This is a genomic window from Methanoculleus caldifontis (assembly GCF_032842345.1).
Lineage (GTDB): Archaea > Halobacteriota > Methanomicrobia > Methanomicrobiales > Methanoculleaceae > Methanoculleus > Methanoculleus caldifontis.
The window spans coordinates 57672-170496 of the sequence record NZ_WBKO01000002.1 but is presented as its reverse complement, the minus strand read 5'-3'; the positions used below and the strand labels follow the sequence as shown (position 1 = coordinate 170496).

The 112825-nt window shown below is 63.5% G+C and carries 109 protein-coding genes, 3 tRNA genes and 1 CRISPR repeat array (2 of these 113 only partly in view); of the genes, 48 read left to right on the top strand and 64 right to left on the bottom strand.

The annotated features are described in order from the left end of the window. Together F8E02_RS09650 and F8E02_RS09645 are read left to right on the top strand one after the other, a co-directional pair. A protein-coding gene (locus tag F8E02_RS09650) for a DUF4352 domain-containing protein (RefSeq protein ID WP_317065322.1) crosses the window boundary here: on the top strand, positions 1-618 show its 3' portion. It extends 528 nt beyond the left edge of the window; the window shows 618 of its 1146 coding nt (coding positions 529-1146); the start codon falls outside the window, past its left edge; its stop codon occupies positions 616-618. Positions 619-670: 52 nt separating this feature from the next. Continuing rightward, a complete protein-coding gene (locus tag F8E02_RS09645; RefSeq protein ID WP_317065321.1) occupies positions 671-1753 on the top strand; it encodes a DUF4352 domain-containing protein in 1083 nt (360 codons plus the stop codon). 28 nt (positions 1754-1781) lie between these two features. On the opposite strand, the gene msrB is transcribed toward F8E02_RS09645, so the two are convergent. After that, positions 1782-2279, bottom strand: coding sequence for a peptide-methionine (R)-S-oxide reductase MsrB (gene msrB / locus F8E02_RS09640; protein WP_317065320.1), 498 nt, complete (start codon positions 2277-2279; stop codon positions 1782-1784). Between the two features lie 174 nt (positions 2280-2453). Between msrB and F8E02_RS09635 the strand changes: the two genes are divergently transcribed. Both F8E02_RS09635 and F8E02_RS09630 read left to right on the top strand, forming a co-directional pair. Further along, positions 2454-2912: an FxLYD domain-containing protein gene (locus F8E02_RS09635; RefSeq protein WP_317065764.1), complete on the top strand. Its 459-nt coding sequence runs from the start codon at positions 2454-2456 to the stop codon at positions 2910-2912. A 54-nt stretch (positions 2913-2966) separates the two neighbouring features. Beyond that, entirely contained in the window at positions 2967-3635 is a 669-nt protein-coding gene (locus tag F8E02_RS09630; RefSeq protein WP_317065319.1) for a flavodoxin family protein, read from the top strand. A gap of 8 nt (positions 3636-3643) precedes the next feature. On the opposite strand, the gene F8E02_RS09625 is transcribed toward F8E02_RS09630, so the two are convergent. Beyond that, positions 3644-7129, bottom strand: a complete 3486-nt coding sequence (locus F8E02_RS09625) for a HEAT repeat domain-containing protein (protein WP_317065318.1) — start codon at positions 7127-7129, stop codon at positions 3644-3646. Between the two features lie 180 nt (positions 7130-7309). On the opposite strand from F8E02_RS09625, the gene F8E02_RS09620 reads away from it, so the two are divergent. Next, positions 7310-8368: a hypothetical protein gene (locus F8E02_RS09620; protein ID WP_317065317.1), complete on the top strand. Its 1059-nt coding sequence runs from the start codon at positions 7310-7312 to the stop codon at positions 8366-8368. A 3-nt stretch (positions 8369-8371) separates the two neighbouring features. On the opposite strand, the gene F8E02_RS09615 is transcribed toward F8E02_RS09620, so the two are convergent. The 4 genes from F8E02_RS09615 to F8E02_RS09600 all read right to left on the bottom strand — a co-directional run bounded on the left by F8E02_RS09615 (position 8372) and on the right by F8E02_RS09600 (position 11481). Beyond that, complete coding sequence (locus F8E02_RS09615) at positions 8372-9526, bottom strand: glycosyltransferase family 4 protein (RefSeq protein ID WP_317065316.1); 1155 nt, start codon at positions 9524-9526, stop codon at positions 8372-8374. A 248-nt stretch (positions 9527-9774) separates the two neighbouring features. After that, positions 9775-10272 carry a Mut7-C RNAse domain-containing protein gene (locus tag F8E02_RS09610; protein ID WP_317065315.1) on the bottom strand — a complete coding sequence of 166 codons (498 nt, stop codon included), beginning with the start codon at positions 10270-10272 and terminating at the stop codon, positions 9775-9777. Next, entirely contained in the window at positions 10253-11266 is a 1014-nt protein-coding gene (gene amrS, locus F8E02_RS09605) for an AmmeMemoRadiSam system radical SAM enzyme (protein ID WP_317065314.1), read from the bottom strand. Before amrS ends, F8E02_RS09610 begins: the two co-directional genes overlap by 20 nt. Before the next feature lie 59 nt (positions 11267-11325). Continuing rightward, positions 11326-11481 (bottom strand): hypothetical protein, encoded by a 156-nt coding sequence (locus tag F8E02_RS09600; protein WP_317065313.1) that lies wholly within the window; start codon positions 11479-11481, stop codon positions 11326-11328. 41 nt (positions 11482-11522) lie between these two features. Between F8E02_RS09600 and pyrH the strand changes: the two genes are divergently transcribed. From pyrH to F8E02_RS09580, 4 genes are all read left to right on the top strand, one after another. Continuing rightward, positions 11523-12227 (top strand): UMP kinase, encoded by a 705-nt coding sequence (pyrH, locus tag F8E02_RS09595; RefSeq protein ID WP_317065312.1) that lies wholly within the window; start codon positions 11523-11525, stop codon positions 12225-12227. A gap of 54 nt (positions 12228-12281) precedes the next feature. Next, a tRNA-Pro gene (locus F8E02_RS09590) sits at positions 12282-12356 on the top strand. 5 nt (positions 12357-12361) lie between these two features. Next, complete coding sequence (nth, locus tag F8E02_RS09585; protein ID WP_317065311.1) at positions 12362-13015, top strand: endonuclease III; 654 nt, start codon at positions 12362-12364, stop codon at positions 13013-13015. Between the two features lie 81 nt (positions 13016-13096). Continuing rightward, the gene (locus F8E02_RS09580; protein WP_317065310.1) at positions 13097-13726 is read left to right on the top strand and encodes a 3'-5' exonuclease; all 630 of its coding nucleotides are present in this window, start codon (positions 13097-13099) and stop codon (positions 13724-13726) included. A gap of 113 nt (positions 13727-13839) precedes the next feature. Further along, positions 13840-16552: a CRISPR direct-repeat array (repeat unit 29 nt; unit sequence CGGTTCATCCCCACGTACATGGGGAACGC). A 108-nt stretch (positions 16553-16660) separates the two neighbouring features. Here F8E02_RS09580 and cas2e read toward each other — a convergent pair. The 11 genes from cas2e to F8E02_RS09525 all read right to left on the bottom strand — a co-directional run bounded on the left by cas2e (position 16661) and on the right by F8E02_RS09525 (position 28323). Beyond that, on the bottom strand, positions 16661-17020 hold the full coding sequence (gene cas2e / locus F8E02_RS09575; protein ID WP_317065309.1) for a type I-E CRISPR-associated endoribonuclease Cas2e: 360 nt from the start codon (positions 17018-17020) through the stop codon (positions 16661-16663). Further along, complete coding sequence (gene cas1e / locus F8E02_RS09570) at positions 17001-17912, bottom strand: type I-E CRISPR-associated endonuclease Cas1e (RefSeq protein ID WP_317065308.1); 912 nt, start codon at positions 17910-17912, stop codon at positions 17001-17003. Before cas1e ends, cas2e begins: the two co-directional genes overlap by 20 nt. Before the next feature lie 10 nt (positions 17913-17922). Next, complete coding sequence (gene cas6e / locus F8E02_RS09565; RefSeq protein ID WP_317065307.1) at positions 17923-18609, bottom strand: type I-E CRISPR-associated protein Cas6/Cse3/CasE; 687 nt, start codon at positions 18607-18609, stop codon at positions 17923-17925. Further along, positions 18600-19346, bottom strand: coding sequence for a type I-E CRISPR-associated protein Cas5/CasD (gene cas5e, locus F8E02_RS09560; protein ID WP_317065306.1), 747 nt, complete (start codon positions 19344-19346; stop codon positions 18600-18602). The genes cas6e and cas5e overlap by 10 nt, the downstream gene beginning before the upstream one ends. Next, on the bottom strand, positions 19339-20442 hold the full coding sequence (gene cas7e / locus F8E02_RS09555) for a type I-E CRISPR-associated protein Cas7/Cse4/CasC (RefSeq protein ID WP_317065305.1): 1104 nt from the start codon (positions 20440-20442) through the stop codon (positions 19339-19341). Before cas7e ends, cas5e begins: the two co-directional genes overlap by 8 nt. Positions 20443-20463: 21 nt before the next feature. Beyond that, on the bottom strand, positions 20464-20970 hold the full coding sequence (gene casB, locus F8E02_RS09550; RefSeq protein ID WP_317065304.1) for a type I-E CRISPR-associated protein Cse2/CasB: 507 nt from the start codon (positions 20968-20970) through the stop codon (positions 20464-20466). Next, the gene (gene casA / locus F8E02_RS09545; RefSeq protein ID WP_317065303.1) at positions 20967-22601 is read right to left on the bottom strand and encodes a type I-E CRISPR-associated protein Cse1/CasA; all 1635 of its coding nucleotides are present in this window, start codon (positions 22599-22601) and stop codon (positions 20967-20969) included. The genes casB and casA overlap by 4 nt, the downstream gene beginning before the upstream one ends. Before the next feature lie 213 nt (positions 22602-22814). Further along, positions 22815-25526 (bottom strand): CRISPR-associated helicase Cas3', encoded by a 2712-nt coding sequence (gene cas3, locus F8E02_RS09540; RefSeq protein ID WP_317065302.1) that lies wholly within the window; start codon positions 25524-25526, stop codon positions 22815-22817. Positions 25527-25965: 439 nt separating this feature from the next. Continuing rightward, positions 25966-27150 carry an inorganic phosphate transporter gene (locus tag F8E02_RS09535; protein WP_317065301.1) on the bottom strand — a complete coding sequence of 395 codons (1185 nt, stop codon included), beginning with the start codon at positions 27148-27150 and terminating at the stop codon, positions 25966-25968. Between the two features lie 5 nt (positions 27151-27155). Further along, positions 27156-27785: a DUF47 domain-containing protein gene (locus tag F8E02_RS09530; protein WP_317065300.1), complete on the bottom strand. Its 630-nt coding sequence runs from the start codon at positions 27783-27785 to the stop codon at positions 27156-27158. Between the two features lie 229 nt (positions 27786-28014). Beyond that, entirely contained in the window at positions 28015-28323 is a 309-nt protein-coding gene (locus F8E02_RS09525; RefSeq protein WP_317065299.1) for a DUF1894 domain-containing protein, read from the bottom strand. A gap of 265 nt (positions 28324-28588) precedes the next feature. Between F8E02_RS09525 and F8E02_RS09520 the strand changes: the two genes are divergently transcribed. Continuing rightward, positions 28589-31225, top strand: a complete 2637-nt coding sequence (locus tag F8E02_RS09520) for an aminotransferase class V-fold PLP-dependent enzyme (protein ID WP_317065298.1) — start codon at positions 28589-28591, stop codon at positions 31223-31225. A 60-nt stretch (positions 31226-31285) separates the two neighbouring features. Here the strand turns inward: F8E02_RS09520 and F8E02_RS09515 are convergent, their stop codons facing one another. Continuing rightward, a complete protein-coding gene (locus F8E02_RS09515) occupies positions 31286-32017 on the bottom strand; it encodes a formate dehydrogenase accessory sulfurtransferase FdhD (protein ID WP_317065297.1) in 732 nt (243 codons plus the stop codon). A gap of 208 nt (positions 32018-32225) precedes the next feature. After that, positions 32226-33758 (bottom strand): transglutaminase-like domain-containing protein, encoded by a 1533-nt coding sequence (locus F8E02_RS09510; RefSeq protein WP_317065296.1) that lies wholly within the window; start codon positions 33756-33758, stop codon positions 32226-32228. Between the two features lie 301 nt (positions 33759-34059). Here F8E02_RS09510 and F8E02_RS09505 point away from each other — a divergent pair, with 301 nt between their 5' ends. Continuing rightward, complete coding sequence (locus F8E02_RS09505) at positions 34060-34746, top strand: peptidase associated/transthyretin-like domain-containing protein (RefSeq protein ID WP_317065295.1); 687 nt, start codon at positions 34060-34062, stop codon at positions 34744-34746. A 115-nt stretch (positions 34747-34861) separates the two neighbouring features. Here F8E02_RS09505 and F8E02_RS09500 read toward each other — a convergent pair whose 3' ends face one another. The 5 genes from F8E02_RS09500 to F8E02_RS09480 all read right to left on the bottom strand — a co-directional run bounded on the left by F8E02_RS09500 (position 34862) and on the right by F8E02_RS09480 (position 40942). Continuing rightward, positions 34862-35044, bottom strand: a complete 183-nt coding sequence (locus F8E02_RS09500; protein WP_317065294.1) for a hypothetical protein — start codon at positions 35042-35044, stop codon at positions 34862-34864. A 90-nt stretch (positions 35045-35134) separates the two neighbouring features. Then, positions 35135-36853, bottom strand: a complete 1719-nt coding sequence (locus tag F8E02_RS09495) for a PAS domain-containing protein (protein WP_317065293.1) — start codon at positions 36851-36853, stop codon at positions 35135-35137. A 236-nt stretch (positions 36854-37089) separates the two neighbouring features. After that, the gene (locus F8E02_RS09490; RefSeq protein ID WP_317065292.1) at positions 37090-38643 is read right to left on the bottom strand and encodes an ATP-binding response regulator; all 1554 of its coding nucleotides are present in this window, start codon (positions 38641-38643) and stop codon (positions 37090-37092) included. After that, positions 38643-39029 (bottom strand): response regulator, encoded by a 387-nt coding sequence (locus F8E02_RS09485; protein ID WP_317065291.1) that lies wholly within the window; start codon positions 39027-39029, stop codon positions 38643-38645. Before F8E02_RS09485 ends, F8E02_RS09490 begins: the two co-directional genes overlap by 1 nt. Then, positions 39026-40942, bottom strand: coding sequence for an ATP-binding protein (locus tag F8E02_RS09480; protein WP_317065290.1), 1917 nt, complete (start codon positions 40940-40942; stop codon positions 39026-39028). Before F8E02_RS09480 ends, F8E02_RS09485 begins: the two co-directional genes overlap by 4 nt. A gap of 322 nt (positions 40943-41264) precedes the next feature. Between F8E02_RS09480 and F8E02_RS09475 the strand changes: the two genes are divergently transcribed. Next, positions 41265-42182 carry a PhzF family phenazine biosynthesis protein gene (locus F8E02_RS09475; protein ID WP_317065289.1) on the top strand — a complete coding sequence of 306 codons (918 nt, stop codon included), beginning with the start codon at positions 41265-41267 and terminating at the stop codon, positions 42180-42182. Here the strand turns inward: F8E02_RS09475 and F8E02_RS09470 are convergent. Further along, positions 42151-43017, bottom strand: a complete 867-nt coding sequence (locus tag F8E02_RS09470; protein ID WP_317065288.1) for a PhzF family phenazine biosynthesis protein — start codon at positions 43015-43017, stop codon at positions 42151-42153. The two genes, F8E02_RS09475 and F8E02_RS09470, sit on opposite strands and share 32 nt — an antisense overlap. Positions 43018-43262: 245 nt before the next feature. Here F8E02_RS09470 and F8E02_RS09465 point away from each other — a divergent pair, with 245 nt between their 5' ends. Continuing rightward, a complete protein-coding gene (locus F8E02_RS09465) occupies positions 43263-44972 on the top strand; it encodes a solute carrier family 23 protein (RefSeq protein WP_317065287.1) in 1710 nt (569 codons plus the stop codon). 12 nt (positions 44973-44984) lie between these two features. On the opposite strand, the gene F8E02_RS09460 is transcribed toward F8E02_RS09465, so the two are convergent. The 5 genes from F8E02_RS09460 to hypD form a co-directional block, all read right to left on the bottom strand. Then, positions 44985-46760 carry a PAS domain S-box protein gene (locus F8E02_RS09460; RefSeq protein WP_317065286.1) on the bottom strand — a complete coding sequence of 592 codons (1776 nt, stop codon included), beginning with the start codon at positions 46758-46760 and terminating at the stop codon, positions 44985-44987. A gap of 197 nt (positions 46761-46957) precedes the next feature. Next, on the bottom strand, positions 46958-48535 hold the full coding sequence (locus F8E02_RS09455) for a sodium:solute symporter family protein (protein ID WP_317065285.1): 1578 nt from the start codon (positions 48533-48535) through the stop codon (positions 46958-46960). Continuing rightward, complete coding sequence (locus tag F8E02_RS13100) at positions 48525-48653, bottom strand: symporter small accessory protein (protein WP_394357928.1); 129 nt, start codon at positions 48651-48653, stop codon at positions 48525-48527. The genes F8E02_RS09455 and F8E02_RS13100 overlap by 11 nt, the downstream gene beginning before the upstream one ends. A 467-nt stretch (positions 48654-49120) precedes the next feature. Then, positions 49121-49192: transfer RNA gene (locus F8E02_RS09450), tRNA-Arg, on the bottom strand. A gap of 52 nt (positions 49193-49244) precedes the next feature. Then, positions 49245-50276, bottom strand: a complete 1032-nt coding sequence (gene hypD, locus F8E02_RS09445) for a hydrogenase formation protein HypD (protein ID WP_317065284.1) — start codon at positions 50274-50276, stop codon at positions 49245-49247. Between the two features lie 47 nt (positions 50277-50323). Here hypD and F8E02_RS09440 point away from each other — a divergent pair, with 47 nt between their 5' ends. Next, on the top strand, positions 50324-51361 hold the full coding sequence (locus tag F8E02_RS09440; protein ID WP_317065283.1) for a mechanosensitive ion channel family protein: 1038 nt from the start codon (positions 50324-50326) through the stop codon (positions 51359-51361). Here F8E02_RS09440 and F8E02_RS09435 read toward each other — a convergent pair whose 3' ends face one another. Further along, positions 51362-52330 carry a radical SAM protein gene (locus tag F8E02_RS09435; protein ID WP_317065282.1) on the bottom strand — a complete coding sequence of 323 codons (969 nt, stop codon included), beginning with the start codon at positions 52328-52330 and terminating at the stop codon, positions 51362-51364. Between the two features lie 26 nt (positions 52331-52356). Further along, complete coding sequence (locus F8E02_RS09430) at positions 52357-53535, bottom strand: hypothetical protein (protein ID WP_317065281.1); 1179 nt, start codon at positions 53533-53535, stop codon at positions 52357-52359. Between the two features lie 142 nt (positions 53536-53677). Between F8E02_RS09430 and F8E02_RS09425 the strand changes: the two genes are divergently transcribed. From F8E02_RS09425 to F8E02_RS09395, 7 genes are all read left to right on the top strand, one after another. Next, positions 53678-54409 (top strand): sugar phosphate isomerase/epimerase family protein, encoded by a 732-nt coding sequence (locus F8E02_RS09425; RefSeq protein ID WP_317065280.1) that lies wholly within the window; start codon positions 53678-53680, stop codon positions 54407-54409. Positions 54410-54489: 80 nt separating this feature from the next. Continuing rightward, positions 54490-54562: transfer RNA gene (locus F8E02_RS09420), tRNA-Thr, on the top strand. A 182-nt stretch (positions 54563-54744) separates the two neighbouring features. After that, entirely contained in the window at positions 54745-55161 is a 417-nt protein-coding gene (locus F8E02_RS09415) for a class I SAM-dependent methyltransferase (RefSeq protein WP_317065279.1), read from the top strand. A 73-nt stretch (positions 55162-55234) separates the two neighbouring features. Next, positions 55235-55672 (top strand): FKBP-type peptidyl-prolyl cis-trans isomerase, encoded by a 438-nt coding sequence (locus F8E02_RS09410; RefSeq protein WP_317065278.1) that lies wholly within the window; start codon positions 55235-55237, stop codon positions 55670-55672. Between the two features lie 177 nt (positions 55673-55849). Then, on the top strand, positions 55850-57553 hold the full coding sequence (locus tag F8E02_RS09405) for a bifunctional metallophosphatase/5'-nucleotidase (RefSeq protein ID WP_317065277.1): 1704 nt from the start codon (positions 55850-55852) through the stop codon (positions 57551-57553). A 704-nt stretch (positions 57554-58257) separates the two neighbouring features. Then, positions 58258-58572 (top strand): ferritin family protein, encoded by a 315-nt coding sequence (locus F8E02_RS09400; protein ID WP_317065276.1) that lies wholly within the window; start codon positions 58258-58260, stop codon positions 58570-58572. A 334-nt stretch (positions 58573-58906) separates the two neighbouring features. Continuing rightward, positions 58907-59308, top strand: coding sequence for a cupin domain-containing protein (locus F8E02_RS09395; protein WP_317065275.1), 402 nt, complete (start codon positions 58907-58909; stop codon positions 59306-59308). 99 nt (positions 59309-59407) lie between these two features. On the opposite strand, the gene F8E02_RS09390 is transcribed toward F8E02_RS09395, so the two are convergent. Beyond that, positions 59408-59677: a hypothetical protein gene (locus F8E02_RS09390; RefSeq protein WP_317065274.1), complete on the bottom strand. Its 270-nt coding sequence runs from the start codon at positions 59675-59677 to the stop codon at positions 59408-59410. Between the two features lie 79 nt (positions 59678-59756). Continuing rightward, positions 59757-60845, bottom strand: coding sequence for an AI-2E family transporter (locus F8E02_RS09385; RefSeq protein ID WP_317065273.1), 1089 nt, complete (start codon positions 60843-60845; stop codon positions 59757-59759). Positions 60846-61081: 236 nt separating this feature from the next. Here F8E02_RS09385 and F8E02_RS09380 point away from each other — a divergent pair, with 236 nt between their 5' ends. Continuing rightward, positions 61082-62575 (top strand): potassium/proton antiporter, encoded by a 1494-nt coding sequence (locus F8E02_RS09380; protein ID WP_317065272.1) that lies wholly within the window; start codon positions 61082-61084, stop codon positions 62573-62575. Positions 62576-62662: 87 nt separating this feature from the next. Here the strand turns inward: F8E02_RS09380 and F8E02_RS09375 are convergent, their stop codons facing one another. Together F8E02_RS09375 and F8E02_RS09370 are read right to left on the bottom strand one after the other, a co-directional pair. Next, entirely contained in the window at positions 62663-64156 is a 1494-nt protein-coding gene (locus F8E02_RS09375) for a DHA2 family efflux MFS transporter permease subunit (RefSeq protein WP_317065271.1), read from the bottom strand. A 368-nt stretch (positions 64157-64524) separates the two neighbouring features. Beyond that, the gene (locus F8E02_RS09370; protein WP_317065270.1) at positions 64525-66396 is read right to left on the bottom strand and encodes a PAS domain-containing protein; all 1872 of its coding nucleotides are present in this window, start codon (positions 66394-66396) and stop codon (positions 64525-64527) included. Positions 66397-66715: 319 nt separating this feature from the next. Here F8E02_RS09370 and F8E02_RS09365 point away from each other — a divergent pair, with 319 nt between their 5' ends. Continuing rightward, positions 66716-67474, top strand: coding sequence for a dienelactone hydrolase family protein (locus F8E02_RS09365; protein ID WP_317065269.1), 759 nt, complete (start codon positions 66716-66718; stop codon positions 67472-67474). 15 nt (positions 67475-67489) lie between these two features. Here the strand turns inward: F8E02_RS09365 and F8E02_RS09360 are convergent, their stop codons facing one another. The 3 genes from F8E02_RS09360 to F8E02_RS09350 form a co-directional block, all read right to left on the bottom strand. Continuing rightward, entirely contained in the window at positions 67490-68260 is a 771-nt protein-coding gene (locus F8E02_RS09360; RefSeq protein WP_317065268.1) for a DUF169 domain-containing protein, read from the bottom strand. 73 nt (positions 68261-68333) lie between these two features. After that, positions 68334-69542 carry an aldo/keto reductase gene (locus F8E02_RS09355; protein ID WP_317065267.1) on the bottom strand — a complete coding sequence of 403 codons (1209 nt, stop codon included), beginning with the start codon at positions 69540-69542 and terminating at the stop codon, positions 68334-68336. Between the two features lie 38 nt (positions 69543-69580). Next, positions 69581-70159 (bottom strand): TetR/AcrR family transcriptional regulator, encoded by a 579-nt coding sequence (locus tag F8E02_RS09350; RefSeq protein WP_317065266.1) that lies wholly within the window; start codon positions 70157-70159, stop codon positions 69581-69583. 236 nt (positions 70160-70395) lie between these two features. Here F8E02_RS09350 and F8E02_RS09345 point away from each other — a divergent pair, with 236 nt between their 5' ends. The 8 genes from F8E02_RS09345 (at position 70396) to F8E02_RS09310 (ending at position 75776) form a co-directional block, all read left to right on the top strand. After that, on the top strand, positions 70396-70842 hold the full coding sequence (locus F8E02_RS09345; RefSeq protein ID WP_317065265.1) for a hypothetical protein: 447 nt from the start codon (positions 70396-70398) through the stop codon (positions 70840-70842). Continuing rightward, positions 70839-71600, top strand: a complete 762-nt coding sequence (locus F8E02_RS09340) for a hypothetical protein (RefSeq protein WP_317065264.1) — start codon at positions 70839-70841, stop codon at positions 71598-71600. The genes F8E02_RS09345 and F8E02_RS09340 overlap by 4 nt, the downstream gene beginning before the upstream one ends. A 124-nt stretch (positions 71601-71724) precedes the next feature. Continuing rightward, positions 71725-72330: a DUF1673 family protein gene (locus tag F8E02_RS09335; protein WP_317065263.1), complete on the top strand. Its 606-nt coding sequence runs from the start codon at positions 71725-71727 to the stop codon at positions 72328-72330. Continuing rightward, positions 72327-72938, top strand: coding sequence for a DUF1673 family protein (locus F8E02_RS09330; RefSeq protein ID WP_317065262.1), 612 nt, complete (start codon positions 72327-72329; stop codon positions 72936-72938). Before F8E02_RS09335 ends, F8E02_RS09330 begins: the two co-directional genes overlap by 4 nt. Next, positions 72932-73642: a hypothetical protein gene (locus F8E02_RS09325; protein ID WP_317065261.1), complete on the top strand. Its 711-nt coding sequence runs from the start codon at positions 72932-72934 to the stop codon at positions 73640-73642. The genes F8E02_RS09330 and F8E02_RS09325 overlap by 7 nt, the downstream gene beginning before the upstream one ends. After that, positions 73639-74124 (top strand): hypothetical protein, encoded by a 486-nt coding sequence (locus F8E02_RS09320; RefSeq protein WP_317065260.1) that lies wholly within the window; start codon positions 73639-73641, stop codon positions 74122-74124. The genes F8E02_RS09325 and F8E02_RS09320 overlap by 4 nt, the downstream gene beginning before the upstream one ends. Continuing rightward, on the top strand, positions 74115-74864 hold the full coding sequence (locus F8E02_RS09315; protein ID WP_317065259.1) for a DUF1673 family protein: 750 nt from the start codon (positions 74115-74117) through the stop codon (positions 74862-74864). The genes F8E02_RS09320 and F8E02_RS09315 overlap by 10 nt, the downstream gene beginning before the upstream one ends. Positions 74865-74966: 102 nt before the next feature. Then, on the top strand, positions 74967-75776 hold the full coding sequence (locus tag F8E02_RS09310) for an ABC transporter ATP-binding protein (protein WP_317065258.1): 810 nt from the start codon (positions 74967-74969) through the stop codon (positions 75774-75776). A 22-nt stretch (positions 75777-75798) separates the two neighbouring features. Here the strand turns inward: F8E02_RS09310 and F8E02_RS09305 are convergent, their stop codons facing one another. From F8E02_RS09305 to F8E02_RS09295, 3 genes are read right to left on the bottom strand one after another with little or no spacing between them, the layout of a single operon-like run. Beyond that, positions 75799-76128 carry a DUF5400 family protein gene (locus F8E02_RS09305; protein ID WP_317065257.1) on the bottom strand — a complete coding sequence of 110 codons (330 nt, stop codon included), beginning with the start codon at positions 76126-76128 and terminating at the stop codon, positions 75799-75801. A gap of 9 nt (positions 76129-76137) precedes the next feature. Then, positions 76138-76974 (bottom strand): DsrE family protein, encoded by an 837-nt coding sequence (locus tag F8E02_RS09300; RefSeq protein ID WP_317065256.1) that lies wholly within the window; start codon positions 76972-76974, stop codon positions 76138-76140. A 3-nt stretch (positions 76975-76977) separates the two neighbouring features. Then, on the bottom strand, positions 76978-77658 hold the full coding sequence (locus F8E02_RS09295; RefSeq protein ID WP_317065255.1) for a DUF169 domain-containing protein: 681 nt from the start codon (positions 77656-77658) through the stop codon (positions 76978-76980). Between the two features lie 216 nt (positions 77659-77874). On the opposite strand from F8E02_RS09295, the gene F8E02_RS09290 reads away from it, so the two are divergent. The 3 genes from F8E02_RS09290 to F8E02_RS09280 all read left to right on the top strand — a co-directional run bounded on the left by F8E02_RS09290 (position 77875) and on the right by F8E02_RS09280 (position 82052). Continuing rightward, complete coding sequence (locus F8E02_RS09290; protein ID WP_317065254.1) at positions 77875-79515, top strand: GAF domain-containing protein; 1641 nt, start codon at positions 77875-77877, stop codon at positions 79513-79515. Between the two features lie 259 nt (positions 79516-79774). Further along, entirely contained in the window at positions 79775-80800 is a 1026-nt protein-coding gene (locus F8E02_RS09285; protein ID WP_317065253.1) for a TIGR03557 family F420-dependent LLM class oxidoreductase, read from the top strand. Between the two features lie 502 nt (positions 80801-81302). Further along, complete coding sequence (locus F8E02_RS09280) at positions 81303-82052, top strand: hypothetical protein (RefSeq protein ID WP_317065252.1); 750 nt, start codon at positions 81303-81305, stop codon at positions 82050-82052. 79 nt (positions 82053-82131) lie between these two features. Here the strand turns inward: F8E02_RS09280 and F8E02_RS09275 are convergent, their stop codons facing one another. Continuing rightward, the gene (locus tag F8E02_RS09275) at positions 82132-82281 is read right to left on the bottom strand and encodes a hypothetical protein (RefSeq protein ID WP_317065251.1); all 150 of its coding nucleotides are present in this window, start codon (positions 82279-82281) and stop codon (positions 82132-82134) included. Between the two features lie 80 nt (positions 82282-82361). On the opposite strand from F8E02_RS09275, the gene F8E02_RS09270 reads away from it, so the two are divergent. Beyond that, a complete protein-coding gene (locus F8E02_RS09270) occupies positions 82362-83492 on the top strand; it encodes a hypothetical protein (protein ID WP_317065250.1) in 1131 nt (376 codons plus the stop codon). A gap of 100 nt (positions 83493-83592) precedes the next feature. Beyond that, entirely contained in the window at positions 83593-84012 is a 420-nt protein-coding gene (locus F8E02_RS09265) for a pyridoxamine 5'-phosphate oxidase family protein (protein ID WP_317065249.1), read from the top strand. Positions 84013-84092: 80 nt separating this feature from the next. On the opposite strand, the gene pfkA is transcribed toward F8E02_RS09265, so the two are convergent. Both pfkA and F8E02_RS09255 read right to left on the bottom strand, forming a co-directional pair. Next, complete coding sequence (pfkA, locus tag F8E02_RS09260) at positions 84093-85064, bottom strand: 6-phosphofructokinase (RefSeq protein WP_317065248.1); 972 nt, start codon at positions 85062-85064, stop codon at positions 84093-84095. After that, positions 85061-86272 carry a phosphoglycerate kinase gene (locus F8E02_RS09255; protein ID WP_317065247.1) on the bottom strand — a complete coding sequence of 404 codons (1212 nt, stop codon included), beginning with the start codon at positions 86270-86272 and terminating at the stop codon, positions 85061-85063. Before F8E02_RS09255 ends, pfkA begins: the two co-directional genes overlap by 4 nt. Before the next feature lie 456 nt (positions 86273-86728). Here F8E02_RS09255 and F8E02_RS09250 point away from each other — a divergent pair, with 456 nt between their 5' ends. Beyond that, a complete protein-coding gene (locus F8E02_RS09250; RefSeq protein ID WP_394357927.1) occupies positions 86729-87451 on the top strand; it encodes a DUF5591 domain-containing protein in 723 nt (240 codons plus the stop codon). Here the strand turns inward: F8E02_RS09250 and rbcL are convergent, their stop codons facing one another. Further along, positions 87452-88744, bottom strand: coding sequence for a type III ribulose-bisphosphate carboxylase (gene rbcL, locus F8E02_RS09245; RefSeq protein ID WP_317065246.1), 1293 nt, complete (start codon positions 88742-88744; stop codon positions 87452-87454). Between the two features lie 141 nt (positions 88745-88885). Here rbcL and F8E02_RS09240 point away from each other — a divergent pair, with 141 nt between their 5' ends. Next, positions 88886-89722 carry an alpha/beta hydrolase gene (locus F8E02_RS09240; RefSeq protein ID WP_317065245.1) on the top strand — a complete coding sequence of 279 codons (837 nt, stop codon included), beginning with the start codon at positions 88886-88888 and terminating at the stop codon, positions 89720-89722. Between the two features lie 349 nt (positions 89723-90071). Beyond that, positions 90072-90539, top strand: coding sequence for a hypothetical protein (locus F8E02_RS09235; RefSeq protein WP_317065244.1), 468 nt, complete (start codon positions 90072-90074; stop codon positions 90537-90539). A gap of 419 nt (positions 90540-90958) precedes the next feature. Here F8E02_RS09235 and F8E02_RS09230 read toward each other — a convergent pair whose 3' ends face one another. The 7 genes from F8E02_RS09230 to nifS are packed head-to-tail and all read right to left on the bottom strand — an operon-like array spanning position 90959 to position 95810. Next, positions 90959-91615, bottom strand: a complete 657-nt coding sequence (locus F8E02_RS09230; RefSeq protein WP_317065243.1) for a TfuA-related McrA-glycine thioamidation protein — start codon at positions 91613-91615, stop codon at positions 90959-90961. Then, positions 91575-92789: a YcaO-related McrA-glycine thioamidation protein gene (locus F8E02_RS09225; protein WP_317065242.1), complete on the bottom strand. Its 1215-nt coding sequence runs from the start codon at positions 92787-92789 to the stop codon at positions 91575-91577. Before F8E02_RS09225 ends, F8E02_RS09230 begins: the two co-directional genes overlap by 41 nt. Further along, positions 92786-93202 carry a molybdenum cofactor biosynthesis protein MoaE gene (locus F8E02_RS09220; RefSeq protein ID WP_317065241.1) on the bottom strand — a complete coding sequence of 139 codons (417 nt, stop codon included), beginning with the start codon at positions 93200-93202 and terminating at the stop codon, positions 92786-92788. Before F8E02_RS09220 ends, F8E02_RS09225 begins: the two co-directional genes overlap by 4 nt. A 14-nt stretch (positions 93203-93216) precedes the next feature. Continuing rightward, complete coding sequence (locus tag F8E02_RS09215; RefSeq protein WP_317065240.1) at positions 93217-93495, bottom strand: ubiquitin-like small modifier protein 1; 279 nt, start codon at positions 93493-93495, stop codon at positions 93217-93219. Beyond that, a complete protein-coding gene (locus tag F8E02_RS09210) occupies positions 93492-94226 on the bottom strand; it encodes a HesA/MoeB/ThiF family protein (RefSeq protein ID WP_317065239.1) in 735 nt (244 codons plus the stop codon). The genes F8E02_RS09215 and F8E02_RS09210 overlap by 4 nt, the downstream gene beginning before the upstream one ends. A 4-nt stretch (positions 94227-94230) precedes the next feature. Then, positions 94231-94620, bottom strand: a complete 390-nt coding sequence (gene nifU, locus F8E02_RS09205; protein ID WP_317065238.1) for a Fe-S cluster assembly scaffold protein NifU — start codon at positions 94618-94620, stop codon at positions 94231-94233. 5 nt (positions 94621-94625) lie between these two features. Then, entirely contained in the window at positions 94626-95810 is a 1185-nt protein-coding gene (gene nifS, locus F8E02_RS09200; RefSeq protein ID WP_317065237.1) for a cysteine desulfurase NifS, read from the bottom strand. A gap of 112 nt (positions 95811-95922) precedes the next feature. Here nifS and F8E02_RS09195 point away from each other — a divergent pair, with 112 nt between their 5' ends. The 7 genes from F8E02_RS09195 (at position 95923) to hgcB (ending at position 101211) form a co-directional block, all read left to right on the top strand. Then, positions 95923-96249, top strand: coding sequence for a transcriptional regulator (locus tag F8E02_RS09195; protein ID WP_317065236.1), 327 nt, complete (start codon positions 95923-95925; stop codon positions 96247-96249). 12 nt (positions 96250-96261) lie between these two features. Beyond that, positions 96262-97068, top strand: coding sequence for an ATP-dependent sacrificial sulfur transferase LarE (larE, locus tag F8E02_RS09190; RefSeq protein ID WP_317065235.1), 807 nt, complete (start codon positions 96262-96264; stop codon positions 97066-97068). Next, complete coding sequence (locus tag F8E02_RS09185) at positions 97065-98249, top strand: aminotransferase class V-fold PLP-dependent enzyme (RefSeq protein ID WP_317065234.1); 1185 nt, start codon at positions 97065-97067, stop codon at positions 98247-98249. The genes larE and F8E02_RS09185 overlap by 4 nt, the downstream gene beginning before the upstream one ends. After that, the gene (gene fdhD, locus F8E02_RS09180) at positions 98249-99028 is read left to right on the top strand and encodes a formate dehydrogenase accessory sulfurtransferase FdhD (RefSeq protein WP_317065233.1); all 780 of its coding nucleotides are present in this window, start codon (positions 98249-98251) and stop codon (positions 99026-99028) included. Before F8E02_RS09185 ends, fdhD begins: the two co-directional genes overlap by 1 nt. 530 nt (positions 99029-99558) lie before the next feature. Further along, complete coding sequence (gene hgcC / locus F8E02_RS09175; RefSeq protein WP_317065232.1) at positions 99559-99849, top strand: HgcAB-associated protein HgcC; 291 nt, start codon at positions 99559-99561, stop codon at positions 99847-99849. 4 nt (positions 99850-99853) lie between these two features. Beyond that, positions 99854-100900 carry a mercury methylation corrinoid protein HgcA gene (gene hgcA / locus F8E02_RS09170; protein WP_317065231.1) on the top strand — a complete coding sequence of 349 codons (1047 nt, stop codon included), beginning with the start codon at positions 99854-99856 and terminating at the stop codon, positions 100898-100900. Continuing rightward, complete coding sequence (hgcB, locus tag F8E02_RS09165) at positions 100900-101211, top strand: mercury methylation ferredoxin HgcB (protein WP_317065230.1); 312 nt, start codon at positions 100900-100902, stop codon at positions 101209-101211. Before hgcA ends, hgcB begins: the two co-directional genes overlap by 1 nt. Positions 101212-101217: 6 nt before the next feature. On the opposite strand, the gene F8E02_RS09160 is transcribed toward hgcB, so the two are convergent. Both F8E02_RS09160 and F8E02_RS09155 read right to left on the bottom strand, forming a co-directional pair. Continuing rightward, positions 101218-102135 carry a TIGR00269 family protein gene (locus tag F8E02_RS09160; RefSeq protein WP_317065229.1) on the bottom strand — a complete coding sequence of 306 codons (918 nt, stop codon included), beginning with the start codon at positions 102133-102135 and terminating at the stop codon, positions 101218-101220. A gap of 4 nt (positions 102136-102139) precedes the next feature. Continuing rightward, a complete protein-coding gene (locus tag F8E02_RS09155) occupies positions 102140-102334 on the bottom strand; it encodes a MoaD/ThiS family protein (protein ID WP_317065228.1) in 195 nt (64 codons plus the stop codon). A gap of 176 nt (positions 102335-102510) precedes the next feature. On the opposite strand from F8E02_RS09155, the gene F8E02_RS09150 reads away from it, so the two are divergent. Then, positions 102511-103503 carry a radical SAM protein gene (locus F8E02_RS09150; protein WP_317065227.1) on the top strand — a complete coding sequence of 331 codons (993 nt, stop codon included), beginning with the start codon at positions 102511-102513 and terminating at the stop codon, positions 103501-103503. A 9-nt stretch (positions 103504-103512) separates the two neighbouring features. On the opposite strand, the gene F8E02_RS09145 is transcribed toward F8E02_RS09150, so the two are convergent. Next, positions 103513-103860, bottom strand: coding sequence for a hypothetical protein (locus F8E02_RS09145; RefSeq protein WP_317065226.1), 348 nt, complete (start codon positions 103858-103860; stop codon positions 103513-103515). A 78-nt stretch (positions 103861-103938) separates the two neighbouring features. Between F8E02_RS09145 and nadA the strand changes: the two genes are divergently transcribed. Next, on the top strand, positions 103939-104907 hold the full coding sequence (nadA, locus tag F8E02_RS09140) for a quinolinate synthase NadA (protein ID WP_317065225.1): 969 nt from the start codon (positions 103939-103941) through the stop codon (positions 104905-104907). 8 nt (positions 104908-104915) lie between these two features. On the opposite strand, the gene cysE is transcribed toward nadA, so the two are convergent. The 8 genes in view from cysE to pscS are tightly spaced (at most 23 nt apart) and all read right to left on the bottom strand, a layout consistent with a single transcriptional unit that may run on beyond the window. Continuing rightward, a complete protein-coding gene (gene cysE, locus F8E02_RS09135; RefSeq protein WP_317065224.1) occupies positions 104916-105869 on the bottom strand; it encodes a serine O-acetyltransferase in 954 nt (317 codons plus the stop codon). A gap of 16 nt (positions 105870-105885) precedes the next feature. Next, complete coding sequence (gene cysK / locus F8E02_RS09130) at positions 105886-106815, bottom strand: cysteine synthase A (RefSeq protein ID WP_317065223.1); 930 nt, start codon at positions 106813-106815, stop codon at positions 105886-105888. 23 nt (positions 106816-106838) lie between these two features. Beyond that, the gene (gene thiI / locus F8E02_RS09125; RefSeq protein ID WP_317065222.1) at positions 106839-107975 is read right to left on the bottom strand and encodes a tRNA uracil 4-sulfurtransferase ThiI; all 1137 of its coding nucleotides are present in this window, start codon (positions 107973-107975) and stop codon (positions 106839-106841) included. Further along, on the bottom strand, positions 107972-108259 hold the full coding sequence (locus F8E02_RS09120) for a DUF1894 domain-containing protein (RefSeq protein WP_317065221.1): 288 nt from the start codon (positions 108257-108259) through the stop codon (positions 107972-107974). The genes thiI and F8E02_RS09120 overlap by 4 nt, the downstream gene beginning before the upstream one ends. Beyond that, complete coding sequence (locus F8E02_RS09115) at positions 108247-108720, bottom strand: DUF1890 domain-containing protein (protein ID WP_317065220.1); 474 nt, start codon at positions 108718-108720, stop codon at positions 108247-108249. Before F8E02_RS09115 ends, F8E02_RS09120 begins: the two co-directional genes overlap by 13 nt. Continuing rightward, entirely contained in the window at positions 108717-110186 is a 1470-nt protein-coding gene (metX, locus tag F8E02_RS09110) for a homoserine O-acetyltransferase MetX (RefSeq protein WP_317065219.1), read from the bottom strand. Before metX ends, F8E02_RS09115 begins: the two co-directional genes overlap by 4 nt. A 1-nt stretch (position 110187) precedes the next feature. Next, a complete protein-coding gene (locus tag F8E02_RS09105; RefSeq protein WP_317065218.1) occupies positions 110188-111483 on the bottom strand; it encodes an O-acetylhomoserine aminocarboxypropyltransferase/cysteine synthase family protein in 1296 nt (431 codons plus the stop codon). Between the two features lie 2 nt (positions 111484-111485). After that, positions 111486-112825: the 3' portion of an O-phospho-L-seryl-tRNA:Cys-tRNA synthase gene (gene pscS, locus F8E02_RS09100; RefSeq protein ID WP_317065217.1), read on the bottom strand. The gene runs 28 nt beyond the window's last position; the window shows 1340 of its 1368 coding nt (coding positions 29-1368); the start codon falls outside the window, past its right edge; its stop codon occupies positions 111486-111488.

Genomic DNA, 112825 nt, shown 5'->3' with positions numbered 1-112825 from the left:
CCCCTCAACAGGACGATGGTGGATGCCGCCCTCGACGCGAACCGGCAGGGATCGAATTATCTCCGCGACGCGTCTGAGCACCTGGAGTCTCGCGAGTTTGAGGCACCCGGGGAGATCGTGGCGGTCAACCTCTCCCTGCCACGCCCCTCCGCCTCAGGAGACGAACTGGTGCTCTTCCAGCGCTACAACTACGAGGACCGGTACCGCGCAAACGACATCTCTCTGATGCTGGAGTCGGTACGGGGCACCGGTATGTATCATTTCCTCGATAAGAGCGGAGAGGCGGTCACGGCGGAGGCCGGAAGGATCTTCCTGCTCGTCAAGGTGAGGGCCACGAACCTCGGCCATAAAGGGGAGAACAGGATCTATACCATACGGTCACCGGATATCCGTGAGTTTACTCTGTATTACCGGGGCACGGCCTATGCCCCGGTAAAGCTGGCGAGCGGGACGTCGCTTGGGGAGCCATATGCCGCGGCAACGCTGGGCCGGTATGAATCGAAGACGGGATACATCGTCTTTGACGTTCCGGCAGCGATCCCGATCGACGAGTGTTTTGTCCGGGTGAACCTCGGCAGCAGCGGGTCGCCGGTCTGGGCGCTCGGCAGGACGCTCTGACGGGGTCGGAGCCAGCGCAACCAATATCTCTTTCATGCGTGATATTTTACCTGTGACGCCGAGGGAACCCCGTGTTGCAGTGCTCGCGGCAATCGCCTGTATCGGGCTGTTTGCATCCGTTCTGCTCCTCTACCCGGTGGTATGCGCGACGCTCCTTCCCTTTCAGGCAGCCGGGGAGGGCGGCGAGCCCGGAGACGTCCTCAGCCTGGGAGCGTTCCCGGAGAGCGCTACGGCTCTCCTTGCCGAACCGATGAGCGATGAAGAGAGGCTCGAACTGCTCATAGCCGGGGCCAGCGTCCCGCTCCTGGAACTCTCGGTAGAGCAGGTGCATGCCCTGCACACCCGGGACGACGCGGCGCTTCAGGAGCGGGCAGCCGATCTCCAGGCTCTTACAGCGAGCCTCTACGCCGGGGCCGCCGCCCTCGAGGTATCCCCCGGGAGCGAGCCTGCGCGCTCGCACTTCATCGCGGCGCTCGATGAGTTCGCCGCAGCCGGCGCCCTGCTTGGCGGGGGCATCCCCGCCGACCGGAACGTGACGGACGATGCGCTGGGCCGCCTGGCCACCGGGACCGCACACCTCTCTGAAGCCCTGCAGGACTGCAGACACCTCCCCACAGATGGTCCGGACGCTCTCCCTGTCCTGGCGAGCCTCGACGAGGAGCCTGCGCCCCTCTTCCCCGACGCCCTGCAGTCCGGCGAGCGGTTCTGCTACGACGATGCCCGGAAGGAGAACTCCGCCTCGCTGATCGTCGGCCCGCTGACCCGGTCGCGCACGTTCCAGACCAGCGGCACGAAACCGGTGCAATACACCGCAGAGTCCGGGAAGACCTACCTCCTGGTCACCGTCCGTGCGACACACCTCGGCCATAGAGGAAACGGCATCAACACCCGTATCCAGACCCCGGCGGAGAGCACTTTCATCCTCCACTACGATGCCGGGACCTATCGCCCCCTCGCGTCACCCGGACCGACCAACAAGGGAGCATCGTACTCCAGGGTCGCTCTCGGCCGGGGAGAGTCCGTGGCGGGATACCTCTTCTTCGAGGTTCCGGAGGACCTGGACCCGGCCCGTGCCTACCTCCAGGCGACCATCGGGACGGAGAGTCCGGTCTGGCTCCTCGGCAGATCGGCATGACCGCCTCACGGTAGGGCGGTCAGGATCCTCATCCTTTCGGTGCCCGGCCGCGGGCCAGATCCTCCCGCGGCACGAACCGGAGCGCCGCCGAGTTCATGCAGTAGCGCTGATAGGTCGGCGGCGGCCCGTCGTCGAAGACGTGGCCCAGGTGGGCGTCGCACCGCCTGCAGAGCACCTCGGTCCGGGACATGAAGAACCGGGTGTCGAGGTCGGTCTTTATATTCAGGTCCGAGACCGGCTTCCAGAAACTCGGCCAGCCCGTTCCCGACTCGAACTTTGTCTTCGAGGAGAAGAGGTGGTTGCCGCAGCAGACGCAGACGTACAGCCCCTCCTTCTTGCAGTCCCAGTACTTCCCGGTGAAGGCCGGCTCCGTGCCCTCCTTCCGGGCAACCGCGAACTGCTCGGGCGTCAATTGCCGCTGCCATTCTTCGTCGGGTTTGACAACCCTCTCAACCTCTTCCATCTCTCGCGTCACGGCGTTGCAGACCTTTACGGTCTCGGCTGCCTCTGCTACATCTCCGCTCATCACCATTCCTCCGATCCCGGCCAGCCTCCTTCGCCGGAGAAGATGTAAATCTATCCCTGTCTCTGCACGGGGAGAGTCCCGGTCATCCCGCCGGTGCCGGGATGCCGTTTTCGGCCCGGATACGCTTTCGGATCTGTTATATAGCCCCCGGGTCGATGAACCTTCATGCAGGAGGTGCCTCTCTTGAGAAAGGCCTGTATGGGCCTTCTGCTCTTCGCCTGCCTCGCCGGCGCTGTCTTCGTAACCGGCTGCACGGAGACGTCCGGAGGGCCTGAAGTACCGACACCGACACCGGAAGAGACGCCGGCTGTTCATGCCGTCTACACCCCCGACGGGCCGCAACCGTCGTTCTCGGCCACCATCACCGCATCGGAGAGGCGTTTCCGCGCGGACGGGTCCTGTTATTGGGTCGTGACCGGGAGAGTGACCAACACCGGCACGGCTCCCGGGAGAAACGTCGCCATCCGGTTCATGCTCATCGATGACGAGAACGGCATGATCCGGTCGACTGAAACAATCTTCGTCCCGCGATTCCCTCCGGGCGAGGCGAAGATGTTCACCATCGATCCGCTCCCCGGCGATTGCGACCGGCAGTATCATGCCGAGATCGCCGTTACACGTGACATCCCCTAAGGCTATGGGTTAGCAGATCGAAATTGGCAGGATAACGTAGATGCGAGGAAGAAGATGAAGATACTCGGTATCAACGGAAGTCCCCGCGGATCGCGGAGCCAGACGCTCCGGCTTGTCCGGGCCGTCCTCGACGGCGCCGCGAGTGCCGGGGCCGATGTGGAACTCGTGGATCTCTGCAAGCTCCGGATCGAGTACTGTAACGGGTGCCTGGTCTGCTGCGAGCGGGGGGAGTGCGTCAGAGACGACGACTTTGCCGGACTCTACCGGAAGATGCTTGCAAGCGACGGGATCGTGCTCGGCTCCCCGAACTACATCGACTCGGTCACCGCCCAGACAAAGACCCTCCTCGACCGGATGGCGGACGCCATCCACTGCCAGCTCTTCACCGGGAAGTACGGGTGCGCCGTCGCGACGGCGGGCGGGTCGGGGGCCGACGAGATCGTGGCGTATCTCAACAGAGTCCTCCAGACACTGGGCGCGAACACCGTGGGCGGTCTCGGCGTGGTCCTCGGTGGGGACCCGGAGACGATCGTTCCTGCCGAGGGGAAGGCCTACCAGCTCGGCAGGAGACTCGCGGGCGCTATCGAGCGTAAGGAGACCTACCCGGAGCAGGAGCAACTCCACGCCGCGATGCGCGAGCGGATGCAGGGCCTGGTCCTGGCGAATAAGGACCGCTGGCACCACGAGTACGATTACTGGCAGACAGCCGCGCGGACGCCTTGAGATCCCGCTCAGGACGAGTTTCTGGCGCGGATCGCATCGATAACCCGCTGCAGGCCCGGGCGGCCTTCCTGTTCTGCCCCGTCGAGGGCCTGGGCGAGTGCGGGGAGGGCAGGGTTGCCGATCTCGATCAGCCCCCGTTCGGCCCGCATCCGGACCGCGAGAGCGTTGTCACGGAGCATCCGGATGAGGGGAGCGACAGCATCCTCTCCCCCGATCCGGGCAATGGTCCTGACGACATTCGTCCGCATCTCGATCGACCGGTCGGAGAGTGCCTCTACGAGGAGCGGGAGTGCATCGGCACCGAGCTGCTCCACCCCCGCCCACCGGTCGCGGGCCATGAGATAGAGCGCCTCTTCTTCGCGGGTCTCGGGCTCCCAGCCGCCTGCTTCAAGCGTCTCGGCAACTCCCTTGCGGACCTTCTCCTCGCGGGAACGGAGTGCGTCGACCAGGTAGTCGCGCGCCGTGCCGCCGGGATCTTTCAGGGCCTCGAGCGCCGCGTGCCTGACCCTGTCGTCAACGTCGGTGAGCGCCTGGAGCAGCGGCTCAATGGCACGGCTGTCCCTGATGTAGCCAAGCGACCTCGCCGCGGCGATCTGGACCTCCTCGCTCCGGTCCTGCAGCGCGAGGACCAGCGGTTCTATCGCCTGCCTGCTCCCCATGTAGCCCAGCGCCTCCGCCACGGCCGCCCGGACTTCACGGTCGGGTTCCCGGTGCAGGGAGCCGATCAGGGCCTCGATGGCCCGCCTGTTCCCGATCTTACCCAGGTTGCGGGCGGCAACGAACCGGACGAACCGGTCCGTGTCGTTCAGGGCGGTCATGAGCGGTTCGACGGCGGTCTCGCGCATCTCTCCAAGGAGACTGGCGGCAGCCGTCTGGATCTCGGGATCCTCGTCCCTGAGGGCACGGATGAGGCCGTCCACAGCGGGCCGCCCCATCATGATCAGGCGCGTGGCGGCACCTAGTTGCGTATTCCAGTCCTTATCTTTGAGTGCCGCAACGAGCGCGTCGATCTCCTGCCGGCCGGACTGCTCGAACGCTTTCTTATCCTCCTGCTGGACGGATTTCTTCTTTCTCCCGGCCAATTCCCCGTCCTGGACCTGGCTGCCGAGCGCCCTCCGCCAGACGTCCACCACCTCCCGCTTCCTGAGAGCGGCGGCGGCTTTTGCCCGGACATCCTCGTCGCTGTCGTCAAGAGCGTACCGCAGCGCTTTGCCGGCCCGGTCCCCCGGCATCTCCCAGAGAGCATCGATCGCCGCGAGGCGCATCTCTTTCGTTCCTTTCCTTAAGACCAGGAAGAGCGGGTCGACCGCCTGGGGGCCGAACTCGGCGAGAGCCCGGGCAACGCTCCAGCGGACCTCCGGCGCCGGGTCTCCCAGGTGCTCGATAAGGGCCGGGATCGATTCGGTTGCGCCGATGAGCCCTATCGCTCTTGCTGCCGTCACCCGGACGACCGGCACCGGATCGTTCTGTGCCTCCTCAAGCAGCCCCAGTGCGTCGCGGCCGAAGATCACGACGGCATCCGCCGCAGCGACCCGGACGCCGTGGTAACTGTCACCGAAGAGGCGGATGAGCGCAGGGATCGAGCGGCGATCGCCGATACGCCCGAGCGCAGCGGCGGCGGCAATCCGCACGTCCTCCCGAGCGTCCCTAAAGAGGAGAACCAGCGGTTCGACGGCATCCGGGTCCCCGATCTCGCCGAGGGCCTCGGCGGCGGCGATCCGGACGGCGTGGTGAGGGTCCCTGAGCGCGCCGATGAGGTAGCCGATCGCTTCCTTCCCCATGCCCTGCAATGCAACGACCGCCGCTGCCCTGACGGTCTCGTCGCTGCTCCGGAGCGCTTCGAGATACTGCTCGAGCGACGTCTTCTTCGGGGGTTCCACCACGGGCTCCGGGGTCGTCCGGGGGAGTTCGGGGATCTCGAGGTCCTCCACCTCAAGACCTCCTCCCGGCTCCCGGCGAACGGGCGCCTCAACGGCAGCAGACTCGTCGTTACCGGCGATCGCCTCTTCGAACTCAAGCGGGATGAGCTGGTCGAGCGCGACGGGCTCGACGGCGGTTGAGGAGACCTCCGTCTTCAGCCGGGCCTTGACCTGTGCCCACGCCGCTTCCGCCTGCCGGCTCTCCTTGATGAGATCCTGGAGGTTTCCGGGTTTCCCGGGCTTGCTTGCTGCCTGCTGTACCGGCGGCTCCTCCGCGTTTTCCGGAACCGGCTCTCCCCCCTTCTGCGGCGAAGGCTTCCCGACCCGTTCTTTCGTGAGATAGGTCGGCCGTCCGAACTGCTTCTCGAACCGCTTCTGGGTGTCGAGCCCTTCCTTGAGCTCCGTTTCGTACCGGGAGGTGTCAGCCGGCGCGGGCTGCTTCAGGGATGCCTCCTCCTGCCGCCGCCGGATGTATTCGAGAGCGGCCCGTGCACGCTGCTGCCGCGCGGCGTTCTTGCACGTGGCTTCGACGCTCAGGGCATCGAGTGCAGGCTGTCCCAGCTGCCGCAGGGCTTCGTTTGCACCGGTGCGGACGCCCGAGTACTCCACCTCCAGGGCCCTGATGAGCGGCGGGATCGCCGGCCTCCCCAGCCGGATGAGTTTGTTCCACTGCTCACCCGCGATCAGGTGCTCGGCCCTCTGCAGGTCGCTCTGCGGCACCCAGCCCAGCCGGTCAAGCGCCCATGCCGCCTCCATCCTCACCCGGTGATCGGGGTCGTTGAGGCCCTCGACCAGCGCGGGTTTCGCCCGGTCGTCGCCCATCTGCCCGAGCGCCTCGGCGGCGCATACGCGAACCTCCGCATCGGGGTCCTTCACCAGCCTGACGAGCGCCGGGATGGCCCGGCCGTCGCGGATCTTTCCAAGCGTCCGCGCCGACTCGCACCGGATCCTGCGGTCGCTGTTGCCGAGGGCCTTCTGGAGCGTGGGGACGGCCGCTCCCTGGAGTTTCGCAAGCTCTCCCCAGTCTTCGAGGAGGAAGTAAAACAGTATCTTCTCCTGAAGGTCCTCGGGCGCCCACCGCAGCCCCGCGAGCGCGTTCGCCGCCTCTCTCCGGACGGGCTGGTTGCCGTCACGAAAGACCCGGACGAGGTGCGGCACGGCTTTCCGGCCGGTCTCGCGGAGGGCGATCACCGCAGCACGCCGGATAGCGGGCTGCTCGTGGTGCAGGGCCGGCAGCAGGGCATCGAAGACCTCGTCGCCTGCTCCCGCTATTGCCCGGGAGAGCGAGCTCTGCAGGGCCGGGTCCGCCCGGAGGATCAGGGCGAGGAAGAGAGGTATGGAAGGGATGCCGACCGACGCAAGGGCCTCCGTCATCCGTGCCCGTGGGCCGGGACCGGCACTCTTGAGGGCTTCGAAGATATCGGGGATGGCGGAGACGCCGAGGGCGTTGAGAGCCTGCGCTGCATCTGCACGGCTACCCGGGTCGTCGCCGGCAAGGAGCCCGATCAGGCCGGGATAATCCCCGGACTGCCGTAATCCCTCGACGTTCGGTCGAAATCTGTCAAAGAGCCCCATATTCTCCAATCCAGAGAGTGCGTGCCGGAGTCCCCGAATGGAATCCTGCGAATTTACAGTATATCTCTTATCGGAGGGCAATATATTTTTCATTTCGAGCGAGACCGCGCGGCACGGCCAGAACCGACGGGCCGGCCGATGGGAATCTTTATCGATCCGACCCGGGTATACGGGGACCCTATGGTTCAGGTTCAACTTGATATCACCAGGCTCCCGGGCATCGTGCAGGAACTCGGCCCGGAGATGGAGGAACTCGTCTCCCGGATCTACTCCTGGTATGTCGAGCCCGGGCACCTGGTCTTCCCCGACGCAATGCGGGAGTGGGTGCGGGAGAAGTACGGCGATATCGAGGCGCAGCAGATCGTCAGGGTGACCAACAACCAGACCGGCGAGAGCACGCTCTTCAACTCGGTCAGGGCACGCCGCCCGGTGCTGACCCCGCGGGCCGAGGAGACGCGCGACCTGCAGGCGATGGCGAGCGAGGGGCCGTTCGCAAACCCCCTCGAAGAGACCCCCGCCGACACGTTCGGGAGGATCGAGGGCGATCACTGGGTTACGGCAAGCAACATCGCCAAGTACGATTACCTCCATGCCGTCATCATCGCGCGGGAGAACAACCCATACATCGTCGCAGAGCCGGAGGTTGCCGATATGATCAGCGTGGCCGTCCGGTGGTGCCAGGAGGCCAATCGCGCGAATCCGGCGGCGGTCCACCCCTTCCTCATCTGGAACTTCCTCTGGCGCGCAGGGGCGAGCATCGTCCACAACCATGCGCAGGTCCTGCTCACCCACCGCATGTATACCGCCCCGGAGCGGCTCGAGACGGCCAGGGAGGAGTACCGGTGCCGTTACGGGAGCGAGTACTACGACGATCTCTTCCGGGCCCATACCGCCATCGGGCTCGGGCTCGTCCACCGGAACGCGCAGATAATGGCGCATCTCACCCCGCGAAAGGAGCACGAGGTCGTGATCATCGCGAGAACGCCGCACGACCTCGCGCCTGCACTCGCGAAGGTGCTTGAGTGTTACCGGAACATGGGGGTGCAGAGTTACAACGCGGCGGTGTACATGCCGCCGCTCTGCGGCGAGGGCTACTATATCGGGTGGGTGGTGGACCGGGGCGACCTCCACTCCCGGACCTCGGATATCGGGGGGATGGAGCTCTATGCGGGGACGCCCGTCGTCACTTCAGACCCGTTCCGCCTGATGGAGCATCTTGCAGCCGTCATGCTGCCGTGAGCATCAGCAGAGAAGCGTATCCTGCTCCGTGGTCTTCCGGTAGGAGTCCTCCATCCGCTCTGCGACGCGGCTCCACCCAAAAGACTTCTTCACTTTGGATAGCCCCTTCTGCCCCATGGAATGCGCTGTTCCGGGGCAGTCCGCTACGAGGGAGAGCCCTCTGGCGATCGAGTCCGGGTGCGGCTGCACCTTGACCCCGTCGGACCCATGGTCGATATTCTCGGATAGCCCGCCGACGTCGGAAGCGACGACGCATCGGCCGGCGCTCCAGGCCTCAAGAAGTACGAGGCCGAACGGCTCGTTTCTGCTCGGTATGGCGACGACATCGCTTGCGTTGAGGAGGGTCACGTAGTCGGTATCGGTCAGCCGCCCGAGGAAACGGACCGGAAGCGATCTGGCCCTGGTCTCAAGACTCCGGCGCATCTGTCCGTCGCCGATGAAGGCGACCTCGCTCTCCGCATGCTCCCGGAGGAGATTTGGAACCGCGTCTACAAGCATATCCGGCCCTTTCTGCCAGGCAAGCCTCCCGATAAAGAGGATGAGCGGCGAGTCCGGGTCAAACCCGTAGCGCCGTTTCACTTCCTCCGGATCGACCTCTGCCTGATAGTGGGCGGGCACGATACCGTTCGGGACGGCGTCGATCTTCCAGTCGGGGATCTTGTAGAGGTCCATGGCCTCCCGGCGAAGGGTCGAGGAGACCGCCGTCACGCGTTTTGCGATCGAGCCGCCGTAGCGTTCGATTCCCGATATCTCCGGGAACGGCCATCTGCTGCTCGTGGCATTCCCGTTTCTCCCGAACTCCGTCGAGTGGTAGGTAAAGATGGTCTCCCGCTCCCTGAGCCGGTGGAGCGCGTCGACCACGTGCCAGTCGTGGAAGTGCAGGAGGTCGAACGACGGTGTATCGAACTCGTCGAATCGTTCGATCATTCTCAGGCTCATATCGGAGCAGTACCGGACGATATCCTCTCCCGCCGGCCGGCAGTAATGATACCGGACACCGTTGATCTCGGCGTCCCTCTCCTCCCCCCGCGTAAAGAAATGAACTTCATGGTGCTGCGCCAGTGTCTCGGCGAGATTGGTCGCCGCATTTGCGAGTCCGCCGACCCGTTCCGCGTAGAGCGACTCCCAGCAGAAAAATGCTATCTTTAAGTGTTCCATAAACTCCCTCGGCATAATCTGCCCGGATGTCGTCCCTTCAGGCGGAGGCCGGCTCGAAGGAGCCCGGTCGGCCGCGGCCGCATCTCCTCCCGGACCGGATATCCGGTATTGAGGACGACAAAACATCAGACCGGCTGACCGAAGATCAGCGGGCATCATACCCGTTGAACATAGATATGTCTTTCCGGGGTTCTTCGGAAATCTCCGGAAAACGGGCGTCTCCGTAAAACCGGAAGAATAGGTCTCGCTCAGGGGGATAAGGACTCTTTGAGGCACTTCTCCAGGCGGTCGCTGTGCGAACCCATCCAGTAGAGCTTCCGGCAGACGGGGCACCACGAGAATCCCCGTCCCCGGGTCTCACGCGGGGCGTAGGGAGCCTCCCGGACCTCCCGGGCGGTTGCGGGCCGGAGGCGCGTGTTGCAGAGCGAGCAGCGGCTCATCCGGATCCCCGGCTCGATCAGGCCGAGGCCGGCGATCTGCCGGATCTGGTCCGTGACCGTCTCGGACGCTATGTAGACGGCCTGCGCACCGCCCCGCCGGGCGAGTTCGCGGTCCCGGGTCAGGAGGACCCGGTCGTCTTCTGCGGCGATCTCAAGGAGGAGCGTGTCCTCACGGGCGCTGCCGGGGGTGAGGCTGTTTGCGCTCATCGTGTCGTAGCCCATGAACCGGAGGTAGCGGGTGAGCGTGCCGAGCATCCTGTCGGTCAGGAACCTCCGGGCGTCGCGGTCAGTCGATCTGCGAGACATACTCGATCCGCCCGCCGCATTCCGTGCAGGTATGGTCGTCGAGCCCCCGCATCCGGATGGCGTAGCCCGACCGTTCTATGACGGGGCTGCCGCAGGCAGGGCAGTAGGTGTTCTCGTACGGGTGGCTTCCGACGTTGCCGAGGTATGGATAATGGACCCCCAGGTCGCGCGCACGCTCGTAGATCTTCTCAAGCGCCCTGATCTCGGTCGGTCTTGCGTCCCGCATCCTGTAGTCGGGATGGAACCGGGTGAAGTGCATCGGGGTGTCGGGGCCGAGGTTATCGAGCACCCAGCGGATGAGCGACTCCATCTCGTCCATCGAGTCGTTCTGTCCCGGTATGACCAGCGTGACCGTCTCGACGTGCAGTCCGAGCTCCTTTGCGAGCGCCGTCGCGTCGAGGATCGGCTGCAGCTTCGCTCCGCAGACCTTCCGGTAGAAGGTCTCCGAGAAAGACTTGATATCGACGCGGAAGGCGTTGAGCATCGAGGCGATCTCGCGGAGCCCTTCTTCGGTGATGTAACCGTTGGTGACGTAGACGGTCCCAAGCCCCCTCTCGCGCGCGAGCGTCCCCATCGCGAGCGGGTACTCGTGCCAGATGGTGGGCTCGTTGTAGGTCCAGGCGATGCTCGCGGAACCGCTCTCAAGCGCCCGTGCCACCCCCTCCTCGGGGGGGAGGTCGCGGAGCGATCGCATCTCCAGCGTCTGCTGGGAGATGTGCCAGTTCTGGCAGTGCTCGCAGTGGAAGTTGCACCCGATTGTCCCGAGCGAGTATGAGAGCGTCCCGGGCAGGAAGTGGAAGAGCGGCTTCTTCTCGATGGGATCGACCGCTTCGGCGATGATCTTTCCGAAGGTTGCGGCGTAGAGCGTGCCGCCGCGGTTGATGCGAACGCCGCAGACCCCCTGCCGCCCCTCCCGGATGGTGCACCGGTGGGCGCAGAGCGAGCAGTGGACGGTCTTCTCTTCAAGTTTCTGATAGAGTCGCGCCTCGTGCATATGGCCACCGCGTGAGGATGGAGGGAGCATGGTATTTATCCCTGGCGCAGGGGACCGGGCTACCGCCCGTCCCGCCCTTCGTCTTCGTCATTGTACTCGACGACCAGCGCTCCGCGATACCCGCAACGCTTGCACCGGTAGATACAGCCGATATAACCCCCGGCGATCGGATAGACCTCCGTAGAGTTGCATATCGGGCAGTGGAGCCTCTTCACAACAGGTATATGAGTGATCTTGGGGATAATAATAGGGTGGAATGAAGAAGATTGTAATATCCCTGGGCGGCTCGGTTCTGGTCCCTTCGCTCGAATCGAATAATATAAGCCGGTACGTCTCTGTTTTGAAAAAGATTGCCGAAAAATGCAGGATTTTCGTCGTGGTCGGCGGCGGCGGAGAGGCGCGCCGGTACATCCAGGTCGCCCGCGGTCTCGGTGCCGGCGAGGCGACGGCGGACGAACTCGGCATCCTGGTGACCCGGTTAAACGCGCGTCTCCTCATCGCCGGACTCGAGGATGCGGCCTATCCACGCGTTGCGGAGAACTATACGGAGGCACGGGAGTTCGCGGAGACCGGCAAGATCGTTGTGATGGGCGGCATCACCCCCGCGCAGACGACCGACGCGGTCTCGGCGGTCCTCGCGGAGAGCATCGGCGCCGATCTCCTCATCAATGCCACGTCTATCGACGGCATCTACAGCGCAGATCCGAAGAAGGACGTCGATGCGGTGAGATATGAGCACCTCACCCCGCAGGAGCTCCTCGATATCATCACCCGGAGCCGGCTGGACGCGGGTGCCAACATAGTCCTCGACATCGTGGCGGGAAAGGTCATCGAGCGGTCCGGGATCCCCCTTCTGGTGCTTGACGGCCGTGACCCGGAGAACCTCTACCGGGCGATCGTCGAAGGCGCCTGCACCGGCACCGTCGTGAGCGAGGAGTCGTTTACCCCCCTGACGGCCTGAGTATCCTCCTATCGGTAACTATTTTTGCCTCCCTCACCAATGTATGGTGGTACGGGGGCAGTAGGGTAGCCTGGTCCATCCTAGAGCGTTTGGGACGCTTTGACGGCAGTTCGAATCTGCCCTGCCCCATCAGCATGAACCGCGAGACCGCCTGCGAGGTCTATCGCCGGCTCCTTGAGCACTACCCCGTCGTCGGGGAGAGACGCCATTTTATCGATTTTGCAAACCCCTACGAGGCGCTGATCCAGACCATCCTCTCCGCGCAGACGACCGACCGCGCCGTCAACGCCGTCCACGACGCGCTCTTCTCCCGGTACCCGACGCCGGAGGTGCTTGCCCGCGCGGAGCCGGAGGAGGTGGAGCCGATCATCCACAGCATCGGGTTCCACCACGCGAAGGCCCGCTACATCGTCGGGACGGCGCGAAGACTCGTCGCCGAGTTCGGAGGCGAGGTCCCGCAGACGATGGAGGAGCTCCGGACGCTCCCCGGCGTCGGGAGGAAGACCGCAAACATCGTCCTCTCCCACGCGTTCGGGATCAACGTCGGGATCGCGGTCGACACCCACGTCCGCCGGGTCTCTAAACGGATAGGCTTCACGAACAGCACCAACCCCGATATCATCGAGCGCGACCTCGTGGCGCTCTTCCCCGAGGAGGCCTGGCGGGACATCAACTACCTCCTGATCCGCCACGGGCGGGCCGTCTGCACGGCGCAGAACCCAAAGCACGAGCAGTGCCTCGTCGCGGATCTCTGCCGGTATTACCGGGCATTGAACGCCGGGGAATAACTGGCCTGCCCGATGCGTCCGTAGCGAATGCGAACCCTTATCCTCTGACTCGCAGCCTTTTTCTGTGAGGAGAAGGAGAGGATGCGTCGGGAACGAGAGCAGTCCGGGGGAGGTGCATCTCCCGATCGGGTCGTGGGGATGCACCTCTTCTTCGATACGGAGACCGCCGGGCTCCCTCTGTACAGGAACGCGCCGGGAGACGACACGCGGGCCTGGCCGCGGCTGGTCCAGATCGCGTGGCTCCTCTGCGAGGAGAGCGGGAACATCGCCCGGCGGGAATGTTTCATCATCCGTCCGGAGGGGTTCACGATCCCGCCGGAAGCCGTGAGGGTCCACGGCATCACCACCAGAGCGGCGATGCGGTCGGGTGTCCCCCTCCGGGCTGTGCTCGACGCGTTCAGGCTGGATGCGATACAGAGCAGTGCCGTCGTGGCACATAATATGACGTTCGACGGAGGGGTGGTCGCCGCCGAGTGCGCGAGAAGCGGGGTAATAAACCCGCTCTCCGGCATATCTTCGATCTGCACCATGGAGGCATCCGTCAAGTTCTGCGGGATCCGGCGGCCGGGAGGGCTGAAGTGGCCGACGCTGACGGAACTGCACCGGGCGCTCTTCGGGTCGGCGTATCCCGGCGCCCACGACGCCGGCAACGATGCCGCCGCATGCGCCCGGTGTTTCTTCGAGCTGAAGCGGCGGGGTGTTCTCAGGTAGAAGGGGTTATGGTGTGCCTTTCCGGGTTTGAGAGGGGGCAGGCCGGAGAAGAGTGTTCGACGCTCCGGGGGTAGCGAAGGGCCGGCGGAATACTGTGCGGTGTGTGAGCCTGCCGGTTTGTCCCCATGTGCATGGGGAACGCAGCCGCTTGGTGAGCTCTGTTGCGAACTCGTTCGGTTCATCCCCACGTACATGGGGAACGCATCTGGTCTACAAGCGCCCTGAACTCCGGGTTCGGTTCATCCCCACGTACATGGGGAACGCCCGTTGATTTTTGCTGCTGCCATTGTTTACACCGGTTCATCCCCACGTACATGGGGAACGCCCGGCAATACCGGCGACACCAAGGGTCTCTATCGGTTCATCCCCACGTACATGGGGAACGCCGGTATCGTGCTCGGCTACAGGAGAGCGGAGACGGTTCATCCCCACGTACATGGGGAACGCGTGCCGGTCGTGCCGAGGAATTCAGACGAGTGCGGTTCATCCCCACGTACATGGGGAACGCAGCCACGAACCAACCGCGCCACACCGGCCGTACGGTTCATCCCCACGTACATGGGGAACACGCCGACGCCTCGATGACGGCGGAGATCAAAGCCGGTTCATCCCCACGTACATGGGGAACGCCCGTAGCCCTCCGGGTTGGCGATGTCCGTGTCCGGTTCATCCCCACGTACATGGGGAACGCCCGTAGCCCTCCGGGTTGGCGATGTCCGTGTCCGGTTCATCCCCACGTACATGGGGAACGCACTTCCGCGCGGTCCTCGGCGAGCCTGCGATACGGTTCATCCCCACGTACATGGGGAACGCACGCGCCACATGCCGTTGATTTTTGCTGCCGCCGGTTCATCCCCACGTACATGGGGAACGCATTCAAAAACGCGATAGCGGACGAATAAGCGCCGGTTCATCCCCACGTACATGGGGAACGCGGCGGCTTGCCGCCCCAGCCGCCCGTATGCTCCGGTTCATCCCCACGTACATGGGGAACGCATGACGAGGTGGGAGCCGAGCCCGATAGCGCCCGGTTCATCCCCACGTACATGGGGAACGCGTCACTATTGCGGCGATTGGCTATTTCATCGTCGGTTCATCCCCACGTACATGGGGAACGCACGGTCTCCTGCCCGCTCCTCGTCACCGGTCCCGGTTCATCCCCACGTACATGGGGAACGCGATTCTCGCAGAGGACGAAAAACTCGTCATCGCGGTTCATCCCCACGTACATGGGGAACGCGAAAAATGATTTTCTCCCCGTAAAGCCTCGCGCGGTTCATCCCCACGTACATGGGGAACGCTATCTCTGCAGGATCGCGTGAGCCAGAAGATCCGGTTCATCCCCACGTACATGGGGAACGCGGATCCGGGAGGGGCGGCGATGACCCTCAAGACGGTTCATCCCCACGTACATGGGGAACGCATTACCTGCAAGTATATTCACGCAGCGCCGTCCGGTTCATCCCCACGTACATGGGGAACGCGACAAGCCGCTTGCCGGTCCAGTCGATACTCTCGGTTCATCCCCACGTACATGGGGAACGCGATGAGGCGAGCCGGTGGAACGCCGTCGGGGCCGGTTCATCCCCACGTACATGGGGAACGCCTGGTAATTGTCGTGCAACCCATCATTAACACCGGTTCATCCCCACGTACATGGGGAACGCGTGCTGCACCCTCACATGCCGCTGGCTCTCCTCGGTTCATCCCCACGTACATGGGGAACGCATCTCCGGAGGCGGGAATTGTTTGGACTCCCTCGGTTCATCCCCACGTACATGGGGAACGCGAGCACCATCAGTATCCCCTCCGCCCGTCAATCGGTTCATCCCCACGTACATGGGGAACGCCGCAACATCCGCTGAAGTAGCGCGTCGACACTCGGTTCATCCCCACGTACATGGGGAACGCTCTCTCCCGTCACCGGCGGGGCCTACGACTGGCGGTTCATCCCCACGTACATGGGGAACGCCCCTGGTTCGCCCCGTTGACGCGGGCGACGATCGGTTCATCCCCACGTACATGGGGAACGCTCTATGACCTGTTCCCGGGAGCAGCCGTTTGCCGGTTCATCCCCACGTACATGGGGAACGCGGATTTCCCATCGGGTGGACCGACTGCGATGTCGGTTCATCCCCACGTACATGGGGAACGCATACCACACATGCCACACATGGCATTTTAACCCGGTTCATCCCCACGTACATGGGGAACGCATGCTCGATGAGGTCGGGCGCGTCGACGCCTGCGGTTCATCCCCACGTACATGGGGAACGCTTCTCCTCCATACCCTCCGTGAGTGAGGCCAACGGTTCATCCCCACGTACATGGGGAACGCCGGGTCACGAACCTCGGCACCGGGGCAGGGAACGGTTCATCCCCACGTACATGGGGAACGCGACGGACGCACCGACCCGAACACGATGATGACCGGTTCATCCCCACGTACATGGGGAACGCTATCCCGCCGAGCCCCACCCGGCGTCGATGATCGGTTCATCCCCACGTACATGGGGAACGCGTTACCGACCGGGGTCCGGGCGAGGATACGCTCGGTTCATCCCCACGTACATGGGGAACGCTCCAGCGTCGCGGCGTTGCGCTCGATCCACCCCGGTTCATCCCCACGTACATGGGGAACGCAGGGGCGCGAGGCTCGCGAAGGCGTTGGCGCGCGGTTCATCCCCACGTACATGGGGAACGCTACGAGACCAGCGAGCCAGCGGTCACGTTCACCGGTTCATCCCCACGTACATGGGGAACGCTTAGTACCCTTGGCAGTCTCCCCTTCCTGTTGCGGTTCATCCCCACGTACATGGGGAACGCTCATCCCTTTTTATTCCAGAACAGTGGAAGGTTACTTCCACCTAACCGGGCACAGGATACAAAGAGCGCCGTGAGGGATCAGGGAACCGCCTATAACCATCATCTGCCTCACTCCGGAGCATCGAACGAACCACATCCGATACCATCCTCTTCACCCTCATCGGTAATAACACCGGTGGAACCACCCCCTGTAGCGGGAAGGAACGAAACCAGCTTCACGCCGTCCAGTTCCAGCGGGACGCGGCGGTTCTTACCTATCGTCGTGAAGTCGTACCCCTGCTCGGTATTGGTGCTCCAGGCCATCACGGCGCTGCCGTCCTCGATCCCGGCGACGACCTGCTGCCAGATCATCTCCCTGACCTTCACCGAAAGGTCCCCGACGTACACGCCGGCGTGAACCTCCAGGAGCCAGACCGCCAGCCTGCCCCGGAGCCGGGGCGGGGCGGCCTCAACCACGATGACCAGCATCGCTCAACCCCCGTTCTTCCGGGATCGCCGGCTTCAATGCGTCGTCAGGCGGTTCCGGAATGGGGATTCCGCCCGCCTTCAGCACTTCCTCGATGGTGGGAATGATCCGCCGGAGGAGCCTCGTCTCGCGGAAACTGTCCCGGCACGCCAGCCGCACGGCCCGCTCCGGATCGAACGGGTTCGCCGCGGCGACCCGGAACGCCACCGGCACAACCGTATCGAACTTGAAGAGATCGGCAACGTCGTAGACGAACGAGAGCGGCTTTCCCGAATGAACGAACCCGATTGCGGGCGCGTAGCCCGCAGCAAGCACCGCCGCCTCGCAGATCCCGTAAAGGCAGGCCGTCGCGGAGCTCAGGCAGCGGTTCGGAAGGTCGCCGCTCCCCCAGCTCGAGGAGTCGTAATTCCTCCCCTTCCACTCAAAGCCGTACTTCCTCGCGAGCTGCACGTAGAGCTCCCGTACCCGGGCGCCTTCCATCCCCCGTAACTGCATCACCGAGTAGTGGGACGGGACGGGGCCCTGAAACCGGATCTCGTACATCTTCCGTACCACCTTCAGCCGTGCCTCCTCGTCGAGCGCGAGCTTTGCCTGGTACAGCAGGCGGTCCGATCGCGCGCCTCCGGGCTGCCCTGCAGCGTAGAGACGCACCCCCGCCTCCCCGACCCAGGCCAGCAGGCAACCGACCCTGGCGGCGAGCACCACCGCCGCGTGCGAAACCCGGGTTCCCGGCTCGAGCATCAGGCAGGCGACGCTCCCTACCGGGATCTGGGTGCGGACCCCGTTCTTATCCACCAGCACGAAGGCTCCGTCGAGCACGTCCAGTTCGCCCTTCTCAAGAAACAGAAGGGAGATCCTCTCCTTGATGGCAATCGGCTTGAGCGGGGGGAGCATATCTCCTCCCCTACCGCACTGCCGGCCGCACCATCATCATCCCGCAGCCAAACCCTTTCGCAGGCCCTATCCCGTTGTACAGGGCTGCCTTGAACCTCTCCGGGTCGGCAACCGTGAGGATGCCCGTATAATCGAGTGTGCTGATGCTGATCTCGTGGCGTCCCTTGCGCTTCCGGAACCGCCGCTGGATATAGCCGTCCGCACGGACATCTCCTTCCGCTACCGAAAAGCCGTTCGCCTCGCCCTTCATCGCAAGCCACGCAAACCCTGCCTGCTGGACAATCTCCGGCTCCGGCGGCCACTCCTCGCGAGGCCTGCCCTGCTGCTTCAACCGGGTCTTCGCCTCCATCACCACATCGTGGCGGTGGTGCTTCCCCTTCTCGTCGCACTTCGTCCGGACAGGATTCGCACGGAGTACGAACGCAAGCTGCTGCCCTGTCCGAAGGGCCGGATCGTAGAGTTTCGTCTCGATCGTCCACATTCCGCCCCGGTTCACCGGTTCACGCTCGCAGACGGAGTAGATCGTGGGCATCCCTTCGTTCTCCTCAACCCGGTAGAGAAAGTCCCGCTCCCGGTCGGGGCCGTCGGTGAAGAGGTCCCAGACCATATGATGCGCCTGGTACTCACTTCCCACCATCTGCCAGAACTCACGGTTCCCGGCTGCACCCGGCCGGAGCCGCATCCTGCTCAGGAACATGGCGACCTGCTCCGTAAAACACCATAATGCTCGGCCCTGCTCCCGAACTGCCACCGTTTCCGGCTCAACGGATTGTCGTACCGCAGGGTCGTGTGGATCGCCGGGATACCGACATCCTGATCCCCTTCCCAGAAGACCCGCAGATCCCCGTCGCAAAGCAGACCCCGGAGCAGATCGCTGTCGGGGAACCGCACCGACGAGAGCACGGCCGCAAGGTTCTCGCCGGCAGCGACCTGTGCATGTACCGGGAGAGCAGGCGGGCAGGACTTCCTGCCGAGATACAGGACAAACACGGGACTATTCAGGGCTGCCGCCAGATCCTTCAACGAGTACGGGGCCGAATCGGACCCCTGCCAGATACAGACCGTCGATACGGCATCACACTGATAATCACGGGTGGAAAGCACTGTCGAGAGCTCCTCGCGGGGCATCGCCAGTTCCTCTCTCCGGGTGGCAAACGAGTGCTTCTTTCGCCCTCTCCCTGCAGGAGGAACCTGAGACGTATGATAGTCCCGCAACAGCACTCCGGGTGCATCCACCCGGATCGCTATCCGGTAAGCGTTCGAGAGCGCGGAAAGCCGCTCCTCCTCGTCACGGCGTATCCCGAGCGCCGCGGCAAGCAGCCCGAGGACTGCGGACCGGGATGGGTGGTCCGCGGTCGGACGGAACTCCCCGAACGCGATATCTCCCCACGATGCCATCATGCCATACAGGCGAAAGACGAGGAACTCAGGCATGGTGACCAGCCACAAAATCCAGGACCTCTTGCAGCGCCCCTTCTCCGGCATGCGCGTTCATATCGCACCAGCTGTCGCTGCAGTTCCCGTACACCGCATCCATCTTGTTCCGGGTGTCCTTCAACGCGTTGATTGCACTGCCAAGCAGGTCAGCGTCCTGCAACGGCTTTAAGTATGCAACCGAGAGCGAGCGGGGCTGCTGGCATCCCTTCTCCGCAAGCAGGTACGATGCATACGCCCGGGATGCAAAACTGTTCTGTTTGCCGGTCGGTGCAACCTTTGCCGCCGCTTCGACGAGGGCACGGAGAGCAGCTCCCGTAAGGGCTTCGTCGCCACCCAGGTTCTCACGCAGCAGATCGCGGTTGACACAGACGTAGAGGTAAAAGAGTCCGGATGCGAACTCCGTCTCACCGAGGTGCCCGGCGCCCATACCCTCATCGCCCCGGTTGAGATCATCGACCGCCGTGAAGTAGTCATCCTCGACTGCGACCGGGTGTACGGTGACCGCATGAGAGACCTGCACCGCTGCCTCCGTGTTGTAGATCGGGGATGCCGCCAGCATCCGGCCAAACATGGCGATATCTGCCGCGGTGTGCCGCTTCATTAGAAGTTTTCTGTCGTCTTCGTCAGGATCCTTTCCGCTGGCTGCCAGTTTTAAGATCAGCGCGTCAATAGCGGCGATCTCCTCGGGACTGAAATGAGCAAGCTGTTCGATCTCAAGGGCATTCTCGCCCGATTTCAGCTTTCCAAATATACCGGCGATCTCGGATGCCCACTTCCGGCCCTTCTCCTCGGTGACAGGCTGGAATGTTGCAGGTGCATCGTTCGCCCCCCGGAGGATCTCTGCAAGGCTGACGCCCGATGTCAGGGACCGATAAACCAGTGTCCCCATCTCCTTTGTCCTGACGCCGAGGTGCCCTGCAAGCGTACTGGCAAAGATATCCGACGTCCTCCAGGCCCGCTTCAGGCTCTGCGATGAGACTCGCAGGCGCTGGGCGCCGCCCATGACGGCAGTCTTTGGCCTGCCGAGATCGTCACGGTTCAGGTTTGACGGCGGGTACGATACAAGCACGTGTAATTGAACAAATTCGCTCATGTTAACTCCTCCAATCGATAGTTAGGCTTCATTCGGGGCTTTGTCATAGTAGTCAAACGCCCAGTTGTTCTTCGTCCTCTCATTCCACCAGTAGATCCCATCCGCGAGGCTCGCAATGTTCAGCGAGCCATCGAGAAGCCGGATGGTCCGGACTACCGCACCATACAGGTCGTCGTGGTCTTCGATCTTGAGCAGCCGCCTGAAGCGCAGCCCGCTCACCCGGGCACGGTCACTGCCGTTCTTCGATGTCGCCATCTGCTGGGCGAACCGGAGCGCGTAGTCGTTCTCCTTCACATGCGAAAGGATCCCGGCCACCACTGCAAGTTTTTCAGCATCTACGGGGGCAATCGCAGAGAGATTCCGGCGCAACCGGTGGAACGCCGGGACAAATGCCACCTCCTGGCTGCTCCTGCAACGCCTGAGCGCCGCCCGATCCCCACGGGCGTGATCCAGACTCGCCCACCATTCGATCAGAACCGACCTGGCGTCCGGGTTGTTCATAAACGAGATATATTGCGTCTGTTTCATGGGTGTTCACCTTGACTTACGGAGCGCTTTCGGGTTCTCCCGGGCTTTGCATCGCCGTCTTCAGGGTCTTTGGGGAGATCGAGCGCATCACGGATCTTCTTGTTCCTCTGCGAGGTGTAGTTCCTGAGCATGCGCCGGGACAGGGCAATCCTTCGCGGATTCGCGACACCGATAAGGTCGGCCTGCGAGTAGACATCGAAGAGTGCCTCGGCCTCACGAGAGAGGCTCGAAAGCCACTGTAGTTTCAGGGAGGTTGTATCCTCACCTCTCTCCATTGCCTCCCGTAATGCCTCCAGCACGGCGTAAAACTCGCTCTCCGTCTCCTGCCAGAACCGGGAATCGACCTCGGGGATGTTCCCGCCCGCATCTTTGCGGTCTCCAAAGAGTGCTTTCCGGATACAACTGCGGGTGCTGCCAGCGACGAGATCAGCAGTCTTGATCAGGGCCGTCACAACACTTTCGTATCGTTCACGGACCGCCTCGTCGACATGGATCAGCGGCATCGTGCTCTCGTTCCAGCAGACCACCTTCATGTTGTCCGTCTTGAACCCAAACGCCCAGAGCGGCGCCGAGCCGCCCAGATGATCGGTCAGAAAGCGTTGCCTTTCGTTCCGGAAGACCTGGACCCCCAGCGCAGGCTGCGTACGGCTCTCAGGATCATTCTGCACAAGCCCGAGCCAGTTTCTGTACGATATTCCGTCTGCCTGCCCATGCTTCGGTAGAGGTTCTTCGGCGTTCTTTGGCTGGTAATACGGCGTAAGCGGGTGTTTCCAGCCCCCCTTGTAGTTCACTCCGCTATCCTTTGTGGAGTATTGTGAGACAAGGTGGTCCGATCCGCAACCGCAGATATCGCAGTTCCCTGACTCCGGACGATCAAAGTCGATCCGGATTCTGCGGGGCATGGAGAAGAAGACCTGCGCCGGATGCACATCGATCGGAGATGTTGTCTCGTTCCGGGAGCTGGTGCGGGTCGGCCCCATCCAGGGGAACCGGTCGGGGTCGGCAGTTCTGGCGACATTACCGAGAATCTCGAACTGATCCCGGGAAAGAACATTCAGCCAGACGGTCTCCCACAGGGTTGTGCCTGTGACCAGCGTGGTCAGCGGCCCTCCGCCCCGGAGCGATGTTCGGTGCCCCCGGCCGCCGGACGGAGCATTTGTCTGGAGCGTAAAGAGAGCCATTGCACAGCAGTCCCGGCAGATCCGGTTGACTGTCCCGCGCTTCAGGAAATGATCGGTATTCAACTTCAGCGTCTGCTCTCCGGGCATCTCCATCAACAGTCGGTCTATGGAGCTCTCTACACCCTCGTTGAGATCATAGTCCTGCATAAACCGCGGGCCATCACCGTCAAAATTGAAAGCGTGGGAGTACGGCGTAAACGCTTCTTTTAACTCACCCGGAGGTGGCGGCGTCTTGAACCGCCGTCTCCAGTCCCGGTTGTCACCAGGGGGAATTGCCATCTGCGTAAGGCCGATAAGGAGCTGGATAAGCGCCCCGTTGAAGTCCGGCCGGGGCGCATCCAGCCGGATCACGGGCTCGGTCCCTCCGGTAATCTCCCAGGGGGCGACCCTCTCCCGTGTACCGTCCCTTCGCACGACGGGTATCCATGGATCATCGATGAGATTGACCATGTCTGTTCACCTGCATTGCCTGACCACTCTGCACCAATCAACCGGGAGGTACTCTCACGTATGACAGGATTGGAACGGTACGACAACGCTCACGGGAATACTTATTATAAGATATCTTATACCTTCCGATCGGGTCGCTCTGAAAGGCCCTTAAGGCTCTCTGGAAGGATATGGGGGCTAAATCAAAAATAAGAGATATCTGAGGGGTTATTATCATCGCCCATCCCGAATTTGCAGGCCGATCTTTGAATCGTAGGTGACGATCACCTCTTTGTCCTTCCGATTCCGTGCGCGCCCCTCCCATGTCCCGCCTGCAACATGGGTCAGGGGAATGAGGATGCTTCCCTCCCCCCTGCCGGGCAGGAGCGGCTTTACACGCGCGATCTCACGCTCTTCATCCACCGAATAGTGGATGGGGCCTGCTATCAGAGACTCCCTCACCGAGACCAGACTCCCTTCCCAGGTGGCTCCCTCTGCACCATTCCACGGCCGAAGTCCGGCCCGGTCGCCACAGGCCAGCACGACGGTGACACTCGCCTCCCCAAGTCGGGTAGGCGTCCGGCTGTCATCCTCCCACTGGCCGTGCAGGTCCGCATACCCTGTCTGTGGCCGCAGTGCGTTGATCTGTGCCAGCGCCGCATGTCCCCGGTCTTTTCCATCTGCCTGTACCTCCCAGACTTTGAGGGCTTCAGGAACGGATGCCTGCACCGCGTCTCCAAAGACACCTTCGATCAGCGACCGGGCGTCATCAGGCATCACAATCAGTTTCCGGGCGGCAAGCAGACGGGCGGTGAGCCAGAGTTGCCCGTGTTTCTCGTATACCCTCCCTGCTCGGGGGAACACGCTCGTAAACCAGTCTCTTTCCGGATTCTCAACTGGAGGGGGAGAGAGGACGAGCAGGGCGGGCGTTTCAGGAGTTCCGCTTCTCCTCTCCCTGTGCCGGTGGAGTCTCCCGGCCCGCTGGATGATCAGGTCGATGGGCGCAAGATCCGTAGCCATCGCATCGAAGTCAATATCCAGCGACTGTTCAACGACCTGTGTTGCTACCAGAATCTTCCCTCTGCGGCTGGCATCTGTGCTCTGCTTCCCGAACCATGCCAGCACATCATCCTCAATCCTCTGGCGATCGCCAGTAGTGAATCGGGCATGAAAGAGCTTGACGTGCTCGTCTCCCCAGCGTGCGGCGAGGCGCTCGTACGTCTCGACCGCATCGATAACGGTATTCCGTATCCAGCAGGCGCAATGCCCATCCCGAAGAGCACGCTCAAGATAGGCCTCTACATCAGTCTCACTATCGGTGAGTTCAACCACAACGGTCTTCTGGGAAAGAGTATTCGCCTGTACCTGTCTTTCGTCTACGCCCTGTGAGGATGTCATTGTCATCAGGGGAAAGGCGGCCTCCTGTGTCGGCGTTGCCGGCATCTGAAGACCTGAGCGGTAAGCGGCGACGAATCGCTCCCGGAGTCTGATCGGAAGCGTCGCCGAGAGCAGGATAGCACTGCCGCCAAAAGCGGCGTGGAACTGCAATAGCCGTTCAAGGAGGGTGTTCATATACTCGTCGTAGGCATGCACCTCATCCACAACCAGTACATGCCGGGCGAGACCGAGCAGGCGGAGCGACTGGTGGTGGAGCGGCATCACGGCCATGAGTGCCTGATCTATAGTGCCGACGCCGATATCAGCGAGGAGAGATTTCTTGCGGTTGTCTGAAAGCCAGGCAGCACATTCGACCGATCCCGCTTCTTCCCCGGGAGGGGAGGCAACCTTGTCGGTTTGCGGGCCGATAGACTGGCGCCAGAGGTTGGAGAGGTTCCTTGCACTGTGGGAGAGGAGTAGCGAGGGATGTTCCCCATCAACGAAAAATTGCCGGTACTTCTCCGTGAATCGCCTGTACATGCCATTCGCGGTAGCCATCGTCGGCAACGCCATGAAGACGCCTTCGGCAGATCCGCGCTCCATGAGGCGATGTGTCAGTGCAAGTGCGGCCTCGGTCTTTCCGCTCCCGGTGACATCCTCAATGATAAAGAGGCAGGGCCCCTCTGCCAGTTCACAGTCCGCGGCGGCTTCCTGCAGAGGTGTAGGAACTGCACCTTCCGGAAGGAAAGATGCTATCCCCAGAAAGGGAGCCACGAGGGATGGCAGGACGCCCGCCCTGGCAACCGCCTCTTTCGCCCGTGGTACGGCATAGTGCTGCCAGTACTCGTCAAGAGGCATCGGATCCCGGCGATACTCGAATATATTGGAGTCCGATCCTATCCAGTCGCTTAAAACAGCCAACCCGGCGATCAGCCAGGATATTCGGGTGAAAGCCTCGTGCAACTCGGTTGAATACCGGATCGGCTCTTCTGGAGTCTCTGAAAGAAACAGATCGGAGCAGGCCCGTGCGAACCCGCATGCTGCCTCCCGGTCTGCCGGGCTGAAGAGGTCAGAGAGTGTGCCGCTGTCAGTGACGGGCTTCCCGTGATGCCCAGTCACCGCCCGTATCCAGGGAAGGAAGAGATCCTCCAGATCGAATGGATCCTCATCGCGATCTGCCCTAAGCCGATGTTCATCCAGCATCTGTGGCCAGATCTCCCGCATGAAGACGAGCATGCCCATCGTGCTATGGTGATGACTGTATGGCATATGACAGGCGCTACCCTGAAGACCGGACTGGAGTGCAGTGTTGAGGCCCTGGAACCGTTCGGAGAATTTCCCGACGTCGTGAACGGCAAGGAAGAATAGAATGAGCGAACAGACATACTCATCACGGAGAGGAACCGCCCCGACGGTCTTCTGGAATACCTGGTCATCTCTCCTGAGCAGTTCATTACCGACCGCTGCGACATCCAGGCAGTGATAGGGGAGCAGGTGCCATACAAGGCCATCGTTTGTGGCATACTTGCCCCAGTAGCGGTGGATATCTTCGGTTCTGGAAGAAGCCATAGCAATAAGTTTTCAAGTCAGGGCCGGCGAGGATAAATCTGCCGGTTTGAAGAAACGTCCGCAGAGCCCCTTTTCACCCATAGAAGCCGACCTGGAAGGGATACCCGGATTGTACCGGTCAGGAGGAGGATGAATCTCCCCTGCCAGCGCAGATCATCCCCACATGATGGGGAACTTGAAAGATCGAAGACGACTTTGTTGTATGATATCGGTTTATCCCCATATGATGGGGAACATTGCTAATATTCATCGTCCGGGTATATAATTGACTTAACTCTTCCGTCGGCACGTCAAGGCATCGGGTGGGTGCGACCATTCTGGAGATAAAGAATCTCGAATGGCTGAAGTCCTTAACGGACCCTTTGCTGCCGTCAGGGCGGTTCGCGTTGGACCTGCCATAGCGGGCCGGGATCGCTCCCGGCCGCCGTCCCGTTCCCGCTCAGAAGACCCCGCTCACCAGAGACCGGGCGAGAATGACACACGCGCCGGCAACAATCGCCGCCGCCGGGATCGTCAGGAACCAGGCGATGAGGATCTCGCGGACCACGCCCCACTTGACCGCCGAGTAGCCACGCGTTGCGCCGACGCCCATGATCGAGCCGGTCGTCGCATGGGTCGTCGAGACGGGGACGCCGAAGACGTTCATCAGCGACAGGACGCTCCCTGCAGATGTCGACGCGGCGAAGCCCTGGTAGGGCCGGATCCTCGTGATCTTGTTCGCCATCTTGTCGATGACCCGCCAGCCTCCGAGGAGGGTGCCGGTGGAGATGGCAAGCGAAGACGCGAGGATCACCCAGAGCGGGACGGCGAACTCGGAGATCAGCCCGCCGGCAAGGAGCATGGCGGTGATGATCCCCATCGCGTTCTGGGCGTCGTTGCCGCCGTGACCGATCGCCTGGAGCGACCCCGAGAAGACCTGGAGGTTCCGGAAGGTGCCCGTCAGGCGCCGCGGGGCATAGTTGCGGAAGGTACGGACGACGGCGGTACCGAAGACGAATGCGACGATGAATCCGAGCGTAGGGGAGACAAAGATAAAGAGGACGACCGCGAGGATGCCGCTGATCTTCAGGAACCCGGTCGCGATGGCGAGCGGGATGGCCGCCGTCAGTCCGATGAGCCCGCCGACAAGGAGGTTCCACGGCTTGAACTCACCCTTCCGGTATGCGAACGCCCCCGTGACGATCGCACCGAGGACGATGCCGACAAGCCCGAACGTCAGGGTCTGCGCGACCATGGTCGAGGAGGGCCAGAGGACCGCTCCGGCTCCCGCGCCCGCGATGCCGGCGCCAAGAAGCCCCCCGATCAGGGCGTGGCTGCTCGATACCGGGATCCCGAGGAGAGAGGTCGCAAGGACCCATATTACCGCCCCGAGCAGGGCCATGAGGATCAGCGCCGGCGTAAGGAACGACGGATCGACGATCCCCTTCCCGATCGTCGCTGCGATCGCCGTGGTGAAGAGGAGAGGACCGAGGAGGTTGAAGACCCCCGCGAGGAGGACCGCCTGCAGGGGGGTCAGGGCCTTGGTCGCGACGATGGTGGCGATCGCGTTTGCGGCGTCGTTCAAACCGTTTGAAAAATTGAAGAGGAGGGCGAGGGAAATACCGAGGATGATGATCGGGTCCATAGCGGTCAGGAGTGTCTGATGGCTATGTCACTCAGGACATTCGCAACGTCTTCGCACTTATCGGTCGCCATCTCGAGGTTCTCATAGATGTCCTTGAGTTTGATGATGGTGATCGCATCCCCCGTCTTGAAGAGGTCCCTGATAGCGTGACCGAGGACGTTGTCCGCGACGTTCTCCAGGCGGTTCACCTCGATACACCGCTCCTCGATCAGGCTCGGATGCTTGATTGTCCGGATGCCGGTGACGGCCTTCTCGATCTCGACGACGCTGAGCTGGATCAGTTTTGCCAGCTGGATCATCGAGTCATCGGTCTCGGTGATGCCGTAGCTGTACATCTGCTGCGCGGTGCCGTCGATGTAGTCGAGGATGTCGTCCAGTGCCGACGCAAGGCGAGAGATCTCTTCGGGCTCGAGCGGTGTGATGAACGTCCGGTTCAGCTGCTCGTAGATCTGGTGCGTGATCTCGTCTCCCTGGTGCTCGATCTCCTTCATCCGGTGACACTGCTCTTTCACGTTCTCAAAGTTCTCAACGAACTCCACGAGCAGATCGGCGGCTGAAACGACAGTCGCGGCCATACGGTCGAAGAGATCAAAAAAAATCTTATCCTGAGGGACTACCCACTCTTTAATGCCCACAATGATCGCTATAAGTCTTTCAATTCAGGGGATATATAGCGATCGATCAGCAGGTCTTCCGGAGAGCAGAATTCAGTGAAACTGAGTGGAAAAAAAGAGGCGATTGCCCTGCCGGGCGCATCGGCCCATTCCCGGAGGGGTTCAGACCCACCGCCCTGTCGCCCTGCAGATACGGCCCCGAACCACCGCCGTACCTGCCTATCGTGGACTCCGAAGCGGACCGCTCTTCTCACCCGGAGACCTTCACCAGGTTGTTGCGGATGAAGTCGAGGTCTGCCTCCTTTGCCGCGATCTCGTAGAGCACCGTCCCATAGCCGGGGCAGGGCTTCGTGAACGGCAGAAGGACTCTCTGCTTCCGGATCTGGAGGCCGACGAGCATGGGGGACTTTAAGAGCATCCGGATGTCCCGGAAGACAAAACCCGGAGGGATCTCATAGTACTCCTTGCAGTGCTTGCGCACGTAGTCGTTCACCTGATCAGGGGTTACGTCCTGGAGGAGCACCTTCCCACCGAGGTTGTTCACGCAACGCGATGGCATACACACATTGTTCGCCTATAAACGAATAAATGTTGTGCCAGGTACCCGCCGGCGAGATCCGGGGCAGACTGCGGCACCCTCTGCGTGCCTCTACCGCGTAGAAGCAGGTGCGGCGCCATGGCAGCCGCAGGGTCACCGGACGGGCGCGATCGCCACCGACGGCCCGGTGCGACCCCGATATCGGCCCGGGCCGGGATCCGGACGATCTCCGGCGCCCCTGCATCACCGGTTCACTTAATGTCTGCAGCAACCAAGTATTCTTTACGTGATACGCGAACCGGCAGTGAAGAAAGTCCTCTACTGGTGCGACCAGTGCAACGTCCCTCTCATCGGGCGCACCTGCGCCTGCGGAGCGAGAGTCAGGGAGATAGCGCTCCTGCAGCCCTACGATCTCCGGCCTGCACTCGCGGCGGATATGGCCCTCATCCGGAGCCTCCTTGCCGAACGGTTCGGCGATCTTCCGCTGCAGAAGGTCGTGCTCCTGAACAAGACCGGCGGCGCCGACCGGGCCGACCTCGTGATCGCGCATGGCGACCGGTTCGGCTGGCTCACGTTCGACCCGGTCGCCCGGAAGTTCAGCCTTGATATCGCCCCCGAAGCGCTCCCGTATATACTGCCGTACGCGACGCGCGGGGTCGTCGACCTCGAGGCCGAGGCGGCCGTGAGCGCCCATAAGGGACGCATCGGCGGGAAACGATTTCCCCTGAAGAGCCCCGTGCCAGACGGGACGGTCATCGTCTCCTACAAGAACCGGTTCGGGACCGGTATCGTCAGGGACGGGCAGATCCGGGTCAAGGAGCTCGCCCCCGTCTCGCCCCGCACCCGGCCCGACCCGGACTGGGACGTGGTGATCGAGAAGAACCGCTACCACTTAAAGAACCTGGAGCGGAACGCGATACGGACCATCAAGAAGCACATCAACGACCGGCCGTGCGCGAACGTCTCGTTCTCCGGCGGGAAGGACAGCACCGCCGTCCTCCACCTCGCCCGAAAGGCGGGGATCGATAAGGCGTTCTTCATCGATACCGGGATCGAACTCCCCGAGACCGTGGAGTTCGTGGCGTCGCAGGGGGTCGAGATCATCAGGAAGGGCGGCGACTTCTTCCAGGCGGTCGAGAAGGCGGGGCCGCCGGGGAAGGACAACCGCTGGTGCTGCAAGCTCTTAAAACTCCACCCCCTGAAGATCTACCTCGCCGAGACCGGCCCCTGCGTCACCATCCAGGGGAACCGCTGGTACGAGTCCTGGAACCGTGCCGAACTCGACGAGACGAGCCAGAACCCGGCAAACCCCATGCAGCTGAACGTCTCGCCGATCCGGAGCTGGCGGGCGCTCGAGGTCTACCTCTACCTCTGGTGGCAGGAGGCCCCGATGAACCCGCTCTACGAGAAGGGCCTTGAGCGGATCGGCTGCTACCTCTGCCCGGCGGTGCTCGAGAGCGAGTACGAAGACCTCCGCCGGATGCACCCGGCCCTGACGGATCGCTGGGACGAATTCCTTATCCGGTGGGCGGAGAAGAATGGGTTGCCGGACGCCTATCACCGGTGGGGACTCTGGCGGTGGCGGGCGCTGCCCCCGAAGATGCGCGAGATCTGCAGGGACCGCGGCATCCCCGTCAACGAGGACTTCACCCTGAAGGCGGCCCCGGTAACGAAGAGAGCGGAAGTGGCAACGACGAAGGCAATAAAAACCCGTGAGCCGGCGGCACCGGCAAAGAATGAGTTTACTCCCGACGAGATCCGGAAGGACTTCCCGATCCTCGGCGATATCGTCTACCTGGACAACGCGGCGACGAGCTTCTCGCCGGAGCCGGTCGTGGAGGCGCTCGTCGAGTTCGAGCACCGCTACCGCGCCAACGTCGGCCGCGGCGTCCACCGCCTGACCCGGATCGCCACGCAGCGTTACTGGCACGCCCACGAGAAGGTGGCCCGGTTCGTCGGCGGTGAGGCCGGGATCACGGTCTTTACGAAGAACGCCACGGACGCGATCAACATGGTCGCGCAGGGCCTCTCCTGGAAGCCGGGCGACCGCGTGGCGACCACCATCCTCGAGCACCACTCAAACCTCCTGCCCTGGAGAGCGCTTGCAAAGCATGGGGTCGGACTCGACGTGATCGGGATCGATGCCGATTACGCGCTCGACCTTGCAGCGCTCGAGAAAGCGGTTGCCGGGGGCGTCCGGCTCGTTGCGGTCAGCCACGCCTCGAACGTCCTCGGTGTGACGACGCCTGTTGCGGAGATCGCCCGGATCTGCCGGGAGCACGGCACGCTCCTCCTCCTGGACGCCGCACAGTCCGCGCCGCACATGCCGCTCGACGTCTCAGACCTCGGTTGCGACTTCCTCTGCTTCTCGGGGCACAAGATCTTCGGGCCGACCGGGACCGGGGTTCTCTGGATGCGCGAGGCACTCCTCGAACCCCCGGTCCTCGGCGGGGGCATGGTCGAGAACGTAACCGCCGAAGGTTTCGTCCCGGCGGACGGCTACCAGCGCTACGAGGCCGGGACACCGAACGTCGGCGGCGGGATCGCCCTCGGCGTCGCCGTGGACTACCTCTCGGCGATCGGGATGGACCGGATCCGGCGGCACGAGGAGCGCCTGACCGCCCGGCTCATCGCGGGGCTCTCCGCGCTCGACGGGGTCACGGTCTATGCCGGCCGGAAGCCCGGGTCCCGGATCGGCGTCGTCTCGTTCACCATCGACGGCGTCCACCCCCAGGAGGCAGCACAGCTCCTCGACGAGGAGGCGGATATCCTGGTGCGGTCGGGGCACCACTGCTGCCAGCCGCTCATGGAGCACCTGAACCTCCCGAACGGGACGGTGCGGGCGAGCATGGCGGCCTTCACGACAGAGCAGGAGATCGACCTCCTCGTCGCGGCCGTCGACGAGATCAGCCGGGGCCGGTGAGGTCCCCCGGCAGCAGTTCTTTTCGATCAGAATTTTCTTGAGGCACCCCGTCAGGAGCGCTCACGCACTTATCCCGGCTATCCTCTCCGGGTGCGTATAGACCGCCATCTCCGGGGTTCCCGCGGACCCGACGATGCAGAGCCCGGTCTCCTCGCCGATCTTCACGGCGAGAGCCGTCGGGGGTCCGGTGGTGATCAGCACCGGGATCTTCGCCACCAGGCATTTGCGGACCATCTCGGAGGTGGCAGACCCGGTGCCGACGGCGAGCGTCCGGGAGAAGTCGAGACCGTCACGCAGCCCCCGGCCGATCACCCGGTCGAGGGCGTTATGCCGGTCGAGATCCTCGGAGCAGGCGACGATCCGGCCCCCGGATACAAGGGCGACCGCGTCGAGCATGCCGGGCGCGGGGAGAGCGGCCACGGCGGCCGCGATCTCCGGGACGGATACCGTGAGGTCCGAGTCGATTGAGGGCAACTTCTGCGTGTCGATGTAGGAAACGGCCCCGCCACACCCGGAGAGGATCGTCTTCTTGACGCTTCCTCTCCGGAAGGGGTTCTTTGTGAGGACGCTGATCCGGTTCTCCTCGACCCTGACCGACTCGATCTCGTCGACGCCTCTGATGAGCTCTTCCGTGTAGAGGTAGCCGGTGATAAAGTCCTGAAACCCCCCGGGGCTCAGGATCACGGTCGTCAGGTGCCTGCCGTTGACGAAGATCGCCGCCGGCGCCTCCCCGGCGGCATCCCGAACGATCTGGCCGCCGTCGATACGGGTACAGGTGATTCTCTTGAACATGCTCCTCACTCCGCAGATTGTCGGCATCGGGCTGTGCCCGATGTGGAACCTCCGTGTGTAGAGAGTGTGCGGGAGGGCATCATAATACCTGATACTATCGGGCAGCAAGCGGGCGGAGCATCGTGCAGGGAGGTTCGAGAGTCCTGCGTCCTGGAGGATCGGAACGGCCTCCGCACCCGCAGCACAAAAAAGGTAGTTAGTGGGACCTTCACTCGACAGCCGCAAGGCTGACGCTGAAGCAGTCCCAGCTGAAGAGATCCAGATCGTATTCTGCCGTATCGGAGACGATCGCCGGATACTGCCTGACGAACCTGAAGATGGCGGCCTCTTCCGGCAGGGCCGGGTCCATCGGGGCGTCGACGTCCTTCTGAATGACGAAACGCGTGGGATCGAGGTTCATGGCGTAGTAGTCCTTGAACGCAGTACGCTTCGCGTCGGGAATGACGACCCAGTCGGCAATCTCGGCGACCGTCACGTCGTTCGGCACCCAGCCGTAGCCGGGCAGATAGTACTCCGCCCAGAAGTGGGTGCCGGGCGTCTCGGCAATGAGCATCTGGTAGCCGCCGACGGCGCGGGCGGGGATGCCGAGCGACCGGCAGAGTGCAGAGAAGAGCGTGCTCTGGGTGCCGCAGTCGCCGTGGCCGGTCTCGAACATATGGGTGGACTCGGCGACCTTCGGCTCGCGGGAGTCGAGCGAGAGGTGCGGGACGTGGCTGTAGGGGTAGGTCTCGATGATGTAGCGGTAGATCATCTGCGCCCGGAGATGCGGGTTCGTCTCGTTCCCGACGATAGCGAGCGCCTTCTCGCGTATGGCGTCGGTGATCTCGATGTTCCGCTCGGATGCCGTATACAGCACGTACTCGGGGTCGCTCGTGTTGTACTCTCCGACCAATGCAGGGTCGATCTCGTCAAAGATCTGCTCGTAGGAGATAAAGTCGATATCTGCCGAGAGAACGAGGTTTCCGTTGACCGCTCCGGCCGGGATCTCGTAGTAGACGTAGCCGATAGGGCCCGTGGTGAACGGGCCGGCGACGATGAAGTCCGGGCACGAGAGGTTGGTGACGGTGATGTTTCTCTGTGAATCCGTCTCGACCGGGAGCGGGAACCAGATCTTCAGCACTCCTGACGAGGGAAGCGCCTCGTACGGGACCTCAAGCCGCTCGAAACCTGCATAATGCACCGGGTTCACGTAGGGGCCGGTCTTTCCGGACCGGTTCTCCGACCAGGCGTACCTGGCGACGTAGTCGAAGTCGAGCCCCCTCTCGTTCTGCTTCTGCATCTGATCGACGTGCGCGTAGAGGTAGTTTTCGGCGACGTCGTAGAAGTACAGCGTCTCGTTCTCCGAGACGATCTTCTGCGCACGGTTCTCCAGCCAGTCGGCTATATCCTCGTCGGCGATGCCGGGAACCTTCTCCCGCAGTGCCGCTTCCGCGGCCGGTCTGTCGAGCGGGTACTCGATGTACGTCCTGTTCGTCCGGAACATGGCATCGCGGGCTATCCGTGCCCTGTCAGAATCGCCGGCGTCGGTGTAGAGGGCGTAAGCCTCCGCAAAGCATTCTTCGGCGACCCGGTACCTGGCGTCCGCATACTCTGCCAGTCCGCGGGCATAGGCCTCATCGGCCGGAGAGGCAGCCGATGCGTCGAGCGCTCCCTGCTCCTGCGTCGTAGCGGTGCATCCGGCCGCAAAGAGGATGAGCAGGACGGATACTGTCAGGAGAGCGGTAACTGCGTTGCTATTCATAAAAGGGAAAGTGGATGATGCATATATATCTCTTTCTGTTATTCCCCGTAGTTTTCAGGATTGTTTAGCAGATTGCCCGGTTCCAGAACGGCAATCTCCCCGTCTGTGGCCGGCTGCTCACATCCGGGCTGCCATGCACATCCATGCCTTGCGTGAAATATCCCTGCGCGCCAGTTGGCCCCAATTCAAATATTTCTCGCTTTTTCCACAGGAAATCGAATATTAAGCCACGTCTACGATGATATAATAGGGAAAGATATATCCATTAAAAAAGAATCTATTGATTACAGCGGAGGTTTCCATGCAGAGCATTTTACGCAATTTCCTGATCTTTTTAGTCGTTGCCTGCTGTATCGTTCTCCCCTCGAGCGCTCAGCCGCCCGTAGGCGGGGACAACGGATGGTATGCAGTCAACTGTAACGTGGATGGAGCACAGGTCTACTTCGACAACGAGTACCAGGGCGTGATCCAGGGCGGCGTGCTGTACGTCCCGGTCTACACCACCGGAGCTCCCTACAGCACGTACCGCGTCGAGAAGGACGGATACGCCACCTACTACAGCGGCGTCAACTCCGTTCCCGGCAAGGGCGAGGTCTTCGACCTCTACGCAACTCTCAATCCGACCGAACCCGTTCCGCCGACGCTGATCGGAGGAGATGTCGGCTGGTACACCGTCCACTCCAATGTTGAAGGCGCGACGGTCATGTTCGACAACGAAGTCAAGGGTACTATCAGCCAGAGTATCCTCTCCGTGCAGGTCTACACGACCGGGACCCCCTACAGGACCTACACCCTGACAAAGGACGGTTACACGACCTATACGGGCTCCGTCGACCGGTACCCCGCCAAGGGCGAGACGATCGACCTGTACGCGACGATGAACCCCGCGCCGGCTCCCACCCAGAAGTCGCCGCTCTCCCCGGCTCTGGCCGGCGGTGCTCTGCTGATCGTGGGACTGCTGCTGGTTGCGGGAAGAAAGACCAACTAACCTCTCCCACTCTTTTTCGCGGCTGCTGTCTTCCCGGAACGGGGAGATAAGACCCGGGTTTCCCGGTATGCCGGTTCCTCTGGATTCCCATGTCCCCGCCCGGGCAGCAGGGGCCTTACTCCCGTATGCTCTTTGCCCCCGCAAGAACGATGAGATTCCCCGCCGCTCCGCCGCCGAGGATGGGAATGAGCGGACCGAAGTAATCCGTTCCGAGAAGCAGGAATGCCGTGGTCATGATGGCTGCCGCCCAGATGATGGCTGTTCCGAGGATTGCTGCGCTCCACGCATTCATCGTCATCACTTAAATGGAACGGGCGGATGCCCTATATACTTTCCAGGAACGTGGCCGTGCTCCACGGAAGCACGGGCCTCGCGGGTCTGTCCGGGTTTATGCCTCGCCGTACCTGATGTTGCCCTCAGGGATCCGCATCTCGAACCGCGCACCGCTGCCGGGCGAGCCGGTCTCCTGGATCTCTATTCCGGTGATGGCGAGGATCTCGCGGGAGAGAAAGAGGCCGTGGCCCGTATTCCTGCCGACGCCCCACCGGAACAGTCCCTCCTTCTCTCCGGGCAGGACCCCCTCCCCGTTGTCCTCGCAGCGAAGGATGGCAGAGCCGTTATCCTGCCGGACCGAGAAGGAGATCGCCGTCACGTTCCCGCCGTGGCGGAGCGCGTTGTCGATGAGGTTGTAGACGACCCTGGAGAAGAGGGGGTCCGCATAGATCTCCGTGCCGTCGGTATCGGCGCGGATCGTGACCGGTACTCCCCGGAATGCAGCAGCCTCGGCCGCCACGACGGAACTGACCTTCTGCCAGACCGGGGACTGCTGGCCGAGGTCCTGGTAGTCGCGGGTGAACTCGGCCTGCTGCTGGATGAGTGCGGCCGCCGCGTCGCACTTCGCGAGCCGGTCACGGACGGCGGCGTCCTCCGTATCTTCCGACGCGAAGTGGAGGTGGCCGCGGATGACCATGACCTGATTCAGAAGGTCGTGCCGGGTGATGCTCGAGAGGAGCGCGAGTTTCCTGTTCGACTCGGAGAGAGCGTTCTCGTGCATTTTCCGCTCCGCGATATCCCGGACGATCATCACGATCCCGGCAACCCCTCCGTCGTCGTTCCCGACGGCGGCACCGGAGAGGCTGACCGGGAGCGGCCGGCCGTCCCTCCGCTGCAGGACGGTCTCGCGGTCAGGAACCGATCCGGCCGTAAGGACGGCCGAGAATATATCCGCGGCCTCCAGCCGGTTGGAGAAGAGCGTCTCCGCCGGAATGCCGATCAGGTCGGGGCGGTCGCGCCCGAGCATCGTCGTCAGCGCCGCATTCGTCTCGAGAACGCGGTTGTGGTCGTCGAGGAGGAGCAGCCCGTCGTTCATCGTGGATATGATGGTATCGGCCGTCGTCTGCGGCGTGATGATGAAGAGCCCGTGTTTCCAGATCGCGTACCCGACGAAGAGCGAGAACCAGAGCGCGGTGACCGGCGGGAGCTCGAAGACCATGAGCCACGGCACCGCGTCCGACGCCAGGTACGAGAAGCCGGAGATCACCGGAACGGTCAGGCCGATGGCGACGAGGGCGGCCTGCCGCCGTTCTCCCCCGGCCGGGGTCCGCAGCACGTACCGGATGCAGAGAATCCAGCCGATCCCGGCGCAGATGAGTGCCCAGAGATAGGCGAGAAGAACGACGAGGTCTCCGGCGGCCAGCCCATCCAGTCCCGGGGAGGCCGGCGCGAGCGCGGCTATGAAGAGATCCGTGCAGCAGACGACGCAGAGGAATACGATGGCCGGGACGTAGAGGGGGGCGAGCGCCCGGGGAGTGCGGGAGGCGTGGAGGTACGGGCTCTTTACGAACAGGAGGATGAAGTGAAGGGCTACGGCGGTATCGAGGATCCAGATCGCCTCCGCCGCGATCCAGGGATCGGCGGCGGCCGTGCCCTCCAGCGTATGCTGCATGAACTCGCTGAACGCCCAGAACGCCCACGTGAGCGAGGCAAGGAAGAAGATCTGGTGGATACGGCTATGAGCATTTTTTCCGAGTATGAATGCCCCGAGAAGCACCACGGTAGCAGTGGCGAGGAAATAGAGCAGGGTCAGCATCTCGTACCAGGAAACCATCGACTACTCATATATGGAGTATATAAATATCTATCTTTTTGCATATCGAGTTGTTGACGGGTTCCGGGCAAAAGAGAGAGCGCACCCGCCCGCCCGGGGGCCGGAGCATCGTACCCGGGGAACACACCGGCGATAAATACCCTTCATGCAAGGTAACGGGCTTTCCGGGCGCCCTGTCAACGTGTACGAGTCGATCGCCCACCGGGACGCAGGCCGATATCAAGACAGGGTTGCGGTTATTCCGCATTCCCCACGAAGCGGTATGCCCCTCTCGGCACCAGCATCTCGAACCGTGCTCCTTTCATCGACTCGCCGGTTTCCCGGATTGTTATGCCGGTGATCGAGAGGATCTCGCGGGCAAGGAAGAGACCCATGCCGGGCTTGTCCTTACACCTCCTCTCAAATATCTTCTCTTTCATATGCACCGGTATTCCGGACCCGTCGTCCTCAAAGATGAGGATCAGCCCATCATCGGTCTCATGGTGCTCCAGGCTGATCCGCGTTGCCTTCTCCCCATGCCGGACGACGTTCTCCACCAGCGCAAAGAAGACCTTCTCAAGGAGCGGGTCGGCATAGATCTCCAGCCCTTCGACCCTGAGATCGCGCGACATCTCGAGCATGCAGAGGTGGGATATTGCGTAGAGGAATGCATGCATCACATTCTGCCAGGCCGGAGGCTTCAGTCCGAGATTCTGATAGTTCCTGGAGAAATCAAGCGAATTTTGAAGTATCTGCACGATGGCGGCCTGTTTTTCCCGATACTGCTCCCGCTGTGCATCGGTTCCCGACTCCTTCTCCAGCTGGAGATACCCGGAGAGCGAGAACACCGCACTCTGGATCTCATCGAACGTGATACCGTTCAGGAGGCTCAGCTTCCTTGTAGCACGGTTCAGCGCCTCCTCTACTGCAACCTGTTCGGTGATATCCTCCGATATCTCAAGCAGGTACTTCGGCTCTCCTTCCTCGTCGCAGATCGGGATCTTTCTCGTATGAAGAATCCGTTCCCCATTCTTCTTCGTCCGGATCGTCTCCCGCGGGATCTCAAGGATATGTCTCTCTCTCAGGACGTTCCGATCCGTCCCGATATAACGGTCCGCCATGATCTTGGGAAAGAGATCGCGATCGGTCTTTCCGTATACTTCTTCCCGGGCATACCCAAGCAGGTCTTCGCCTGCTCTGTTGAGCCTCACCAGCTGCAGGTCCCGCGCATCCCTGACGGAGAGCATGACGGGGAGGTTTTCCACGATGGCGTTGAGGAACTTCTCGCTCTCCGATAATGCCGCCTCTATCTTTCTGCGCTCGGCGATATCGGCCTCCAGCTGCGCTACCTTCTTCTCGAGTTTGCGAAACAGCACCTCGCTGTACTGCCGGAGGATCTCCGTCTCGTCGACGGCAGGCTCCCGGGTCGACAAAGACTTCCGGTTCTCTTCGAGGACTTCACGCACGGCCTGTACCAACTCTTCAGGCCTCTGCGGTTTGACGATGAACCGCTCGGCCCCGAGGCTTCTCGCGAACAGTTCGTCCTTCCGGTCGGTATAGGTTGCGGTATAGAAGATGAACGGCACGGACCTCAGCCGCTCGTCGGCCTTCCACCGGCGACAGAGCTCGAAACCATCCATGACCGGCATCAGGATGTCGGTGATGATGAGATCCGGTGGATTGCTGCGTGCGGCATCCAGCGCTTCTGCTCCGTTCTGCGTTACGGTCACCTCGAAGCCGTACCCCTTCAGGGTCGACTCCAGCAGGTAGCGATTCGGCTGGAGATCGTCGGCTATCAGGATTCTTGCCATCAGTCATGTCTCCCGGCCGTACCGGCAGTCAGGTAATCTTCGATCTGTTCGGTGAATGTCTTCGGGTTTATCGGCTTTTCGATGTACCCGGTGCATCCCGCAGCGAGCGCTTTCTCCCGGTCGCCGGCCATGGCATAGGAGGTCAGGGCGACAATGGGCGTACCGGCCGGTCCGGGACACTTCGTTAACTCGCGTGCCGTTGCATATCCGTCCATTACCGGCAGCTGGATATCGAGCAGGATGAGATCGGGCCTCATCGCGACGGCCAGATCGATGCCCTCCCTGCCGTCCCGCGCCCGGATCACTTCATGACCTTTCGTGCCCAGAATGAAGCTGACGAGGTAGAAGTTCTGGTCATTGTCCTCGATGTAGAGAATTGTTTTCATACAGTCTTCCTCCCAACCGGCACGGCCACACTGAATGTGCTGCCTTTGCCGTATTCGCTCTTCACGTCCACGGTCCCCCCCATCATCTCCACGAGTCTCTTTGATATCGAGAGCCCGAGTCCAGTACCCTCATACTGCCGCGCGAGGCCGGTCTCAAGCTGGGTGAACGGCCTGAAGAGTTTCTCCTGATCCTCCTGCCGGATCCCGATACCCGTATCGGCGACCCGGATCACGATCCGGTCTCCCTCCAGCATGCACACGACCCCGATCCGGCCCTGCTCGGTGAACTTGACGGCGTTGCTGAGCAGGTTCAGGAGGACCTGCTCCATGCGCCGGGAGTCGCCTCTCATCCATCCCGCCTCCGGTGCGACCTCGACCTGGAGCGTGAGGTTCTTCTCCTCCGCAGCCGGCCTGACGGCCCGGACCGCCATTTCAATCGACGCTGCAAGGTCGAACGGCTCATCGGCAAGCTGCAGCTGCCCGGCCTCGATCTTCGAGAGGTCGAGGACATCGTTGATCAGGGCGAGCAGGTGCCCGGCACTCTCAGAGACCATGCCCAGCTGTTTCTTCTGCTCTTCGTTCAGCGGGCCTGCCAGACCCTGGAGGAGGATCCCCGAGAATCCGATGATGGAGTTGAGCGGGGTCCGCAGCTCGTGCGACATGGTGGCGAGAAATACCGACTTGAGCTGGTCGGCGGATTCCGCCGCCTCTTTTGCCTCCGCAAGTTCACGGGTGCGCTCGGCGACGGTCTCCTCGAGATGGTCGCGGTGGTCTTCGAGCTCGGCAAGCGCCTGTTCTTTGGCCTGTTCTTCGGCACGGATCTTCTCGACCATTGCTTCAAACGACCGGGAAAGGACCCCGATCTCCCCGGAGCCGCCCGTCTCCAGGGTCTGGTCGAGGTCCCCGGTCTCGGCAATCTTCCGGCTCACGTCCGTTAAGCGGGAGAGCGGCCGGATAACGGTCTGGTCGAGGACGACGGTGGTGATCGCGCTGAGCAGGACGAGGGCCAGCAGCACGAAGAGGAGGATGCGTGCGATGGAGTCGTTGATCTCCTGCTCGATGGTGCTGAACGGCACGAAGACTCCGATCTTCCACCCGAGTTCCGGAGAGGTATAATACATCAGGTAAGTGCCGTTGAGGACCAGGACGCCCTCGTCCGCGGTGAGAAAAGTTGTTGTCTGGTCTCCGAGGGTCTCACCGATATTGCCAAACAACCTGGCAGAATCCCGGGTGGCGAGGATCGTGCCTCTCTGGTCCGTGAGTATCATCTCCCCGTCACCCACGCTGCCGACCGTCGAGATATAGCGGGTCAGGTCTACCAGCGTGATATCGGCACCGACCACCCCGTATATGGTTCCGCTCTCGTCCAGAAGCGGGGTAACGATCCCGATATTCACATCGTCCGTAGTGACTGCCGGATAGGGGTCCGTCACGGAGACCTGCCCCGGGTGATCTTTTGCGAGGATATACCACGGCCTCTCGCGGGGGTCGTAGGGCGTGGGCCGCGCCCGCGGATACGACCTGATAAAAGCCCCGTTCTCCCGGCCCATGTAGACCGAACTGACGTAAGGGTGCGACGTCTGGTATCCTCTCAGGATCTCGATGATCTCCTGCTCCTGAGCGCTGCCGGAATACCTGAAGTCCTCCTCGGAGGCGTTCAGAAAATTCGTAAAATCGGCGGCGTCGGGGGTGCGCACTCCCTTGTTGAGCGAGAGCTCAAGGACATCGTGTCCGGCTTCATTGATGAAGCTGGAGAGGGCAAAGTCGATGTGCCGGAGCTGACCGATGGCATCTCCGGAGACGGTGTCGAGGTTCTGTGCGTGCAGGGTCGAGGGGAGCACTCCGCCGATGAGAACCAGTACCAGCAGTGCGATGCACAGGTACAGGAGCAGAACCCGCGACCGGAGTTTCATCGATAGGGATACTTCTTCTGGACAGAGATAAGATTTCGTTTTTCGTCCGGGCACCGGGAGATACGATCCGACAGAAAAGAAGCGTGACTCCGGCGGCACGTTCGGATCCGAACGTGATCCCTTCTCCCCTGTCGTCCTGCAGGCGACGCCGGCGGATTACACGGCAAAATTCTTCCCCTCCGCGGCCGTATAAACGCTGGATGGACGGTCAGCGCCGGTTCCGGCATCTGCGCCGGATATAAACGGATGAGAGCCCGAAGCCTGCCCGGGAAGACGGTTCTCGCGCGGCGACGGAAGGGCCGTCATCGATAGGAGTGAATACGTGAAACGCTACCGATTCAAGAAGATCGATGCTTTTGCATCCGGGCGATCGTCCGGGAACCCTGCAGGGTATATCGCTCTCTTTCCGGACGATGAGATCACCGATGGGGATATGCAGCAGATTGCCCGCGAACTGAAGGGTTTCGTCTCGGAAGTCGGTTTTCTTCGCGACGGCACGCCGGGCGTGTGCGATCTCTCGATACGATACTTCTCCTGCGAGCGGGAGGTCGAGTTCTGCGGCCACGCGACGATAGCCATCATGGACGACCTGGTGCGAAACGACGACCGGTTCCGGAACCGGGAGAGCCTGCTCCTCCAGACGAACAAAGGCGTCGTCAAAGTCCTGAACCGGACAACCGTGGACGGTATGGTGTACATCCGGGCTCCCGAGCCGGAGTTCTCCAGTGCATGTCCGGGCGCCGCAGAGACCGCCGCCGCTCTCGGCCTCGAGCTCCCGGAGATCGATCCCGGTATACCTATCGGTGTCGTGAACGCCGGCCTCGATACGCTTCTCGTCCCCCTCGTCTCGCTCGACGCCTGTATCCGGTGTTCTCCCGACTACACGGCGCTCCGCGCGTTCGCCTTCGCCCACGCCGTCGACGTGGTCGTCATCTACACCCACGAGACGGAGTATGCGGAGCACGACCTGCACAGCCGGGTCTTCGCCCCGACGTTCGGGTACCTGGAAGACCCGGCGACCGGCTCGGGGAACGCCGCCCTCGGGAACTTCCTTGTCCGGGAGAACCTATGGACCGATCGGTCGCTCGTCATCGAGCAGGGGCCCGACCGGGAAGATCCGAACATCGTCCGCCTGCTCCGCCCGGAAGACGGCGGGCTCATGTTCGGCGGGCGGGGGCAGGTGCGGATCGACGGGAGTTACGTCCTCTCTACAGGAGTTCTCCGCGGGCAACCGGAATGACCCGGCCGCCGACCTGCACCGCGATGGACTCCTCGCGCCGCTCTGCCCGGCAGTAGATCAGGGACGGGCGGCCTATCTCGCAGCCCTGCTCCACGCGGATGCTGAGCGAGTCGCCCGGGAAATACCCATGCCGGAGGAGGTATCCGGCGAGACACCCGTTTGCGCTGCCTGTTGCCGGGTCCTCCGGGACGCCGAAGTGATCGGCAAACATCCGTGCGTTGAACGTGTTCTCCGGCCGGTAAGGTTCCGGGCAGAAGACGAAGACGGCTTTTGCCGCCGTCGTCCGGATGAGCGCCTCATAGGCATCGCGGTCGATCTTCGCCCGCCGCACGGCTTCCCGGCTCCTCACCGGGACGATGATGAACGGGAGCCCGGTGGAGACCTCTTCTACCGGGAACCGGAGATCGATCGCCTCCTCCGGGAGGGAGAGGACCCCTGCGAGGGTATCGGCAGGAAGCTCTCCCATGAAGGCCGGCGGGTTCTGCCGCATCCAGAGGAGCCCGTCAGGGGTAAACGAGACGGGGATCTCTCCTGCCGCGAGGTTCAGCCGGACCTCGGGAACGGGCTCCTGCAGGACCTCCTCCCGGATCACGTAGGCCGTACCGAGCGTCGGGTGCCCGGCGAAAGGGACTTCGCGCTCCGGCGTGAAGATGCGCACGTCATAGGCGTGTTCCTCCCCTCCAGCCGACCTGACGAATGCGGTCTCGGAAAGGTGCATCTCCCGCGCGATCGCCTGCATGGCCGCATCGGAGAGCCCTCCGGCATCCAGCACCACGGCGAGCGGGTTGCCGGCATACTTATTCTCTGCGAAGACGTCGACGATACGGTAATGCATGGCTGTGAACACCTGTCTGCAGACAATCCGCTCTCCGGGAGGATAGCGCTTGCGCTTCTCGTTTGAGCTCCTGTACCGTCAGGACTGTTCCGGACGGCACCGGTTCCGGCCCGGAGGCGCACCGGGACGAGAAAATCGTATTCAGAAGTCTTTTCTCCACCCGGAACAGAGATTGTTGATAAAACAGGCGTTTCATCGATTCGAGTGGGACGAGACGCCGGTTCAGCCGAGACAACAGGACAGCCATGCCGACAAAACCGCCCGACCTGATCTACGGCGTGGACGAGACGCCCCCGACCGTAACCCTCCTCCTCCTCGGTCTCCAGCACATCTTCCTCGTTACGAGCGCGCTCGTCTTCCCGGTCGTCATCATCAGGGCGGTCGGGGGCACCGCCGAAGACGCAGCATTCATCGTCACGATGTCGATGCTCGCCGGGAGTATCGGAACGGTGCTGCAGACGATCAACAGGAAGGGGATCGGTTCGGGCTACCTCTGTCCGGCGGTCTGCGGCCCGTCCTACATCTCCGCATCCCTTCTTGCCATGCAGACCGGCGGGCTCTCCCTGCTCTACGGCATGACGGCCGTCGCCGGTGCAGCCGAAGCCCTCTTCTCACGGTTCCTTCACCGCCTCCGGTTCCTCTTCCCGACCGAAGTCACCGGCGTGGTCGTCACGATGGTCGGGATCGCGGTCATACCCATCGCGGTCCAGAACCTCCTCGGCACCGGGACCGGCGATCCCTTCACGGAGCCGGCCGAGCTCTTCGTCGCCGCTGTCACCCTCGGCACCATGGTCGCTGCGAGCGTCTGGGGCAGAGGGAGCCTCCGGCTCTACTCGGTCCTCGTCGGGATGGTGGTGGGATACGTCGCCGCCGCGGCGACGGGCGTTCTCGGTCCCGATGCGATCGCCCGGTTCGTCGATGCGCCGCTCTTTGCGTTCCCCGAGATCCGCCACCCGGGATGGTCGTTTGATGCTGCGCTCCTCCTCCCGTTCATCGTCGTCGTCATCTCCTCGACCTTCAAGACCATCGGCGACCTGACCACCTGCCAGAAGATCAACGATACCGGGTGGAAACGGCCCGATATGAAGAACATCAGCGGCGGAATCCTCGCCGACGGCCTCTCCGCCGTGGTCGCGGGACTCCTCGGCGGGATGGGGCAGGCGACCTCCTCAAGCAACGTCGGGCTCTCCATCGGGACGGCAGCGGCGAGCAGGGCGATTGCCTACGTCGTTGCGGCGATCCTTCTCGTCCTCGTCTTCGTCCCAAAACTGGCCGCGGCGTTCGTCATCATGCCGCAACCGGTGATGGGGTCGGTCGTCATCTTCGCCGTCACCTTCATCATCGTCACGGGGCTGCGGATCATCACCTCAAGGATGCTTGATGCCCGCAGGACCTTCGTCGTCGGGCTCTCGTTCATCTTCGGCCTCGGGGCGGGGATGATCCCGGATTTCACCGCAGGGATGCACCCGCTCGTCCAGCCCGTCTTTGCCTCCTCGCTCTCCGTCGCGACGGTGACGGCACTCGTCGTCAACCTGATCTTCAGGATCGGGATCGCGGAGCGGCAGTCGCTGGTCCTCGAACCCGGGACCGGATTCCCCAACGCCATATTCTCGTTCTTCGAGCGGGTCGGCGGCGCCTGGGGTGCCCGGCCCGAGGTGATCCGCCGGGCCGAGTCCGCCGTGAACGAACTGATGGAACTGATCACCATCGTCGATGCCGCGGACGGTCCGGTGCAGGTGGACGTGAAGTTCACCGAAGAGGCGCTCTCGATCGACGCCCGCTATCGGGGAAGACCGCTCGACCTCGAGCCCGGCCCCTCTGCTGCCGGCGGTCAGTCCGACGATGAGGGGGACCTTGCCCGCCTCCCCGTCCTCCTGATCCGGCAGTACGCCGACAGCGTGCGCACGGATGGGCGGGGCGGCGAGTGCCGGGTCAGGCTGCACTTCGAGCACTGAGCCCGACCGGGCTCAGGCCTTCTCCAACGTGAACCGGAAGGCCGCTCCTTCCTCCGGCCTTCCGGGTACCCGGTCCTCCATCCGGATGCTTCCTCCATATCGCTCGATAAGCATCCGGACGATATAAAGGCCGAGGCCCTTGCCGCTCCTTGAACTCGTGCCCTTCTGGAACCGGGAGAAGAGGGCGGGCTTCATGGCATCGGGTATGCCGGGGCCGGTGTCCTCGACAGAGACCAGCACCCCGCCGTTCTGCTCCTCGACCCGGACCGTGACCACGACACCGGGCTCCCCGAACTTGATGCTGTTGCCGATGAGGTTTGCAAAGACAGTGGGAAGGAGATCGTCGGCTCTGACACGGATCGGCCGGCCGCTGTATCTGATGACGGTCTCGGGGTGCTGCCGTATTTCGGCCTGGATCGCTGCGTCGAGATCGACAGGCTTCAACACAGGGTTCGGCGAGCGGAGGCGCCGGATCGTCGAGACGTTCCGGATGATCCCGATGCTCCGGAGGATCGACGAGCGAACCATCTGCGCGATCTCCCGGTTCTTTCCCTCCAGATCTTCGCCGAGGATCTCGCTGTATCCAAGCGCCACGGTGTTGGCGTTGTTGATGTCGTGCGCCATGATGTCCAGGTAGAGGTTCGCCTCCTCGTTCGCAGAGAGGATGGCTTCTTGTGCCTCTTTGCGCTCGGTGATATCGGTGAACGTGATCACGGCCATGAACGGGGTGCCCTCTGCATCGCTGACGAGCGTGCCGCCGAAACAGAACATGCGTTCCCATTCGTCCCCGATGCGCCGGATACGCACTTCCATATCCCGGATCTGCTCTCCGCTCAGGATCCGCGAGAGCGGTCGCTCCTTCGCCGGCAACGGGACGCCGTCTACTGTCGTGAACTCAAAGATCTTGCTGAGCTCAGTCGCACTTCCAGGGATCTCTCCAGGATCGGAGAGACGGTAGAGCTCCTGGGCGGCACGGTTCCAGTAGAGCGGGTTGCCGTCGAGGTCAAGAACGACCAGTCCCTCGTTCAGGTTCTCGATGATCGCGCGGAGCTGCGCCTCGCTCCTCCGGAGCGCCTCCTCAGCCCGAATCCGGTCGGTGATGTCCTTCCCCGACCCGAGAATCCCGGTGGCGCGACCATCGGCGTCGCGCAGGACGGCCTCTTTCCAGATGAGCGTGCGCTCATCGCCGTTCCTCGTCACTACGAGGTTCTCGTCCGTCCCGGGTGCCGTGGGACTCCCGGAGATCAGGCGGATGAACGCCCGCCGGGCTTCCTCCCTGTTGCGTTCCGGGATCGCCAGATCGAACCAGTTCTTCCCGACCACTTCGTCCTCCCGGTATCCCAGGAACTCGCATCCGCGGCGGTTGATGAGGCCGACGGTCTGGTCCGCGTTGATGACGACGAGGAGGACGGCGGCCACGTCCAGATAGCCCTGGGCCCGGTCACGCTCGTTCTCGACGTCCTTCTGTCGCCTCTTCAACTGCTCGGAGAGCGAGGCGATGACGAATGCAACCACGACGAACATCAGCACCCGCCCGTAGTCGTTGACGGTCCCCGCGTCGGTTCTGAAAAAGAAGTGGCTTGCCATGATGAGCCCGCCGAGAAAGAACGCCACGCCGATACCCTTTCTCCCCCACCAGAGCGCGGCGAGGATGATGGGTATGTAGAAGAAATGGGAGAAGACGGCGCCTATCGAGAGCACTGCATGGAAGTAGTAGGTCAGAAAGACCGATACGCCAAGCAGGAGCCCGATGATGAATACGCGGCCAGTTTCGCTCAATGGTGCCATGGATGCCCCCTCCCACAGGGTTCAGAATAGGATCGGAGTTGCTTTATAGTAACCGTCGGAGTCGGGGAGCTCGCCGGCCGAACGGGCAGACCCGTATAGGAATGCTCACCCGCACACCTGCAGGAGTTCTCTTCGAGACGCCGGCGGCGTGACTGATGCGCGCCCGAAAAAGGGGGTTTTTATGAGAGGGAAGGCCGTCAGGCGGCCTCGGCCGGCCCTTCCGCAACCACGTCGTGGCGGTCGAGCGCCCACCCGACCGCCAGCGCGGCTGCCGAGAGGGGGAGGGCGATGACCAGAGGGTCCACGACCTGCCAGGGCATGGGGAGGATCGCCGGCACCCCGAAGAGGAGGTTCGAGAGGCCGAGGGGCTCCGACTCCTTGATATGGACAAAGGCGGTCCATGCGAACCAGACTGCCGCACCGGCGACGAGACTCATCTTTGCCGCGCGGAGCGACGGCCTGCTGCTGTACATGGCGTGAGCGTAGGCCGGCAGGAACGCCGATGCGCAGAGACCCATGAACATCGCCGTCGCCCGTGCGATGATGCTGCCGGGCATGATGAAGGCGAGGACGACACTGATGACGATCATGACGAGGGTCGCAACCTGGATCAGCCTCATCGACGGTCTCTCCGCTCCGGTGCGCCGCACGACATCGAAGCCGAGCGACGTTCCCATGGTGTGGAAGAGGGAGCTCAGGGTGGACATCGCGGCAGCAAGGAGCGCCAGCATGAAGATGACGACGAAGAGGTCCGGCATCGAGGCGTTGATGAAGTTCGGGAAGATCGTGTCGATGTTGCCGCCGGTGGCCGCCTGAAGGGCGATCACTCCTTCGGTCCGGTAGAAGTAGACGTTCGTCAGCGCGCCGACCGTGAAGGCGACTCCGGTCATCATCAGGATGAACGGCCCGCCGACCAGGACCGCACGGTTCAGCGACCTGTTGTCCTTGACGGTCATGAACCGGACGACGAGCTGGGGCTGCGCCAGCACGCCGATTCCGACACCGAGAACGAGCGTCGTCACCAGCGTGAGCCAGATGGAGGAACCGAACTCCGGCATAGAGGCCCATCCGGTCATCCCTCCGGCTTCAAGCGCGCCCGGAACGAGGTCCGACATCGCGGCAAGGGCGCTGTTCGCCTCGACGACGCCGCCGAGCTGGACGTAGGTGAGCACGAGAAGGATGGTCATGCCGACGAGCATGATCCCGCCCTGGAGCGCGTCCGTGTACATGACGGCGATGAGCCCGCCCAGGATCACGTACAGGGCGACGATCGCGGCAAATGCGATGAGCGCGGTGGTATAGGGGATCTGCAGCGTGCTCGTGATGAACTGGGCCCCGCCGATCAGGATCGCGGCCGTATACAGCGGCATGCTGATGAGGATGACGAGCCCTGCGGTATACCGCATGAACGGCGACTGGTAACATTTCCCCATCAGGTCGGGGAAGGTCACGGCACGGAGCCTGCTCCCGATACTGCGGGTCCGCTTCCCGAAGAAGATGAATGCGATGAAGATTCCGAGCCCGATGTTGAGGACGGTCAGCCAGATCATGCCCATCCCGAGCTGGGCCGCAACCCCGCCGAAACCGATGATGGCGGATGTGCTGATGAACGTCGCGCCATAAGAGAGGGCAAGAACGACGGGGTGGACTTTCCTGCCGGCAACCATGTAGTCGTCGTCGCCTTTCGTCTGCCGGTAGCCGAGATAGCCGAGGCCGATGGTGATGAGGAGATAAACGAGCGTTATCGCGATGAAGAGCCCGGTATCAACTGCCATCCCGTTGTTCCTCCACGCCGTTATTCCAGTTCAAAAGACCGTACACTAAGCATGCGAGCGTAAATCCGAGCGCAAGCAGATAGCCAAACCAGATCGAGGGATCAGTAATTCCAAACATGACAAACCACCTATCGGTAACGTGAAAACCGTTACATTACACGGGAACGCGGCAAAACGGCCGGTTCCCTAACTAAATATAAAGAAAAATACGCTCTGCACAGTCGTGCAATGGCAGGACTCAGATTTGTTACCAGTCATCGAGTGCCCAGATATCATCCAGACTTATTGTATTTAAATTATGCGATAGATTTCTCCCCTCAAACGGGTGAGACATCATCGCTGCCGGATACTACACCGGTGGAGGGCCTGATTTGCCAGGAGGCCTCTGCGACGGCGGGTAACCCCCCGCCCCGGAGTGCCCGCTTCCCCTGCCTTTCGGCGTGGGCCGGAGACTCCCGCGCGCGGAGAAGAGATACAAGGAGATAGGGCCGGATCGGCGGATCGAGAGTGCAGACGGCTATCGCTGTGATATATACCTGAATGAAAAAAAACTTGCCTGGGTGGAAGCGATCGCAAAGATCGAAACGCCCCGGCCGGGATTCGAACCCGGGTCGAAAGCTCCGGAGGCTTTCAGGATATCCACTACCCTACCGGGACTGCCATAATAGGTTGTCAGGCATGGTATAAAAGGCCAGCGGCGGGGAGGGCTTCATGCCCTCCGCGATTCATAGAGATGCCAGATTTTGCACGCTCCTTCGTGGCTGACCATGCAGGGGCCGACCGGGGTGCGCGGGGTGCAGGCCTTCGAAAAGAGCCGGCAGTCGGAGGGCCGCGCGACGCCGCGGAGCACCTTGTCACAGATGCAGGCAGAGTGCTTGTCGACATGCCGGATCTCGATGCCGAACTTCTTCTGCGCGTCGTAACCCTCGAACTCGGACTTCAGGCGGAGGCCCGATGCCGGGATCACGGGGAAACCGCGCCACTCGATGTCGAACGGCTCGAAGACCTCGTACATCAGGCGTTTCGCCTTGACGTTCCCCTCACGGGTGACCACGCGCGGGTAGGCGTTCTCCACCCGGTGCACCCCGTCGCGGACCTGCTGCACCGCCATCAGAAGGCCGAGGAGGATGTCCTCCGGCTCGAACCCCGCGACCACCTGCGGGACGGGGAACTTTTCGTACTCCTCGTAGCCCATCACCGCGCAGACATGCCCGGGGAGGATGAACCCGTCGATCGCCGCCTCCCCCTGGCCGAGGAGCCACTCCATCGCAGGCGGGACGAGCCGGTGGCACGAGAGGATCGAGAAGTTCTCCGGCGGGCGGGAAAGGATCGTGGCGGCGACGGTCGGCGCGGTTGTCTCGAACCCGACCGATATGAAGACGACCTCGCGGTCCGGCTCTCGCCGCGCGATCTCGACCGCCTTATGGACGCCCTGCACCACCCTGACGTCCCCGCCGCTCGACTCCAGCGACCCCTTCGACCCGGGAACGCGCAGCAGGTCGCCGTAGGTCGCGATAGTGCAGTCCCGCTCCACCAGGTCGAGCGCGGCATCGATCTCGCCCTGCGGGGTGATGCAGACCGGGCAGCCCGGCCCCATCACGATCTTGAGCTTCGGAGGGAGGACGCTCCGGAGCCCGGCGCGCGCTATCGCCGCCTCGTGGGTGCCGCAGATGTGCATGAGCGTGATCTCCCGGTCGACGAGAGCGTGCAACGCATCAAGGATCTCCTTACCAACCGCCATGGATTCTCATGCTTATATTCCACCCGGCAGCACATATTAGTACCGGCATGAACAGCATCCTGTATGGAAGCGCGATCATCCTTTGCGGGATCTTCGCAGCCTTCGTCGTCCATGAGGTCTTCCGGTGGGGGCAGAAAAGGGCCGACCTCACCGACTCGAAGCTGGACGACATCATCCTCTACTCGCTCGACAAGCCCCTCTGTATCGCTATCATCGTAGGCTCCGTCTGGATCGCCGTAACGCTCTTCGTCGACCCCGAAGCTCTCCTCGGAGAGTATGCGTGGCTCTTCTCCGCCAAGTACTTCACCGCGGTGGGAACCTTCATCGCGGCCTGGGTGGTCTCCTCATTCGTCTACAGTTTCGTCAGCCTCTACGGGAGATGGATGGCGTCACAGACCGAGACCGATCTCGACGACCGGATCATCCGGCTGCTTGAGATTTCGGCGCGCTACGTGGTCTGGTTCATCGCCATCCTCATGGTGCTCCGGATACTTGAGATAGACATCACGCCGCTCATCGCCGGCGCCGGGATCGCCGGCCTCGCGGTGGCGCTCGCGGCCCAGGACATCATCTCCAACTTCTTCGGGGGTGCGGTGATCCTCGCGGACAGACCGTTTGCGGTCAATGACCGCATCAAGATCGACACCTACCTCGGGGACGTGGTCAGCATCGGTCCCCGGAGCACCCGGATCAAGACCCTGGACTACCAGATGGTGACCATCCCGAACTCCAAGGTCGCAAGCAGCGTCATCGTCAACTACGCCATGCCGGACGTCAGGCTAAAGATCAAGATCCCGGTCTCAGTCGCATACGGCAGCGACGTCAAGCGTGTGAAGGAGGTTCTTCTCGAGATCGGCAACGAGGCCGCGGCACGGTCGGAGTACGTCCTCTCCGATCCTGCGCCGTCCGTATACTTCCTCGAGTTCGGAGCGTCGAGCCTGAACTTCACGCTCGTCATCTGGGCAAAAGTCTTCAACCAGCTCTGGGACGTCCAGGACTACGTCAACACCCGGGTCTGCGAACGGTTTGCAGAAGAGGGTATCGAGATCCCGTTCCCGCAGATGGACGTCCACCTGCGCGCCTGATCAGACCGCGCGGTAAAACATCCCTCTCTTTTCCTGCACGGTCTCCACCATCCCGGTATCCTCAAGGACCCTCAGGCATTTGGAGATCTCGGCCGGACGGAGGCCGAGGAGGACGGCGAGATCGCCGGGCGTGCAGGGCCGGCGCCTGACGGTCGAGAGGATGCTCTCCAGGGCCTCACGGAGATCGGGCAGCACCACCGGGCCGGTGCACGCCGCTCCGATCGCCTCCGCGTTCCCGCCGAGGAGCGATACCGCCCTCTCGACCGTCCGGGGCAGTGCCGGCCGGACCCAGGCCTCGGTGCCCGGACGGTCGAGGGTGTTCACCTGGACGCGGTCCGGCCCGATGGCGGCGACGGCGTCCCGTATCCGGAGGAGTTCCTCCTCCGTATCGTTTTTGCCGGGAACGATGAAGACCTCGAGCCAGACCTCGCCGGGAAACTCCCTCGCGAAGGCCGTTATCCCGGCAAGCACCCCTGCGGCCGTGAGGCCAGAACAGGGGCGGTTGACCTCCAGAAAGACCTCCTCTGAGACTGCGTCGAGCGAGGGCACCACGAGGTCCGCCCGCATGAGGGCAGTCCGGACCTCCGGGTCAGCAAGAGGCGCGCTCCCCGTCAACACCGCGACCCGGTAGCGGGGGTAGAGGTCCTTGATGAAGGCGATGATCTCGCCGATGCCGGAGTGAAGCGTTGGCTCCCCGGACCCGGCAAACGTGACGTAATCGAGGTCCGGGTCCCGCGCGAGAAAATCGTCGAGTTCGGCGAGGACCCGGTCCGTCGGGACGTACTCGCGCCGCTCGCAGGTGAGGTCGGTCGTCTGCCCGCACTCACAGTAGACGCAGTTGAAGGTGCAGGTCTTGTGCGGCACCAGGTCGATCCCGAGCGAGATGCCGAGGCGCCGGGAGGGGACCGGGCCGAAGAGGTGCTGGTAGGCCATGAGGTATCCGGGCAACCTATCGTCGCGAGGGCTCATCAGGGTTCTCCTCGCGGCACATACCCTTATGTCTCGGCGATCTTGAGCATTCTCCTGCAGAAGTGGTCGACCGAGACGAAGACCGCCCGGCAGGCGCCTTCCCGGCTTGCGGGAGCGTCGGCGGTGACGAACCGGAGCAGGTCGGAGTAGTAGTTCAGCGAAGGGTACTTCCGGTGGAACTCGTCGAGGCAGAGCGTCGCCTGGGCCTGTCTCCCCCGAATGAAGGCGTAGGCGTAGTCGATGAGGCAGAGGACGTGCCCCGGCATCTGCATCCCCTCCGCAAGCGTCCGGAACTCATTGAACTCTCCCTCACGGGGGAGGTAGAGGGCGGTCCGGAGGCCGTAGTAGACCGGTTCGGGGTCGGCGGGGAACCGCTGGAGCATGTCCCGGATGAGGCCCAGGGCGTCGCCGAGGTCCCCCTGCTCGAACTTGAGGTGGTAGGCCTCCCGGTAGAAGAGCATATCGCCGGAGAACCGGATGAGGCCGATCTGGAGCATCTTCACCAGGGCAACCTCGTTCTTCTCCTGCTTCGCCTGCAGGATCCCGACCTCCAGGAACCAGCGGTTCTCGGGGATCCACTCGGTCGCAAGGAAGACCATCACCCAGAACGGCTCGGCAAGCCACAGGTCCTGCTCGAACTCCCCCCTCGCCAGCCGCTGGAGACCCGGGCGGAGCTGCCCGAGTTCTTCGATGTACTGGCGCGCAGACTTCAGGTAGTTCCAGCGCTCGGCGGCAGAGTAGCCGGGCTCGGTCGAGCCTTCTTTGTAGAGGACGTAATAGCAGTAGGCGTGCCAGAGTCCTACGGCAGCGTCGTGCCTCCGGTAAGGCTGGAGGTAAGCCGCCGCCGCAAGCGGCATCCCGAGTTTCATCAGCCTGACGGCAGCTGCAAGATGGACGCCGGCCTTCCGCTCCTTCTTGCGCTTCATCCCGCAGGCGATCTCGCAGGCACGGTTGACGAACCGCGCGTCCTCCGCCCGCTTGCTGACGGTAAAGACCCGGTAGACGATTGCATCGATGAACTCGTCGTGCACCGTATCCGGAACGGGAACACCTGCACGGTCGAGGATCGTGACGATCTTTCCAAAGAACACAGGGAAGTTCTCATCGATGGCTTCGGCATTGGACTCGATGAAAGAGAATATCTCAGCCTTTGCTCTCTCGAGCTGATTTGAGACGACAACCCCCGGAACGAAGCCGTCAGCCATGATTATTCTTTTGGGGCGCGAGTGTCATAAACCCTCTGGATTTGCCTTTCGCGCTGCCGGAGGGCTCCCGGAGAGCAGGTACGGCAGGGGAATTCGGCCACCCGTGCTGAACCTATTTAAGATACCGGCAAGAAGATCCTGTATGTTCGGTATCTCCACGTACTGCCTTCACCGCGAGCCGCTCGCTACAGCACTCGATAGACTTGCCCCCGTAACCGACTGCGTGGAGGTGATGGACGAAGGGCTCCACTACCTCGCGAGCGCGGAGCCGCTGGAGAGTTACTCCTACCTCTACTTCATCCACGCACCGTCCCGCGGGGTCAACATCGCGAGTCTTCTTGAGCCCATCCGGCGGGCGAGCGTCGAGGTCCTGACGGAGACGTTCGAGATCGCCGCTGAGGTGGGGGCGGATGTGGTCGTCCACCCGGGCTACTACGCATGGCTCGAAGAGCGGGACCGGGCGGCGGGGAAGTTCCGACAGTCGCTTGAGGAACTCAAGGCGGCTGCCGCCGAATGTTCGGTCACGTTCTTCGTCGAGAACATGGGGAACTGGGAGTACTTCTTCCTGCGCTCCTGCGAAGATCTGCCGCTCATCGACGGGATCGGGCTTGCGCTCGATGTCGGCCACGCGAACCTGAACGGGTGCCTGGACTGCTTCCTCGCGCACCCGACGGCCCACTTCCACCTGCACGACAACAAGGGCGATGACGATACGCACTCCCCGGTCGGAGCCGGGACGATCGACTTTGCCGCCGTGATGAAAGCCGTGCAGAAGAACAACGTCGTCCCCATCGTCGAGGTCGAGACGTTCGAGGGAGTGACCGCCAGCATAGCCGCGCTCGAAGCGATCGATGCCGGCGCGCGGGGAGAATAAGGCCGGCCGTATCGGGATCTCCGGCCGGCACTATCCGTAACATTTTATAGGGAAAACTTCCAACATGAATGGTGCATTAGGCCTCAGTGGCTCAGCCGGTAGAGCGCGTCCTTGGTAAGGACGAGGTCGCGAGTTCGAATCTCGCCTGAGGCTCTGTTTTGTAATACAGCATTCATCGAGGGTCCGATACACCTGTTATGGCAGGCCGCGAACGTGCAGAGTTCAGGCGGCGTAACGCAGTTTTGCCGGCTGCTCTGACGAGACCCCCGGCGTTGTTCTGGAGCGGGCCGGCAGGGTGATCTTCTTTGCGATGCTACACCAGAGGCAATCTACATATGCCAGAGTCCGTCTCGGAAAAAATGGGTGTTAAAGAAGGAACGAGAGCATTCTTCATGGATGCGCCACCAGAGGCCGTGGCGGCAATGAATCTACCCTCGCTGAATATAGCCGATGACCTGGAGGGCACGTTCGACTACATACACTACTTTGTCAAAAGCCTGGCAGAACTTGATACGCACCTTGCGGAACTAAAAGCGCACCTCGCCCCTGGCGGCAAACTATGGATATCGTGGCCAAAGGGCGGACAGTTGGGTACGGACCTCAACATCAGAAAGGTGATCGCGATCGGGTATAACCACGGGCTGGTCGAAAGCGTCAACCTGCGTATCGACGACGTATGGACCGGACTTAAGCTCACCCGGCCTGAGCCCGGCAAGGTATATAACAACAGTTACGGACGACTGCCTGATTAGCCGGGTCACTCCCTGCAGATTCACCGTATTCCCGATGAATTAAAACCCCTGCCGACAAACCGATCAGGCACCTATGGCACCCGTGACAGACGGCGACACCCTGCTCCTGCACTTCACCAGCACCCGCCCCGACGGGGAGGTCTTTGAGGACACCCGACCGGGAGAGCCGGTCCGGGTAACCCTCGGGGCGAAGCAGATCAACCCCCTCTTTGAAGAGGCGCTGATCGGCAGAGAGCCCGGCGAAACGGTGACCGTGGTGCTCCCCCCGGAGAAGGCCTACGGGAAATTCCACAAGAAACTCGTGGTCACGATAAAACGCAAGAAACTGAACCTCGACCACGAACCGGTCCCCGGGGAGTTCCTCAAGGTGGAGGTGATGGGAAAGCCCTGCCTGGTGACCGTCCTCGACCTGGACGAGAAAAGCATCACCGTCGATGCAAATCACCCGCTCGCGGGGGAGACGATCACCTACGCGATCACAGTCGCGGCGATACTTTCCCGGGACGGCTGAGCGCCCCGTCCCCGGAACCGTGAGGAGTCGCTCATCCGGCCGCCCGGTGAATGCAGGATAGAACCTGCCGTGCCGGACGGGCATCATGCCGATCAGGTTGTATAAGAACCCGGTTTACTCGCCCCTGCCCGGATCTATTCCGGCTGGTATTTATACCGTCCGGAAGGACCTCTTTTTATGACAGCCGGTTCGTCCACACGCGGCAGATCGCACCGACGGCAGGCGGTCGCCGGCCTGCTGATTCTCCTGTTCGTCGTTCTCGTCCCCATCGCACTCTCGGACTACTTCTGCCCCCCGTCGTCTCCGGCAGCAGAACCGGTACACGTCAAGATCCTCGCAGTCAACGATTTCCACGGGCAGCTGCCTCCCGGGCAGAACCTCAACGGCGAGCCGGCCGGGAGCGCGCCGGTGCTTGCGTCGTACCTCAGAAGCGCGGTGGCGGACGGCGACCGGACGGCCACGTTCATCGCGCTCCCCGGGGACATCGTCAGCGCGTCGCCGCCGGAGTCCGGGTTGCTGCTGGACGAGCCCACCCTGCTCTTCTTCAACAGCCTCGCGGACGACTACCCGGAGATGATCGCGACCTTCGGCAACCACGAGTTCGACCGGGGCACGGACGAACTGCTGCGGATGGTTCGTGGCGGGAACGGTGCGACGAACGTCGTCCGCATGGTAGATCCCTACCCGGGTGCGGCAGCGGAATATGTCTGCTCGAACGTGGTCTGGAGGACGAACGGCACCCTCCTTGCCGCCCCCTACACGATCCGGGATGCCGGGGGTGCGAAGATCGCGTTTATCGGTGCCACAACAGTCGAGACGCCTTCGATCCAGAAGGCTATCAACCTCGAACAGGTCGTCTTTAAAAACGAGACCGAATCGATCAACCGTTACGTCCTGGAGGTCCGGCAGCAGGGAGTGCATGCGATCGTCGTCCTCCTCCACGAAGGCGGCCGGCAGGAGCCCTATGACGGTCCGACCCGGGAGGGAGGCAACGTCACGGGCAGGATCGCAGGGATCGTCGCCGGCCTTGACCCGGACGTGGATGTCGTCCTCTCGGGCCACACCCATGCGTTCACCAACGCCTACCTGGAGAACGCCGGCGAAGAACCGGTGCTGGTGACGCAGGCATACAGTTACAGCAGGGCGTTTGCCGACATCGATCTCGTCATCGACCCCCTCACCGGCGAGGTCATCTATACGTCGGCACGGATCGTCCCGACGTATGCAGACCGCCCGCCTGGCACCTCTCCCGACCCGGAGGCCCTATCATTGCTTGAGATGAGCGAAGAGGCGGTCGGGCCGATGATCAGCCGGATCATAACGGTTGCATCGGCGAATATCACGCGGTTGCAGACCGATGCCGGCGAATCCACGCTCGGCAACCTCGTCGCCGACGGCCAGCGGGCGGCAATGAACACCGATATCGCGTTTGTCACCACCGGATCGCTCCGGGCGGAGATAGCTGAGGGTACCGTCACGTGGGGCGACCTTTATGCTGTGCAGCCGTTCTCTTCGACCGTGCTCTCGATGACCATGACGGGAGACCGGGTCCGGGACGTGCTGGAACGGCAGTGGGAGACTCCGTTACCGCCCCACAATCTCGCAGTCTCCGGGCTGTCGTATACCTTCGACGAAAGAAAGCCCATCGGCAGCAGGATTGTCGAGGTCCTGGTAAACGGCACTCCGCTGGACCCGAGTGCCGAGTATACAGCAGCAATGGTCGACTTCCTTGCGACCGGCGGCGACAAGTATACCACCTTCAGAGAAGGCACGAACATAGTCAACGGGCCGTTCGATGTCGATGCACTGGTCGCGTATATGGAATCTCTCCCGGAGCCGGCGGAGATGAAGCCGGAGGGGAGGATCGCGAGAGTCGCGTGAGGATCGGACGGCGCTACCGGGAATCCGGACCATTTCATCCTCTCTTCCGGTATTGGCCCGATAGTTGCACCCGTGAAACGACGGTTGCTCTTCTGCCGATGCCACCCCGTTTACCGTTTTAAGGGCTCTGTTGAAACCCTCTCCCTGAGATCGAGTCCATTGCAGGATTATCCATACATCTTGACTCACGCGAAGCCGCGAAGTGCGAGCGTAGCGAGCTTGAGCACCGTCAGGTGCGAAGAACGCGAAAGAGGCTGTCAACACCCATTTCAGGCTTCGCGCCTTCGCGGCTTCGCGTGAGGTCACACCAGTACCCTCTCCACGTAACTGAGTGTTCTCCAGAGGGTGTAGACCATTTCAACAGAGCCGTTTTAAGGTCTCTTTTTCCGCCGGATCATCGTGCCGGGTGCGGTCTGCGGCCCGGACGTTAATTGACCGATATCGACCACAGCTCCCATTTGGTAGAACACCTATTGCCATCTTGAACGAGATTGTCACCTTGAGCATAATATCTCCTCCCGATTCCAAACCCAGGGTGGTCCGATGAGTGCGCGGAGATGGGGAGATGTAGCAGAATCGATCTCATCGTCAAGCATCACTCTAAGAATGAGACATAGACCGTCCTGTGGCCACAGGCTCTCGAGCAGTAACCGGCCCAACCTATAAATAACGCCCCGTCGCATGAGCCCCCGAGGTCATTCGAGATGCCCGAATTTGCAAATCCGTTCTCCGGGAACCGCATGGAACGCAAACTGGACCGGGGGGAACTCATCCGGACCATCCGGTTCTCGATCGCTGCCGAATACGAGGCGATCCAGCTCTACAACCAGATCGCCGAGTCGACCGACGACCCGCTGGTCCGGAAGGTGATGCGGGATATCGCGGATGAGGAGAAGGAGCACGCCGGGGAGTTCCTCCGTCTCCTCCGGGAGATCGAGCCCACGGAAGAGGAGTTTTACCGGCACGGCTACGAGGAGGTCGAGGAGATGATCGAGGAGGTGAAGAAGGGCGGGGCGTGAGATTCCCCCTCTCGCACCGCCCTCCGGGGGGACCGCGATCCGATCCACCGGCATATGAAACGCCGCCAGATGCCGGTCTCTCCCGGGGATCTGCTCCGTCGGACCCGTCCCTGACCGGCAGCTCAGGAGGAGTTCTCCCGCCTGCGTGAATGACAGGCACCCCGGCGGTGGAGAGCCCGCAGATCCGGCCCTCAAAACCAGACGGCCGATCGGGAGTCGCTCTCTTGCTTTCCAAAGCCCGCCCGGACCTCCGGCATCCTAAAGGATAAATAGTCGCGGCGCCTCACATTGCATCGGTAACACTAACCGTTACTCCACAAAGGAGGTTGTAGTGATGAAGAAAGGATTTATGGCCGATATCGAGAAAGAGACGGTACAGAACACCGACTTCCGCAGAGTCCTCTACACGGGGAAGTTCAACCAGCTCGTGCTGATGTCCCTCAAGCCCGGCGAGGAGATCGGCGCGGAGGTGCACGACGACGTCGACCAGTTCTTCCGGTTCGAGGAAGGAGAGGGGAAAGTCATCATCGACAACACGGAATACGCGGTAAAGGACGGCAGCGCCGTGATCGTGCCGAGCGGCGCGAACCACAACGTGATAAACACCTCAAAGACCGCCAACCTCAAGCTCTACACCATATACTCCCCGCCGGAGCACCAGGACAAGATCGTCCGGAAGACCCGCGAAGAGGCCATGGCCAGCGAAGAGCACTTCGACGGCAAGACGACCGAGTAACTCTTCTCCGGACCCATCAAAACCCATTTTTTATGGTCGTCCCGACCGGGATTCCCCGCCGGGACCGGCCGCCCATCGCCCCGGATGCCTGCCGCCCTCTCAGTCCCGCTCGATCTCACCGCCGGCCTCTCGTATCGTCGTCTCGATCAGGCTCAGCAGCGCGGGGTCGTGGAGGGCGAAGTCCAGCATCGAGAATCCCGCCACCAGGGGAATGGGCTTGAAGACTGCGAGCGGCGCCTTCCCGCCCCTCTCCGGGCTCTCCCCCGGGGCGATGACAACGGTCGCACCGTCCCCCCAGACCGCCAGGTTCCCGTAGCCCTGTGCGTCCCAGATCTTCTGGATGATCTCCTTTGTGTGCAGCATCTTCATTCCAGGAGAGCATGCCTGAAGAAGGTATCAACCTTCCGGCATGGCGGGGCAGAGGCGGAAAAAGGTCGGTACCTCTATCCTACCTCGCCGGCGGCGCTTCGACTCCCCTGCTCTCCACCGGGGGTGTCTGCTCCCCCATGAAGAGATGGTCGACACCGAGGATCGTGTTCACCCACGCCCAGTCGTCGCTGAACTGGAAGACCATCAGGATGATGAGGGTGAGCGGGACGGCGAAGATCATCCCGGCGACGCCGAGGGCCCAGCCCCAGAAGATGACTGAGAGGATGACCACGAGGGCGGGGATATCAAACCGTCTCGACGCAAAGTGCGCGAAGATCGGGTTCTCCACCAGCGCGTTCAGGACGGCGACGGCCGCGAGCACCACAATCGCGCCCCAGATCCCGAACTGCAGCCAGGCAAAGAAGATCGCCGGGAGCGCCGCGACGACCAGTCCGATATAGGGGATGTAGGAGAGGAGGAACGTCAGCACCCCCCAGAGAACGGCCGCATGCACCCCCATGACCCAGAGGAAGGTGCCGAAGAGGAAGCCGTGGACGAGATTCGCCTCGGTCCTGACGATGACGAAGTCGATCAGGAACCTGCTCATGCGGGAGAACCCTTCGATCTTCCCCGACCCGCCCCCTGCCAACTTCTGTATACGGCCGGGCACTCTCGGCGCTTCGAGGAGCATGAAGATCGTCGTCACGGCTATGAAGAAGAGGTAGAGGAGAAGGTCGACGAGGCTCAGGGCGGACGAGGAGAGGATCCCGGCAAACCGTTGCAGGTCGATCGATGACGGGGAGAACGAGCCCGTATCGATCCCGAACCGGTCCAGGACGGCGAGGACTTCTGCGAGCCGGGCGCTCAACTCCTGCTGGTAGAGAGGAATATCCTGGACCAGACTCTCGAACGAGAAGAAGACGAGATAACAGAGCAGCATGACGGCAAGGCAGGCGACGATCGCGACCGCGCCGACGGCGGCCCCCTCCGGCAGGCCCCGCGACCGGAGCGCCTTTGTTGCGGGGTAGGCGAGCATGGCGAGGATCAACGAGACAACGATGATGGTCACGATATACGCAATCGACCGGATTCCGATGACGAGGAAGATCGCCGCCGTCAGAAGGAGCACGGTGCCAAGAGACCTGGAAAGAGCGGGAGTGTCTGCCATCCTGGGTTCCACCAGGTAACAGTTCATGTGGCAACCATATCAATCCCCCGAAACAGATCGGGGTGATCTATCCGGGGACCGTGAAAACTCCGGTCCATCGATGGAAGGCCGGGCCGTTTCATCTCACCCTGCCGCCCCCCTGCACGGAAGAGCGGAAAGACCGCCGGAGCGTCATCCCGGCAAAAGGTCGTGAAGGGTCAGCCTTAAGGAGGTTCAGGCCTGAATCGTATGCACAGATGGTGGTCACTCTCGAACTCCTGCTTCTCGGGATATCGCTGCTCTTCCTGATCAGCATCCTGGCAAACAAGTTCTCGGAGAGGCTCGGCGTTCCTGCGCTCCTCATCTTCCTCATCGTCGGGATGCTGGCGGGTTCGGAGGGTCCGGGCGGGATCCCGTTCGACGATCCGGGGCTCGCACAGATCATCGGGATTATCGCACTTGCGTATATCCTCTTCTCCGGCGGCCTCGACACCCGGTGGGAGCAGATCCGGCCGATCCTTGGACCCGGGATCGCCCTCTCGACGCTCGGCGTCGTGCTGACCGCAGGCCTGCTTGGGGCGTTTGCCGTCCTGGTCCTCGGCTTCCCGCCGCTTACGGCCCTCCTCCTCGGTGCGGTCGTCTCGTCCACCGATGCGGCCGCGGTCTTCTCCATCCTCCGGACGGCGAGAGCACGTCTGCAGGGGAACCTGCGGCCGCTCATCGAGCTTGAATCGGGGAGCAACGACCCCATGGCAGTCCTGCTCACCATCGGTGTCATCAGCGTGATCCTCATCCCCGGCACGTCGCTCCTCGCCATCCTCCCGATGTTCGTGCAGCAGATGGCGGTCGGCGGCCTGCTCGGCTACGGGATGGGGCAGGCGATCGTCTTCCTGATCAACCGCCTCAAACTGGAGTTCGAGGGGCTGTATCCGGTGCTCAGCCTCACGATGGTGCTGCTGACCTACGGGCTGACCGCCACCCTCGGGGGGAACGGGTTCATCGCGGTCTACATCGCCGGGCTGGTCATGGGCAACAGCATCGTTGTCCACAAGAAGAGCCTGGTCCGGTTCCACGACGGGATCGCGTGGCTGATGCAGATCGTGATGTTCCTTGCGCTCGGCCTGCTCGTCTTCCCCTCGCAGCTCGTAGCCGAGATCGTCCCCGGCCTCCTCGCCGCGCTCTTCCTCCTCCTGGTCGCGCGACCGGTCGCCGTCATGATCTCGCTCCTCCCCTGGAAGATGCCGATAAACGAGAAGATCCTCGTCTCCTGGGTGGGGCTGCGGGGTGCCGTCCCGATCATTCTCGCGACCTACCCCCTTGTCGCAGGCGTGCCCGGCGCGGAGACGATCTTCAACCTCGTCTTCTTCATCGTCCTCGTCTCGGCGCTCGTTCACGGGACGTCGATCCCATCCGTCGCCCGGTGGCTCGGCCTCTCCGCACCGCTCCAGGAGACACACAAACTCTCCAGGGAGTTCGAGATGAACCCAGACACCCCGAGCGAGCTGCTGGAACTCGTCATCCCCCCCGAAGCCCCGGTTGTCGGGAAGCAGGTCGTCGACCTCGGACTGCCGAAGGGGACCCTCATCATCCTGATGCAGAAGCGGGAGAAACGCTTTGTTCCGGGCGGCAGCACCGTCATCGAGGCCGAAGACACGCTTCTTCTCCTGACAACCGACGATCTGGCCGATACCGTCCGCACGAGGCTTTTCAGCAGGGAGGAGGCAGAGGGCAGCTCTGCCGATGAGACGTGATCCGCGGGTGAAGGGGCGGGGCGGGGACCGATGCCCTGGCCCGGTCAGCCTTCGTTGTGGGATTCCGAAAAAAGAGCCGGAAGGGCCTTACACCCCGGCGACCGCGGCCTCGAAGGCACCCTCTTCGAGGTTGTCGGCATGGACCTCGTCCCGGCTCAAGACCGCGAGGACGACGACGGCAAGCGAGACGGCGAAGATGGCGATGAAGACCAGATCGAAACCGGTGGCAAGCACGTCTATTTTGATGTTCGCCGGGGAAGACGCCGTGACGTGGCGATGGGACCCGACCGTGAGCATCGCCTGGATGAAGAGCATGCTGGCAAAGGAGATGCCGAGGGTTATCGGGCCGGAGCGCTCCACGGAGATGAGGCTCGATACCATGCCGTGTTTATCACGGGGGGCCATGTTCATCGCCATGTTCGTGCCGGGGGAGAGCAGGAAACCGAGGCCGAACCCCACGATAGCGAACGTGCCGATGATGTAGTGGAGCGTGCTTGCCGCCGAGAAGAGATGGAACAGCAGGTATCCGGCGGAGACGACGAGCGCGCCGGCGATGCAGAGCCTCCGGTTCCCGAGGCTGTTGATGAGCATGCCGGAGAGGATGCCGCTTGCCATCATCGCGAACGAGAGCGCGGTGAGGACGAGCCCGGAGGTCGAAGGGTCAAAGCCCTTCACCAGTTCGAGGAAGAACGGGAGGAGGTAGTTGACGCCGCCGAAGAGGAAGTAGGAGAGGGCGAGCATGAGGTTGACGTAGAGGAAGTTCCTGTTCGCAAAGAGCCGGAAGTCCAGCAGCGGATCGGCCGTCCTCCGTTCGTGGAGGACGAGGTATCCGAGCGCGATCCCTGCAGCCGCGAGTGCAGCGAGGATCGCCGGGTCCGTCCAGCCGAGCGCGGATCCCTCGCTGACGGCGTAGATCAGGGAGCCGAGCCCGACGAATATGAGGACCGCACCGAGCCGGTCGAACGGCGAAGGCGCCCCGCCCGCCGTCCGGCCCGCCGGTATCGCGTACGAGCCGAGCAGGACGGCAACGATCCCGACCGGGACGTTGATGTAGAAGATCCAGTTCCAGGAGAGGTACTGCGTCAGGAGGCCGCCGAGTATCGGGCCGGCCGCGGTCCCGAAGGCCGCAAACGTGGTCACGATCCCCATCGCCTTTCCTTTCATCGTCATCGGGAGGAACGCCGCAATCAGGGCCGGGGCGATCGCGGCGATCATCGCTCCGCCGATCGCCTGGAGCACCCGCGCGCCGATCAGCACCCAGAACGAGTCGAAGAGTTCCGGAAAAAAGCCGCAGAAGAACGAGCTTGCCGTGAAGACGCAGAACCCGGCGAGGAAGACGGTCTTGAAACCGATCCTGTCCGCCACCTTCCCGAAGACGAGGATAGAGCCCGTCAGCACCAGCAGGTACGCCGTCGCAACCCAGCTGACCGTCGTCGAGGGAAGGTCGAAGATCGTCGAGATCGTGGGAAGAGCGATATTCACAATGGTCCCGTCAAGCGACGTCATGAACATCGCGACCGCGATCGAGACCATGAGCAGGGTGTATCGCTGCTGCGGGGCGCTGCCGTCCGGTTGATGCATGTAGTGATCTGCTTTCGGCTCAGGTTAAGATTTTTTGGAACGGGTGCGCCCGACAACCTCTATTCCCGGAAGGTGCTCTGAGGTGTTCCTCAATGGCTGAAGGCCGCTCTCCTGGCCACCATTACCCGGCGGCAAAGTGCCCCCTCCTACCGGGATGCCCGTGCATATGAGGGATGCACGGTTGATATGAAGCGCAGGCTATCATTCACAGCCCTCCACATTCTGGGAAAGCCCCCGCTGGAAGTCAAATCACTGGCTTCCCTCTGAAGCCTGACGGTGCGAGCCGCGAAGAACGCACTGTGCTCCTGTCGTTCCGACAGTCCTTGCGGAATGAGATGCCGGGATCGGTCTTGCACCGCCGGACACTCCTACACCATCTCGTGACGCCGCAGGAACTCCCGGATCTTCCGGCTCTCTATCCAGCCCCGGTCGAGTTCCTTGATATACTTGTTGATCCGCCGGACCTGCTCCCGGATCTTCTCGGCGGTCTCCTCGTCGTCCATGAGGTCCGCCCGTGCAAGGACCACCTGCAGGGGATGGCGGACATGGTCGCCAAGGATTGCAAACTGTTCCATGTTCTGCTCGATCCGGTTGAATGCCTCCGTCCTCAGGGTCTCAGCCATCTTCCGGTCGTTGATATCCTCGACCATGCTGACGACAAAGCGCGGCAGATCCTTCGTGTCCCCGAGTATGGTCGCGGTCAGGCGGGCCCACACGACGCGGCCGTCTTTTCCGATGTAGCGTTTCTCCAGCTGGAACCTTTTCCGGCGGCCCGCCACCATCTCGTAGAAGAGGGCCCGGTTCGCCTCAATGTCGTCAGGGTGCGTGACCTCGGCAACGGATCTGCCTACGAGATCACTCTCCTCGTAGCCCAGCATCCGACGGAACGCCGGGTTGGTCTGCGTGATCCTCCAGTCGAGGTCCAGGAGGGCAATGCCGATCCCCGCCTCCCTGAAGATACTCCGGAGTCGTTCTTCGCTCTCCACGAGCCGCTCTTCCATCTGCTTCCGGTCGGTGATGTCCCGGCCGATGACCGCCAATCGAGCGACCCGGCCGGTCTCGTCCCTGATGGGGTAGATGACGACATCGTACCAGCCCATCACCCCTCGCTCTTCGAATCGGACCGGTGCCCCCGATTCGAGAACCTCAGCGAGACGCTCGAGACGCTCGCGGGCGATCCTGGGGGGGAAGATCTCGTTGATATGCCTGCCGACGACTTCCTCTCTGCCTTTCCCATAGCGCCTGAGCATCGTCTCGTTGACGTCGATCAGCCGCCCGTCCGCACTGATAAGGCTGATCGCGTCGGTCGGGGCGTTGAGGAGCGCCCGGGCCGTCGCCTCGCTCTCCCGGAGTGCGTCCATGGCAAGGACCCGGTCGGTGATGTCGTGGAGGTGCTCGACGATCAGGAGGAGATTCCCGTTCTCGTCCAGGACCGGTGTGCTCCGGCACTCAAGGTATCGCCCCATCTCGGGGACATACTTCTCCAGACGCTCCTGACGTTTGCTCCGGACGGCGGCCCGGGTCGCACAGACATCGCAGGGACGGTCGCGGCCGATCAGCTCGTAGCACTTCCTCCCGATCACCTCTTCAGGCGTCATGCCAAGCGCCTCGTAACCGGCCCTGTTGTAGCGGAGGATAGTATGGTCGGGGAGCTGGAGCCCGACGATGTCGCCGAGGCTCTCGAACATCCCTTCGAGCAGGGTGCTCATCTCGTTTAAGCGACGCTGTATCTGCTCCTGCTCGGTGACATCCTGCCAGGCCACGACGGCTCCGGAGGGCACGCCCCCGATGATAACGGGGGCGGCGGAGACCAGAGCGTGGATGGTCCTCCCCTCACGGCTCGTGATATCCAGCCGCTCTCCTGCCACCGTCTCCCCCTTGAGAGCCCGGTAGGCCGGCAGTTCTTCCTGCCGCACCTGCCGGCCATCGGGGTGGCGTACCGTCAGGGCCGCAGCGACCGCCTGCATCTCCATGCCGACCAGGCTCGTCACGGCCATCTCGTCCATCGCCGGACCCGCCCTGATCACCCTGCCGCCGGCATCATAAGCGATCACCCCTCGGCCGGTGGCCGACAGGATTGCGTCCGCCAGACCAACCTGCTCCTTGTTCTTGCTGTGCAGCCCGGAGAGGACGGCTACTGCTTCTGTGAGGATCTGCCTCTCGGTTTCATCGACCGTCCTCTCGCAGAGAGCCCTGAGCCGATCGATGGCGTGCTCATACTGACCCGGATCTGCATCCATCGGTTCTACACCTGTATAGTAGGCAGGGGGGTTATCTTTCTTCCCCTGCCGACCGGAGCGTAAACCGGAACACCGCCCATCTCTCCGGGCGACCCGGCCCTCACCGCCATAGCACTCCACCGGTGTCCGGGCGATGAAGAAGCCCGGAAGGCCTCCACCTCCCCTTTCACATGCCGCCCTGACCGCCGGTTCCCGAGGGTGCAGCCGCTGGATCGTGCAATGTGTTCGGGTAGTACCGAGTGCCCCTCGCCGGTCATGCCGGGTGACAATGTTAAGTGGTATGAGCCGGATGGGGGTGCACCCTGACGGAGGGAGACCCATGAGAAATGTTATCCTGCTTGCAGCGGTCGTATCTCTGCTCCTCCTCGTCGGCTGCGCCGGCGCAACCGAGATAGGGACCGCAGAGATACGAAATGGAACGACGGTGAACATCCAGAGCGGCGGCCAGAGTTACCCGGCCTATATCACGACGCCCGGAGAAGACGGGACCCACCCGGGAGTCGTGCTGATCCACTCCTTCAACGGGCTGGAACCCGGGTACCAGGCCCTTGTCGACCGTCTTGCCGGCGAGGGGTACGTCGTCATCGCCCCGGAGTGGCAGACCTTTGAAGAGGCGCCCGATGATGAAGTGATGGAAGGGCTGGTCCGGGACACGGTCGCGTATCTCGACACCCGGCCCGAAGTCAACGAGAGCAGCCTCGGACTGACGGGGTTCTGCGCGGGCGGGCGCTACACGATGCTCTTCCTGCCGCAAATAGAGGAGTTCAGTTCGGGCGTCGCCTGGTACGGCTTCCCCTACTCCGGCGGACAGGCGAACGGGACCCCGCCGGCAGAGTTCATCGAGAACATCACCGACCCGATGCTGATCATCCACGGCACGGCGGATGAACCAAGCCCGGTGGCCGACATCTACCGCTACGCGACCGATCTCGATGAGGCCGGGAAGTACTTCGAGCTCAAGGTCTACCAGGGCGAGCCCCACGGGTTCATGATCGAGGACGGAGAGATCTCGGAGACTCCCGTCGCGGAGGATGCCTACGAGGAAATGGTCGCGTTCTTCAACAGGACGCTCGGCTGATTCCCCATCCCATTTTCAGGGTGAATGAAGCGCGTTGCTCCGGGCAACCTTCTTCATCACCTTCTCCCAGGCGCCCGTCGTGAGGAAACTCTCCTCCATATAGCCTACCACCTTCGTAAACTTCTTCATCGGGAAGGCCATCGTCAGGGTATCCAGCGGGACGCAGGGCCGTGCCGAGGGGTCGAACATCCCGAGCACCGCTCTTGGATTCTCGTTCTGCTGCTCGAGCCACGGGAAGGAGAAGACCGAGCTGCACCCGGCGCCGAACGGGCAGACGACACCGTACGGGTCGGCCTGGTCGAAGTTCGCGAGCGTGAAGAGACCGGAGAGCACCTCCGGGCGGGCGAAGAAGACGACGGCGTCGGGGTTGTCTCTCTCCGTGAGGCGGTCCCAGCGCTTGAAGACGATGCTTTTGCCCTTCGTGGGTATCCGGGCGGTCCCCCGGTCGAGGTCGTCGACGATCTCCGGCGTCTGCTTGTAGCGCTCCCCCTCCATCTCGCCGGGCTTCCCGTAGGAGAGGAAGTAGCGGAAGCCGGGGAACCGTTCGGCGTCGTAACCGAGGTAGAACCGCCCTCCGCGGCACCCGATCGAATCCTCGTCGAAGACAAGGCTCGTCCCTTTTCGGACCTTCGTGAGGTCGCAGACGAAGCACTTCCAACCCTTCGGGGCGGGGGCCTTCTCCACCCCGTCGGTGGCGCCTCCGACCTCGAAGGCGACGGGAAGCTCGGTCCCCGGGAAGTACCTCTCGTGGAGTTCGATGTAGGTGTCGCGCAGTGCTGTATCCATATGACCCTGTCTGGAGGCGGCGGGGATTAATATTCTGATCCGCCTTCCGGACGGCCCCCTCTCTCCTGCCCGTTCAGGCTTTCCTCATCGTGTTCCAGCGCATGAGCCTGAGGGCGTATACCGTTATGCCCCCGATGAGCCGGGCGCCAAAGGTCTCGTACTCCTTCGCGACCTCGCTGAGGTGCTGCGGGATAGGGAGGTGCTGGGGGCATACCTTCACGCACTTGCCGCAGTTCTTGCACAGCGACGCATACGCCGGTGTCGCCCCGTCCATCTTCCCCCCAACCCGGAGTTGATACATGACCTTCGACTGGAGCGTTCCCCCGTCGGTGTTGTAGGCCTCGAAGCATCCGGGGATGTTGACGCCCGCGGGGCAGGGCATGCAGTACCGGCACCCGGTGCAGCCGACCCGGTTCGTCTCACGGTAGGCTTCCGCCGCCCGGTCGACGATCTCGAGCTCTTTCTCTGTGAGGGAGTTCGGGCAGGCTTCGCTGGCGATTCGGATGTTCTCCTCGATATGTTGCTCTTCGTTCATCCCCGAGAGGACCACCGTGACCTCCGGATGATTCCAGATCCAGCGGAGTGCCCATTCCGCCGGCGTCCTCTTCACGTCGGCCTCGTCCCAGACGGCCTGCACCGGCGCCGGCGGGTTCCCCGCAAGGTAGCCGCCCCGGAGCGGCTCCATGACGACGACGCCGAGCCCCTTTGAAGCCGCATACATGAGTCCCTCGGTCCCCGCCTGGTTCATCTCGTCTAAGTAGTTGTACTGGATCTGGCAGAAGTCCCAGTCGTAGTCGTCGACGATCTCCTTGAACGTCCCGACAGCGCAGTGCGCGGAAAAACCCGCGTTCACGATACGCCCGTCCGCCTTCGCCGCATCGAGGAAGTCCGCGACCCCGAGACTCTTCATCTTTCCCCAGCCTTCGCCGCTTGTGAGGCTGTGGATCAGGTAGTAGTCGATATGGTCGGTCTTCAAGGTCTTGAGCTGGAGATCGAGCATCCGGTCCATATCTTCGCGGGATGTGACGAGCATGTGCGGCAGTTTCGTCGCAAGTTTGACCTTCTCCCGGTAGCCGTCGGCGAGCGCCCGGCCGAGCAACTGCTCGCTTCCGGGGTACATCAGCGCGGTGTCGAGATAGTTCACCCCGTGGTCGACGGCGTACCTGATCTGGTTAACCGCCCGTTCTTCATCGATGCCCATGCCCTTTCTCGGCAGCCTCATGCAGCCGAAGCCCAGCACCGAGAGTTCGTCGCCGGTCTTCTTCATCGTCCGATACAGCATAGTTGGTACCTCTTTTTTTCTCGAACCAGGAGAGCCCGTTACTCGCCCGTCAGGCCTCTCCACACGATTCCGAACGAAGTGTCGATCAGCCGGTCCCGATCGAGGTCTCCGTCCGAGTTGACGATCGACCTGACAACCGCATCGATCGGAGAGCATATGACGGAGAAGGCAACCTCGATCGGCATGCCCTTCAGGCAGCTCTTCTCGATGGTCCCGGCAAGCACCTCGAATGCGGCCGGGGCGTTCTTCAGGATCTCCTCGGGGGGCAGCTTCCTGATGAACGGGGACGAACAGAACTGCTGGACGAAGAGATACTCGTCGGGATGATCGACTCCCCAGAGGATCGCGTTGCGCCACATTCTCCACATCTTCTCCCTGTCTGTCCGCTCTTCCTCGACTCCCCCGCCGATCTCTCCCGCCATCCGGCTCTTGATCTCGTAGTAGGCGAAGTTGATGAGCTCCTCTTTTGTCGGGAAATAGTGGAAGAGGGTCCCGTTCGAGACGCCGGCCTCGCGCGCGATGAGCGACGTGGGGGTGCCGTGAAATCCCCTCTCCGTAAAGAGCCTGACCGCCGTGGCGGCGATGGCTGTCTTCTTATCGTTCCTGTCTTCGGCCATACGGGTGTGCCTCGTTAGAGTGACCGGTCAATCTGGATTGACCAATCACTCTAGTGATCTACGAATAGTTAAGGCTTCCCTTTTGTGCGGCTGTATACGTGGTCCAGAGCGTTTCCATAAGCAGAAAAGGTAGCGGCGGGGATGCCGGTCTCTCCCGGCACCCGGACGCGTTCACAGATAAGTTTGAGAGGGAATAGATCGAATCACCTATATAGTCAACCCGCCAATGTTGACGTATGCCTCTCTCCCTGGACGACAGGCAGTTCGCGTTCTGGAAACTCCGCCGCAGCGGCCTTGCCAACATCCATATCGCAGACCGCTTCAGCATATCCCGCCAGGCGGTCTCGAAGGCGCTGCTTGCCATGGACCGGAAGGTCGAGGAGACGCTCGTCGAGATGGCGCACGCGAACCAGATCGAGGTCGAGCGCCTGAACGCGGAGAAAGGCGTCCTCTTCGGCCGTTCCGTTCCCTTCGATACGGCTGCGATCGTCTTTATCTCGGCAGACCGCGGGGTACAGGTCTGGTACGAGCACGAGGGCGACTGCGGCGCGTGCCGGCGCTACACCCAATGCATCGAACTCCTCTGGAACTACGCGGACGAGCTGGGGATTACGCTCACGAAGACCGACGACCCGACCCGTATGGCCGACGAACTCTTTGCGAAACTCCGGGAGATGGTATGATGCCCCTCATGGAGACGATCCGGGCATACCTGGGCTGGTGCCCCGCGGAGGGGCAGATCCATCGGCAGATGCAGCCGGGACCCGGCATGCGCGGGGACACTCCACATGACGGCCAACGGCGCATAGGCGGTATAAGTATGAAGATCGATTCCATCGTCAAAGAAGAATTCTGGCGCTCAACTGCAGTCTTCTGGATCTTGGTCATCATCACTGCTTTCGTCATTACGACTGGCTATCTCCCAATACCGGCATTTCTGTTGTTTCCCCTGCCACTGGCGATCACTGTAGTAGTCTTCTGCACCGTGGTGTGGTACAGGCGAAAAGAGCATCTGACCGATCCCAATCCTGTGAGCATCCTCCATCACGCCCTCGGGTCAAGAAACAGAGAGAAGAAAACGAAGCGGAGAGGAACTGCCATCGAGAAAGTGTTCGATGCCGTCCTTCTCGCTATAATCTTCCTAATCTACCTCTACACATCCCTTGCGTACTCTATCAGCCAGATCTACTGGCTTCCCGTCCTTATCGTCATCAGCCTGTTCCTGACACGCATTGTCTTCACCGACGGTGGTGTTCAACGCGTCACCGTTGCGCGATCAGTTGTCTTCTACCTCATAGTAGCCATGATCTTTCTTCTGCGCTACCTAGCATTGGGGTATCCTATTGTCCCCCTCCTCCAGGCAATCGTGCTTATTGGTATCGTTTCTTTTCCCATCTTCTACATCTGGGAACGGCGACGCACACTGGAGGGAACAGATTGATGATAACTCATGGGACGATGGATCTGGTTTGCACACCCGTCCGGGACATATTCTGGGTGCGAATCCACAACAAATCCATTTTGGTGGAAATGGCAGCGGGCAGACAAAAAATCCGGGAGATGGTATGATGCCTTTTATGGAGACGATCCGGGCATACCTGGGCTGGTGCCCCATGACTGGATCGATGCGACCGGATCTCGCGGTGCGGCCGGCGACAGTCGCAACGGCGGGCGGGCAGGATGCCCTCCTCCGGGTCGAACCCGGGTGGTGGAGGCGCCATCACAACCAGCTGCTGGTTACGGCGGTAGCCTTCTCGGCGGCTGCAACGGCAGCACTTCTCCTGATCGAGGATGCTCCGGGGTACCCGACCCTGTGGACGGGCCTCGGCATCGGGGTAGGAGCGCTCCTCGGCTCTCTGCTCAGTTACCGCTCCAGGTACGCGCGGGTTGCAGCCGGCGAGCTCCGCAGGGAGAACATGACCCGAAGACAGCGCATTGTTCAGTATCTGAAGGTGCCGGTGCTCTCCGTTGTCTTCGCTGTCGGTGTGGCGTATCTTGTTCTGGGCGGGATGTTCGACCGGGTTATCGCGCTCGTGCTGGGCGCAAGCCTCATCTTCTGGACCTGGTATGGCCTCACGATCCTCTGGGAGCGACGGCACCGGGCGATCATGATCGCGGAGTGGGGGTCGGTATATACCCTGGATATGGCAACGGAGGGTGAACGCGCATGATAATGAAGGCCTCCGAGACGATACGGAGGTGGATGGGCTGGTGCCCCATGGCAGGATCGATGCGGGTGAATCCAGCGGTGCATCCGGCGACGGTCGCGGCGCCGGGCGGAGGGGACGGCCTCTCCCGGACCGGGCCCGGCTGGTGGAACCGCTACCACAACCAGCTGCTGGTTACAGCGGTAGCCTTCTCAGCGGCGGCAGCGGCAGCACTTCTCCTGATCGAGGATACTCCGGGGTACCCGACCCTGTGGACGGGCCTCGGCATCGGGGTGGGAGGGTTCATCGGCTTCCTGCTCGGTTGCCGGAAGCAGTATGCGCGGGTTGTTGCCGGTGAGTTCATCCGGGCCAACATGAGTAAAAGACTGCGCATCATCCGGCGCCTGAGCATGCCGGCAGCCGCCGTTATTCTCGTCGCCTTTATTGGTTATTTTGTCCTGAGCGGTATGTCCGGCTGGATCGTCAGGTTCACGCTGGCCTTGAGCCTCTTCGGCTGGGCCCAGTACGGCGTCACGCTCCTCTGGGAGCGGCGGCACCGCACTACCCTGATCGCAGAGAAAGGGTCGATGTATGCCCTGGATGCGGCGACGCGGGAGGAGCCCGTATGCTGATGAGATTCGCCGGGGCGATACGGAGATGGATGGGCTGGTGCCCGAACGCGGCAGCCGCCGGAGCCTGCAGACGGCGATACGCCGCGCCGGAGGGCGAGGTCGGAGTCGGTACGGCGAGAGAGGGGGGCCGGGAGGTGGTGGAGGGTGCACTGGTTGACTACGGCCCGATCGGCACCCCGGCAATGTACCTTATTCTGATTGTTGCCGGCGCTCTGTTCATCGTATGCCTCGCTGTGACAACCTCTGCATGGCGCCTTATCCTGCTGGCTCTTCTGCTGGCTTTCTCCGGTGCGGAGTTGTACGGGGTCATGCGAAGGGCCCACATCAAGATATCTTCAGAGACGATCACCATCAGGCGACCGCTCTTTCGGCCCGTCGTCATCCCGAAGAGTGCCGTCGTGAAGGCGGAGGTGAACGAGAACAAACTCCCCGCCCCCTCCTGGCTCCTTGCGACGGCGCTGGCGGCGCTGGCGGCGCTTCTCGTATCGGCGGCCGCCGGTATATACCACGGATGGGATAACCCGACCTCCATGCGGTTTATCTTCGGGCTTGGCGGCGCGGTCTTCTTCCCCGTGATCTTCTACCGCACTTACGTGCGGACACATTACCCGCGAACCCTGACGATAACGACAAAGAAGAAGATCGCCACAATCTACACCGATGACCCCGAACGGGTTGCCCGAATGCTGGGGGTAGCCGGATGACAGTATTTCTGGAGTATATCCGGAAGAAACTCGGCTGGTGCCCGAACGCCGACGCCGTCAGACCCGTCCGGCGCGCGAGCGCGGAAGCGGGCTACGAAAATGCCTGGAAGGGAAGGAACCCGGGGCCAAACCCTGCCCCGGAGCCGGCTGGCACTGCAGGCGGAGACCGGAGCGGCTACCAGGAGAACATGCTGCTGATCCTCATTGCTCTCGCATGGCTCTTCCCGGTCGTCTACCAGCGGGAGTTCCTCCCGCTTCTCGTCGTCCTCTCCGCCGTTGCGGTGTATTACGATGCGCAGAGTATCCGCGCCGGGAGCAGCTTCGAGAGGGAGACGCTGCTTGGCGATATCGTCACCTGGCGGCCGCTGACCTGGGGGGCGGCGACGCTTGTCGGCGGGATCATCATCATGGTGATTTACCTTTTCCACCGGAAGGAGATCTACCGTGCAAACTTCGGTGGGGAGGCATCCGCATGTCGATGAGGTTCGCTGAAGCGATACGCCGGTGGATGGGCTGGTGCCCGAACGCAGCGGCGGCCGGAGCCTGCCGGCGGCGGTACGCCGCGCCGGGCGATGAGGTTGAGACCGGGATGGAGGCGGACAGCAGCCGGGAGGTGGTGGAGGATGTATTCGTGGAGTACACCAGTCCTCGCTTCTTTGTGCTGATGCCGTTCGCTGTCCTGGTTTTCCTTCTCCTCCTCGTGGTATCCATCCTGATCCCCTCCCTGTGGCCCGGGCTCACCTTTACCTCCCTGGCCGTCTCCCTTCTGGCGTGGGCCGCATGGCGCATCTGCTTCGATCCGTATCGAACCGTAGTAGAATCCTCCGGAAACTCCGTCATCGTCCGGAGATCGCGTGCCCGGCCACTTGTCTTTGGAAAGGATACGATCCGGTCGGTCGAGGTGAAACAGCCCTACCTGCCCATACCCCAGTGGGCATCCGCACTGCTCCTGATCCTCATGGCTGCAGTGATGTTCTTTGCCACCGTAGGGAACGGGTTGATGCGCTACCCGGGCGGTCCTGTTACCGACCCTTATCTCGGCTTTCAGGTTCTCCTGGCGGTCGGCTGGACGGTGTTTATGTTGGAGTGGCTCTATCGCGCCCTGATCGGTCTGCGGTATCCCGGCTACGTCAGAGTGAAGCTGGAACCCGCCGGGTTCCTCCATGTCTACACGGACGATCCGGAGAGGGTTGCCGCGCTGCTCGGCGCCCCGCAACGATGAAGGATACCTTTTGAGGACAACAGCCCAATATCACAGCAAGATATTCGATGAGTTCCATGTCAGATACTTTCCCCACAAATCCCACCCGACGGAGCGGCCGGCATGACTGACGGCTCTCGATGCTCCCTCCAACCTCTGATCGAGTTCCGGAACGTCAGCGTCGTCCGGAGCGGCCGAAGACTCCTCGACCAGGTATCGCTCACCATCCGCGAAGGAGAGCAGATCGCCATTCTCGGCCCGAACGGTGCCGGAAAGTCGTCGCTCATCCGGGCGATCACCCGCGAGTACTACCCTTCCTCTCCGGGCCCAGAGGTCGTCTTCAGGTTCAGGGGGCAGGACAGGTGGGACGCCTTTGACCTCCGGTCCTATATCGGGCTTGTTTCCGGCGACCTCCAGCAGACCTTCACCCGCAAAGTATCGGGTCGCGAGGTCGTGCTCTCGGGGTTCTTCTCGAGCATCGGGCTCTTCCTCTCCCATGAGGTGACGCCCGAAATGGAGCAAAAGACCGACGAGATCCTCGAATTCCTCGAGGTCGCTCATCTCGCCGACCGCCCGATGACGGAGATCTCCTCGGGCGAGGGTCGCAGGCTCCTGATCGGGCGGGCGCTGGTCCACGACCCGGGCACCCTCGTCCTCGACGAGCCCACGAACAGCCTCGATCTCCACGCGCTCCACACCTTCAGAAAGACCCTCCGAAAGATCGCGCAATCGGGCACCGGCATCATCCTCGTAACGCACAGCCTCCCCGACATCATCCCTGAGATCGGCCGGGTCGTCCTGATACGGGACGGCGCCGTCCGGATGGACGGCGAAAAGGGGGAAGTCCTGACCGACGATGCCATCGGCGGGCTTTTCCGGGTTCCGGTCCGCGTCAGGGAAGAAGACGGCTACTACTACGCGACAGGCTACTGAGCGGCTGTAAAAATAAGAACCCTTACAGCACGACTGCTGCGAGGGCAAGGACGGGGAGCATTGTCACGAGGGCAAGGTGCGGCGCGTAACCCGGCGACGTCTGGAAGGAGTACTTCAGCGTCGGCCAGATCTGAGTGTATGCCGTGACCGCCGCGAGCATCTGCAGGGCGGCGGCCGCGAGGACGAGCGCAAAGAGCCCGGTCGCGACGGCGGCGAGGGTGGCGAGGAGGGCAAGCGCGAGCGCCGCGAAGTGCGGCGCAAGGCGCATCCCGAGCATCCGGAAGGTGATGAACCCGGTGACGAGGCTGCTTGCGAGGACCGCGAGGGCGATGACGAGATAGGTCATGTCCATCTTCTCACCTCAGAAGTTCACAACCGCATGGGCCGGGTTGCTGACGAGGTCGAGGTAGGTCGCGGCCCCTGCGATCTTCACGCCGGGAACGAGGTCGCTCTCGCCGATCCCCCGGAACTGTGCCGAGATCTCGCAGACATAGATCGCCGCTCCGGCTCCGATCGCCTCGTCCATGAGCCGGTCGAGCCGCTCGAAGGCCGGGTGCTTCACGCCCATAGTGGCCCCACGTTTCGCGATGCTCGCGCCGTCCATGAGCAGGAAAACGATCACTTTCTTCCCCATCGAGAGCGCCACCTTCGAGAAGAGGAACGTCGCGTAGGCCCGCTCGGCGTTACCGATGCCGTTGCTCTGGACGATCACCACGGCGTCCCGGTTCGCTACGACCACCCCCTCCGCCGGCCGCTCCGCCTTCTCCGCGATCAGGTAGTGCCGCTCCCCATTGGTCCCCTCCCCGACGACCCGGGAGCCGGTCGACTTGACCGCACGGGCGATGTCGTCGAGCGAGGAACGGTTCTTGCAGTTCACCTTCAGCCGCTCCCCGACCGGGAGCGACGAAAGAAGGTTGCCGACCGTGATCGCCGGGCCGGGGCAGGTGTCTCCCGTAACGTCGACCTCCTGCATCGTTCTGCCGTTCGGGACCATCCGCGCCTCCACGGCGTCGCCGCTCCGTCCGACCTCCAGGGTATACCCGAACTTCTCTGCCACGGCATCCATGCCCTCCTCGGCGCCGGGGCTGAGCACGAACCGGAGTTCCTCGTCCGGTTCGGCCGCGTTCCGGAGGACGTTCTCCGCGAGGATGCAGGAGTTCGGCGCCCTGATCCCATATGCCGGGATTCTTCGTGCCATGCCTTATCCCCACTTCTCCGCGAACACCTTGAGCGCCTCGACGATCGCGGGGAGGTTTCGCGGCGGTATACCAAGGATGACCTCGTCCTCGGCGATCCCCGAGTTCTTTCGCGAGCCGTTGCAGCCGAGCGTCAGGTTCGGCACGCCGCGCTCCTTCACGGCGACGACGGCGTCCGCGCAGATGGACTGAATCCCGGCGTAGTCGCAGGAGAACCTGCCGCCGTCGGTATAAAGGTAAGCCTGGCTCAGTCTCAGCGCCTGCCGCGGGGTCGCCACGATGACGACGACGTCCGGCTCGAACTCCGCCGATTCAAGTGGCGAGTAGACGGAGGCGTAGTGATCTCCGGCGCACTTCGGGATGGCGGCGACCGTTTCGAGCGCCCCCTCCGCCGTCCTGAAATTGCCGAGGTTGTGATACATGCTGCCGGTCGCCACCGCCTCCGGGAGGGGTTCGATGCCCATCACGCCCGCGCCACCCTTGCAGAGGTGCTCGGTCCGGGTCGCGTATCCCTTCATGCCCTTAAGCCGGGCATCCTGCACGAACTGGCAGTGCCTACTCTTCTCCGGAACCTTCGGGTAGCCATCGGGCACGTCAGCCTCTGTCTTTACAAGTTTTACGGCAACGGGGCTTCCCTTCAACCCCAGCAGACCCTGTAACTCCTTTGCGATCATCTCGTGCGACATGGTATTCCTCACTATCGCCCCGGATGCACGGGGCGCTGTCGAATTAGTATAACTATACTGTATAGTATATTTTATAAGAACCTTTCCCCGGGCTGGAGCACGGGCCCGCCACCAACGCCCCAGACCTTGCCCCGGTCCGCTGACCGCGAGCCGTGGACCGGAGATACGTTTATCGTCCCGTGAAATTTATACCATATAGTATAACATGAGGAGAGTATGACGGAAGACCTCGCGGACACCGAGCACCTGATCATCGCCTACCTTCGGTCGCACCCGCCCGAGGAGTGCATGCTCGACAAGATCTCCATGGGGATCGGAAAGAGCAGGGCCACCGTCCTCAAGTACCTCTGGACGCTCCACGCAAAGGGGATCGCCGATTTCCGGGAGATCGGGCGGAATAAACTGTGGATGGTAAAGCAGGCGCCGGAGGATGGTCCGGCAATAGCAATCCGCGAGGATACGGAAGGCACGCCCCGTGGTCTTCGAACACTCGCCTCGGCGGCTTTCGAACTCCATGCCCTCCTGATCAGGGAGGCGGAACTCGAAGACAGTCTTGACCTCCCGGAGGCCCTCATTCTGACGGTGAGCAAGGATCTCAGGATCCTCGCCCGAAACCGGCTTTTCGCCTCCCTCTTTCCAGGGGCAGCGAAGTTCTCCGATCTGGTCCACCCGTCCCAGGCCGCGAGGCTCGAGCACCTCGACCGGTCGGCGAACGGGGCCGCCACCTCAATCGAACTCGACCTCGCGGAGAAGACGGGGGTCTACCGGCCCTACCGGTTCACTCTTGTTTCCCCCGGCGCAGGAGATCCGCCCGGCGCCCGGGTCCTCATCGGCGAGGACCTTGCGAGCAGGAGAAGGACCCGGAGGCACATGGAGGCACTTCTCTATATCATCAGGGCGGCTGGCACCGCAGGAGGCGAGACCGAACTCCTGCAGGAGACCCTGAAGGGGGTTCGCGAGAGTCTGGTGCCCTTCGTCCAGGGCAGCGTCGTGATGGCCGACATGCGCGTCGCCTACAGCACGTTCCCGGTCTCCGCAGAACTGCTCAAAGCTGTCTCGTCCCTTCTCTCGGGCTGCATGGCAACGCTTGAGACCGTCTCCGAAGCCATGGAGGACGACGTTCTCCGCCGCCTGGCTGCAGGGGACGGCAGCACGATCGATTACATCGTCGCCGTCCCGATCATCGAGGAGGAGCGGGCCGTCGGTGCCGTGCTCCTCTTCCTTGAGTCCGGCGTCGGTGCGACGGAGATCGAGAGCGTCGAGATCGTCGCAGACGAGATCGCAAGCGCCTTGAAGATGCAGCGGCTCGACCGGGAGCGGTCGGAGTTCGTCAACACGCTCCTCGCGATGAACGCCGTCTCCACCATCCTGAACACCGCGAGCGATGAAGAGGCGATCCTTGAGCGGTCCATCGAAGCGGCCATGGGCTCACTGGGCTTTGAGATGGGCTGCGTCTATCTCAAGGACGATCGGGACGAGATGGTTCCGAGGGTTCAGCGGAACATGCCCGAGAGCCTCAGGAAGATGTGCATATCGGGCGTCTTCGACGGACTCTTTGAGCGTGCATACAGGGAGCGCAACGTCGTGTATCTGCTCTCCGGGACGCCGGAGTACGAAGCCCTCATCGACCCCGCCATCCGGGCGCAAGGTGTCCGCACGCTGCTCATCCTCCCGATAAAGGTCGCCGACCGGGTAGTCGGCCTGCTGAATATGGGTAGCAAAGAAGAGAAGCACTATCTGCCGACGAGCCTTGAGAACCTCTCCTCCATCGGGCTCCAGCTCGGCATCGCCCTCGAACGGTCGAGGCTTGCCCGGGCGCTCGGTACGGCGCTGCACACGGATGCCGGAGGGGGGTAGCCGGTCCGTCCTGCTTTACCGGGGCGTTCCCCGGCAACCCTCACTTCTTCCGTCCGCTCCGGATTCGTGCGGGGAGAGAACGGGTGCGGGGACACCCCATCTCCGGGGCAGGCTCCATTCAGAGACAGAACCGACTATTCGAGGCGACACTCCCTTCATCCGGCGATCGACGCAACGTTTAAGGCCGGTGACGATCTCTCGCCGCCCATACCCGACACCTCCGGACAGGGGACGGGGAACTAACGAGGAGAGAGAAGGAATGGTAGAGATTGGCTATAAACTCTTCACCGAGGCGCACAGTGCGTCCGAACTGGTACACAACGCAAGACTTGCCGAGGATGCCGGTTTCTCGTTCGTGAGCATCAGCGACCACTACCTCCCGTGGATCTCGAACCACGGACATGCCGGGTTTGCCTGGTGCACCATCGGCGGGATATCCCAGACCACCTCGCGGATCAAGGTCTCCACCGGCGTGACCTGTCCGCTGATGCGCTACCACCCGGCGATCGTCGCGCAGGCCGCTGCAACCGCAGCGAGCATGATGCCGGGAAGGTTCGAACTCGGCCTCGGGACGGGAGAGAGCTTAAACGAGCACATCATCGGGGGCATCTTCCCGACGTCCGCGCCGGTGCGGCTCGATATGCTCCGGGAGGCGGTGAATATCATCAGGACACTCTGGAAAGGCGGGATGAAGGACTACTACGGCAACTACTACACCGTCGACAACGCACAGATCTTCGAACTGCCCGAGCAGCTCCCGAAGATACGGATCTCGGCGGAAGGGCCGATGGCGGCGGAGGTCGCCGGTGAGATCGGCGACGCGCTCATCCACTACGAACAGAAGCCGGAAGAGGTCATCCAGACGTTCCGCGCTTCAGGCGGCGAGGGCAAATCGTGCATGGTCGAGACCGCGGTCTGTTATGGCCGAAGTGTTGACGAGGCGAAGCGCACGGCATACGAGTGGTTCCCCGTCGCGGCAAACAAAGGGGAACTGAACTGGATCGTCCCCACCCCGACGCACTTTGAGCAGATGCAGCAGATGGTGACGCCGGACGATGTTGCGAAGAAGGTCCTCTGCAGCTCCGACCCGCAGAAGATTATCGAGAAGGTGGGCGAGCTTGCCGATATCGGCTACGACAGCATCCTGCTCCACCAGGTGGGCCCGGACCAGGAGAGGTTCATCAACCTCGCACATGACACCATCCTGCCGGAGTTCGGGATCAAGCCCCCGCGTGTCGAGTCCGAGGGCAGGATGGTCCCCGGCCCGGGTCCTGCGCCGCGGTGAGGCGAGGGCCGGCGATTCTCTTTTTGCAGGACCGGCAGACGACCTCGCTCCGCGGATCGATCCCGGCATTTCCGAACGCCGGACAGGTGAAAGTCTGCACAGGTTCCGGTGCCGGAGCAGAGGCAATGAAAGGCGGCACAGGAGGATATCGCCGCTGCGTGCTGTCGGGGCCTGCCGGCGAACTTCATAGAGGAGCGACGAACGGTCGCACTCCTGCTATCCGGAACATAGATGTGCGGATCTCCAGGCCAGGGCAATCACATCGCCAAAAAGGTATTCACAAGTATTTAGTGCGTGGGAGAGATCGGTGTTCTTATTACCGCTCCTGAGCGAATATTCGGTCATGCGGAGTTTGACGACCGGTATTCTACTGGCTTTCCTGCTTCTGGTGCTGATCGCCGCAGCGGGATGCACCGCTGCCGATTCTGCGGCAACCGCCGGGCCTCCGGGGCCGCTCAACGCCGCAGCAGATAGCGCGGTGGTCTCTGGCCGGATGCATGTAATGATACTCGAGGGAAGAAACGAGGCGCTCGAGTACATCGTCTCGGGCGAGACGGAGGAGAAGATGGAGTTCCTCGTATGCATGATCCGGGCAGGCGCTCTGAACGACGAGATCCAGGAGATCATCGGCACGAGCGGAGAACCCGGGCGAAAACTCCTGAAAGAAGAGTACGGTAAGGCCGATGAGGCCCGTACAGCGGCGATGTATTCTGCTCTTGCGGTATTTGAGGAGTACGAGGCAAACGGAAACGTCTCGGCTCCCACCCTTCAGGCGTTTGAGGACGACGTCGGGCGGTTGAGGTCGGCCCTCGATCGGTTTGCTGATGTCTACCGTGCCACGCTGCCCGATGACGGCAGGGACCTCTCCGGGGACGCGGCTGCGGCCGTCACCCTCCTCGCGATGCAGGAAGAACTGCTGGAGTCGATCGGAGAGTCATATAAGTACGTCATTCTCGGCAACGTCGAGGAGAAAGAGAAGTTCAGCGCGGGGATGGACCGGTTCGCGGCGGGAGCAGAGGCGTTCAACGCAACAGCCTACCTGCACGCCGGCGGGAACGCCGCAGTTGCCGGGGAGTACCAGGCGATGATGGTGGCCGTCGCGGAGTACCGGTCGGCGACGGACGCCTTCTTCTCCGTATACGAGAGAGACGGGTGGATCTCTCCGGAGGCATTTCACACCTACGAAGACGCCGTCGATGAGATGAGGACAGCGTACGGCGTACTCATGGCGTCGGTCCTGGCAAACACGTAGATGCCTAGCTCCCACGCTTTTTTGCGAGGTACGGGCAATGCACCGCCGGCATCTCCCGGACACAACAGACCCCGCGACACTACTTGCGGGCACTCTTTCCGATATACCATCCGGTAACCGCACCGACCGCGATGCCCGCAATCACGCCGGGTATTCCGGCAAGCATCACTCCCACGACCGCTCCGATTACCGCTCCGACGGCGGCATACTCGCCTGCAACATCTGCCATACCTCCCCTGTGCGCCCCTCCGCCGTATCTAACTGCCGGGATAACACTTAAGAGACTGTTGGAGCATCCCGGTAGACGGGATGACCGAGAATACCAGTACCGTGATCGTCCGGGACCTCATGGCAGAGTTTGCCGGTCTGACCGGGCTTGACCCACCCCGGACCCGCCCACGGCGCTACCTCTGGACGGATGCTTATGCGGTCTGCAACTACCTCGAACTCTTCCGGCGGACGAATGACAGAGCCTACCGCGACCTCGCCCTCCGCCTCGTCGACCAGGTGCACCACACCCTCGGCCGGCACCGCGACGACGACCCTCGCACGGGCTGGATCAGCGGGCTCCCCGAAGAGGAGGGCGAGGCCCATCCCACCCGGGGCGGTCTCCGGATCGGCAAACCGCTCCCCGAACGAAAGCCCGACGAACCGTTCGACGAACGGCTGGAGTGGGACAGGGACGGGCAGTACTACCACTACCTGACGAAGTGGATGCACGCGCTCAACCGTGTGGGCCGGGTCGCCGCCGACCCGGTCTACGTCCGGTGGGCGACGGAACTTGCAAAGGCCGCCCACGCAGCGTTCACCTACACACCTCCCTCCGGCGGGGGGAAGAGCATGTACTGGAAGATGAGCGTCGACCTCTCGCGGCCGCTCGTCCCGGCGATGGGGCAGCACGACCCGCTCGACGGGCTCGTCACCTACAGCGAGGTCCGGGCGGCGGCCGGGGGGACCGCTCTCTCGGCCGAGATCGCCGATATCGCCCGCATCTGCCGGGGAGGGGGCCTTGCCACGAGCGACCCGCTCGGGATCGGCGGCCTCCTCTTCGACGCCTGGAGGCTGGCGCAGCTCGGTCGTGCCGGGTCTATCCACGAAGACCTGCCGGCCTCCGTCCTCGACGCGGCTCTCGCGGGCCTCACCGCCTTCGCACGGGGCGGGACCCTCCGGCACCCTGCAGACTACCGCCTCGCCTTCCGCGAACTCGGCCTCTCGATCGGGCTTCGGGCGGCCGGTGCTCTTGCCGAGCGCGTGCGGGAGAATCCGGCCCTCTCCCGGCGGGCGGACGCTCTCCTGCAGTATGTGCCGCTTGCCGATGCAATCGAGGGGTTCTGGACGGACCGGAGAAACCAGGAAGCCGGCACCTGGACCGGGCACCGGGAGATCAACATGGTGATGCTCGCCACCAGCCTCGCACCCGGGGAGTTCCTGGCAATCTGAGGGCGCGGCTCCTGCAGCCCCTCCTTCACCCGGAGGACTTCGAAACCCATACCCTTTTTAAACAGAAGCGTAGATCCGGGATCGACCGGAGAAATGAATCATGGCATCGAAACTGATGGATTACTTCAACAAACAGCCGAGGATCGGCATCCTCAGCACCGCAAACAGGGAAGGAAAGGCCGACGCGGCGGTCTTCGGCTCGCCGATGATGGTCGACGAGAAGACCGTCGTCATGGGGCTCGGGAAGAACCGCACGTTTGAGTACCTGCAGGAGAACCCGAACGCCGTCTACACGATCGTAGAGAGCGGAGAGACGATCATGGACTGGAAGGGGCTCCGGGTCTACCTGAGGATGAAGGAGTACGCGACCTCCGGGGAGATGCTGGAGACCTACCGCAAACAGATCGCCAGTGTCGCAGGCGAGGATGCGGCGGCGATGATCCACGCCTCGGTGACGTTCGAGGTAACGGAAGTCCGGCCCCTCGTCGATATGGGCCAGGGCTGGGAGACATCCGTCTGAAGGCCCCACCGGGGGATAGGGGGCGGGAGAGGGGGACGAGGCCCCGGCACACCCTGTCAGGCCTCCGGGCAGTCTCCCCCCTACTCCGAGAGGAACAAAAATATACGCCGCAGGTTCTCGTTGAGCGGTTTCTTCTTCTGCCAGGTCTCTTCGAGCGGCGTGCATGCGAGGTCGCCGCCGACCTCCCCCACCATGCACCCGCTCCGCCCTTCGAGCAGGGCCTCGACGGCCGCGGCACCGAGGAGGCTCCCGAGCACCCGGTCGCGCAGCGTCGGCGGCCCGCCCCGCTGGAGGTGGCCGAGGACGACGACGCGGGAGTCGAAATCGAGGCGCTCGCTAACCTCCTTCGCTATCTCAAAGGAGATGCCCGGCGTCTTCCCCTCCGCCACCACCACGATCGCGCTCTTCTTTCCTATGGTGAACCCTGCGCCGATCCGCTCGCTGATCCGGGCTATCGAGAGGTCCTCTTCCGGGATGACCAGTTCCTCGGCGCCGCCGGCGATACCGCTCTCGAGTGCCAGGAACCCCGCCGTCCGCCCCATCACCTCGATGAAGAAGAGGCGCTCGTGCGACCGGGCCGTGTCGCGGATGCGGTCGATCGCCTGGACCGCACAGTTCGCTGCCGTATCGAACCCGATGCAGTAATCGGTCCCGTAGACGTCGTTGTCGATGCTCCCGGGAACCCCCACGAGCGCCGCCGTATCGTTCTCGGCGGCAAGCAGGCTTGCACCGTGGAACGTCCCCTCGCCCCCGATCAGGACGATGCCGTCGAGCCCCATCCGGTCGATGGCCTCCGCCGCCCGGCGCCGTCCTTCCTCCGTATAGAAGTCGGGGTTCCGGGAGGTCTCGAGGACCGTGCCGCCGAGGTGGATGATGTTCCGGATCGCCCCACGGTCGAGCGGCACCGCATCGCCGGTAACGAGCCCGGCATACCCCCGGCGTATCCCGACGACGGCAAGGTCGTGGGCGAGCGCGGTCCGCACCGCCGCCCTGATACAGGCGTTCATCCCCGGAGCGTCGCCGCCGCTCGTCAGGATCCCGATCCGTTTCATGGCTCCCCCGCATCGTCGAGCGCTTCGACTCCGGGAAGTACCTTTCCCGCAAGCACCGTGAGCGCGGCCCCGCCGCCCGTCGAGACGTGGGTCATCAGGTCCGCAAGCCCGAATCGCACCACCGCGTCCGTCGTCGACCCGCCGCCGATGACCGTGGTGCCGTCGAGGTTGGCGAGGGCCGCGGCAACCCGGCGCGTCCCCTCCGCGAACTCCGGGATCTCGAAGACGCCCATCGGCCCGTTCCAGACGACGGTCCGGCATCTGCTCAGCTCGCGGCTGAACTCGTCGGCGGCCCCGGGCCCGATGTCGGCGATGACCCGGTCCTCCGGGATCTCCGCGGCAGGCACGACCACAGCCGGCGAGCCCGCTTCCAGCCTCTCCGCGACGACGACGTCAGGGGGCAGGAGGAGGCGGACGCCGCGTTCGGCCGCCTTCGCCTCAAGCCTCCCGACAGCGTCCAGGCGGTCGGCCTCGAGACGCGACCGGCCGGTCCCGTAGCCCCGGCCTGCAAAGAACGTCGCCGCCATGCCTCCCCCGACGATGAGGAGGTCCACGCGGGGGATGATGTTCTCAAGGACCTCCAGTTTGTCGCTCACCTTGGCCCCGCCGATCACCGCGGCGAACGGCCGCTCGGGGTTCTGGAGGATACGCGTAAAGGCGTCCAGCTCCTTCTCGAGCAGGAGCCCGGCGACCGCCGGCAGCCGTCCCGGCACGCCCACGACCGAGGCATGGGCCCGGTGGGACGCGCCGAAGGCATCGTTGACGTAGACATCCGCGAGGCCCGCGAGGCCCTCCACGAAGGCCGGGTCGCCTGTCTTCTCCTCGGGGTGGAACCGGAGGTTCTCGAGGAGGACGATATCCCCGCCGCTCATCGCCGCGACCGCGCTCTCCACCTCCGGCCCGACGCAGTCGCGGAGCGCGGCGACCGGCCGGTTGAGGAGAACCGAGAGCCGGTTCGCGACGAGGGCGAGGCGCAGCCGTTCCACGACCACCCCCTGCGGCCGGTCCAGGTGGGAGCAGAGGATGACCCGTGCATCCCGCTCGCAGAGGTAGCGTATCGTCGGCAGGCTGGCCCGGATGCGGGTGTCGTCGGCGATGTCGCCGTCGTCGTCGAGCGGCACGTTGAGGTCGGCGCGGACGAGCACCCGCTTACCCCTCACGTCGATATCCCGGATCGTCTTCTTCCGTCTTGTGATCACGTTCTGCATACCAGCGTACCCCCGGAGCAGCGGGGAACGGGCAGGCCTTACCAGTCTTCCCGGCCGGCCCCCTGCCGTTTCCCCGCAGAATTACGATGCTCCAGTCCATACGTGCATTGGCATATATACTGTTCGCCGCACCGTCCCGGGGGAGCGGTCGACCTCCTGAGAGGCAGACGCCCGTCGAACAAAGATCTATCCGGTGCGGAGCCCCATGCCCGGCTCAAGGACTGGACCGACGCGGCTCTCTCGCCCCGCGACTATGGGGTGCTCGCAAGGCCTGAACCAGCAGGGGGCCGGCCGGGAAATGCGGTGCGGAACAGGTGTCCCTCAGCCGCCGGGCAGCAGTCCCGAAGATCCTCCCGTCACGGGTAACCCGCACTGCAGGATCGGTCTTTTTTGGATCTCCCGGCGAACATCATACACGAAAAAGAGGGATCTTTTTTCATCGAGGAGGATCGGATAGTGCAGGCAAGGAGTGCGGGCACCCCCAGGCGGGTCGTCGAGGTCGTGCGGGACAGACATGGGAACGATATCGAGATCTTCGACCCTCCCTTCTACCGGAAGGAGTTTGAGGACGCGTACCGGTTCATCATCGACGACTACACCATAACGCCAAGAGAGATCGGGCTCTTTCTGCCCTGCGCCGTGCGGAAACCCTACAGCCAGAGCCCGAGCCATAAACTCTTCCGGCGGGTCATCGACGGTGTCCTCGACCCGGCGGACTACCATATCGTCATCTTCGGCACCTGCGGGACCGTGCCTGCGGAACTCGAGTGCATGTACCCCTACAGGAACTACCACTACATGCTCGGCAAGGCCACGGACGAGCGGATCCGGCGGGACTTCCACCGGATCGAGGTCTACCGGCTGAAGGGCTACCTCGAAAAGACCCGCGAGACCTACCGCCGCCGGCTCGCCTACTGCATCGGACCGTTCCGGAAAGCGATGGTGGAGGCCTCAGAAGAGACGGGGATCGCCGTCGACATGCTCCCCTCCGACCCGATGATCGAGCGGCTCTACGACATCGACTGCCCGTTTCCCGAGGGCAGCCTCTCGATGCAGGAGTACATCGAGGAGTTCGAGGCGGAGCTCATGCAGCTCTCGCGGTCGGTGCAGAGAGGCGGCCTGCCGGGCCTGGAGACCTGCCCGGCCGGGAACCTGCGCACCGCCGCGGCGGAAAAATGATTATTTGGGTTTATAGTAGCCCCACTTCTCGAGGGCCTCCCCCAGTTCGGGGGCCTTCTTTGCCTTCTCGTCCAGGGTCTGGCCGTCCTGCCAGGCCTCGATCGCCTGCATCGCGGCCATCGCGCCCGCCCGCGTACCCTTCGGGTGGCCGTGGATGCCGCCGCTGACGAGGAGGACGAGCTCCGTGCCGTAGATATCGAGCACGTCCGGGACGAGGCCTGGGTGGAGGCCGCCCGACGAGACCGGGAACGCGCTCTTGATGCTGCCCCAGTCCTGTTCGAGGGCTGTGTGCTCCAGAGCGTTCGTATGCTTCTCGCGGAGCACATCCGCAAGCAGGGTGGCCTCGGCCCGGGTGCCGACGAGTTTCCCCACCGCGGTCCCAGTGTGGATCTGCGAGACGCCGATGAGCCGCATGATCTTTGCCAGGAACTGCATCGTGATCCCGTGCTTCTCGTCCCGGTCGAAGGCCGCGTGCATCGCCCGGTGGGCGTGGATGGCAAGGCCGAGGTCGGAGCAGTAGTCCCGGAGGGTCGCGACGGCGGAGGTCCCGACCACAACCACGTCGATCATCGCGTAGTTCCAGCCGTGGTCCGCGAGCATCTTTGCCCGCTCCTTCATCGTCTCCGTATCGGCCGTGATGTTGATGAGCGCGGATTTCACGTCGCCGGTCTCCTGCTCGGCCCTGTCGCGCAGTTTCGTCATGGCCCGAACACGGTCGTCGAACCGGTTGAACGACTGCGACGTCAGGTTCTCGTCGTCCTTGACGAAGTCGAACCCGCCCATCCAGGTCTCGTACCCGACTTCGGCATGCTCCTCTGCCGTGAACCCCACCTTCGGCTTGGGGACCGCACCGGTGAGCGGTCTGCCGTGGACCTTCATCATATCCCGGATCCCCTCGATACCGAATTCCGGCCCCTTGAAGTGCCGGAGGTATTCGGCCGGGAGCGAGGCGTCGATCAGCCGGAGGTTTCTGATAGCCTTCATGCCGAAGATGTTTCCGGCGATCCCGCTCAGGAGCTGGGTCGCGTTCCCCTCCTCCCAGAGGGCAAGAGGGTAGGCGATCTTCACGTAGTTCCCCTCGATCTCGAACGCCTTCGCCTGGAGGTCACGCATCCGGGGCGGCAGGGTGAAGAGCGTCGTCCAGGTCCCGGTCGAACTCTCCGACGCGATCCTCCCGATTGCCTCCTCCTTGCTGATCCCTTCGGCCGGTTCGAAGTAGTAGAGTGCCACGATCTCGTCCGGGCCCGGGGCGTGGTTTAAGTCGACAAATTCCTGATACCAGTCAATCGCCATAACATCACCTCTTGAAGGAAGGGGTGCCCGGGTAGAAAAACCTTCCATTCGGAGCAGGGGCAGAGAGGGCCGCGATCACTTTCCCCCCGCAGGCGCCGGGTTTATCTGCCGGTGAGTCGAGAAGAAGGCAGAAGGAGTCTTATGGAACGAACCGCCGATAACTTGCGCCCGCTCTTCGACTACGACGCGGGAAGACCGCCCGCGATCGAGATTGCCGGCACCGAAATCTCGGTCAGCGACCTGACCTACCAGACTGCCCCGGATCGGGGGGTTCGGGCCTACCTGGTGGCCCCGGCAGAAGTTGACCGGTCGAAACGCTCCGCTGCCATTCTCTTCCTCCACCCGGGACTTGGTTCCCGCGCCACGTTCCTCGCCGAGGCCGTGGCCCTTGCCGGGATGGGTGCGGCCTCCCTGCTCGTCGAGGCCCCGTGGGCCCCGGATACGGCAGCAGCCTGGGGTCAGGCAGTCACGGATCCCGAGGAGGCCGTGCGGGAGCATAACCGGACGGTGATCGACCTTCGCCGGGGGATAGATCTCCTCGTAGCGCAGCCGGGCGTCGATCCGGACCGGATCGGGTTCGTGGGCCACAGTGTCGGGGCGCTTTTCGGGGCGGTGCTCGCCGGCGTCGATCGGCGCCTCCGAGCCGCAGTCCTGATGACGGGCACCGGAAGGTTTGTCGACGTCGCCGCCGTGAACCTGCCCGACCTGCAGGGCGAGAAATTCGAGCATTACCGCCGGACGCTCGCGGAACTCGACCCTGCCGCCTGGGTCGGCCATGCCGCACCCACCCCGCTCCTCTTCCAGGCCGCTCTTCGAGACGAGTTCTTCACGGAGGAGCAGGCCCGGGAGTTCTTCGAGCAGGCGAGCGAACCGAAGTCGCTCGAGTGGTACGACGCGGGCCATTTCCTTGACGAAGCAGCCCGCCGCGACCGTGTCGCGTGGCTGGCCGGGGTGCTCTCGCTGGAGCGTTCCCGGTAGGGAGAAGGAATGGTTGATTGCTACTAAAAATATTTTTTATTATAAATGGTAAACATTTTTATCTGCGGGATTCTTACTAGTACGTGGCCAGGCGTCGTGCGCGATGGAACCCTGCCTGCGCCGCGTCCGCCATACCCTTCCAGTGCGCTACTGCACGTCCTCTATACAGACTTTTTTTGCATCTGCCGCCGGCCCCTGCATTACGACGCACCGGACTCTCCGGTATCTTTCAGGACGGGTTTTCCGCCGGTCGGCCGAACACAGGTCGCTACGGCATGACTCCCGACCCGCGGCGGGACCATAACCTTCTTGTCGCGTGGGTGTGCTTACGGCCGCAGGTGTTTCGAGCATGACCGCCGACAGGGTAAGAGAGCACACGGCACCCGCCGTCAACGCCCGGATCGACCACGAGATTGCCTGGCGTCTCCGCTATCTCGCGATGAAGGGCGACGCCGGGATCACGGCACGTATCCTTGAGCTGGACCGTGAATGGGATGTGGAACGAGCGCTGGAGGCGAATGCAGCGCTTCTCGGGACGACGGGACTTGCCCTCGCGGTCGTCCGCCATAACCCGCGGTGGCTCATCCTGCCGGGCCTCGTCCTGCCGTTCCTGCTGCAGCACGCCGTGCAGGGATGGTGCCCGCCGCTCGAGGTCTTCCGGCGGCTGGGGTTCCGGACGAGAAAGGAGATCGACCGGGAGAAGTACGCCCTGATGGTGTTGCGCGGCGACTTCGCGGACCTCCCCTCCGCCCTCACAGGTTCGCCGGCAGAACGTGCCGAAGCGGCCCTCCAGGCAGCGGATGCGTGGAGCGCGTAGCAGTCGGGGAGAAACCCCCGGAGTGTGTGCCGCCCCGGAGGAGATCATTGCGGTGGGTCAGGATAGGTGGGTTGTAGGAGAGCCACTCGATCTTCTCCCCGCCGGACCCGTCCCAGGGGCGGATCCGGCCGTTGACTGCGGTACCCGCTGACCGGGCACTGCCGTTCTGATGTTGTCCGGACCAGATATCCGGGGCAGCTGCCTGAGTACATGCCTGTGTGGTTCCGGCCGGAGGGCGCTCCCCGGGGTCCGCCGCAGGTGCCGGAAGTGCGGCGGGCAGGGAGAGCCGCTTCGGCTCCGGTTATTGCGCTGCCCCCTGCGGTGGGAATGAATCCGCACCGCTACACAGAACTCGGTCCGGCCGGAGATGTATTGCTACGATGGTTGCAGTGGAACCATTGAACCCGCCGGTTCAACGCTCACGGCAGGCTGTCGGCAAGCTCGCGAATGTACCTGAGCGCCGACAGCGCGTCCTCACGCTTCCGGTCGACGGCATGCTCACCGGCAAACGCAAGGAAGCGGGCAAGGTCCTCCGGGTCCACCGTCCCCTCCGCGGCCTCGACGATCGCATCGTAGGTCCTCTCGGGGAAGTAGAGCCTCTGTGCGGCACTGAGAAGTTCTCGTGCCGCACCGGCCCCGATCGCGCCCCGCGCGAGCGCCTCCTGCAGGGTCGCCCGGATGTTCACGAGCGGCTCGGAGAGCGGGACGAAGGTCTCGGGGTCGAAGACGAGCGCCACTTCGTCGTCGGCGACGAGCCTCCCCTCCCGGTAGGCCCGGTAGATCTCGCCGACGCCCTCCATCCCGAGGCTGTCGAGCTCCGCGGCCCGGAGGGCTCCCATGCTGGAGGCGCCGACGACCCGCACCCCGGCCCGGAGCGCGGCGAGGACCTCCCGGTGGGCGACGGCGCAGTCCTGGAAGAAGACGCCGTCGATGAGCCCGACGATCCGGGCTCCGGCCCTTGCGGCCTCCGCTATATCTCCCCGCTTCGCCGGAGGACGGTACTCGGCGTCGAGGATCGCCCGGGCGGAGGCAAGGTCACAGCTGGGACCGAGGAAGACGACGATTCCGGGCGTCACGGCACCTCCCCCCGATCCGGTCCTGGTCCATTGCGTAGACTTCCAACCCCGGCACGATCACCCGGACGACCGGGATGCCGATCTCCGGCCGGGTCAGGTCGACCACGATCGCCCGCGAGAGCCCGGATGTTGCGAGCCGGCCGGTGACCCGATCGATGTCGGTGAGGAAATCATCGCTGTCAAACGACGGCATGGCCGCAAACTCGACCGAACCGTTCTCCGCGAACCAGTGCCGGTTCAGCCGCTTCGTCCGCTCGTAACCGATCCGCTTCCTGACGTCCGCCGTATCGGTGTCCTCCCGGGCGCCGTGGATCTGGGTCAGCCGGCTCTGGGCGACCTCCGTGAGTGCCCGGAGAACGGCGATCCCGGCGCTCGTGTGGGATCCCATCCCGATCGTCAGGAGCGTCGGGTCTTTGAGCACCACGTCGTCGGCGACCGCGGCCACCGTCGGGATCCCGGTGTCGCTCGTGATATCCCTGAGCGTGACCTCGACCCCGGCGGCCGCGAACTTCGCGAGCAGGTCGGCCGCAAGCCCGTCAGTGACCCCTTCGATCCGCGGCCCGGTCTTTTTGGTCACCTCGACGAGCGACCAGGCGTCGCGTTCGACCACCTCCATCAGGGCGTGGAACGTCGCCTCCTCAAGTGTGTTCCCGGAGGCGAGCCCGTTGGTGTTGGTCCTGAAAAGGCGGCCGCAGGTCACCGGGAGGGGGTGGAAGACCGCGTGGGCGGGGACGAGCACCTCCTCGCCCTGCACGATATCATATCCCTCCACCCACGGGACCACCATATCGGCCGGGACCCTCTCGGGGAGGATCAGGTCCGCCGGGTCGAGAGCGGTTCTTTCGGCCGAGACCTCGCTGTACCTCCCGGTGACGATCTCCCGGTCGGCCATCTCGCCCGAGTAGCGCTCGATCCCCTCCATCATCGCCGAGACTTCCGCCTCGATCGGGGTGGCGCCCTTGCCGTTGTAGACCGAGATCGCCCCCGCCTCAGCGGTCGGGCGGATGCTCGAGAAGACTGGGATCCCGATCCGGTCGAGATTCGTGATATCGGCGATCCGGGTGATCCCGGCGGCCGGGAGCTTTGCCCGTGCCCGCTCCAGTGTCTCTTCCGGGGCGACTGTGCGCTGGGTCTCCTTCGCGTAGGCTTTGCGGCAGGACTGCAGCCGGATCATGCGTCGCCCCCGGACGACTCGCCCGGCACCCAGCGCTCGCCGCCCTCCCCGATCTCCTTCTTCCAGATCGGCACGCTCTCCTTGATTCGCTCGAGGATGTACTCGCAGGCCTCAAACGCCTCTTTCCGGTGCCCGGCACCGACGACGATGAGGAGTATGGTCTCGCCGAGCTGGAGAGACCCGACACGGTGGACGATATCCACCGACTCGATCGGGTATTCCCGCATTGTCTCGTCGCGGATCAGTTCCAGTTCGCGGACCGCAACCTCTTCGTAGACCTCCAGTTCCATCCGCTCGATACCGCCGTCGTCCCTGACGACACCACAGAAGGTGACCAGGGCTCCCATGCCCGGTCTCTTCGCCGCCTCGATCATCGCGCCTGCGTCGATGACATCCCTGGTAATACCGATCATAACCTCATACCCCCTCATCCGCCCGCGACCGGCGGGAAGAGGGCGATCTCGTCCCCCTCCGCAAGAACGAGAGCATTGCGGTCGGCTTTGCCGATCCGCTTCCCGTTTCGCATCAGGATGACATGCGCCCGGAGCGCCCCGGTCTCATCGAAGATTGCATCGCTCTCGTCCCCGGCACGGCCACGGAGCGCGGCGAGAACCGCTGCCATCGTTGCCCCATCGGGGAGATCAAGCGTCGACTCCCCGCCGAGGATCTCCCGGAACCGGGCGAACGTCTTCACCCGGACCTTCATGGTCTCATCCCTTCACCGCAGGCAGGGCAGTCCGGCCGCCGCTCCACGGCGTACGTCTCAAGCGTCGTCGAAAGGCCGTCCCAGATGAGGAGCCGGTCCAGCAGAAGGTCGCCGGCACCGGTGATATACTTGATCGCCTCGTTCGCCTGAATGAGGCCGATGATCCCCGGTGTAGTTCCGACGACCGGGAAGACCTCGCCGGGCGGGGCCTCCGGGAAGAGGCACTCGAGGCAGGCAGTCCGGCCGGGGACGAGGGTCGTTGCCTGGCCGTCGAATCCCCTGATTGCACCGTGGATGAGCGGCACGCCGGACCGGAGCGCCTCCCGGTTCAGGAGGTAGCGGGTCGGGAAGTTGTCCATCGCATCCACGATCAGATCGGCATCACCCACCAGGTCCCGGACGTTCGCCTCGTCGATGGTCTCCTCCAGAGCCTCTATGTGGACATCCGGGTTTGCCTCCCGGAGTTTCGCCTCTGCCGATTCGGCCTTAGGGGTACCGAGATCCCTCTCCCAGTGGAGGACCTGCCGGTTCAGGTTGGTCCGGTCCACTGTATCCCGGTCCACAAGGCGGATCTCCCCGACACCGGCGACAGCAAGGTAGAGGGCGATCGGGCAGCCGAGACCCCCTGCCCCGGCGATGAAGACCTTCGCCTTCTTCAGCCGTTCTTGACCCGCCTCGCCGAAGAGGAGGATCTGCCGGGCGTAGCGCTCCTGTTCCCGCTCGGTGAGCATACCGTTATCCTCCATTCGCGGTCGGTGTTCCGTGCCGCGCCCGGTAGTCGTCGATCGCCTTGTGGATCCCCTCTTCGGCGAGGACCGAGCAGTGAAGTTTCTGGGGAGGCAACCCCTCCAGCGCCTCGGCAACCGCCCGGTTGGTGACCGCCCACGCCTCTTCGAGGGTTTTGCCCTTGATGAGTTCGGTGGCCATCGAGCTCGACGCGATGGCGGCGGCGCACCCGAAAGTCTTGAACTTTGCATCCACAATCCTGTCCTCTTCGACCCGGAGAGTTATCCGCATGATGTCGCCGCAGGCCGGGTTCCCGACCTCGCCGACACCGTCCGCATCCGGGATCTCCCCCATGTTCCGGGGGTTCATGAAATGGTCCATAACTTGTTCGCTGTACATAGAGATCACGCGTTATCGTTAGGGCTGAGCGGCGACATCTCCCGCAGGCGCTCGATCACCCGGGGGAGGGCGGAAAGAACGTAATCGACGTCCTCATCGGTGTTCCGGGAGCCGAGGGTGAGGCGGAGCGAGCCGTGGGCGTGCTCGGGTGGGAGGCCACAGGCGGTCAGGACATGCGAGGGCTCGAGCGACGCCGAGGTGCAGGCGCTCCCCGTCGAGCCCGCGATCCCGAGGGCGTCGAGCGAGAGAAGGATCGACTCCCCCTCGACGTAGCGGAACGCCATATTGACGTTGTTTGCGAGCCGCTCGGTCGGGTGGCCGTTCAGACGGGTATCCGGGATAGAATCCAGGATCCCCCGGATCAGCCGGTCCCGCATCGCGGCGAGCCAGGCGGACTTCTGCGGCATCTCGGCGACCGCAAGGTCGATCGCCTTCCCCATCCCGACGATCCCGGGGACATTCTCGGTCCCGGCCCGGCGGCCCCGCTCCTGCGCCCCGCCATCCATGAGCGGCTTTACGCGGGTCCCCCGCCGGATGTAGAGCGCTCCCGTCCCCTTCGGCCCGCCGAACTTGTGGGCCGAGAGCGAGAGGAGGTCGATCCCGAGCGCATCCACGTCGATCGGTATCGCCCCGATCGCCTGGACGGCGTCGGTGTGGAAGAGAATGCCATGGTCGTGGGTGACTCCCGCGATCGCGCGGACCGGCTGGATCGTCCCGATCTCGTTGTTTGCGGCCATCACCGAGACGAGGACGGTCTTCTCCGTGATCGCCTCCTCGACCGATGCCGGCTCCACCCGGCCGAACTCGTCGACCGGGAGGTAGGTGACCCGGTAGCCCTGCTTCTCGAGGGCCTGGCAGGGGTGGAGGACCGCGTGGTGCTCGATCGCGGAGGTGACGATATGATCGCCCTTCTTCCGGTTCGCCGCCGCCACCCCTTTGATCGCCCAGTTATCGGCCTCGGTCCCACCGGAGGTGAAGAAAATCTCATCCGTGCTCGCCCCGATCGCCGCCGCCACCCGTCCCCGGGCCCTCTCCATCGTCACCTGCGCCTCACGGGCGAGGGCGTAGATCGAGGAGGGATTACCGAACCGTTCCAAGAAGCAGGGGAGCATCTCTTCGACGACCTCCGGCCGTACCGGCGTCGTCGCCGCATGGTCCATGTAGATCGGCCGCGATCTCCCGTCAACCATGGCGTTCACACCGCACTCTTACTCTGCACAAAGGTATTTGTTCTCCGAAGATAAAATTAACAATTGTTAACATCACTGTTAGATCTGCTCCGGAACCATTAAAAGTTGTGGTATGATGAAACTCCCCTGCCAGTTGATTGTATGGAACGTGTTGCCCGCGATCCGGGCTGCGATCGCTGAAGAACTGAATGCCATGGGCGTTTCCCAGCTGGAGGCCGCCCGCCTCCTCGATATGACGCCGTCGGCGATCTCGCAGTACCGCACCGGGAAACGTGGGTACCGGATTGTCTTTGAGGGCGAGGTGAAAGAGTCGCTCAGCCGGCTTGCACAGGACCTCCAGGCCGGCCGGGTAGACGACCTCGCCTCCCGGATATGTGAGATCTGCACGCAGATCCGCGAAGAGAACCAGCTCGGCGGGTCGTGCGACACGGAAGCGTGAGGAGAGGGGCCGGTGGAACCAGAGAGCAGCGGTGAGGCGATCGCCAGGAGCCTCAAGGCGAAAGGGCCCATGCTGGTCGCCTACTCAGGGGGCGTCGACAGCTCGCTCCTCGCCGCCCTGGCCGTCCGGGCGCTCGGAAAGGAGCGGGTCCGGTGCGTCCTCCTGGACTCGCCGCTCCTGCCCCGGCAGGCGGTGCGGGAGGCGCGGGAGACCGCTACCCGGCTGGACCTCCCCCTGGAGGTCGTGGCGTTCCCGATCCTCCGGGACGAGACCTTCCGGGCGAACCGGCCCGACCGGTGCTACGCCTGCAAAAAAGCATCCTCCCTCCTGCTGAAGGAACTGGCCCGCCGGGGGGGGATCGACACGGTTGCAGACGGAACGAACGTCTCCGACCTCGGCACGTACCGCCCGGGGCTTGCTGCAAGCGACGAGGAAGGGGTCTGCCACCCCCTTGTCGAGGCGGGTGCGGCGAAGGGCGACGTCCGCAGGATCGCACGCGAGTGTGGGTTCCCGTTCTGGAACAAGCCTTCGGCAGCCTGCCTCGCAACCCGCATCCCCTACGGGGACGAGATCACAGAGGAGGCGCTCGCCCGGATCGAGGCGGCCGAGGAGGCCCTGCAGGGCCTGGGATTCGCTCAGGTGCAGGTGCGGGTCCGGGTGCACGGCGATGTCGCCCGGATAGAGGTGCCTCCCGACAAACTGGAATCCCTCTTTAGCGTGCGAGACAAGGTCATGGCCGCGTTCCGGGGGATCGGCTTTGCCTATGTCGCCCTGGACCTCGCCGGATACCGAAGCGGGAGCATGGACGAGGTATTATGAAGATCGAGGACTGCAGGACGGATTTCCCGATCACCCGGGACCTCATCTACCTGGACAGCGCGGCGACGTCGCTCACCCCGAAACCGGTGGTCCAGGCGATGGTCGAGTACGACCTCCGGTACCGGGCAAACGTCGGGAGGGGGATGCACCGGCTCGCCGTCGTCGCCACCCACCGCTACCGGGACGCCCGCGACGCCGTCCGGTCGTTCGTCGGCGGGGACGGGGGCGCCCTTGCCGTCACCCGGAACACCACCGAGGCGATAGGAGCGGTCGCCGCCGGTCTCGCCTGGCAGCGGGGCGACCGGGTGGTGACAACGCTCCTCGAACACCACTCAAACCTCCTCCCCTGGCTCCGGCTCCGCGAGCGGGGGGTCGCGGTGGATATCGTCCGGCCGGACTCTGAGGGCTGCCTCGACCTCGCCGACCTGGAGGCGGCCATCCGCGACGATACCCGGCTCGTCGCCGTCACCCACGCTTCAAACGTCCTCGGCACCGTCCTTCCCGTCCGCGAGATCGCCGGGATCTGCCGCGACCGGGGTGCGCGGCTCCTCGTCGACGGCGCCCAGTCGGCTCCGCATCTCCCGGTCGACGTCGCCGCCATCGGGTGCGACTATTTCTGCTTCTCGGGCCACAAGATGCTCGGCCCGACCGGGACGGGCGCGCTCTGGATGCGCCGGCCGGACCTCGAACCGCTCTTCGTCGGGGGCGGGTCGGTCGAGAGCGCGACGGCCGAAGGCTATATCCTCGCTCCCGGCGAGCAGCGCTACGAGGCGGGAACGCCCCCGATCGCCGGCGTCATAGGGCTTGCACGGGCGGCGGCGTATCTCCGGGAGATCGGGATGGAGACGGTGCGGCGGCACGAGGAGCGGCTCGCTGCCCGGCTGATCGACGGGCTTGCCGCGCTCGACGGCGTCACGGTCGCGGGACCGGATGCGTCCGGCGAACGGATCGGGGTCGTCTCGTTCACGGTCGAAGGGATGCACCCGCACGAGGCGGCGCAGGTCCTCGACGAGGCCGCGGCCGTCCTGGTCCGGTCGGGACACCACTGCTGCCAGCCGCTCATGGAGCATATCGGCCTCCCGGACGGAACGGTGCGGGCGAGCACCTACATCTATACCACAGCAGAGGAAGTCGACACAATGATAGCCACCGTCGAAGAGATATCCCGGAGGGCGACCTGATGCTCTACCGGGAACTGCCGATCGTCAAAGGCGACGGGGAGACGTTCGTTCCCGCAACCCACCCTGTCGTGGAGGAGATGCCCCTCTCCGTGACCGTCAACGGGCGCCACGCCCTCACCGCCATGACGAGCCCGGCGATGCTCCGGGAGTTCGTCGTGGGGTTCCTCTACACGGAGCGGATCGTCAAGGAACTCCGCGAGATCGAGTCGATCCGCATCGAGGGGAACACCGCGAGCGTCCTCACGAAGAACCCGTTCGCGATCCTGACCTCGCACAAGACCGTCCTCTCCGGGTGCGGCGGGAGCACCTCGTTCCTTGATACCGGACGGCTCCCCGCGATCCGGTCCGACCTCGTCCTCGCGCCCGAGGCGATCCGGGCGGCGACGAAAGAGACGCTCGACTCGGATCTGCACCGGATCACCGGCGGCATCCACCTCGTCGGGCTCTTCGAGGGAGAAGGGAAGGCAATCCGGATCGCCGAGGATATCGGTCGGCACAACGCCCTCGACCGGGTCGTCGGCCACGGCCTCCTCGAAGGGATCGACTTTTCACGGACGTTTGCGGTCAGCTCCGGCCGGATATCCTCCGAGATGGTCAGGAAGTGCCTGGTGGCGAACATCCCGGTGATCGTCTCGCGGGGGGCGACGACCACCACCGCCGTCGAGGCCGCGGAGGCAGGCGGGCTCACCGTTATCGGGTTCGTGCGGAGCAAAAAGATGAACGTCTATACCGGGTGGGGGCGGGTCCGCGGCGCTTCGCCGCCGTCCGCCGGCGAGTGACCCGGTACTTCGCTAAAGTTCCGAGGAAGCCCCTCTGGAGGTCAAACCGCTTGACTTCCCTTCGAAGCCTTGAGGCCTCTCAAGCTCGCTTACGCTCGCACTTCGCACCTAACGGTGCTCGAGCTCCGGCCCTTCGGACCATCGCACTTCGCGGCTTCGCGCTCTTCGCGTGAGGCTGTATCGCCATCTGCACCAGCTACCCCACGCGAAGCCGCGACGAACGCGAAGGAGACTATCAATACCCATCCAGACTTCGCGACTCACACCTGACGGTGCTCAAACTCGCTTCGCGCGAGGCCACACCGCCAGCCCCTATTGGTACTCATGCTATCCAGAGGTTATTTGGAGCATTTCAACAGGGCTAAATTACCTGCTCTGCAGCCCTCTACCGGGGAGCTGCGGCGCCGCCTTCTCGACAGCCACCGGAACCGGGCTTCGGGGATCACAACAAAAATTTTGAATTTTCAGATTAATCTGAAAATTTGGATAACTATAAATCCTCCCCTCTCAACCATAGTATGAAGAACACTATGGCAGAAGAGAACACCAATCCGGAACGGTGCCCGCCCGGCGGAACGCCGTGCGGGTGCAACCAGGTTGCCGTCTGCAGCGTGGAGGCGGTGCTCAGCGTGGACGAACGCGGGCAGATGGTCCTGCCGAAAGACGTGCGGGAAAAGGCAGGGATCCGACCGGGCGACAAGCTGGCGCTGATCACCTGGGAGCGGGACGGCGAGGTCTGCTGCCTTGCGCTGATGAAGGCCGGGAGCCTCAGCGGGATGGTCAAGAGCGTCCTCGGGCCGCTGATCGATGAGGCGGAGTGAGGTCATGGCATCCCCGCCGCAGTCGTGCTGCCGGTCCTGTCCGGAGACCGTTCAGCCGGCCGCCGAACCGGTGCAGGAGATCCGAACGACAGACAGCAGGATCACGCCCGCCAACCACCTCGATCACTTCCTCGCGCGCTGGGGAGTAAATCGGATGGGGCACCGCGTGGAGCCCGGGCTCTACCGGCTCGGGAACCCCACGCCCGACTCGCCGGTCTTTGCCTCCTCAAACTACACCTTGAGTTTCGATGCGCTCCGGTCCGCCCTCTCCGGCCACGACGGCTACATCCTTGTGCTCGACACGCACGGGATCAACGTCTGGTGCGCTGCAGGGAAGGGGACCTTCGGCACCGACGAGATCGTCCGGAGGATAGCGCTCACGGGTCTCGCGTCCGTCGTGCGGCACCGGACGCTCATCGTCCCGCAGCTCGGCGCCCCGGGCGTCTCTGCCCACGAAGTGCTGCGGCGTTCGGGATTCAGCGTGGAGTACGGGCCCGTGCGGGCAAGCGACCTCCCGGAGTATCTCGCCATCGGGCGAGCGACGCCCGATATGCGGCGCGTCCGCTTCCCGGTCGTCGACCGGCTCGTGCTCGCGCCGATGGAGCTCGTCCACGCCGCGCTTCCGACCGCTGCAGGCGCGATCGTCCTTTACCTCCTTGCAGGCCTGCCGGCAGCGCTCGGGGCAATCTCCGCGGTCCTTGCCGGAACGGTGCTCTTCCCGGCCCTGTTGCCGTTCATCCCCACCCGGGACTTCAGCACGAAAGGGCTCATTCTGGGCGGAATCGTCGCTCTTCCCTTCTCGGCCACCTTCTTCATGGAGACTGCCGCGTCCGGGTGGGCAGGCGTCCCTGCCGCGCTCGCACCTCTCCTCCTCATGCCCCCCGTGACCGCGTACCTCGCGCTCAACTTCACCGGTTCGACCCCGTTCACGTCGCGGACCGGCGTGAAGAAGGAGATCTTCCGCTACGTGCCGTTCATGGCCGGGATGGCGGTCCTGGGAGCCGTCCTTGCCGCCGTCCTCGGGGTGGCCCGCCTTCTGGGGGCGGTCTGATGTTTGACTCCTACCGCGAGAACACCCTCCGCTACAACCCGGAGCGGTGTTTCGGCTGCCTGCGGTGCACCGAGGTCTGCCCGCACGGGGTCTTTGCAGAGGGGAACCGGCGGGTCGAGGTCGTCCGGCCGGAGGAGTGCATGGAGTGCGGGGCGTGCGCCAGGAATTGCCCGGTGCAGGCCATCGAGGTCCAGAGCGGGGTCGGGTGCGCCTGGGCGATGATCGGGGCGGCCCTCCGGGGTAAGGAGATGGACAGCGGCACCTGCGGCTGCGGGGGAGATGAGGGGTCCTGCTGCGGCGGCGACCGGTGAGACCCGCTACTTTCCGTCCCGCCCGAGCAGCCTGCAGACCTGGCAAACCTCGCCGCTCGCAAGTTCGCCGCAGATCCGGCAGGTAGAGAGCGCCTTCGCCGGCTCCGCAGGGCAGGCCGAACGCCTGACCCCATCGCGGAACCGCATCAGGCGGAGCATCGTCCCCGGGTGGCGGTGCTCGAGCCCGGCAAGCATCGATCGCACCTCCGACCGGAGCGCGGTCCCGGCGTAGGGGCACTCGGGCAGGTCACGGAAATAGCTGCGGAGGAGGAGGTAGGTCACGATCTCTTTCTCGGAGAGGACGGCAAGCGGCTTTATCCGCGGGACGAAGTGACCCGGATAGCCGGCTGAGGTGTCCTGGAGGAGGCGGGGGAGGTCGCCGCGGAGGACGTTCATCAGGACCGACTGCGCCTCGTCGTCGAGGTTATGGCCGGTGGCAAGCTTCGTCGCGCCGACCCTCTTTACCCCCTCGACGAGCGCCCGCCTGCGCAGCACGCCGCAGACGGTGCAGCCCTGCGGTTCTCTTCCGACGAGCAGCCTGTCGAGATCGTCCCCGAAGAGGTCGGTAAACGTGACGATCGCATGCTCGACGCCGAGTTCGTCTGTCAGGGATTCTGCGGCCTTGAGGGTCTCCTCCCGGTAGCCCGCGATCCCTTCGTCGATGGTGACCGCAATGAGACTCGCGCCGAGTGCGGGGAGGATGGGGTGGAGCAGCAGGAGCAGGGCGGTGCTGTCTTTCCCCCCGCTCAGGCCGACGGCGACCCGGTCGCCCGAAGATATCATGCATTCGTGCTTCACGGCGGCGAAGACGCGGGCCCCGGCGTCCTCGATGAAGTGGGCGGCGCAGAGCCGCCGCTCCGGCTCGGCGAGGCGGACGACCGCGGGTTCGCCGCAGAGAGAGCACCGGTTCTCCGCCGAAGTCACCGGTTCACCCGCCGTGCGAGAACCGGAGGATCCGGAGCTCGTCGCCCTCTTCCGCCGTCACGTCCTCGGGGACGATCCTGCCGTTCTTCACGACGATCACGGTCGCCGGGTTGATGCCGAGCTCAAGGAGGATCTCTTCTATCGGCGCGGAGGCGCAGGAAAGCGTCCGCACGCTCCTGTCCGGGAGGATGATCTGCATACCTGTCCCAGAGCATTGGTCCCGCCACCCCATAAATGTCCTGCAGAACCGGAATGCGGCAGATTCGGCCGCAACGACAAGTAATATATGGATCCCTGGCGATACCCATAAGTCTGATTAACAATTGTTAACTTCCGTCCCGGCAGCCACGACAACGAGAGGGAGGAGCTGAATTCATGCGTACCATGACACCCGAGGAGAAGGCGTATCTCATCAGCATAGGGTCGGCGAGCATCGACGAGGCGCTAAGCGCAGATTTCCTGCCGACAACGGCGACGGCGGGTCCCGGCGCCGGAGGGTCGTCGGTCTTCATCCGCTCCGGCGGCCGGCGGGTCCGCCTCTCCGTCAACCCCGCATCGCCGCTCCGGGTCGTCCCGGACAGGGATGGGATCGCCATTGTCCGGAATGGGGAGACGATCGTGCGGGGCAGGCTCGAGCGCTCGCTCTGTCACTGCCCGGAACAGGCCTACATCACCGTCAGCGAGCGCTGCATCTACGACTGCAAGTTCTGCCCGGTGCCGAAGCTCGACGGGGCGATCAAGGACACGGAGACGGTCGTCAGGATGGTCGAGGAGGCTGCCGCCAGCGGGAGCCTCTCTGCGATCTCCCTCACGAGCGGCGTCGCCGGATCGCCGGAGCAGGAGGTGGAGCGGATGGCCGCCGTGGTGAGGGCGCTCCGGGCGCGGTTCGATCTCCCGATCGGGGTCTCGGTCTATCCGACCGCGGACTCGACCGCGATCCTCCGCGCCGCCGGTGCCGATGAGATCAAGTACAACGTCGAGACGATGGACCCGGCAATCTTCGCGCGGGTCTGCCCCGGCCTCTCCCTTCCGTTCATCCTCAATGCGCTCGCAGGGGCGGTGGAGGTCTTCGGGAGGAACGCCGTCTTCTCGAACTTCATCATCGGCCTCGGCGAAGACGACGAAACGATCAGAGACGGCGTCGCCCTTCTTGCGAGGATAGGCGTCATTCCCATCCTCCGGCCGATCTCCGCATCGCCCCTCCGGGCGGGGGAGATCGCCGTCGAGCGCCCGTCGCCGGAGCGGCTCCTCCGCCTCGCGGCGATGACCCGCGAGACACTGGAACGACACGACCTTGACCCCCGGCGGGCGAGGACGATGTGCCTCCCCTGCACCGGGTGCGACCTCACCCCATTCCGGGATGTCTGAGGCAGGGGCTCACCGGGCGCACCCGTCCTCCCTCTCGTAATACTGCAGGATCGCGAGGGCGGCGTCCCGGCCGAGCCGGTCATCGACGAAGGTGAGGAAGACCTCAATATGCTCGGGAGGAACGCAGCCGAGGCTCTCGCTCCCGTCCAGTATCAGTCCTACGAGGTAACGGAGGTCGTCATCGTTCAGCCGTTCCAGCCGCTTCCGGAAATCCTCTGCGTCCGTCGCGTAGTGGTTCGCAAGCGGGGGGAGGATGGACCGGTATGGCCCTCCTGAACCCGCGCAGACCAGCCCCAGGCATTCCGGGGCAGATCTCTTCAGGATCGTCACGTCCCGTTCAGATAAGATTCGCGCCATGGGATCGTCCCTGTAAGTCCGGCAACCCGGGCCGGATCACGTATTAACAATTGTTAAGTGCGCACAGGGATAACAGTTATGGACAGGACCGCATCGTCGACTGCAAAGAGAGGTTGTGATACCATCCCATCTTCAAGTCCCGCCCAAACCCTCGTCGAACGGATAGCCGCGTTGAAAGAGGAGCGCGGCGCCGTCATCCTCGCCCACAACTACCAGATCCCGACGGTGCAGGAGGTCGCCGACCTCGTCGGGGACTCGCTCGAACTCGCACAAGCGGCGGCGAAGGTCGATGCCGACGTCATCGTCTTCTGCGGCGTCGACTTCATGGCCGAGACGGCGGCGATCCTCTCGCCGGAGAAGACGGTCGTCCTGCCCGCGGCCGACGCCTGCTGTCCGATGGCGGAGATGGTCGTCCCCGGCGAGGTCCGGGTTCTCCGCGAGCGGTTCCCAAAAGCCGCCGTGGTTGCCTACGTCAACACCTCCGCCGAAGTGAAGGCGGAGAGCGATATCTGCTGCACCTCCGCAAACGCCGTCGCCGTCGTCGAGTCGCTCGCGGCGGAGCAGGTTATCTTCCTTCCCGACCGGAACCTCGGCCGCTACGTCGCCCGGTTCACCGAAAAAGAGATCCTCCCCTGGGACGGCTATTGCATCGTCCACGACCGGATGACAACCGGGGACGTGGAGGAAGCCCGCCGTGCCCACCCGGACGCCGAGGTGCTCGTTCATCCCGAGTGCCGGCCCGAGGTGATCGACCGCGCCGATCGCGTCTTCTCGACCTCGGGAATGGTGCGGCACGCCTGTGCGAGCCCCTGCCGGGAGTTCGTCATCGGCACCGAGGCAGGGCTCCTCCACCAGCTCAAAAAACAGTGCCCGGAAAAGGTCTTCTTCCCTCTCTCGAGCCGGGCGGTCTGCGTCAACATGAAAAAGACCGATCTCGCGAAGGTGCTTGCAGCCCTCGAACGGTGTGAGCCGCGGGTGACGGTCCCGGAGGATACCGCCGCCCGGGCGCGGACGGCGATCCGGCGGATGCTGGACCTCCCCCGGTAGGCCGGTCTTCAGGGTTCGCCAAGAATGTCTCTCTGAGCGAAGAACCGGTCCCAGTCCCAGGGTTCGTCGAGCACCCGGACCTCGACGTCCCTGACACCGCTCACGTCGAGCACCCGGCTCCTGACCTGGTCGGAGAGGTAGTCGACGAGAGGGCAGGCGGCGGTGGTCAGGACCATCTCCACGAGCACCGAGGAGTCCTGGACGGTGATCCCCTTGACGAGGCCGAGATCGACGACGTCGATCCCGACCTCCGGGTCGATCACCTCTCTCAGCGCCGCCCTGACGCTCTCCTCGAGCGCGATCTCCTCCTGCCGTTTGCCGCCGACCAATCCCGACCGCTCCACCGCCCGGAGCCGCTCGTCGATCCGGTTCTGCCTATCGAGCATGCGGCTGACCACCCGGAGCATCGGGTCGGGGAGGTCGCCGCGGTCGAGTCGCTCCTGGCCCTTCCGGCACTTCGGGCCCGCGAGCCTGCCCGGAACCCCAACGACCGTCGCACCAGGGGGGACGGGGCGGACGACGACCGAACCCGCCCCAATCTTTGCCCCGCGGCCGACGGTGATGGGGCCGAGAACGCTCGCCCCCGACCCGATGACGACGCCGTCCTCGATGGTCGGGTGCCTTTTTGTCTGCTCAAGCGCCGTGCCGCCGAGAACCACGCCCATGTAGATCAGGACGTCGTCGCCGACCTCCGCCGTCTCCCCGATCACGACGCCTGAGCCGTGGTCGATGAAGACCCGGCGCCCGATCTTCGCGCCGGGGTGGATCTCAATCCCGGTCAGCGCTCGCGAGATATGGGAGACGAGCCGGGCCGGGAAATAGAGCCGGCGGCAGTAGAAGGCATGCGCTATCCGGTGCGCCCAGATCGCGTGGAGACCCGGGTAGCAGCAGATCACCTCGAGCGTCGACCGGGCCGCCGGGTCTTTTGTAAAGACCGTCCGGATATCTTCCCTGATGCTCACCGCGCCCCGTCCCCCGTCATGCTCCAAAGAGATCGGTCGAGAGGTAGCGCTCGCCCGTATCCGGGAGGATCACGACGATCGTCTTCCCCTCGAACTCCTGCCGGGCCGCAACCTGCAAGGCCGCGTGAGCCGCGGCGCCCGAGGAGATGCCGGCAAGGATTCCCTCCTTCGCGGCGAGCTGGCGGCTCATCGCAAAGGCATCCGCGGAGGTAACCCGGAGGATCTCGTCGACGAGATCGGTTCTGAGAACATCCGGCACGAACCCGGCCCCGATCCCCTGGATCCGGTGCGGGCCGGCCGTTCCGCCCGAGAGGACGGGGGACTCGGCCGGTTCGACGGCGATGGCCTTAAAGGAGGGTTTTCGAGCCTTGATGACCTCCGCGACCCCGGTGATCGTCCCGCCCGTCCCGACGCCGGCGACGATGGCATCGACGATCCCATCGGTGTCCCGCCAGATCTCCTCGGCCGTCGTCCGGCGATGGACGGCGGGATTCGCCGGGTTCTCGAACTGCCGGGGCACGAAATAGGTGTTCGGGTTCTCGGCGGCTATGTGGGCCGCACGGCCGACCGCTCCCCTCATCCCCTCGGCTCCGGGCGTGAGGACCACCTCGGCGCCAAGCGCTGCGAGGAGCTTTCGCCGTTCCACGCTCATCGTCTCGGGCATCACGAGCACGAGCGGGTAGCCGCGGGCGGCGCAGACGAACGCGAGTGCAATCCCGGTGTTGCCGCTCGTCGCCTCGACAATCGTCGTCCCCTCCCGGATCTCGCCGGTCCGCTCGGCCCCGTCGATCATCGCGACACCTATCCGGTCTTTCACGCTTCCCATCGGGTTGAACGACTCCACCTTGGCGAGGACGGTCGCACGGGAGCCTTCCGTCACCCGGTTCAGCCGAACGAGCGGGGTGTTCCCGATCGTCCAGGTGATGTCATGGTATATCCGTCCCATCGGTATCAGCCTCCTTCTCTCACTCACGCATTGTCAGGGTCTGCAAGCGCTCCCACATCATCAACATTTCTCACCGCTTCCTCGAGAGCGCGGACGGTCTCGATCGTCGCAGCGGTGGCGGGCCGTGCCGGCACCGCCCCGCACCCGCAGGCAGGGGTAATCGACGCGTCGAACGTCCCGATCTTGCGGGCAAGCCGGACGACATCCTCCTTGTCGAACCCGATCAACGGCCGGTAGACCGGGATCGTCGCCGCATCGGTGAGCACCGCGAGATTATCGAGGGTCTGCGACGCGACCTGGCCCATCGACTCCCCGGTGACGAAACCCTTCGCCCCCTCCCTCCGGGCAACGTCGGCGGCGATCCGGTACATCCGCCGCTTGCAGAGGAGGCAGGTGTAGCGCTCCTCTCCCCGCTCCTCGAGGCCCTGCCGCGCCCGGGCGAGGTAGCCGTCTCCGACGACCATAAGTTCGATATCGGGCTGGTACCGGCGGAGGGCCTCGATTGTGGCCTCGGTCCGGGCGAGGTTCGTCCCGTCGAGGTAGCCTTCGAGCCCGACGTAGACGGGGACGATCCGGCACCCGCGCCTCATCATCAGATAGGCCGCGACCGGGGAGTCGATACCGCCGGAGACGAGCGCGACGAGCGTCCCCTCGACGCCGAGGGGAATGCCGCCGACGGCAGGGATCTTCTGGTCGAAGAGGTAGCAGGTCCCGTCCCGGACCTCGACGAAGATCTCCCGCTCCGGGTCGTCGAGATCGACGCGGAGGTGCGGGTACTCCCCTCGGATCAGGTCTCCGAGCCGCTCGGCAAGATCCCGGGAGGTGAAGGAGTGTTTCCCGACGTGCCGGATCCGGAGGGCGAAGGTCGCCGCCTCCGCAATGTCGCGGCGCTCGCAGAAGGCGAGGATGCCCCCGGAGAGCCCGTCGAGCGGCACGACGTCGCAGAGTGAGATCGAGACGATCCCGAAGATACTCTTGAGTTTCTCCGGATCGACCACGCCTGAAAGCCAGATCCTCCCGCGCTCCCGCCAGGGTTCTGAATCGGGAAGCACTCTCTTGATATTCCGGATCAGGGTCCTCTCCCATTCCCGGCGGACGGGCTCCGACTTGAGGAAGACCTCGGAGTAGCGCACCAGCCAGACCTGTTCCGGATCGATCACGGTCTCTTTCTCCCCTTCTGCCTGAGCCGTTCGATCTCCTCGCCCCCCGGCACCCGGATCAGGAACGTCCCGTAACAGGGCTTGGTGTAGGGGAGGAGGATGAAGGTATCCTCCTCCACCCCGACGGCGATCGGCGGGACCCCGATGATGTGCTTATCAAAGATCGCGTATCCCGGGTCGACGTAGTAGACCTCGTGGCAGCGCTTCTCCACCAGGGCGCGACATTCCGCGAAGGAGGCACCCCGGAGGAGAACCTCCGGGTCGAGCTCGTCTATGCACGCCATCCGAAGACCTCGTCGATCCCTTTCTTCAACTTCACCGGGTTGTGGACCGCCTTCTCCACGACCTTTTCGCAGGGGAACTCGACCTGTGCTGCGAGTTCCTCGGCATTCCGGCCGAAGACGACGACGACGAGGCGCGCTTCCGGGAGGAGGTAGCGCATCGAGGCGGCATACGAGAGACCGGCATCGTTATGGGCGAAGACCACGCAGAGGGCGGCGTCCCGCTTCTTCTCCGCGACTTCCCCGATGCAACGGTCGAGGTCGACGGTTTTTCCGATGTAATGCTTTTTCTGGTCGGAGACGCGGAGGAGCGCGAGAACCGAGGGGTTTCCGGCCGTGACCACGTCGTAGCCGTCCTCGGCGAGCCGGCCTGCAAGATAGAGGCCGATCGCCGCCTGCACCGGGACCTCCGGGCACCCGAAGATCAGGAGAGCCGATTCATTTTTTTCTGCTTGTGTTGTCATGCGCATCGTCCTATCAGCGTGCTGATGGCATCGCTCGATATGAGCCCGATCACCCGCCGGTCGGCGTCGACGACGGGGAGGGCGGATATCGAGCGCTCCTCCATCCTCCGGGCGGCCTCCGTGACCGGTTCGTCCGGCGCGGCGGTGACGACCGAGCGGGACATGATCTCGTCGAGGCTCCCGTGACTGCAGGCGACCGCTTTCGCGATGTCCCAGGAGGTGACGATCCCGGCGAGATCGCCCCGTTCGGCGAGGACGGGGAGGTGGTTGACGGCGTTCTCGATCATGATCCTCGCAGCGTCGTGGATGGACGCCCGCTCGGCGATGGTCGGGGCATCCGTCTCCATGACGTCCCGGACGAGCAGGTGATCGAGGAACGTGCCGATGAGGTAGTTCATCTGCCCGTCTTCGAGGAGGAAACCGTCGTGGCCGTAATTCGACCGGATCTCGCAGTACTGGACGGGAATGCCGTTCGCGGCCAGCGCGTTTGCGATCTCCTCGGACTGGTAGGGCGGGTAGAGCCAGTCCGAGGATACCGAGACGACCAGGAACGAAGCCTTCGCCCCGGCAAGACCGGCGGCGAGCGAGTCGTCCACGGCGAGGTCGAAGTAGTCGAGCGCCCGGGTTATGTAGAGGTAGGAGTTGGCGTCGAACCGCCGGGTGAAGGTGTCGCCCTGGTGGTGGAGGTAACTCTCGACCTGGAACTCGGTGGAGAAGCCGTAGCCGACGGTGCTGCGGCCCTGCAGGTTGCGCCCGAACTTCTCGCGCATCGCCCCGTCGGAGAGGTAGGTGATGTGCCCGATCATCCGGGCGAGTCGAAGTCCCTGCACCGGTAGATGGTCGGCCGGGTAGTCTCCGCCCGCCCACGCGGGATCGGCCATGACCGCCTGCCGCCCGACCTCGTTGAAGGCGATCTGCTGGGCGGTCGAGCGTGCGGTCGTGGCGATCGCGATCACCTTCCGGGCTGCCTCCGGGTAGGCGACCGCCCACTGGAGCGCCTGCATGCCCCCCATCGAACCGCCTGCCACCGCGGCGAGGCACTCGATTCCGAGGTGATCTATCAGCCGTTTCTGCGCCCGGACCATGTCCCGCACGGTGATCACGGGGAACGCGAGGGCGTAGGGCCGGCCGGTCGCCGGGTTGACGGAGGCCGGCCCCGTCGATCCCTTGCAGCCGCCGATGACGTTTGAGCAGACGACGAAGTAGCGGTCGGTGTCGAAGGCCTTTCCGGGACCGACGACCCCGTCCCACCACCCCGGCCGATCGGCCCCCTCGTGGTAGCCTGCCGCGTGGGCGTCGCCGGAGAGGGCGTGACAGATCAGGATCGCGTTACTCTTCTCCCGGTTCAGCCGCCCGTAGGTCTCGTAGGCGATCGTCACCGGGGCGAGGACCGCGCCGCTCTCGAGAATGAGGGGTTCGGGGAAGGTGACGTACCCGGTCCGCACGGTACCGACCGAACCGGGCATGTTACGCATCCCGCAGAGCCTGGTCGAGGTCTTCGATGATATCCCTGATATCCTCTATCCCGACGGAGAGGCGTATGTAATCCGGGGTGACACCGCACGCCGCCTGCTCCGCGGGCGTCAGCTGCTGGTGGGTGGTGCTCGCGGGGTGGATGACGAGGCTCTTTGCGTCGCCGATATTTGCCAGGTGCGAGAAGAGCCGCAGGCGCTCGATCACCTTCCTGCTTGCATCGCACCCCCCTTTCACCCCGAACCCGACCAGGGCGCCGAAACCGCCGGCGAGGTACTTCCGGGCGAGGGCGTGGGCCGGGTGATCGGGGAGCCCCGGGTAGTTCACCCAGGCGACCTTCGGGTGGTCCCGGAGGAACCGGGCGACAGCCAGCGCGTTCTCCGAGTGCCGTTCCATCCGGAGGTGGAGCGTCTCAAGCCCCAGCAGGAGGAGGAAGGCGTTCATCGGCGAGAGGCACGCGCCCATGTCCCGGAGGACCTCGAGCCGGACCTTGTAGACGAGGGCGACGTTCCCGAGACCCGAGTAGTCGCGAAACGTCTCCCAGTACTGCAGCCCGTGGTACGAGGGGTCGGGCTCGGTGAACCCGGGAAACTTCCCGTTATCCCAGGCGAAGTTGCCGGAATCGACGATCACCCCGCCGATCGAGGTGCCGTGGCCCCCGACGAACTTGGTGGCCGAGAGGACGACGATATCGGCGCCGTGGTCGATGGGGCGGACCAGGCCGACCGCAGCGGTGTTGTCCACGACGAACGGCACCCCGGCCTCGTGGGCGATCGCCGCGATGGCCTCAAAGTCGGGAACGTCCAGTTTGGGGTTCCCGATCGACTCTGCGTAGACCGCCCGGATCTTCTCCGTTATCGCCGCCCGGAAGGCCTCCGGATCGGTCGAGTCGACGAAGGCCACCTTCCGCCCTAGTTTCGGGAACGTGTAGTTGAAGAGCTCGTAGGTGCCGCCGTAGAGGTTGTCGGCGGCGACGATCTCGTCGCCCGGTCGGGTGACGGCAAGGAGCGCGTTTGAGATAGCCGCCATCCCCGACGCGACCCCGACCGCTCCGGTCCCGCCTTCGACGGCGGCCATCCGCTGCTCGAAGACGTCGGTGGTGGGGTTCATCAGCCGCGTGTAGATGTTCCCGGGCTCTTTGAGAGCAAAGAGGTTTGCTGCGTGTTCCGTGTCGCGGAAGACATAGGAGGTCGTCTGGTAGATCGGTACTGCCCGGGCTCCCGTCGCCGGATCGGGCGATTGGCCGGCGTGGAGGGCGAGCGTGCCCGGCCGATAGTGGTGTGTGCTCATACTTATGCTGTCCTGACGTTCAGTTCATATTTTGCGGCGATCTCCTGGAAGGCCTCCGTCAGGTAACGGATCTTCTTCCAGGAGAGGCCGAAGGTGTTCAGTTTCCAGGTCCGGGTGGCGCCGGCGAACTCCCCGGCGATACCACGCCCTGAGAGCTCGTCGGAGAGGAAGAAGCCCCGCCGCTTGTGGGTCGCCGCGACCGTATCGAAACTCCCGGTGGTGTCCACCTTGGTGAGGGTGTGCTTCCGCGGGTACTCGGAGAGGACCTTCGTGCCCTCGATAGCGAGAAGGCCGTCGATGAAGTGGTTTGACTTCTTCACCTCCTCGTCCCAGCGGAGGGTACGCTCCCGGACTGCGGGGAACGAGGCCATCATGGCGATCAGGTTCGCCCCCATCAGGGTGCATCCGAGCATCTCCACCTCCTTGACCCCGAACTTCCGGCGGGTGAGGTCTCCGACCATCGCCGTGGTCCGAAAGACCCGCGGCGCCCACTCGGCGGTGGCGGCGAGGACCCCGGACGGGGCGGGGGAGGCCATGCTCTTGTGCCCGGAGCCGACGACGAAGTCGGCCCCGATCGCTCTGCCGTCGACGGGCATGGTGCCGACGGTATAGGCCCCGTTGAGGAGGAAGGGGACGTCGTATTGGTGAGCGACCTTCGCGATGCCGGCGACGTCGTGGACGTTCCCGAACTGGTAGTCCACGTGGTCGATCATGGCGAGCGCCGGAGTCCTCCCGGTCTCGCGCCGGACGTCCTCGATCTTTGCGGCGACGGCGTCGGGGGTGACGAGGTTCTCTTTCGAGACCGAGACCTCCTTCACCACGCCTCCCGCCCCTTCGACGGCCAGGAACTCCGTGTAGTGGGCGAGAGCCGAGACGATGACCGGGTCGCCCGGCTTGACGAGCGTGGAGGCGACCGCCTGGAACCCACGGCGGGCGCCGGGAACGACGCGGACCACGTCCATATTCAGGAACCGGGCAAGATCCTCGTGAAACGCCGCGATGGGGGGCTTTGTAATCTGGTCGAGACGGAAGGGTTTGCGGCAGGCGTCGCAGGTGGAGTAACCGTCGCCGTAGGCGATGAGGGCCTTCCGGGCCTCGAGGGTCAGGCGGCCGGCGGCCTGGATCGGCTGGATATTGATATACGCCTCTTCCCTGTTCCGGATATCGAGGCTGCCTGCGATCTTCGTGACCTGCGGAGAGCCCGTCCCGGCCTCCAGGTCGTCGAGGACGGCACGGACCCGGGCGACACCCTCCCGGATCGCCTGCTCTTCGGCGGGATCCGGGCCGGTCGGGAGCGCCTCCCGGAGCACTTCCCGGATATCCTCGAGCGCGAAGAGCGCTT

Coding starts and splice junctions, on each gene's coding strand:
- msrB (WP_317065320.1), bottom strand. CDS start 2,279: ATGAGCGGAGATGTAGCAGAGGCAGCCGAGACCGTAAAGGTCTGCAAC.
- F8E02_RS09630 (WP_317065319.1), top strand. CDS start 2,967: ATGAAGATACTCGGTATCAACGGAAGTCCCCGCGGATCGCGGAGCCAG.
- F8E02_RS09625 (WP_317065318.1), bottom strand. CDS start 7,129: ATGGGGCTCTTTGACAGATTTCGACCGAACGTCGAGGGATTACGGCAG.
- F8E02_RS09620 (WP_317065317.1), top strand. CDS start 7,310: ATGGTTCAGGTTCAACTTGATATCACCAGGCTCCCGGGCATCGTGCAG.
- F8E02_RS09615 (WP_317065316.1), bottom strand. CDS start 9,526: ATGGAACACTTAAAGATAGCATTTTTCTGCTGGGAGTCGCTCTACGCG.
- F8E02_RS09610 (WP_317065315.1), bottom strand. CDS start 10,272: ATGTCTCGCAGATCGACTGACCGCGACGCCCGGAGGTTCCTGACCGAC.
- amrS (WP_317065314.1), bottom strand. CDS start 11,266: ATGCACGAGGCGCGACTCTATCAGAAACTTGAAGAGAAGACCGTCCAC.
- pyrH (WP_317065312.1), top strand. CDS start 11,523: ATGAAGAAGATTGTAATATCCCTGGGCGGCTCGGTTCTGGTCCCTTCG.
- nth (WP_317065311.1), top strand. CDS start 12,362: ATGAACCGCGAGACCGCCTGCGAGGTCTATCGCCGGCTCCTTGAGCAC.
- F8E02_RS09580 (WP_317065310.1), top strand. CDS start 13,097: ATGCGTCGGGAACGAGAGCAGTCCGGGGGAGGTGCATCTCCCGATCGG.
- cas2e (WP_317065309.1), bottom strand. CDS start 17,020: ATGCTGGTCATCGTGGTTGAGGCCGCCCCGCCCCGGCTCCGGGGCAGG.
- cas1e (WP_317065308.1), bottom strand. CDS start 17,912: ATGCTCCCCCCGCTCAAGCCGATTGCCATCAAGGAGAGGATCTCCCTT.
- cas6e (WP_317065307.1), bottom strand. CDS start 18,609: ATGTTCCTGAGCAGGATGCGGCTCCGGCCGGGTGCAGCCGGGAACCGT.
- cas5e (WP_317065306.1), bottom strand. CDS start 19,346: ATGCCTGAGTTCCTCGTCTTTCGCCTGTATGGCATGATGGCATCGTGG.
- cas7e (WP_317065305.1), bottom strand. CDS start 20,442: ATGAGCGAATTTGTTCAATTACACGTGCTTGTATCGTACCCGCCGTCA.
- casB (WP_317065304.1), bottom strand. CDS start 20,970: ATGAAACAGACGCAATATATCTCGTTTATGAACAACCCGGACGCCAGG.
- casA (WP_317065303.1), bottom strand. CDS start 22,601: ATGGTCAATCTCATCGATGATCCATGGATACCCGTCGTGCGAAGGGAC.
- cas3 (WP_317065302.1), bottom strand. CDS start 25,526: ATGGCTTCTTCCAGAACCGAAGATATCCACCGCTACTGGGGCAAGTAT.
- F8E02_RS09535 (WP_317065301.1), bottom strand. CDS start 27,150: ATGGACCCGATCATCATCCTCGGTATTTCCCTCGCCCTCCTCTTCAAT.
- F8E02_RS09525 (WP_317065299.1), bottom strand. CDS start 28,323: ATGCCATCGCGTTGCGTGAACAACCTCGGTGGGAAGGTGCTCCTCCAG.
- F8E02_RS09515 (WP_317065297.1), bottom strand. CDS start 32,017: ATGTTCAAGAGAATCACCTGTACCCGTATCGACGGCGGCCAGATCGTT.
- F8E02_RS09510 (WP_317065296.1), bottom strand. CDS start 33,758: ATGAATAGCAACGCAGTTACCGCTCTCCTGACAGTATCCGTCCTGCTC.
- F8E02_RS09505 (WP_317065295.1), top strand. CDS start 34,060: ATGCAGAGCATTTTACGCAATTTCCTGATCTTTTTAGTCGTTGCCTGC.
- F8E02_RS09500 (WP_317065294.1), bottom strand. CDS start 35,044: ATGACGATGAATGCGTGGAGCGCAGCAATCCTCGGAACAGCCATCATC.
- F8E02_RS09495 (WP_317065293.1), bottom strand. CDS start 36,853: ATGGTTTCCTGGTACGAGATGCTGACCCTGCTCTATTTCCTCGCCACT.
- F8E02_RS09490 (WP_317065292.1), bottom strand. CDS start 38,643: ATGGCAAGAATCCTGATAGCCGACGATCTCCAGCCGAATCGCTACCTG.
- F8E02_RS09485 (WP_317065291.1), bottom strand. CDS start 39,029: ATGAAAACAATTCTCTACATCGAGGACAATGACCAGAACTTCTACCTC.
- F8E02_RS09480 (WP_317065290.1), bottom strand. CDS start 40,942: ATGAAACTCCGGTCGCGGGTTCTGCTCCTGTACCTGTGCATCGCACTG.
- F8E02_RS09470 (WP_317065288.1), bottom strand. CDS start 43,017: ATGCATTACCGTATCGTCGACGTCTTCGCAGAGAATAAGTATGCCGGC.
- F8E02_RS09465 (WP_317065287.1), top strand. CDS start 43,263: ATGCCGACAAAACCGCCCGACCTGATCTACGGCGTGGACGAGACGCCC.
- F8E02_RS09460 (WP_317065286.1), bottom strand. CDS start 46,760: ATGGCACCATTGAGCGAAACTGGCCGCGTATTCATCATCGGGCTCCTG.
- F8E02_RS09455 (WP_317065285.1), bottom strand. CDS start 48,535: ATGGCAGTTGATACCGGGCTCTTCATCGCGATAACGCTCGTTTATCTC.
- F8E02_RS13100 (WP_394357928.1), bottom strand. CDS start 48,653: ATGTTTGGAATTACTGATCCCTCGATCTGGTTTGGCTATCTGCTTGCG.
- hypD (WP_317065284.1), bottom strand. CDS start 50,276: ATGGCGGTTGGTAAGGAGATCCTTGATGCGTTGCACGCTCTCGTCGAC.
- F8E02_RS09440 (WP_317065283.1), top strand. CDS start 50,324: ATGAACAGCATCCTGTATGGAAGCGCGATCATCCTTTGCGGGATCTTC.
- F8E02_RS09435 (WP_317065282.1), bottom strand. CDS start 52,330: ATGAGCCCTCGCGACGATAGGTTGCCCGGATACCTCATGGCCTACCAG.
- F8E02_RS09430 (WP_317065281.1), bottom strand. CDS start 53,535: ATGGCTGACGGCTTCGTTCCGGGGGTTGTCGTCTCAAATCAGCTCGAG.
- F8E02_RS09425 (WP_317065280.1), top strand. CDS start 53,678: ATGTTCGGTATCTCCACGTACTGCCTTCACCGCGAGCCGCTCGCTACA.
- F8E02_RS09415 (WP_317065279.1), top strand. CDS start 54,745: ATGCCAGAGTCCGTCTCGGAAAAAATGGGTGTTAAAGAAGGAACGAGA.
- F8E02_RS09410 (WP_317065278.1), top strand. CDS start 55,235: ATGGCACCCGTGACAGACGGCGACACCCTGCTCCTGCACTTCACCAGC.
- F8E02_RS09405 (WP_317065277.1), top strand. CDS start 55,850: ATGACAGCCGGTTCGTCCACACGCGGCAGATCGCACCGACGGCAGGCG.
- F8E02_RS09400 (WP_317065276.1), top strand. CDS start 58,258: ATGCCCGAATTTGCAAATCCGTTCTCCGGGAACCGCATGGAACGCAAA.
- F8E02_RS09395 (WP_317065275.1), top strand. CDS start 58,907: ATGAAGAAAGGATTTATGGCCGATATCGAGAAAGAGACGGTACAGAAC.
- F8E02_RS09390 (WP_317065274.1), bottom strand. CDS start 59,677: ATGAAGATGCTGCACACAAAGGAGATCATCCAGAAGATCTGGGACGCA.
- F8E02_RS09385 (WP_317065273.1), bottom strand. CDS start 60,845: ATGGCAGACACTCCCGCTCTTTCCAGGTCTCTTGGCACCGTGCTCCTT.
- F8E02_RS09380 (WP_317065272.1), top strand. CDS start 61,082: ATGGTGGTCACTCTCGAACTCCTGCTTCTCGGGATATCGCTGCTCTTC.
- F8E02_RS09375 (WP_317065271.1), bottom strand. CDS start 64,156: ATGCATCAACCGGACGGCAGCGCCCCGCAGCAGCGATACACCCTGCTC.
- F8E02_RS09370 (WP_317065270.1), bottom strand. CDS start 66,396: ATGGATGCAGATCCGGGTCAGTATGAGCACGCCATCGATCGGCTCAGG.
- F8E02_RS09365 (WP_317065269.1), top strand. CDS start 66,716: ATGAGAAATGTTATCCTGCTTGCAGCGGTCGTATCTCTGCTCCTCCTC.
- F8E02_RS09360 (WP_317065268.1), bottom strand. CDS start 68,260: ATGGATACAGCACTGCGCGACACCTACATCGAACTCCACGAGAGGTAC.
- F8E02_RS09355 (WP_317065267.1), bottom strand. CDS start 69,542: ATGCTGTATCGGACGATGAAGAAGACCGGCGACGAACTCTCGGTGCTG.
- F8E02_RS09350 (WP_317065266.1), bottom strand. CDS start 70,159: ATGGCCGAAGACAGGAACGATAAGAAGACAGCCATCGCCGCCACGGCG.
- F8E02_RS09345 (WP_317065265.1), top strand. CDS start 70,396: ATGCCTCTCTCCCTGGACGACAGGCAGTTCGCGTTCTGGAAACTCCGC.
- F8E02_RS09340 (WP_317065264.1), top strand. CDS start 70,839: ATGATGCCCCTCATGGAGACGATCCGGGCATACCTGGGCTGGTGCCCC.
- F8E02_RS09335 (WP_317065263.1), top strand. CDS start 71,725: ATGATGCCTTTTATGGAGACGATCCGGGCATACCTGGGCTGGTGCCCC.
- F8E02_RS09330 (WP_317065262.1), top strand. CDS start 72,327: ATGATAATGAAGGCCTCCGAGACGATACGGAGGTGGATGGGCTGGTGC.
- F8E02_RS09325 (WP_317065261.1), top strand. CDS start 72,932: ATGCTGATGAGATTCGCCGGGGCGATACGGAGATGGATGGGCTGGTGC.
- F8E02_RS09320 (WP_317065260.1), top strand. CDS start 73,639: ATGACAGTATTTCTGGAGTATATCCGGAAGAAACTCGGCTGGTGCCCG.
- F8E02_RS09315 (WP_317065259.1), top strand. CDS start 74,115: ATGTCGATGAGGTTCGCTGAAGCGATACGCCGGTGGATGGGCTGGTGC.
- F8E02_RS09310 (WP_317065258.1), top strand. CDS start 74,967: ATGACTGACGGCTCTCGATGCTCCCTCCAACCTCTGATCGAGTTCCGG.
- F8E02_RS09305 (WP_317065257.1), bottom strand. CDS start 76,128: ATGGACATGACCTATCTCGTCATCGCCCTCGCGGTCCTCGCAAGCAGC.
- F8E02_RS09300 (WP_317065256.1), bottom strand. CDS start 76,974: ATGGCACGAAGAATCCCGGCATATGGGATCAGGGCGCCGAACTCCTGC.
- F8E02_RS09295 (WP_317065255.1), bottom strand. CDS start 77,658: ATGTCGCACGAGATGATCGCAAAGGAGTTACAGGGTCTGCTGGGGTTG.
- F8E02_RS09290 (WP_317065254.1), top strand. CDS start 77,875: ATGACGGAAGACCTCGCGGACACCGAGCACCTGATCATCGCCTACCTT.
- F8E02_RS09285 (WP_317065253.1), top strand. CDS start 79,775: ATGGTAGAGATTGGCTATAAACTCTTCACCGAGGCGCACAGTGCGTCC.
- F8E02_RS09280 (WP_317065252.1), top strand. CDS start 81,303: ATGATACTCGAGGGAAGAAACGAGGCGCTCGAGTACATCGTCTCGGGC.
- F8E02_RS09275 (WP_317065251.1), bottom strand. CDS start 82,281: ATGGCAGATGTTGCAGGCGAGTATGCCGCCGTCGGAGCGGTAATCGGA.
- F8E02_RS09270 (WP_317065250.1), top strand. CDS start 82,362: ATGACCGAGAATACCAGTACCGTGATCGTCCGGGACCTCATGGCAGAG.
- F8E02_RS09265 (WP_317065249.1), top strand. CDS start 83,593: ATGGCATCGAAACTGATGGATTACTTCAACAAACAGCCGAGGATCGGC.
- pfkA (WP_317065248.1), bottom strand. CDS start 85,064: ATGAAACGGATCGGGATCCTGACGAGCGGCGGCGACGCTCCGGGGATG.
- F8E02_RS09255 (WP_317065247.1), bottom strand. CDS start 86,272: ATGCAGAACGTGATCACAAGACGGAAGAAGACGATCCGGGATATCGAC.
- rbcL (WP_317065246.1), bottom strand. CDS start 88,744: ATGGCGATTGACTGGTATCAGGAATTTGTCGACTTAAACCACGCCCCG.
- F8E02_RS09240 (WP_317065245.1), top strand. CDS start 88,886: ATGGAACGAACCGCCGATAACTTGCGCCCGCTCTTCGACTACGACGCG.
- F8E02_RS09235 (WP_317065244.1), top strand. CDS start 90,072: ATGACCGCCGACAGGGTAAGAGAGCACACGGCACCCGCCGTCAACGCC.
- F8E02_RS09225 (WP_317065242.1), bottom strand. CDS start 92,789: ATGATCCGGCTGCAGTCCTGCCGCAAAGCCTACGCGAAGGAGACCCAG.
- F8E02_RS09220 (WP_317065241.1), bottom strand. CDS start 93,202: ATGATCGGTATTACCAGGGATGTCATCGACGCAGGCGCGATGATCGAG.
- F8E02_RS09215 (WP_317065240.1), bottom strand. CDS start 93,495: ATGAAGGTCCGGGTGAAGACGTTCGCCCGGTTCCGGGAGATCCTCGGC.
- F8E02_RS09210 (WP_317065239.1), bottom strand. CDS start 94,226: ATGCTCACCGAGCGGGAACAGGAGCGCTACGCCCGGCAGATCCTCCTC.
- nifU (WP_317065238.1), bottom strand. CDS start 94,620: ATGTACAGCGAACAAGTTATGGACCATTTCATGAACCCCCGGAACATG.
- nifS (WP_317065237.1), bottom strand. CDS start 95,810: ATGGTTGACGGGAGATCGCGGCCGATCTACATGGACCATGCGGCGACG.
- F8E02_RS09195 (WP_317065236.1), top strand. CDS start 95,923: ATGATGAAACTCCCCTGCCAGTTGATTGTATGGAACGTGTTGCCCGCG.
- F8E02_RS09185 (WP_317065234.1), top strand. CDS start 97,065: ATGAAGATCGAGGACTGCAGGACGGATTTCCCGATCACCCGGGACCTC.
- fdhD (WP_317065233.1), top strand. CDS start 98,249: ATGCTCTACCGGGAACTGCCGATCGTCAAAGGCGACGGGGAGACGTTC.
- hgcC (WP_317065232.1), top strand. CDS start 99,559: ATGGCAGAAGAGAACACCAATCCGGAACGGTGCCCGCCCGGCGGAACG.
- hgcA (WP_317065231.1), top strand. CDS start 99,854: ATGGCATCCCCGCCGCAGTCGTGCTGCCGGTCCTGTCCGGAGACCGTT.
- hgcB (WP_317065230.1), top strand. CDS start 100,900: ATGTTTGACTCCTACCGCGAGAACACCCTCCGCTACAACCCGGAGCGG.
- F8E02_RS09155 (WP_317065228.1), bottom strand. CDS start 102,334: ATGCAGATCATCCTCCCGGACAGGAGCGTGCGGACGCTTTCCTGCGCC.
- F8E02_RS09150 (WP_317065227.1), top strand. CDS start 102,511: ATGCGTACCATGACACCCGAGGAGAAGGCGTATCTCATCAGCATAGGG.
- F8E02_RS09145 (WP_317065226.1), bottom strand. CDS start 103,860: ATGGCGCGAATCTTATCTGAACGGGACGTGACGATCCTGAAGAGATCT.
- nadA (WP_317065225.1), top strand. CDS start 103,939: ATGGACAGGACCGCATCGTCGACTGCAAAGAGAGGTTGTGATACCATC.
- cysK (WP_317065223.1), bottom strand. CDS start 106,815: ATGGGACGGATATACCATGACATCACCTGGACGATCGGGAACACCCCG.
- F8E02_RS09120 (WP_317065221.1), bottom strand. CDS start 108,259: ATGGCGTGCATAGACGAGCTCGACCCGGAGGTTCTCCTCCGGGGTGCC.
- F8E02_RS09115 (WP_317065220.1), bottom strand. CDS start 108,720: ATGACAACACAAGCAGAAAAAAATGAATCGGCTCTCCTGATCTTCGGG.
- metX (WP_317065219.1), bottom strand. CDS start 110,186: ATGCCCGGTTCGGTCGGTACCGTGCGGACCGGGTACGTCACCTTCCCC.
- F8E02_RS09105 (WP_317065218.1), bottom strand. CDS start 111,483: ATGAGCACACACCACTATCGGCCGGGCACGCTCGCCCTCCACGCCGGC.